Source organism: Streptomyces sp. B5E4 (assembly GCF_039871555.1).
In the GTDB taxonomy this organism is placed as follows: Bacteria; Actinomycetota; Actinomycetes; order Streptomycetales; family Streptomycetaceae; genus Streptomyces.
In genome coordinates this window covers 170,739-285,391 of the sequence record NZ_JBDPMI010000008.1, presented here as the reverse complement: position 1 = coordinate 285,391, position 114,653 = coordinate 170,739, and the positions used below count along the sequence as shown (strand labels likewise).

Genomic DNA, 114,653 nt, shown 5'->3' with positions numbered 1-114,653 from the left:
CGTCGTCCTGGAGGCGGCCGGTACCCGGCTGTCGGCTCTGCTCAGCGAGCCGGCCGGGGACCGGCCGCCGCTGGCGACGGTCGTCGCCCTGCACGGCGGCGGCATGACGGCCTCGTACTTCGACGCCCGCGCCCGCCCCGGCCTGTCGCTGCTGGAACTGGGCGCCACGCTCGGCTTCGCCGTGCTGGCCGTGGACCGCCCCGGCTACGGCCGCTCGGCGCCCGAACTGCCGCAGGGCGTCAGCCTGTCGCGGCAGACCCGGCTGCTACGGGCCGGGCTCGCCGACTTCGCGGGGCGGCACCCGACCGGCGCCGGGATGTTCCTGCTGGCGCACTCGTACGGCGGGAAGCTGGCCCTGTCGCTGGCCGCCGCGGCGGGCGCCGGGGACCGGCTGCTGGGCCTGGACGTCTCCGGCTGCGGGCACCGGTACGCGGCCCTGCCCGGCGCGCCCGCGGCGGTGCCGTCGCGGCGCGACACCCTGCGGCACTGGGGGCCGCTGCGGCTCTACCCGCCGGGTACGTTCCGCGCGGGCCGCGGCATGACGACGCCGATGCCCGGCCGGGAGGCGGCGGGGCTGCCCCGCTGGCCGCGGGTCTTCGCCCGGCTGGCGCCCTGGGTCCGGGTGCCGGTGCGGCTCACCTTCGCCGAGCACGAACGCTGGTGGCGGCACGGGGAGCGGGATCTCGCCGACCTGGCGGGCCGGTTCACCGCGAGTCCGCGCGTCCAGGTGGACCGGCAGTCCGGCGCGGGACACAACATCAGCCTCGGCTGGGCGGCCCGCGCCTACCACCTGCGGGCACTGGCGTTCCTCACGGAGTGCATCACCCCGGCGGGGTGATGCCGCCCCAGGACCGGCCTTCTCAGCGGGAGCCAGGCCCACGTCCGGCCGTCACATTTTCCTGCGCTGGTTCGTCATAGAAGTACGCAGACGTCACACGTGCGTCGGATGAGGTGTCCGGTCGCGCAGAGAACACGGAGGAAAACATGACTGCTCGTATGCCCAATCCTGCGGTCGTAGCGGGGCCCGATCTGCTCCCGGCCCTGCTCACCGTGGCCGGGGCTGCGAAGAGCTGCGGGGTGCCGGATACCACGGTCAACCTCGTCTACCTGCGTGTCAGTCAGATCAACGGGTCCAGCTGGAACGTGAACAAGCATGCCGCCGATCTGAAGACGGCGGGTGAGAGCGATGAGCGGATCAACACTGTCGCTGCCTGGCGTGACACTCCGTACTTCACGCCGGAGGAGCGGGCCGCTTTGGCACTGGCCGAGGCCGCTACCCGCCTGAGCGACCGCGCCGAGGCGGTGTCGGACGAGGTGTGGGCCGAGGCGGCGAAGCACTACTCCGAGCAGCAACTCGCCGGGCTTCTCATAGCCACCGGGCTGAGCAACTTCTGGCACCGCCTGATGCCGACCACCCGTCAGCCGATCTGACGGACGAGGGTCCGTGGTGGGGCGGCTGCATCGCGCCGTGCCACTGCGGCCCCTCGTACGTGTCGCGCGGTCCGGCCCCGTGGCGTCGGGCCGCGCGTCCTGCCGCGGCGCGGGAAACCGCCGGTCAGTGTCCCGGACCCGCCTGGGGAGGTGTCCGTGGACATGCCCGGGGCTGTGCGTCGTGCGGATCACCCGACGCATCGGCAGCCTCCCGCGGTGCGGGGTCTTCCCGGCCCGGGTGTCTCTCTCGTGCCGTTCGTGCGGTCTGCTCGGCTCGGTCGCCACGGCTGCGGCGACAGGCGTTCCGACGGTGCCCGAGCCGTACTCCTGAGGCGCCGGAGTACCGGCTCGGGGACCCGCCGCGTACATCGGAGAAACAATCAGGAGGGTACTGATGGACGGGCATGAGGCGCTGCTGGCGGAGCAGTTCGAGGAAGCCAGGGATCATCTGCGCGCCGTCGCGTTCCGCATGCTCGGCTCCGTGACCGAGGCGGACGACGCCGTCCAGGAGGCGTGGTTGCGTCTCAGCCGGTCGCGGGAGGACCGGATCCGCAACCTCCACGGCTGGCTGACCACGGTGGTCAGCCGGGTGTGTCTGGACATGCTGCGGGCGCGCCGGCTGCGCCGGGAGGACTTTGCGGAATCCGTGGTCCTGTCGGTTGGCGACGGTTCCGATCCCGAGGAACAGGTGCTGTTGGCCGATTCGCTCGGGCTGGCGCTGCTGGTGGTGCTGGAGTCGCTGGAACCCGCCGAACGGCTGGCGTTCGTCCTCCACGACCTGTTCAACATTCCCTTCGACGAGATCGCTCCGATCGTGGAACGGACGCCGGCGGCGGCGCGGAAGCTCGCCAGCCGGGCCCGCCGCCGGGTGCGTGGTGGTCAACTGCTGTCGGAGCCTGATTTGGTGCGCCGGCGTGAGGTGGTCGAGGCGTTTCTCGGCGCGGCGCGTCATGGGGACTTCGATTCCCTGATCGCCGTGCTCGACCCTGATGTCGTGTCGCGGAACAACGGGGTGCCCGGTGCGCGTGGCGCGTTGGCCGTAGCCAAGGGGGCGTCCTCGTTCGCGCAGATCGCCCGGTTCGCTCATCCGGCGCTGATCAACTCGTCCCCCGGGGTGATCGCGGCGCACGCGGGTGAGGGAGTGCGGGTGATCACCTTCGAGATCAGGGACCGGGTGATCACCGCGATCGATGTGATCACCGATCCGCGCCGGCTGCTCGCCCTCGATATGGCCTTGCTCGATGACTGATCGCTGGACCCGGCCCGCACCCGGCGGGGCGTGTACGGCGATCCCGGATCGTTTCACCAGAGAAGTTCGAGCCAGGCCGCGTTCAATTGCCGCGTGGTGGTGCTCCGCAGTTCGAGGAGAGCATTTCCGCCGTTCATGATCCCGATTCTGAGGATGGTGTGCTGTGGCACAGGACGAGGTAGCGGGCGGTAGTCCGCCGGCGCGGGTCGGTGGGAGTGCGAAGGAAGGCGCCACCACCGCCATGGAACTAGGGCGGGCCTCGCGTCTGCCCTCGCTGACCGGGCTGCGGTTCGCCGCGGCGCTGCTGGTGTTTCTCAACCACGTCGGGCTTCCCTTCCCGCATTCGCGCCTGCTGGAGTCCGATTCCGCGGCGATGAACCTGTTCGACGTGACGGCGAATGCCGGAGCGCTCGGTGTGACGTTCTTCTTCGTGCTCAGTGGGTTCGTGCTGACCTGGTCGGCCCGGGAGCGGGACACCGCTCCGCGGTTCTGGCGGCGCCGGCTGGTCAAGATCTATCCCAACTACGCCGTCACCTGGTTGCTGGCGATGGTTCTCTTCGCCTCCGCGTACACACCGACCGGCACCGCGGTGGCGAACCTGTTCGCGGTTCACATGTGGTCGCCCGACTTCGATGTCTACTCCAGCGTCAACCAGCCGAGCTGGTCGCTGGGGTGCGAGATCTTCTTCTATGCCTGCTTTCCGCTGTTGCACAACGTTTTCCAGCGGATACCGACGGCACATCTGAAGTACTGGATAGCCGGCGTGACGGCGGGGGTCATGGCCACTCCGGCCGTGGCCTATGCGTGGATCACGGACTGGCCGCTCTTCCCGGGCGCGGCGTTGGACGCTCCGGTCTCCTCCGAGCAGTACTGGTTCGCCAACTTCTTTCCTGCTACGCGCATTCTCGAGTTCACCCTCGGCATGCTGATCGCGCACGCCGTGATCCGGGGACGCTGGTTCAACATCGGCATGCTGTGGTCCGGTCTGCTGTTGGCCGGAAGCTATGTTCTCTGCTCGTACGTACCGTTCCTGTACTCGCAGAGGTCGATCACCATCATCCCGATGGTCCTCTTCATCGCCGCTGCCGCGATCGCGGACATCAAGGGGGAGCGGAGCGTGTTCCGTAACCGGGCGATGATCTGGCTGGGGGAGATATCCTTCGCCTTCTACTTGATCCACTTCATCGTCCTGGTGTATCTGCGTAAGGAGATCGACGGCTTCTACTCGGTCCCCGAGACCGTCGGTCTGGTGACGTTGGCTCTGGTGGTCAGCGTGCTCGCCTCCTGGGCGATGTACGCATTGCTGGAACGGCCGATCACCCGACGCTTTTCGTCGCCTCGCAGCGCCGATACCATGCAGAAGGACGGGCTGTCACCTGGCGTCGCGAAGAGCTGACGTTCGTCGCCGCCGGGCCCTGCGGCCCGGCGGCGACGGTAGTGGGCGGAAAGGAAGCGAGTTGCAGTTGTGACAGTGCGCTTCGATTCTCCGAAGGCCCCCGGGACGCGGCAGCGGCGGACAGCGGCTCTCCGTCCACCTACTGATGGCGGCCGGCCCGCGAGGCGGTCCGCGTGGATCGCGAGCGGCTGATGCCGGCGGCCGGCGTCGCGGGGCTCGACTCCCGCATGCGCGGGTGCGAAGGCCACCGCCGCTGACCTGGCGGCCACGTTCTCCCGGACTTGCTGGTGAAGGGGCCGGGCCGCGCCCGGCCCGTGGGTGGGGGAGTCACCCGTGCGTCACCCGACGGCGAGCGGACCGTCGGCCGTGGAAGCCGTCCCGGGCCGGGACTGCAGGATATGACGCTGCAGGCTGCTGAGTGCGGCGGACGGTTCGAGGCCCAGCTCGGTGACGAGGGTGGACCGCAGCCGCTGGTAGACGTTGAGTGCCTCGACCCGCCGACCCGAGCGGTGCAGCGCGAGCATGAACTGACCGTGCAGGTGCTCGTGCATCCGGTACTGGTCGACGAGCACGGCCAGCTCCGACAGCAGTTCCCGGTGGCGGCCGAGCCGCAGTTCGGCCTCGATGCGCTGTTCCAGCGCGCACAGCCGGGCCTCGTCCAACCGTTGGGCCTCCATGACGATCTGCGGGCCGGCCTGGATGTCCGTCAGCGCCGGACCGCTCCACAGCGAGAGGGCGGCCCCCAGATGGCGGGCCGCCCCCGAGTGATCCAGTGTGTCCATGGCCCGGTAGCCGATCTCCGTCCTGCGTTCGAACTCCCGGTAGTCCACCGGGCCGCCCCGGGTTGCCAGGCGGTAACCGCTGGGAACGGTGGCGATGATGTCCTTTGCCGTCCACAGCTCGTCCGGACTCGTGGCCAGAGCCCGGGAGATCATGTCACGCAATTGCAGGATGTAGGTCTGAAGGGTGGAACGCGCGCTTCGGGGTGGATTCTTCCCCCATAACTCATCGATCAAGGCCGTTACGGGGACCACTTGGTCTGCGTGAAGGGCGAGTAGGGCAAGAGCCCGTCGCGGCTTGGGCGCGGTCGGCACGACCGACACGCGGTTTTCGCGCGCTAAGAGCGTTCCCAGCACTTGGATTTCCACGTTCTCCCTCATCGTCAGGTGGAGGCCAGTGAGGTCTGCGGAGCCTGCCTACTTCACGGTGTGATCACCTGTCCAATGGTCGACTGCCCATTCAAACAGAGAAACAGCGCAGTCGGAATGTGTCAATAGGTTCAGGGCTTGCCTCACGTGGCCTTAGCAAGTGCGACATGATGACCTGTCAAGGGTGGTGGTCCGTCGCAGCGGCTGCGGCTGGCAGTGCCTGCCGGAGGTGTTCGAAATCTCGTCCGCGACCGCGCACCGTCGCTTTGCTGAATGAGCCGGGAAGAGACTGTGGCGCCAATAGCAGTTCAGCGAAAACGGGAGGTTTGCATCGCTATGGGCTTCGCGGTTCGGGGTTGCATTCGTTCGGCGGGGTCGTTTATCCAGACCTGGCGGGTATCTCCGGTGTTTTCGGCCGACGGGCGAAGCGCTCGGAATAGCTTTTGCAGGCCTGGGCGAGGGCGACGGACCGCGGATCCCTCACCTCGTGAACCGTGGCGAGGTGGACGGATGCGTGGGGTGCAAGCCGATCCCGGAGTGGCGGTACTCGTCGTCGTCGTGGCCGGCGCCTTCCGTTCGATGGCCTCGCAGATCAACTCCTCGGCCCGCTCGGCCGTTTCGGCGAGCTCGACGGTGCGGCGGCTGAAGATGTCAGTGATCACGTAGGCGTGGAGGCAGAGGCGAAGTCAAGGGGAAAGCCTGCGAGGGTCCGGTCGCGACGAGTTCGGGTATCGCCCCGGGGCAGGCGGCAGGTCGAAGGATGCCGGCCGGTTCGGCAGTGCCGGGACCTGGACCCCCTCGGCCCCGGTGACAGGGCCGAGGCGGGCGCGGGCTTCAGCACGTCGGCTCTCCCGACTTCCCGTGCCGACTTCCAGGGCCGAGTCCGAGGTCCAGGTCCTTCTCCCGCCGGACGAGCAGGCCCGGCGCTCACACGATCAGGTCCACAAGAAGCGGGTGACGCCGTGAACTCCGACACGGCCGGACCGGCACAGCCTGTGCTCACGGTGGTGAGCGCGGCGTTTCACCAGGGCAGTGCGCTGCCGTCGTGCTTGAAGAACCGGGCGTGGGAGTCGTCGTCGGTCGTCGCGAGGCGGACGGCTATGCGTGCGCCGTGTTCGGCGGTGAAGAAGCCCTCACCGGCGTTGATGTCGGTGCGGCAATAGCCGGGATCCACGACGTTGACCTTGATGGAGGTGCCCCAGAGCTCCTTGGCGAAGGCCGCGGTAATCATGTTGAGGGCGGCCTTCGAGGAGTTGTACGGCAGATTGTTGAGGGGCCACAGAGGGCTCTCCTCGATCAGTACCTGTGTCACGGAGCCCAGTTCGCTGGATTGGTTGACGATGCGGGCTGCGGGCGCCTTGCGGAGCAGCGGGAGCATCGCGTTGGTGACGGTGACGACGCCGAAAACGTTGATGTCGTAGACGTACCGCAGGGATTCGAGGGTGCTTGCGGTGGGCCGGCCCTGGTCGGGGGGAACGGTGACGCCCGCGTTGTTCACCAGGATGTCCAGGCGGCCGTGTTCCTTGTCGAGCCAGGCGGCGGCTTCCTGGACGCTCTCGGCATCGGTCACGTCGAGACGCACGAACTGGGCTCCGAGTTTCTCGGCGGCCGCCCTGCCGCGTTCCTCGTCGCGGGCACCCACGACCACGTGGATGCCGAGTTCGCGGAGCTGCCGCGCGATCTCGAACCCTATGCCCTTGTTGGCTCCGGTGATGAGAGCGATCTTCGTGCTCATCTTCTCTCCGCCTTTCACTGACGTGTTCGGGACGGTGATGTCGGGTCGGGGCCCAGTGGCCAGTGCGTTCATGTGCAGATGTCGATCCGTTGCGCGCATGCCCCGGGCCACGCTCCGGACCAGGAGATGCCGACCGCCGTGCGCCCAGGTGGCGACGCCGGGGGAGAACGGCGCTCCTGCGCCTCCCCATGGCGGGCGGCGTGTTGCTGATCTGACCCCGGACGTCTCGTTCCGTGGCCGGCCCCCGACGGTCCGGTGCGGTGGGTGGAGACCTGCCTTACGAGTCAGTCGGCCGGGGCGAGGTCGGTCTCCTTGGGGTTCTTGTCGTCGTCCTCGGCGTGGGGGGCGTGGCTTCGGCCTTGGGCATCAGGAAGGCGACGACGAGCAGGGCGATGACGCCCAGGACCGCTCCCGACAGGAACGCGTCATGGTTGGCGCTCTCCTGGACGTTCATGACGAGCTCCGGATCGCCCCCGGTGGCGGCCATCTCGGAGTCGATGCCGCTGTAGGCGATGGTGGCGATGATGGCGAGGCCGAGGGCGCCTCCCGCCTCCTGGCTGGTGTTGATGAGGCCGGCACCGACGCCCGCCTCCTTGTTGGAGACTCCTACGAATGCGGCGATCTGGAGCGTCACGAAGACCATGCCGCAGCCGAGGCCGAGCAGGATGAAGGGGGTCAGCAGGTCGACCAGGTAGGTGCCGTCGGCGGGGGCACGCCACATCAGCAGCAGGCCGACCACGGCCAGGACCAGCCCGGCCATCACCAGGTTCCGAGGGGGGAACTTGGCGACCAGACCGGACGCGATTCCGGCGCCCGCGGCGACGGAAACGGCCAGCGGTACGTAGGCGAAACCGGCCTCGAGAGGCGTGTAGCCGAAGGCGTTCTGCATGAAGAGGCTGGCGAAGAAGAACAGCGCGGCGAACGTGCCGAAGACCAGAACGGCGGAGATGTTGGCGACCCGCATGGTCCTCAGCCGGAAGATGCGCAGCGGCATCATCGGCGACTTGATGAGGGACTCGATGACGATGAAGGCTGTCAGCAGTACCAGGACGCCGACCAGCGAGCCGATGGTGCGGAAGGTGCCCCAGCCGACGTGGGTGGCCTCGCCGAGGGTGAAGATCAGGAGCAGCAGGCCGGCGGTGAGGGTGGCGGCGCCGAAGGAGTCGAACTGTCCGCGCTCCTCGGCGCGGCTTTCCGGGAGGATGCGCACCGCGAGAAGTGCGGCGCCCAGGCCGATCGGCACGTTGATCCAGAAAATCCACTCCCAGCCGGGACCGTCGGCCAGGACACCGCCAAGGATCACGCCGGCGATCGAGGCGATACCGGAGAGTGAACCCCACACACCGAGGGCCTTGTTGCGCTCCGGCCCCTCGGCGAAGGTGTTGGTCAAGATGGCCAGGGCCGCCGGGGTGATCAGCGCGGCGCCGAAGCCCTGGACGCCGCGCGCGGCGATCAGGGTCGGGCCGTTCTCGGCGAGGCCGGAGACCAGGGAGGCCAGGGCGAAGATGGAGAAGCCGGTCTGGATGAGCCGACGGCGGCCAAAGGTGTCCGCGAGTCGCCCGCCGAACAGCAGGAAGCCACCGAGCACGGTCGCGTACGCGGTGACGATGTAGTTCAGACTGACGTCGGTCATGTCCAGACCCTCCTGGATGGAGGGCAGGGCAAGGTTCACGATGGACACGTCGGTGAACACCATGAACTGGCCCAAGCAGACGAAGGCCAGAATCGCCCCGGAACCCGCCTTCTGGGGCGAACGGTTCGCGGTGGAGTCCGGTCCACTCATGGATAAGTCTCCTCAACTGTGATGGAAGCGGCCACATGGAGGACTCTCCCGACCGTGCCAGCGCAACAGTGAACCTCCGGGGCGGGTGCCGATCGCGGGGAACTGTCCCGGCTTGCCGACGCACCGGACAGTTCACGTTCTCTCCGTGCCCGTCCGGACGGTCCCGGCCCGGGGAACCTCCGACGCTATGACGAACGGGAACCGGGAGATGTGACCGGACCTTGAACCTGCCCTGGGCTCAGGCAGCCAGTGCCTCCCGGGTTGTTCGGTACTGTTCCAGGAGCCCCTCCCGGGCGTCCCGCAGAGCCGGCGGGAAGTTCTCCGTCAACAGGCCCTGACCGCGGGCCGGTTCGGGGTCCTCAAGCAGTCCGAACATCAGGTGCACCCCGAATCGCGGCGAGCCCTGGATGAAGGCTTCCCGCAGCCTGACGATGTCCGCTTCGGGTACGCCCGGGAACAGGCGCTCCACCACGGCCTCCTCGGCGGCGAGGTGGCCGGCCAGAATGTCCTGCAGCCGCGTCGCCGCCTCGGAGGCGCGCCCGGTCGGCCCAGGGGAGGGTCCCCCGCCCCGGTGGCTCAGGCCGGCCGTCGCCGCCTCCAGGTCGTTGAGCGCCTGGTCGAGCACGGCGTGCTCTGCGGAGAGCTCCGCCAGATCGCTCTTCAGGCGCGGGTACAGGGTGTGCAGCAACGGCCAGAACACGTCGTCCTCCGCCCTGTGATGGGCATGGGTGAACGCCAACAGCCAGCGGACCGCCTCGGCCAGTTCGCCGGGATGCACCTCGTCGCCCCGGGCCAGTGCCTTGTACGCATCCGCCACCATCGCCGTCCCGCGCCGCAGCACCTCGTGGATCGCGACGAACTCCTCGTACAGGCGGGCCCCCGAGTTCTCGGCCGTGTCGCCCATGACAGCTTCCTTTCCAGGAAAAGGCAGTGATGACGGCCAGTACAACGGTGTCCACTGCAGGTGGGCTCGAAGGCCGGTCGAGGAATCCTGCCCGGCGGGTCCCGGCCCCCGGTCACCCGACGCACCCGGCCCCCACGGTCGGATGTGTGCCCTTGACCACGGCTAAAGCGCCTCTCGACCCGGCGGCGCTTGGCTTGGGCCAACTCATCGGCGAGCTGACGTGCTCCGCACGACGTGCGGCCGCCGATGCCGGAAGAGCCGGAGCACACCCATCTGCGAGGAGTAGGACATGGCAAAGGGCGCGATAGTCGTCGGTGCCGGACCGGTCGGGCTGATGTCGGCCTGCGAGCTGCGGCTCGGCGGTGTGGACGTCGTGGTCTACGACAGGCTCCCCGCCCCCAGTGGTGAGTCGCGCGGCCTGGGCTTCACCAGCCGCACCGCAGAGGTCCTCGACCAGCGGGGCCTTCTCTCCCGGCTCGGCGCGTTCCGCTGGGGACAGCAGGGGCACTTCGGCGGCGTGCGCATCGACTTCAACCTGTTGGAGGAGAGCCACTTCGGGGTGATGGGCCTGCCCCAGTCCCGTACCGAGCAGTTGCTCGGCGACTGGGCCGCCGAACTGGGCGTACCCGTGCGCCGCGGCTACGAGGTCACCGGCTTCACCGAGACCGACACCGGCGTCACCGTCCGGTACCGGGGCCCCGACGGTCCCGGGGAGGACACCGCTCAGTACCTCGTCGCCTGCGACGGCAGCCACAGCGTCGTGCGGGATCGCGCCGGGATCGCGTTCCCCGGCGACCCCGCCACGCGCGGCCTCTACCTCGCGGACATCGTCGGTGCCGAGATCCGGCCACGGCCTATCGGCGAGCGGATCAAGGGCGGCGGCATGGTCCTGGCGGTCGGCCTGGGCGACGGCGTCACCCGGATCGTGATCCACGAGCCGGGCGTCCGGCCGCACCACGGCGAGGGCAGCCTGACGTTCACCGAGGTCGCGGACGCCTGGCAGCGGATGACCGGCGACGACATCCACCACGCCGAGCCCCGCTGGATGGCAGCGCTCACCGACGCCACCGGCCTCGCCGAGACCTACCGCGAGGGGCGCGTCTTCCTGGCGGGAGACGCGGCGCACGATCACGCGCCGCTCGGTGCGCAGGGGCTGAGCGTCGGCATTCAGGACGCGGTGAACCTCGGATGGAAGCTGGCGGCCGTCGTCAAGGGCCAGGCTCCGGAGGAGCTCCTCGACACCTACCACGCGGAGCGGTACCCGGTGGGCCGGCAGTTGCTGCGCAACGTCCACGCCCAGTCGCTCCTGTACCTCAACGCCGAGATGGAGCCGCTGCGCGCGGTGATGCACGAACTCGTCCGGCTTCCCGAGGCCGCCCGCCAACTCGCCGGTGAGGTCAGCGGCCTGCACATCCGTTACGACGTGGGCGCCGAGGGCCACCCGCTGCTCGGGCTGCGGCTGGCACCGGGCTCCGAGCTGGAGTGCGCCGACGGCACCTGCGTCCGGGTCGCGGAACTCCTGCACGCGGGCCGTGGCGTCCTTGTCCTCACCGGCGACGTCGCCCTGCGGCAGAAGACCGCCGCCCACTGGGAGGACCGCATCGATGTCGTCGTCGGCTCCTGGGCCCGCGAGGACGGCCCGGAGGCGGTGCTGCTGCGCCCCGACGGGCACGTCGCATGGGCCGCCCCGGACGGCGGCGACCTCCAGGACGGCCTGACCCGTTGGTTCGGCCCCGGCGCCGCGTCGAAGGGCTGAACCGGCGCCCGGCACCCGCCCGGCAAACCCCGCACCGCCCGTGTCCCGACCTGGAAGGGCCCTCCATGACCGTTCTCGTCACCGGTAGCCGTGGAAGAGTCGGCTCCGCTCTCGTGCGAACCCTGCACGAGCGAAACTTCGACGTCCGCGCCGGCTCCGCCAGCCCCGACAAGCTGGCGTTTCCCACCGACGTCGAGACGGTGTCGCTCCGCCTCGACGACCCCTCCGGCCATGCCGTCGCGCTCGACGGCGTCTCGGCGGTGTTCCTCTACTGCGAGCCGGCGGGCATCGAGGCGTTCATCGAGCAGGCCGAGGCCGGAGGCGTAGAGCACGTCGTCGTGATGTCGGCCGACGCCGTGCTGCGCCCGGGGGCGGAGCACGACCCGATCGCCCGTGGACACCTCCTGGTGGAACGGGCCCTCGCCGAGTCCTCGCTCACCACGACGCCGCTGAACTGCGGTGCCCTGGCGAGCAATGCGCTGCCGTGGGCCTGGTCCCTGCGGGCCCGGGGTGCGGTCGCGCTGCCCTACCCCGACAGCTACGCGGACCCGGTTGACGAGCGGGACGTCGCCGAGGCAGCGTTCGCGGTGCTCACCGACCCCGCACGGCGGGGCCGCTCCTACCACCTCACCGGCCCCGAAGCGCTGTCCTTCGCCGAACAGGTCCGGGTCATCGCAACGGCGGTGGGCCGGGACATACCGATCGAGCGGGTCCCTCCCGAGGTATGGCGGGCCAACAAGCCCGACTTCATGCCCGGTGACATCGCGGACGCGTTGCTCACCTTGTGGGCGGCGAGCACGGAACCTGTGCCGCTGACCCATGACGTCGAGCACCTGGTCGGCCGCCCCGCCCGCTCGTTCACCGAATGGGCGGCCTGCCACGTGGACACTTTCCGCGCCTGGCCACAGCCGGGTCGTCGTAGCAGCTGACTGTCGAGGAGGGAACGTCACATGGCGTTAAGCAGAAGGAAGATGCTCACCCTGGGCACGGGAGCGACCACCCTCGCCACGGTGGGGACGCCGACGGTCGCCCGGGCCGGGACCGCCGATCCGGACGTCGCGTCCCCGGGCCGGCCCCTTCACGCTCGTCTGCCGGACGACCGAGGGCTGGCCCGGATGCTGCCGGGGGACTTCCGCAGCCGGTATGCGACGGTCAACGGGGTGCGGCTGCACTACGTGATCGGCGGCCGGGGTGCCCCGCTGATTCTGCTGCCCGGCTGGCCGCAGAGCTGGTGGGCGTACCGCAAGGTCATGCCGCTGCTGGCCCGTCGGTACCGGGTCGTCGCGGTCGATCTGCGCGGCATGGGCTCCTCCGGCCGGCCCCGGGACGGTTATGACAAGAAGACGATGGCGAGCGACATCCACCAGCTGGTGCACCGGCTCGGGTGGCGTAGCGCGAACGTCGTCGGTCACGACATCGGTTCGATGGTGGCGTTCAGCTACGCCGCCAACCACCCGCAGGCGACCCGGAAGGTCGCGATGCTCGACACTGTCCACCCCCACCCGGGGTTCTACGACCTGCCGCTGCTCCCTCCGCCCGGCGCCGGCTTCAGCCTCTGGTGGTGTGCCTTCAACCAGACCGGAATGCTGCCGGAGCAGCTGTTGGCCGGCCGCTCGCGGCACCTGGTGGACTGGCTGCTTCTCCACTCACTGGCCGATCAGAGCCTGGTCTCCCCCTTCGACCGTGCGGTCTACGCCCGGATCTACGACCAGCCGGACGCCATCCGGGCCGCCGGCGGCTGGTACCAGTCGTTCCACCGGGACATCGAGGACCTGGCCACCTACGGTCCGGTGACCGCTCCGCTGCTCGGGGTGTCCTCCGAGGCGAGCGACGGCGAACTGCGGCGAGTGCTGCCCGACCTCGGCACGGACGTGCGGGTGGTGAAGCTGGACAACACCATCCATTACCTGCCGGAGGAAGCCCCCGAGCGGCTGGAGGAGACCTTGCGGGACTTTTTCGCCTGACCGAACTCCATCCGATTTCTTCGTCCGTTACAGGGAGTGACATGACCAAAGGCGTGATCGTCGTCGGTGCCGGTCCCGTCGGGCTGATGCTCGCCGGTGAACTCCGGCTCGGTGGCGTGGAGGTGACCGTCTACGACAGACTGCCCGGACCGAGCGGGGAGTCACGCGGTGTCGGATTCACCCGGCGCGCCGCCGAGGTGTTCGACCAGCGTGGGCTCCTGGAGCGCTTCGGCGACGTCGAATGGGCCCAGGGCCACTTCGGTGGCGTGCGGATCGACTTCGGCAAGCTGGAGGACAACCACTTCAGCGTCCGGGGCATCCCCCAGTTCCGGACCGAGGAGATCCTGGAAAGGTGGCTGGGCGAGCTCGGCGTGCCGGTCCTGCGCCGGCACGAGGTGCACGGCTTCCGCGAGACGCCGGACGGGGTGATCGTGGAGTGGGAGGGGCCCGAGGGGCGCGGCGAGGACGCCGCCCGGTACCTGGTGGGGTGCGACGGCGCCCGGAGCCTGGTCCGGCGGCTCGCCGGGATCGACTTCGTCGGCTGGGATGCGACACGCGGTATGTACATGGCCGACCTGGTGGGAGCCGGGGTCCGCCAGCGGCCGATCGGCGAGAAGGTAGCGGGCGGCATGGTGATGGCGTTCAACCTGGAGAACGGGGTGGACCGCATCGTCATCCACGACGAGAAGCTGCGCCCGCCGGAGGACAAGAGCGCTCTGCGGTTCACCGAGATCGCCGACGCCTGGCAGCGCATGACCGGCGAGTCTCTGCATCACGCGGAGGTCCGCTGGATCAGCTCCTTCACCGATACCACCCGCCAGGCCGAGCACTACCGCAGCGGCCGGATCTTCCTGGTGGGCGACGCCACGCATATCCACATGCCCGCCGGTGCCCAGGGCATGAGCGTCGGGGTGCAGGACGCCGTCAACCTGGGGTGGAAACTGGCCGCGGCGATCAACGGCTGGGCACCCGAGGGGCTCCTCGACACGTTCGAGAGCGAACGCCACCCTGTGGGCCGGAATCTGATGCGGAACACCCGCGCCCAGACCCAGCTCTATCTCACCGACGACACCATGGAGCCGCTGCGGGTCGTCATGCGGGAACTCGTCCAGCTCCCCGAGATCGCGCGGCACCTGGCCGGCATGGTCAGTGGCGTGGACATCCGGTACGACTCGGGCCCCGGCGACCATCCGCTGCTCGGCCTGCGGATGCCTCCCGACGCCGAGCTGTTGTTACCGGACGGCACCCGCCGTCGTATCGCCGACCTCCTGCGCCCCGCGCGCGGCGTCCTCGTCCTCACCGACCGGTCCGCCCTGCCGCGCGATGTGGCTGCCGCATGGTCGGACCGCGTCGACACCGTCACCGGCTCCTGGGCCGACGACGCCGACGGCGCGGGCGGCAAGGCCCCCGAGGCGGTGCTGCTGCGCCCCGACGGCCACGTGGCATGGGCGGCTCCGGATTCCGTCCCCCCGCAGCAGGCCGTCGAACGCTGGTTCGGCGCCCCCGGGGTGGTCGGCGCCGGCCGGGCGTGACCGCACCAGGACCGCCCGGCCATCGGCGAATTCACTTCCGGAAAACGGTCACATTCTCGTCCTTCGGTTCGCCGGAACGGCAAGGCCGGCGGAATCGGCGTCGCCGACGCCACGTCGACCAACGGTGAATCCCCCGTCCCGCTGAGCGCGGGCGGTGGCCCCGGTTCCCCGGCCTTTTCCGGGCAGCGTACCGCCCGGGTATCCGCGCCTCACCGCGAAAGGACCCGGGCGGTACGTACATCTTTCGGCAGCCTCCCGCGGCACGTTCAGACCGGCGCCCCGGACTTCACCTTCTTCTCCGCGGCCTCGATGAACGCCCGGAACAGCGGCGCGGTGTCCTCTCCCAGTTCGCCGTGCGCTTGAAGCCCCACCAGGAACGGTGCCGAAGGGTCAGCGGCCTCCGCCCCCTCGATCACCCCGTCATCGGACCACGCCGTCGCCACCAGCCCGGCACCGAGCCCGTCCAGCCCCTGGTGGTGGTGGCAGTACACCGTCGGCGACGGCCCCAGCGCCGACCCGAGCACCGAGTCCGGCCGCACCCGGATCGTCCGCGGCTCGTACTGCCCCGGAACCGCCGGCGAGTGCTCGGGCAAATGCTGGTTCAGCCGGCCGCCGCGAGAGACGGAGATCAGCTGGAGGCCCCGGCACACCGCCAGAACCGGAATGCCCCGCCGTTCGGCGACCGCGAACGCCGCCGACTCCGCGGCATCCCGTGCCCGATGCGGGGGGAACGTGAACCGGCCCGGCTCCTGCCCGTACAGCGCCGGGTCCAGGTCCGCGCCTCCGCTCATCAGCAGCGCGTCCACCCGTTCCATCACCGGCCCGACCGCCTCCACAACCGGCGGCACCAGGATCGGAGCCCCACCCGCTACCGCCACCTTGTCCAGGTACGCCTGCGGCAGCAGCGACACCGCCACGTCACCCCAGATGTTCCAGTTCACTGTCGTCGCATCGGCGGTCACCGCCACCACGGGTCGCGTCATCGCGCTGTGACTCCTCTCGTCGCTTGAATCGCGCCGACCGGGCACCTCGCGCGCCCCGCACGGCTGACCCGCGCAGTGCACCGCACCGTGCTGGAATCACGGTCGAATCCCACCCGGACCGGTGGGCAGCGCGGGCGCGCGTGGCTGAGGGGGGCTCCCGCGTGCGTAGGCCCCTGGCCTCGTACGTCACCCCCCGGGCCCGGGGCGTCGGCGCGGAGTCCAGCAGACCACCAGCCGCGCTCAGGGGGTGGTCGAGACCGTCCGGCGAGCATCGGCACCGCGGCACCTCACGTGCCCCGTACCACCTCTCAGATCTCCCGGGCTGGCAGCGCCGCCAGCGACATCCGGACTGCGGAGCCTCCCGCCGCGGTCGCACCCCGCTGACTCGAAGGGTGACCACCCGTGAACGACGACAACGCACCGGCCGCCGACGCCGAGCGCACCGAGCGGATCTCCACGCGGTCCCGCGCCGCCAACTGGAAGAAGCCCCCGCGGCGTATCGAGACGTCGGAGTGCATCACCTGCGACAGCTGCCTGCGGAGCTGCCCCGAGGAGTTCGGCGCCATCTTCGACCGCGGCCTCGACGTCGTGATCGTCCCGGAGCTGTGCTCCGGCTGCCCCGTGTGCGTACTGGAGTGCCCGGTCGACTGCATCTACGTCGACGAGGACTGGGCGCCGACGGACGACTCGATGTGGAGTCACATCGAGGTGACCCCGGTGAGCGCCCCGTGACCGCCCCCGCGCCCCGCGACGGGTCGCGCGAAACGCGCCGGGCCGCCAACGCCCGCAAGCGCATCAGCCGCCGCCCCAGCCGCCTCGGCAGCCCGGCCGGCGCCACGCCCAAGCCCGACCGCGAGCGGGAGCCGGGCGCCGGTTTCACCGGGCTGCTGGAGCGCGCCTGGGAGCGGGCGCGGCAGGCCGAAGGCCCGCGCGCCGCGGCCGGCCTCCTGCTCACCCTCGACGGACACGTGCCCGCCGAGGTGCAGTTGCGGGCGCTCGGCACCGCCGAGGAGGCCGCGTTCCGGGCGTTGTGGGGCCTCACCTGGCGTACGGGCGAGACCGCTGTGGACCGGACCGGTGATGACGCGGCGGACCCGGACGCGGACGACGAGCCGGTCTTCACCGGCGAGTTGGCGCTCTCCCGCAGCGGCCGGGTGGTCGTACGGGCCCCCTCGCAGCCCCCGCTGCGCCAGCAGGACCTGGTCGGCGGCTCCCTGCGGGTGCCGTGGTCCCGCCGGGCCGTGCGGAGCTACCAGCGCGAGCTGGACGCCGCCACCGCCCGGCGCGCCGACGCGGTCGCGCACTGCCGCGCCTGGCTCGCGGAGCAGGGCGAGGCGGGCCGCGACGACCTGCTCGACCTGGCCACGGAAGCGGCCCTGCGCACGGCGCCGTTCGTCCTGTACCAGGAGGAGAAGCAGTACACGAACTTCCGCGACCAGAACAACATCACCGGCAAGACCCTCTTCCCCGGACACCCCGACTGCGCGCTGAGCAGCCTGCGGGGCCTGCCGCTCGTGCTCTGGTCCGACCACGACGTACAGCTCCTGGTCTGCCTCGTCCTCCTCATCCGCTCGGCCGGACCCGGCCGGGTCGAGGAGGCCAACGGCACGCAGCTCAGCCTCGACCACGTCGCCGCCATGCTGGAGCGGGTCAGGTGCGGCTACGCCGCCGCCCCCGGCGGCCACTCCATCCCGCCCGCCGCGGCACCGGACGTCGCGGCGCTCGACACGCTCGCCACGACGCTCGGCACCGTCCGCAAGGCGTTCCCCGGCCGGGTCCAGCTCTACCGCGAGATCCACGGCGCCCTCATGCACAAGATCGAGCGCGTCGCCGCCCCGCCGGCGGAGCGGGCACGGCGCTACGAGGAGGACATCTGCGCCCGCCTCACCGAGCGGCTGCCGCTCGCCGGCGGCACCTTCGAGGCGCTGGCGCACGCCGCCGCCGAGGCGCCGGAGTGGCTGGCGCGGCCGCACGGCGCGTTCGGCAGCGGCCTGGAGTCGCTGGTGTACGAGACCGTCGCGGCGAGCGCGGAGGTGTTCCGTACGGACTTCGCGATGAGCCGCGGGATGCGGTCGCTGCCCACGCTCGTCGCACGGCTGCGGGCGGAGGACTGGGCGGAGATCTGCGGCTGGGACATCACCAGGTACTTCTGCTGCGTGGTGCCCGCGCCGGAGGCGCGCCGGCACTTCGGCGACTCGGCCACCGCGATGGCCGACGCGGCGTGGGCGATGTCGTCGCGCATGCAGTACAACTCCTGGCACTTCATCGCGGGCAACCTGCCGCGTACCGGGGAGGTCCTGGCCCGCGACCACTTCGTGCCGCCCACCATCCCCGACGTCGCGTTCTTCTCCGACCAGCACCACCACGGCCATGTCACCAACAAGGTCCGCTTCTCCATCCGTTCGCCGCAGGCCGTCGAGGTCGCGGGGCGGCGGTTCAACGGGTTCGTGGACCTGCGGCTGCTGCGCTGCGACGGCACCCCCTTCGACGAGCAGGACCTGCTCGCCGCGCACCGGGTGTCCGATCTCGTCGGCCGGGTGACCGGGCTCGCCGCCGAACTGGCCGCCGCCGGGGAGCCGGTGGAGGTCACGGCGTTCGACTCCGCCTGGCACCGGGCCGCGATCGCGGGGCCCTCCGCCGCCGCCCGGACCGCCGGGGGCGCCGGCAGAGCGACCGGTCGCTCGTGACGGCGGGGCAGAGCGCGGGGCCCGCTTCCGGGCCCGCCCGGCTCAGGGAACTGCTGGTCACCCGCGAACTCACCGCGGAGCGGCACGTACGGACCGTGCTGGACGCCATCCACGCCGACAGCAGCGGCGCGTACGTCGCCGTCGCGGGCGAGGGCGCGCTGCGCGCGGCCCGCAAGGCGGACGCGCTGATCCGCGAACGGGGCGCCGCCGCCTGGCGGGAGCGGCCCCTGCTCGGGGTGACCGTCTCCGTGAAGGACCTGCTGCAGACCGGCGACCTGCCCACCGGCCGCGGCTCGCTCCTCCCCAACACCCGCCCGCCGGAGGACACGCCCGCCGTGGCGCGGCTGCGCGCGGCCGGCGCGGTCGTCGTCGGCAAGACCGCGACGTCGGAGTACGGCTGGAGCGCGAGCACCGTGGGCCGCACCGGCCCGCCCGTGCGCAATCCGTACGACCCCCGGCGCACCGCGGGCGGCTCCAGCGGCGGCGCCGCCGCGGCGGTGGCGACCGGGCTGTGCGACGGTGCGCTCGGCACGGACGGCGCGGGCTCGGTCCGTATCCCCGCGGCGTTCTGCGGCGTCGTCGGCTACAAGCCCTCCTACGGCCGCATCCCCTACGTCCCCGGCAGCATCGAGCGGCTGTCGCACCAGGGCACGCTGGCCCGCCGCGTCGAGGACGCCGCCGCCCTGGCCGCCGTCGCCGCCGGCCCGCACCCGTACGACCCGGACTCCGCCCTCGGCTCCCTCGACCCGGAGCGCGGCGCGCGGCGCCTGCGCGTCGGCTGGGTGGAGTACGAGCGGACCGGCGCCGGCGTCCGCGAGGTCACCGAGCGGGCGCTGGCGGCGTTCGCCGGCCGCGGGCACCGGGTGGAGCGGATCGAGGTGCGCTGCGACGGGCTGTATCCGGCGCTGGTCGACATCCTCGCCGTCGCCGAGGCGGCCACCACCGGTCCGGAGGACGAGGAACTGTGCGACCCGGGCCGCCTGGAGGTGGTCCGGCACGGCCGCACCCTCAGCGGCACCGCGGTGATCCGGGCCGAGGAGGTGCGCCACGCGCTGCGGACGAAGCTGCGGTCGGTGATGGACCGCTACGACGTTCTGGCGATGGCCACCGTGCCCGTCGAGCCGTTCGACGCCGGTGCCATCGCGCCCGCGTGGGCCGCCGACCCGCGCGACCTGCTGTGGCTCGCCTGGTCCCCGGCCACCTACCCGTTCAACATGACCGGCCAGCCGGCCGTCTCCGTCCCGGCGGGTCTCACCCCCGCCGGGCTGCCCGCCGGGGTACAGGTGGTCGGGCCCGTGGGCGCCGACGCGCTGGTGCTCGCGACCGCCGCGCGGCTGGAGACCGACCTCGGCGTGCTGCCGGCCCCGTGGGCGGCGCAGCCGCCACCCGCCCCCGCCGCCCTGCCCGTCGTCGAGAGGATCTGAACCGTGTACTCCAGAAAGTGGCGCTCGCCGTCGGGCGAGGAGAGCGTGGGGCGGCCGTCGTTCGTCGCCGACCACGACCTGTGGACCGACGAGCAGCGCGCCGTCGCCGAACGCATCGAGGCCGAGCTGGGCCAGCTCGAACTGGTCCGCCTCTGCTACGGCGACCCGCACGGGCTCGTCCGGTCCAAGACCCTGACCGCGTCGGCGTTCCGCTCCGTGCTCCGCCACGGTATGAACTTCAGCCCCGGCCCGTTCCTCTTCGACACCGGGCACGCCGTCGCCGTCGACTTCCTCGGCGACCCCGGCATCGGCGTCGAGGAGATCGCGGGCGCCGGGAACTTCATCCTCGTGCCCGACCCGCTGACGTTCCAGGTGCTGCCCGGCTCCGAGCCGCGCACCGCCTGGGTCATCGGCGACGAGTACCTGCGCGAGGGCAGCCCGCACCCGCTGTCGTCCCGCGCCGTGCTGCGCGCCGTCGAGAAGCGGTACGCGGCACGCGGCCTCGACCCGCTCCTCGGGCTGGAGGTGGAGTGGTACCTCACCCGGCGGCTCGACGACGAGCCGGGCAACGAGGGCAACGGCTTCGGCACCCAGGGCCGGGCGCCGCGGGTCGCGGCAGTCAACGCGGGCTACCAGTTCAACCTGGACGTCCGCTACGACTCCGTCGCCGCCGTCGCCGACCCGCTGGCGCAGTGCCTCACCGCGCTCGGCCTGCCGCTGCGCTCGATGGAGCACGAGTCGGGACCCGGCCAGGTCGAGACGACGTTCGCCCCGATGTCGCCGCTCGACACCGCCGACGCCATGCTGCTGTTCCGTACGGTCACCAAGCGGCTGGCCGCCCGCCGCGGCTACCACGCCTCGTTCATGTCGCTGCCGAAGCTGGCCTCCTTCGACCCCAGCGGCTGGCATCTGCACCAGTCGCTACGGGAGTCGGCCACCGGCCGCAACCTGTTCGGCGCCGAGGGGCTCTCCGGCGGGCTGTCCCCGGAGGGCAAGGCGTACACCGACGGCCTGCTGTCCTGGGCGCGGGAGCTGTTCCTGCTCTCGGTGCCCACCGTCAACGGCTACCGGCGCCTTGCCTCCGCCCACACCCTGGCCCCGACGCGGATCGGGCTGAGCGTGGAGGACCGCACCGCGATGCTGCGGGTGGCCGGCGGCGGTGCCAACGCCCGCATCGAGAACCGCATGGGCGAGCCGTGCGCCAACCCGCACCTGAACATTGCCGCGCAGCTCTTCGCCGGACTGGCCGGGCTTGAGGGCGCCGGCGCCGACGGCACGCCCGCGGACCCCGGCGCCGACCTCGTGCCGCAGTCGCTGCGCGAGTCGTTCGAGGCGTTCCGCGCGGGCCGGGCGGAGCAGTTGCTCGGCGCCCCGCTGACGGCCTGTCTCACGCGGCTGAAGGAGAGCGAACTCGACCGCTTCGAGACGTGGTGCGCGGCGACCGGGGCGCCGGCCGGCGAGGTCACCGACTGGGAGCAGCGCGAGTACTTCGAGGCGTACTGAATCCGAGGCGCACGGAAACCGGGGCGCACGACGACGGGACGGGTGACAGATGATTCCTCGCTACACGCTGCCGGACATGGGGCGGCTCTTCTCCGATCAGGCACGGTACGAGACCTGGGTGCGGGTCGAGATCCTCGCCTCCGAGGCGCAGGCTCGGCTCGGCCGCGTCCCCGCCGGGGTGGTCGAGGACATGCGCCGGGCGCCGGTGCCCGCCGCCGCGCGGGTCGCGGAGCTGGAGCAGGAGCGCGACCACGAGGTGCTCTCCTTCCTCGCCGCCTACTGCGAGGCACTGCCCGACGCCTCGGCCCGCTGGGTGCACCTCGGCATGACCAGCTACGACCTGGTGGACACCGCGCTCGGCCACACTCTGGCCGTCGCCTGCGACCTGCTGACCGGAGCCGCCCGGGAGCTGCGGCGCACGCTCGTCGGCCGTGCGCTGGAGCACTGGGACACGGCGATGATCGGCCGCACCCACGGGGTGCACGCCGAGCCCACCACCTTCGGGCACAAGCTGGCCGGCTTCGCCTTCGGCGTGGACCGCTCGCTGCGCCGGCTGGCGGCGGCGCGTGACGCGGTGGCGGTCGGCACGATCTCGGGCTCCGTCGGTACGTACGCGCTCATCGACCCGGCGGTGGAGGCGCACGTCTGCGCGGCCCTCGGGCTCGGTGTGGAGGACTGCCCCAGCCAGGTCGTCGCCCGCGACCGGCACGCCCAGTTGCTCCAGGCCGTCGCCGCCCTCGGCGCCTGCGTGGAGCAACTCGCCCTGGAGCTGCGGCTGCTGCAGCGCACCGAAGTCGCGGAGGTGGAGGAGGGCAGGTCCGCGGCGTACCAGGGCTCCAGCGCCATGCCGCACAAGCGCAACCCGACCACCAGCGAGCGGCTGTGCGGCCTCGCGCGGCTGCTGCGCGGCCACGCCACCGCCGCCCTGGAGAACGTCCCGCTCTGGCACGAGCGGGACCTCGCCCACCAGTCCGTCGAGCGGGTGATCCTGCCCGACAGCCTGACCGTGGCGCACTTCCAGGCGACGAAGGCCGCCGAGCTCGTCGCCTCACTGAGGGTGCACCCCGAGCGGATGCGCGCCCACATCGACCAGACCGCCGGCCTCGTGCACAGCTCCGCGGTCCTCGCCGAGCTGCTGACCGACGACGGCGCCGAGCGCGAGCGCGCGTACCGCGCCGTGCAGCGGGCCGCCGACCGTACGGTGGCCACCGGGGAACACTTCGGCGACACCCTGGCCGGCGAGGGCATCACCGTCGGCGAGCTGCGCCCGGAGCGCTTCCTGACCCGTCACGACCTGATCCGCGACCGATTGGAGAAGCTCGGTGCACTGGAAGACTGAACGCGCCGCCGGCGCCTCGCTGGACCTCGACGACGTACTGGCGGTCTACCGGGACTCCGGGCTCGGCGAGCGGCGCCCGGTCGACGACCGGGCGCGGATGGCCACGATGGTGCGCGAGGCCAACCTCGTGGTCGTCGCGCGCGACGAGGAAGGCGCGCTCATCGGCCTCGCGCGCAGCGTCTCCGACTTCGCCTACGTCACGTACCTCTCCGACATCGCCGTCGTCCGCGCCCACCAGCGCTCCGGCGTGGGCCGCGCGCTCATCGACGCCACCATGGCGGAGGCCCCGGCGGCCAAGCTCGTCCTGCTGTCCGCGCCCGCCGCCCGGGACTACTACCCGCACATCGGCTTCACCAGGCACGACTCCGCATGGGTGCGCAGCACGTAACCACCGCGTGCGGCGCCGCGCCCGCGGCCCGTCCGACCCACCCGCCGAGCACACCACACGGGGGAGGCATGACTCAGATGACGTCGCAGGTGCTGCCCGACCTACGCCCGCCGGTGACCCGGCCCACCGCGCCCGGGGGCCCGACGGACGCCGGGCCTTCCGGCGCGGGAGCCGGGGGAGCCGCGCCGGCCGCGGGGCCAGCGGGCCGGCGCATCCTGGTGGTCGACGGGGACCCCGACACGGGCGAGTCGCTGATGGCCCAGCTCCGCCGCTACGGGCACGAGCCGGTGGGGGCGAAGCAGGGCGGCGCCGCGCTGCGGGCGCACCAGGACACGGAGATGGTGCTCCTCGACCTCGAACTCCCCGACCTCGACGGCCTGGAGGTGTGCCGGGGCATCCGCGCGGTGAGCCACGTGCCCATCATCATCGTCACGGGCCGGGAATCCGAACTCGACTGCGTGCTCGGGCTCCAGGCCGGCGCGGACGACTACGTCACCAAGCCGTACGGGATGCGCGAGCTGATGGCCCGCATCGAAGCGGTGCTGCGCCGCTCCCGGTGGCAGCAGCCCGCGACCGGCCGGCACATCCGGCACGGCAGGCTGCGCATCGACGTCGGCTCCCGCGAGGTCACCGTCGGCGGTACGGAGGTCGCGCTCACCCGCAAGGAGTTCGACCTGCTGTGCCTGCTCGCGTCCCACCCGGACACGGTCATCCCGCGCAAGCAGCTCCTGCAGCGGGTCTGGGGCGACTCGTGGTCGCGGCGCACGGTCGACACGCACGTCAGCAGCCTGCGCGGCAAGCTCGGCGGCAGCGGCTGGGTGGTGACCGTCCGCGGGGTGGGGTTCAAGCTGGGCCACGCGTGACGGCACGCGCCGGGCGGCGCGTGCCGTCGGGGCTTTCGGGGGCGGTCAGCGTACGGCGCCGACCGCCCCCGCTTCACGGCCCGCGCCCAGCTCGCCCGCCAGGTCGCGCCACAGGCCGGCGTAGCCCCGCAGCAGCTCGGCGAGTTGCTCCTTGCAGTGCGGCGGCAGGTTCACGGTGATCTTCTCGCGGTCCCGCGCGATGAGATGGCAGGCGTCGAGCATGCGCAGGACCGTACGGCCCGTCTCCGTCATCCGCAGCGACGGGTCGCGGCACAGCGAGTCGAAGATGACGAACAGCTCCCCGGGCGACAGCGCCGGCACCGGCGGCGGCGCCGGCTCGCGGGCCGGCTGCTGGGCCGCGGGCGGCTCCCGCTGCCCCACCGGTACGGGGTCGTCGCCGCGGCGCAGCCGGTCGCGTACGTCGGCGACGGTCGCCGGCGAGATCCCGGCGCGCCGGGCGATCGACCGCAGCGACGCCCCCGGCTCCTCGCCGAGCAGCCGCGCCGCCAGTTCCCGGCCCGGCGCGGAACGGAACGGCCGGCGCCTGCCGTCGAGCCCGATCCGGGGCGCGTCGTGCGGCTGCCCCTTGGCGCGGCCGCGGAGCTCGGCGACCGTCCGCGCGGACAGTCCGGCGACGGCCGCCACGGAGCGGTCCGACCACTGCGGCCGGGCGGTCAGGGTGCGCAGCGCGGAGGCGATGCGGTCGTCCCGCGACAGGGGCAGCCCCTGCGCCACGTTCATCGCGACCGCCAGCAGCCGCGCGTCGCTCTCCGAGCCGTCGAAGAACCGCGTGTCGATGTACGCGGCGCCGTTGAGCCGGGCGGCCCGCAGCCGGTGCCGGCCGTCGATCACGGCCATCCGCCCGCGGTGCACCAGAATGGGCGGCAGCTCCGCCTCCACCTCGGAGAGCGCCCGCGCGTAGCCCGCGTCCACACCCGCGGCGCGCGGGCTGAACGTGACCACCAGACTGGCCACGGGCACCCTCTCGACCGGCAGGTCGCGGACGGCCTCGCGCAGCGCGAGCAGGGTGTCGGAGCCGTCCGCCCGCCCGGTGCGCACGATCTGATTGATGAGCACAGACTCCTCCAGTGGCAGTCGGGGTCCGGCGGCGCGGCCCGTGCACGAGGACGGGACCGCTGTCCCGACTCGAAGGCTGCCAGGGCGATCTGACGGCCCGCTGACACGCCGCTGACACGGCGCCGGGGCCCTGCCCGGGACCGGCCGCCGCGCGATCCGTACGCGAGCCGGCCTTGGCTGGACTGCCGCTGCTCCCGTTCCGGGGAACGCACGTCCAGAGCCGGCGGAGACCGTGGTCGCCCGCCGCAGGGGCCCTCGCCGTCGGCGTCGCCGCCGGGAGCACCGCGCTCACGGGCGCGGGGCCGATCCCGCTCGCCGACGCGACGAACCCGGGCCGCGTCCGACGCGACGAGGTACCGGCCGTTCATCGGCGCGACACGGGTCCGCCAGGAGTGGCCGTTGATCTCGACGACCACCGGCGGCCGCCGGCCCGCCCCGAAACCGTCGACCACCTCGCCCGGCACCTCGAACCCGGTCGCGTTGCCGGCGGGCTCGATCATCGTGCGGAACCTCATCGTCGCTCTCCGTCCCGGGGTGAAGGTGCCGCGGGCGCGCCGCCGCCGTCACACTCTTCCACTGCCGGTCGTCATGGAGATGACGGATGGCACCCGGCCGACGTGACAGCGCCTCGGCGCGCCCGGCCCGGCCGTCCCGACCTTCCGGCGCGACAGCGAGGAGCGAGATGCACGCGCGAATAGCCAGCCCCACGGCCGCGGTCCCCGGTGCCGTACCGGCGCTGCGGGCGCTGGGAGAGGCCCTGAAGCGGTCCGGGGTCCCCCAGAGCACCCTGCTGCTCGTCTACCTGCGCACCAGCCAGGTCAACGGGGCGAGCTGGAACGTCGACCGGCACGCCGCCGAGATGCGCGCCGCGGGGGAGTCCCCCGAACGGATCTCCGCCGTCGCCGCCTGGCGCGACACCCCGTACTACAGCGACGCCGAACGGGCCGCGCTGCTCCTGGCGGAGAGCGCCGCCCGCCTCGGCGACCGGCCGGACGCGGTGCCCGACTCCGTCTGGCACGAAGCCGCCCGCCACTTCGACGAGAGCCAGCTCGCCACCCTCGTCCTCGCCTCGGGCTTCTGCAACCTGTGGCACCGGGTCGTCGCGTCCACCCGCCGGCCGGCCGGGCAGCGGCCGGGATGAGCGCCGGCACCCCGCCGGCGCCCGGAGCGGGCTCAGATCCGGCTCGCCTCCACGACGGAGATGGCCGCCGGCGTCTGCACCACGCGCTCCACCTTCAGCCCCGCCTGCGCCAGCAGTTCCCCGTACAGCGCCTCGGTCCGCTCCCGGCCGCCGACGAGCAGCATCAGCCACAGGTCGACGAGCTTGCCCGCGTGCGGTGCGTTGCGCTTGTCCGGCAGCACCATCTCCATGATGAGCACGCGGCCGCCGGGGTTCATCGCCTTCCGCACGTTGGTGAGGATCTCCACGGCCTGGGGTTCCGGCCAGTCGTGCACGATGTGCTTGAGGACGTACGCATCCCCGCCCTCCGGCACCGGGTCGAAGAGGCCTCCGTCCGCGATCGTGCACCGGTCGGCGACGCCCTCCTTCTCCAGGAAGGCGGCCGCGCCGTTCTCCCCGACCCGGGGGTCGGACAGCACGCCGCGGGCCTTGGGCGACTTGTGCAGCACCCCGGCGAGGAAGTCGCCGCGGCCGCCGCAGAAGTCGACGACGGTCCGGAAGCGGGAGAAGTCGTACGCGGCGAGCAGCGGATCGGTCTCCGTCGCCGACATCGAGCCCATGCCGCGGATGAACACACCCCCGTACTCGGGATTCTCCTCCAGGTACTCGAACGCGCCCATGCCGCGGAGCTTCGGCAGGCTCGGCTCTCCGGTGCGTACCGCCTCGGCGAAATGCGCCCAGTCCTCCCAGTGCGTGGGGTGGCCCATCAGCAGGGCGATGCCGTTCATCGACATCGGCGCGTCCGGCAGCAGCGCGCGGGCCATCGGGGTGAGTTCGAACCGGCCGTCCTTGCGCTCGTGGAAGATCCCGTACGTCGCGAGGAGGCGCAGCAGCCGGCGCAGCGACTCGGCGTCGGTCTCCGTCTTCTCGGCGAGCCGCCCACCGGCAGCGGCCCGTCCGCCAGCGCCTCCGCGACCCGCAGTTCCGCGGCCGCGTAGATCGCCTGGGAGACCATGGCGCCCTGCGCCAGCTCCAGCAGCGCGAACGGCGGCGGCGCCATCTTGCGGGTCAGTGACTGCAGCGCGGAGCGAATCCCTTCGATGAAGCGGACGACACGAGCGGGGGGCAGCGGTGGCATCGGATTCCTCCGTAAGGCGAGTTCCCGTCTTTCCCGGATTCGCCGACGGTAGGCCAGCGGACCGCCGACTGCCATGTGTCCAATTCCGGTACGAAAACGGAGCCCGGCTTGAGTGCCACTCGCATACACGGGGGTTGTCCAACTGCGCCCGCTGCGCAGTCGAACAGCGCACGACGTCATACCGCGGCAGTGTTTATGGTGTCGCGGATTGCCCATAACAAGCCCGCGCCGTGCGGCAAGAAGGAGTGACATGTCGAGCAAGGACCGGAAGTGGAAGAGGGCTGTCCTGTCCGCCGGCGTGCTGGGCGGTGTCACCGCGGTGACGCTGCCGGCGCCCGCGGTCGCCGACGCGACCGAGCCGGCGATCGAGGTCGTGGCCGGTGAGCTGAACAACCCGCGCGGGCTGCACGTGGACCGCCACGGGCGGATACTCGTCGCCGAGTCCGGCAAGGGCAAGGCGGGCTGCGAGGCCGGCAAGCAGTGCGTCGGCGCCAGCGGTTCGATCTACCGCATCGACGGCCTGAAGAAGGGCCGCGTCGTCAGCGGACTGCCGTCCCTGGCCGCCGGCGTCGCCGACCCGCAGCAGCCCGTCGCGGCCACCGGACCCGTCGACGTGGAGCCCGGTGCCTTCGGCTACGTCGTCCTCAACGGCGGCGGCGACACCAACGAGTTCCGCGCGGCACTCGGCGCCGAGGGCAAGCACCTCGGCACCCTGCGGCACTCCGCCGGCCGCACCGTCGCCGACCTTGTCGACTACGAGACGCGGATGGACCCCGACTGGGTGCTCGGCGAGCCGTCCACCCCGAGCGAGCCCTCGTCCGTGCAGAGCAACGCCTGGCGGCTGGCCAAGACCCACAAGGGCGGCTACCTGGCGACGGACGCGGCGGGCAACGACCTGCTGGGCATCTCCGCGTTCGGCTCGATACATGCCGAGGCCGTCCTCCCCGGCACCACCGTGAACGGCCAGCTCGCCGAGGCCGTACCCGGCGGTGTCGTCGAGACCCGGGACGGCACCGTCTACGTCTCCGACATGGGCGCCCTCAAGCCCGGCGCGGCCCGTATCTGGAAGATCGCACCCGGCCACCGCCCCGTGGTGTTCGCCGAGGGCCTGACCGCCGTCAGCGACCTCGCCCTGGACAAGTCCGGCGACCTCGTCGCGCTCACGCTCACCGCCGGCTACGCGGCCGACGGCCCCGGGCCCGGCGCGATCAACGTGATCGACACCGGCACCGGCGACGTCACCCCGGTCGAGACCGGCGACCGGCTGAAGATGTCCTCGGGCGTCGCCGTCGGCCCGGACGACGAGATCTACGTGACCAACAACTCGGTCGGGACCGGCGGCGAGGTGCTCAGGATCACCCGCTGACCGCCGCCGGACGTCCGGCACCGGCCGACCGGTCGGTGACGGACCCCCTCCGCTCCCGGCCATTACCATGGAGCGGCTTTCTGAAGAACACCTGGTCGAGTCGGTGAGGTCCATGGCGGGAGTGCGGCAGGCGCGGGCGATGCGGACCCGCCAGGCGATCATCACGGTGGCCGCCGAGGTCTTCGACGAATACGGCTACGACAGCGCCAGCCTCAGCCGGATCGTGCAGCGCGCGGGCACCACCATGGGCGGTCTGTACTTCCACTTCGAGTCCAAGCAGGCGCTGGCCAAGGCCGTCCTCGCCGAGCAGGCCCCGGAGCAGTGGCTGCTCCTTCCGGGGGCCGGCGGGCTGCAGCAGGTCATCGACCTCACCATGCGCCTCGCCCACGAACTCCGCAGCAACGTCGTGCTCAGCGCAGGTCTGCGGCTGACGTGCGAGCGCAGCGGCCTGGAGAAGGACGGCGCGACCCTCCACCATCTGTGGACCGACCACCTCCGCAGCCAGATGGCAGCCGCCCGGGCGGCGTCGGAGCTGCTGGAGGAGGTCGACGAGGCGGAGTGCGCCCACATGCTGATGGGCGCGTACTTCGGCATCCAGGTGGTCTCGCAGGCGACGACGGGCCGCGCGGATCTGCCGGAGCGGGTGGCGGCGCTGTGGCGGTACCTGCTGCCGGGGATGGCGACGGCGGAGGCACGCGAGCGGCTGGAGATCCGCCCGTACCAGGGCGCGGCCGACCCGTCCGCGCCGGGATCTCCCACCCGTGCACCGCAAGAGGCGGAACGATGAAGCTCACGGTCCTGGGCGCCACGGGCGCCACGGGCCGGCTGGTGGTGCGCCGCGCCCTGGACGACGGCCACCGGGTCACCGCGGTGGTCCGCGACCCGGCCCGGCTGCCGGTGACCGGCGAAGGACTGGACGTCGCCACCCTCGCGGACGTCACCGACCCCGGGCCCCTGGCCGAGCTGTGCCGTGACCGCGACGCGGTGCTGTCCTGCCTGGGCCCCACCGCCCGCCGAGGCCCGGGTGTCCTCGCTGCCGCGGCCCGCGCGCTGATCCGCGCCGCGGCCGCCGCGGGCATGACCCGTGCGGTCGTCATCAGCGCCGCCCCGGTCGGCCCGCCGCCGCCGGACGAGGGGTTCTTCGGCAGGCGGCTCGTCTATCCCCTGGTACGGGCCGTGTTCAGGGACGTGTACACGGACTCGGCGGCGATGGAGCAGGAGTTGGCCCGCAGCACCCTGGACTGGACGGCACTGCGCCCGGGCCGCCTGACCAACGCCCCCGCCCGAGGCCACTACCGCCACCGCATCGGCTCCAACGTCCCCACCACGGCCTCACTGCCCCGCGCCGACCTGGCCCACGCCATGCTGGACCTGCTCCCGGCGGAGGCCACGAAGCGCCAGGTGGTGGGCGTAGGCCCGGCAAAGCCCTGACCGATCGGAAACGCGAGCCCGGAAGGAAGGCGCGGCGTGGAAGTCCCGACGCCTGAATTTCCGTAGGTGCGGGCGATTTTCATCGACGGCAACGAAGCCGCGTCATCGGACACTTCTCCAGCTTGCCGTAGGACATGACCAGGCTGGACGTTCGCCGCGCCACACCGCAGGGTGTGCACCGGCCACCGCGGTGGGCGACACCCACCGGTTCCCCACGGCTGTGCAGCGGTGGATCGGTGGGTGTCAGGGCGAGCCGGAGGGGCGTGGGGGGTGCCGGGGGGTACGGTCCGGACGTAGTGACGCAGATGCTCCCTGATCGGCAGGGCAGCCGGCACCTACCGCGCGGATTACCCGACATGCTCGTTCTCGCCGTGGCCTTCGCCGTCCTCGGTGCCGCCAGCAACGCCGCCGGCACGGCGTTCCAGCGCAAAGCCGCCGCCACCGTGCCGCAGGGCGGCGGTCTGCGGCTGCTCCTCGCGCTGGCGCGCAAGCCGGCGTGGCTCATCGGCATCGCCGCGGTCACCCTGGCGGCCGTCAGCCAGGCGGTGGCCCTGGCCAACGGGCCGTTGTCCCTGGTGCAGCCGGTCTTCATCCTGGAACTGCCCTTCGCCCTGCTGATCGGTACCTTCCTGCTGCACCGCCGCCTGCCCCGAGAAGGGTGGTGGGCCGTGGCCGCCGTGGTCGCCGGACTCGCGCTGGCGCTCGTCGCCGCCTCCCCGACCGGGGAACGGGACCTGGCGCCGATGACCCGCTGGATCCCCGCGCTGGCGGCCTGCCTGGGCGCCATGGCCGCCGCGGCCGTCATCAGCGTCCGCAGCACCTCCGGCCTGCTACGCGCCGTCATCCTCGGGGCAGCGGCCGCCGTGGGCAACGCCCTGACGGCCGCTCTGCTCAAGACCGCCACCTCCACCTTGATCCACGACGGCCTCCTCGCCTTCCTGACGACCTGGCAGACCTACGGCTTCATCCTGTGCGGGATCTCCGCCGTACTCCTCCTGGAGAACGCCCTGCAAGCCGGTTCCCTCGCCGCCTCCCAGCCGGCCCTCACCATCGGCGACGCCACCGTGAGTCTCGTCCTCGGGGTCTTCCTCTTCGGCGAGAGCATCCGTCTGGGCTGGTGGCTGCTCCCCGCCTGCGCCGGTGTCGCCGTCGTCCTGGCCGGCGTCCTCGCGCTGGTCCGCTCCGTCCCCAACGTCCGCGCCCTCACCGGCTGACCCCCCACCCGCGCGCAGCCTCCCCGCCCTCGGCTGCGACCGCGACCTGTGACGGCGGCGCGCGGCGCAACGATGAGTCCGCCCGGCACGATGCCCGAATAGTCTGAATCCGGCTGCGCGAAGGCATGCGCACACGCCGCTGCCGGAGAGATCGGACGGGACGATGGACCAGACCGCATCACCACCGGACACTGTCGTACTCATCCACGGCCTCTGGATGACGCCCCTGTCGTGGGAGCACTGGGTCACCCGGTACGAGCGGCGCGGCCTGAAGGTGATCACGCCCGGCTACCCGGGGATCGAGCCGGGCGAGGCCGGCGTCGACGCGCTGCGCCGTGACCCCTCGCCGCTGGCGGGGCTCGGAGTGCGTGAGGTCTTCGAACACCTGGCCGGGGTCGTGGCGGCGCTGGACACGAAGCCGGCCCTCATCGGCCACTCGTTCGGCGGCACCTTCGTGCAACTCCTCCTCGGCGCCGGGTACGGCGCGGTCGGTGTGTCCATCGACGGCGCGCCCGTCAAGGGGATCCGGGCGCTGCCGGTGAGCGAGATCAGGGCCCTCTTCCCGGTCCTGCACAACCCGGCGAACAAGAACCGCGCGGTGCCGATGACCGAGAAGCAGTTCCACCACGCGTTCACGAACAACCTGGGCGAGGAGGAGTCGAAGGCCGTCTACGACCGCTACGCGGTCCCCGTCTCCGGCCGGCTCCTCTTCCAGGGCGGCTTCGCCAACCTCGCGCCGCACGCCGCGACGGCCTACGACTTCGCCGACCGCGACCGGGCGCCCCTGCTGTTCATCGCCGGCGGCGACGACCGCATCCTGCCGCCGGCCGTGCAGCACGAGAACTACCGGAAGAACGAGAAGCACGGCGGCGCCATCGTCGCGTACCGGAAGTTCCCCGGCCGCAGCCACTACATCTGCGGCGAGGACGGCTGGGAAGAGGTCGCCGACTTCGCGCTCGACTGGGCGATCGAGCCCGCGCCCCTGCACATCGACCCGAGCTGAGCGCGACGGAGCAGGTCGACACCGGCGGCCGGTCTGTCAGTGCCGGGTGGCACGATCCGGGTATGAGCGGCGAGGGTTTCGACTGGCACGGATTCCTTGGGCGTTGGCAGGCGGAGTGGGTTCCGCGGGCCGACGAGGACGAGGACGAGGACGAGGACGAGGGCGGCGAGGAGGCCGTCTCCGTGCTGGGCCGGGCCGGGGCGGGGGAGGCGGTGATCGCCGCGGCCGAGGAGCGGTTGGGGCTGCGCCTGCCGGAGTCGTACCGGAAGTTCCTGGCCGTGAGCGACGGATGGCACGTCGACGAGACGGCCGGGGTCTATCGGCTCGGGGGTGCCGCGGACATCGACTGGTTCCGGGATCCGTACGACCTGAGCCCTCTGTACGAGGAGAACCTGGGCGACCGGCCGCGCCAGGAGGACGCGCTGCTGGCCGGGATGTGGCGGCGGGCCGTGCGGCTGGAGACGGACTCCGACATGTCGCACGCGCTGCTCGACCCGGGCGACGCCGGCCGGGACGGCGAGTGGGCGCTCTACGTCCACAAGGGCTGGAGCGGCGAACCGCCGGACCGTTACCCGTCGTTCCGCGCGTACATGGAGGCCATGTACCGCGATTTCCACCGCGACCGTGCTGAGCGGGCCGACTTCGTGAACGCGACGACCCGCGCCCAGGACGCCCGCGTCGAAGAGGCCCGCCGGCTGGCGCTGCGCGGGCGCTGCGAGGAGGCGCTGCCCCTGCTCGAAGAAGCGTCGTCCTACGGACGACCCCGGAGCGCCGTCCTGCTGAACCAGCTCCACCATGTGCGCGCCCCGCGGAGCACCCGGGATTACGGCGATCTCGTGGCCGACCCGCGATACCTGCCGGAATTGCTGCCCGTGCAGGCCGTGGAACCGGGACGCGGCGAATGGCGGCTGGGCGGGGACGACCACTGGCTCGGGATGATGGTCGCCCGCGGCGTCGAGCGGGAGACCGCCGAGGCGGTGCTGAGCGCGGTGCGGGACGGCACCCATCTCTACGCGCCTCCCGGCCCGTGGGGGCGGGCCGTCGCCGAGGCCCGGGAGGCGGCCCGCTGGGGGATGACCGACGAGGCGTGGCGGACGCTGCGTGGCGCCCTTCCGTCATGGAAGGCGCCGGGGCGCTCGCTGATCGCCCCGATCGGCCTGCTCGCCGACCCCGTCCTGGGGCCGCTGGTCACCCCCGAACGCGGGCGGGAGATTTTGGCGACGCCGCGGTCCGGAGAGAGCGGACCCGCCCCCGAGCCGGTGCCCGATCTCGACCCGCCGGGCCTCGCCTGGCTGGCGGAGCGCGCGGCGAAACCGCAGCCGCACGACGGATACCGCGGTGTCTGGGTCGAGGGGGCCGACCCCGCCGGCCTGCCCGCGCTGATCGGCGAGGAAGGGGCCGAGCTGAGCGCGCCCACGGATCCGCGCAGAGCGTCCCGGGACGCACCCGGGCCCCACGAGCGGGAGGGCGTGGAACTCTGGGAGGACCGGGCGGTGGTCGCCGTCGGCCGCACCGCCGAATCCTGGGCGTTCGCCTTCGAAGTCACCTCCCACCACCGTCTGAACGGCCGGTTCCGGTCCCCGGCCACGGCCGCCTCCGCGGCCGGCCGCGCGGTGGTGGTCTGGCGCGACCCGACGAGCCGGTCCGCGGAGGAGCAACCGACCGCCTTCCACCTGTCGGTGGCCGAACAGGGCGACGAGCTCTACGCGTTCACCGCGCGGGGTACGGAGTTCGAGCGTTCCGGCGCGATACCCGATGCCCTGGACCCCGCCCGGCTCTTCCGCCCGGAGGACACCGAGCAGGAGCGCGAAGCGCGCGTGCTGGCGGCCCTCCACACCGAACTCGGGCTCTCGCTCCCGCGCTTCGCACTCGACCAGGGCAGACTCCGCACCTTCACCACCCGGTCCTGGACCCGGGCACCCCGTGAGGGAGAGACGTTCGGCTACGCCTACGTCACCACGGGCCGGCCCCGGACCTGAGGGCTGCCCCGTCGGCGACCGTTGTGCCTATCCGTTGAAATGACGGCGCATCACCCTCTGTTGTCGGCCGTGGCGTCCCGCGGTGACGGTGTGTGTCGGGCATGATGCTCGGCGTGGCGGTATGGGAGCCGGTGGCGGTGCTGCTCGGCGTGGTGGTCGGCGGGGTCGCGGCTCTGCACGGGCTGGGAGCGTGGTTGCGGGGTGGGCAGGGGGCGCTGGAGCCGGGGCCGTTCAGCGGGGGACTGCCGCCTGAGGAGCACGCGTTCTCCCGGTTTCACGTGCGCTGGTATCCCGTGACGATGATCTTCCTGGCGTTCGACATGGAGATGCTCTTCATGTACCCGTGGGTGCGCGTGGTCAGTGAGATGGGCACGCCGGCCGTGGTCGAGATGTTCCTCTTCCTGGGCATCCTCGTCGCGGCCGTCGTCTACGCCCAGCGCGAGGGCGCGCTGCGGTGGGTCTGAGGGAAGCGCTGCGCCGCCTGGGGACCCGGCATCCCGCCGTGCTCCTGGCCGTGTGCCCCGGGAGTACGGAGACGCGGCTGGCGGTGGAGGCGGGGCTGCGGCAGCGTGGCTGGCCGGTGGCCGCGAGCCCCGCGGCGGCCAGCGGGCTGCTGGTCGTCGGGGCGGGCGGCGCCGGGACCGGGGAGTGGGTGGACACGCTCTGGCGGCAGATCCCGTACCCCAAGTCCCGGTCCGCCGTGGCCGGGGCGGACAGCGTCGGGACGGCGCTGGACGGGCTGCTGCGGACGGTGGCGGCGCCTGCCGCCGGTGGCGGCGGGGGAGCGGCCGGTCACGGGGGCCACCGTGGTCGGGAAGGCCCCAGCGGCCACGAGGGCGACCCCGGCCATGAGGCTCACCGGGGTCGCGAGAGCCGCGCCCCTCACGACGGTCATGACGCTCATGCCAGCCCCGATGGCCATGACGCCCACGAAGCGCATCCCCCTCACGCCGGCCCCGTCGCCGGGTTGCCCATGGCCGAACGTGCCGATGACCGCGACGGGCTCCGGCTCGACCGGCTGCACCTGCCGCTCGGGCCCGGACTCGCCGACTGGCCCGCCGGGCTCGTGCTCGACGTCGCCCTGCAAGGAGACGTCGTACAGCACGCCGAAGTGCGTACGGCCACGTGCTCCGAGGGCGGGCTGCCGTACTGGGACGAGCCGTGGCTGCGGGCCGCGCGAGGCGAGGACATCGTGCGCGGCGCCGCCCGGCGGCGGTGTGGTGCCGCGCACCTGGACAGCGTCGCGCGGCTGCTCGCGGTCTCCGGATGGCCCGATCCCGCCGCCCGCGCCCGCCGGTTGCGCGACGCCGTGCTCGACGGGGCGCCGGTGCGGGAGTGGGCTGCCGCCCTGGGGCGGCTCGGGCGGCGGGTGCGGCGGTCGCGGGTGCTGCGGCAGTCGACCGCCGGGCTCGGCGCGTTGCCCGCCGCGCGGGCGCGGCGGTTCGGGGTGACCGGTCCCGCGCTGGCGGCGGACGGTGACGCGTACGACCGGCTGCTCACCTGGCTCGACGAGGCCGCGCGCTGTGCCGCCGACGCCGACGACGCCCGGCCCCTCGGACCGTACGGCCGGGAGGGTCCGCGCGGCCGGCTCGACGGCCTGCGGCCGCCGTCGCAGGCGCTCCTGGACGTCCTGCCCGACCTGCTGATCGGTGCCGAGTTCACGTCCGCCCGGGTGATCGTGGCCAGCCTCGACCCCGACCTCGACGAGCTGGCGGTGGCCGTCCATGGCTGACACCGCGCCCGTGTGGGCCGTCGTGCTGCTGCCGTTCGCCCTCGCCGTCGCGGCGGCGTGCGTCGCCGGCTTCGACGCCGTGCTGGCCGCGGCGGCGGAGCGCGGCCGATCGGGGCGCCCCCTGCGTGCGGCGCCGGCGCCGCTTCGTGCGGGGCTGCGGCTTCTGGCCCAGCAGCCGCGGCGTACGACCGCGAACGATCCGTGGCTCGGCCGCATCGGGCTCACCCTCGTGCCCGTCGCCGCCGTGCTGGCCGGCGCCGTGCTCCCGTGGGGGTTTCGGGCCGTCACGGATCCGGTCGTGGGCGTGGTGTGGTTCAACGCGATGGAGGCGCTGGCGTGGGCTGCGGTGTGGCTGGCCGGCTGGGGGCCGAACTCGGCGCTCTCGCTGATCGGCGGCTACCGCTTCCTCGCCCAGGGCCTGACGTACGAGCTGCCGCACATGTTCGCGCTCACCACCGCCGCGCTGGGCGCGGAGTCGCTGCGGGTCGGCGAGGTGGTGGCGGCCCAGCGGGGGCTGTGGTTCGCGGTGTGGATGCCGGTGGCGTTCGCGGTGTTCCTGCTGAGCGCGCTGGCGATGGCCTTCTGGGGCCCGTTCGACCACCCCCTCGGGCGGGACGCGGCGGGCGGCGCGGCCGCGGAGTACGCGGGCGTGGACCGGCTGGTGCTGCTGGCCGGGCGGTGGCTGCTGCTGGTGGTCACCGCCGGGTTCAGTGTGCCGCTGTTCCTCGGCGGCGGGTACGGGCCGTGGCTGCCGGCGTGGGCGTGGACGCTGCTGAAGACGGCCGGCGTGCTCGGCCTGCTGGTGGCCGGGCGCCGGCTGCTGCCGACGCTGCGCATGGAGCGCTACCTGGAGTTCGCGCTCACGGTGCTCGTGCCGCTGACTCTGCTGCAGGCGCTGGTCGTCGCCGTCGTCGTCCTGAACCGATGAGGGACCGATGAGGAGAGGAGGCCGGACCCATGCCCGCTGACGCGGTGTTCTGGGCGCTCGCCGTGACGTCCGTGGCGAGCGGGGCGATGGTGTTCCGCTTCGACTCCATGGCCCGGGCGACGTACGCGCTGCTGCTGTCCCTGCTCTGCGTCGGCGGTCTGATCATCCGGCTCGGCCTCGACTACCTGGGCGTCGTCGTCATCCTCATGATGACGATCGAGATGTCCATCATGGCCGTGTTCATGGTGATGTTCATGATGAACCCGGCCGGGCTGCTGCCCATGTCGATGCTGCACAACGAGCGGGGCGCGGCGGCGATCAGCGCAGTCGTCTTCGCCCTGCTGGCGGCCGGCATCCTGCTCGCTCCCTGGCCGGGGCGGCGCGGAAGGCCCGACGACGACCCGACGATGGCCCTGGGCGAGTCGCTGATGGGCCCGCACATGCTGACGATGATGACGCTGGGCCTGGCCCTCTTCACCACCATCGTCGCCACCGTCGTGCTCGCCACCGGCCGCGGCCGGTACGACCGCTTCGGCGACGACCTGCGCGCCCGCCGCTCCGCCGATCCCGTACGCCCGGGGGCGCGCCGGTGACGCTGGAGCTGGTCCTGCTGGTGGCCGCCGCGCTGTTCAGCGTCGGGTTGTTCGGCGCCCTCTCGCAGCAGTCCGTCGTGATGCTGATGATGGGCCTGGAGCTGATGCTCGGCGGCGTCATCCTCGCCGCCGCCGCGGTCTGGCACTTCGTCGCGCCCGCCGCCACCGACGGGCAGGTGCTCGTCGTGCTGGCCATCACCGTGATGGCGGTGGAGATGGCCATCGGCTTCGCCGTGGTCACCGCCCTGTTCCGGACCCGCGAGGTCGACATGACCGACGACGCCGCGGAGTTGAAGGGGTGAGCGCGGCGCTGTGGGCGCTGGTCGTCGTGCCGCTCGCCGCCGGTGCGCTGCTCGCCGCGGTCGGGCGCGGAGCCGACCGGTACGCGCCCGCCGTCGCCGTCGCGGCTTCCGCCGCCACCCTCGCCCTGGCGGTGTACGCCGCCGCCGCCCGGGCGGCGGCGCAGGCGCCGCTGCTGGCGGGGCTGCCGTTCGGGCTCGGCGCGCACGGGCTGTCCGGGCTGATGGCGGTGACCGTCGCCGTCGTGACCCTGGCCGTGCTCGTCTTCAGCGCCGGCGACATGGGCGCCGGGCAGCCGCGCGCCCGCTTCTTCGGCCTCATGCTGCTGTTCGGCGGCGCCATGCTGGTCACCGTCACCGCCACGACCCTGCCGGCGCTGCTGATGGGCTGGGAGTTCATGGGCGCCACTTCCTGGGCGCTGATCGGCTTCCGGTGGCGCGATCCGGTACGGGCCGAGGCGGCGGGCGTCGCGTACGTGACGACCCGGGCCGCCGACCTGGGGCTGTACCTCGCCGCCGGTGCGGCCCTCGCGGGCGGTCAGGCGTCCGGTCTTGCGCTCGACCGGTTGCGCGAGGTGCCCGCCCCCTGGCTGCACCTGCTGACCGCGGGCGTCGTCGTCGCGGCGCTGGGCAAGTCCGCCCAACTGCCGTTCAGCTTCTGGCTGTCGCGGGCCATGCAGGGCCCGAGCCCCGTCTCGGCGCTGCTGCACTCCGCGACGATGGTCGTCGCCGGCGCGTATCTGCTGCTGCGGCTGCAGCCGCTGCTCGCCGCCTCCGGCTGGGGCGACGACGCCGTGGCCTGGACCGGCGCGGCCACCGCGCTCGCCCTCGGCCTGGTCGCGGTGGCGCAGCAGGACCTCAAGCAGCTCCTCGCCGCGTCCAGTTGCGCCCAGATCGGCTTCATGGTGCTCGCCGCGGGCGTGGGCGCGACCACCGGCGGCACTCTGCAACTCGTCGCGCACGCCGCGGCGAAGAGCCTGGCGTTCCTCGTGGCCGGCTTCTGGCTGGCCGCGCTCGGCGCCGGCACGCTGCCCGCGCTGCGCGGCGCCGCCCGGCGGAACCGGGTCGCGGGTGCGGCCTTCACCACGGCCGCCCTGAGCCTGGCCGGGGTGCCGCCGCTGTCGCTGTGGGCGGCGAAGGACGTGCTGCTGGCCGGGGCGCTGGAGCACAGCCCGGCGCTGTACGCGGCGGGCCTGGCCGCGGCCGTGGTCTCGGCGGTCTATGCCGTCAAGGCCCTGTGGTACGTATGGCGCCCGCCCGCACCTGCCCCCCTCCCGACCACCGCAACGGCGGCCGGCGGAGGCGGATCCGGGCCGACGGACCGTAGCCCCCGCACCCTCCCCGTGTCCGAGGCGCTGGCGTTCGCCGCGCTGGCCCTCGCCGTCGCCGCCCTCGCCGTCCTGGCCCTGCCCGGACCCCGTACCGCCGCCGCCGACCGGATCGGCGCCCGCGGCGAAGCCGCTCCGTACGCCTGGGAGTTCGCGCTGTCCGCCGCGCTCGCCCTCGCCGCGTCCGCCGCCGCCTGGACGTGGGGCGACCGCCGCAGCCCCCTGCCCGCGCGTGTCGTCGCCGCCGCCTCCGCCTGGCTCGGCCTGGAGGCCGCGGTCCGCGCCGTTCTCGTACGCCCCGTGCGGCGCCTCGCCGCCGCGCTGGCCGCCTTCGACGACCGGGTACTCGACCGCGGCGTCCGCGGCCTCGCCCGCGGCACCCTCCGGCTCGCCGGCGGCGTCGACCGCGGCGCGGAGACGGCCGTCGACCGCGCCGTCGAGGGCGTCGGGGCCCTGAGCCGCGCGCTGGGCCGCCTCGCCCGCCGCCCGCAGACCGGCCAGGTGCACACCTATCTCGCCCAGGCCGTCGCGGCCTTCACCGTCCTTGCCGCCGTCTTCGTCCTCGTGAGGTGACCGCCCCCCGTGCTCACGGCCATCGTCTTCCTCCCCGCCGCCGCGGCCGGCGCGCTGCTGTGCGTGCCGCGCGCCGCCGACCGCCGGGTCTTCCTCCTCACCTGGGCCGCCGTCTCCGCGGCCGTCCTCGCGCTGACCGTCGCCCTGTGGCTCGGCTACGACCACGGCGGCGGCATCCAGTACGAGACGCACGCCCGCTGGATCCCCAGCGCCGGCATCGGCTACCACATCGGCGTCGACGGCCTGTCGCTGCCGCTGGTGGCCCTGACCGCCGTGCTCTTCCCGGCCTGCGCGCTGTACGCGCTGCGCGAGACCCGCCGGGTGCGGGAGTTCGCCGCCCTGTTCCTCTTCCTGGAGACCACCTGCCTCGGCCTCTTCGCCTCGCTCGACCTCATCCTCTTCTTCGTCTTCTTCGACCTGTCGATCGTCGCGATGTACTTCGTCATCGCCGGCTGGGGCCACCCGGGCGCCGCGCGCGCCGCGCAGAAGTTCTTCCTCTACACCTTTCTCGGCTCGCTCGCCCTGCTCCTCGGCTTCATCGGCCTCTCTCTCGCCGCCAGCCCGCACACGTTCGACATCGTCGCGCTCGCCGAGGAGAACCCGCTGGCCGGGCGGTCCGGCTACGGCGCCCTGGTGCTGCTGGCGATCGGCCTCGGCCTGGCCGTCAAGACGCCGACCGTGCCGTTCCACACCTGGCTGCCGCCGGCCCACACCGAAGCCCCCGCGGCCGGTTCGGCGATCCTTGCCGGGGTGCTGCTGAAGATGGGCACGTACGGGTTCCTGCGCATCGCCATGCCGCTGCTGCCGGGGCCGTGGCGCACGTACGCGCCGGTCTTCGTGGCCGTCGGCGTCGTCTCCGTGCTCTACGGAGCGCTGGTGGCCCTGGCGCAGACGGACTTCAAGCGCATGATCGCCTACACCTCCGTCAATCACATGGGGTACATCCTCCTGGCTCTCGGCGCCGCGGCCGCGCTGAGCGAGGACACCGCGGACGCCCGCCGGCTCGCCGTGACCGGGGCGACGTACCAGATGGTCAGCCACGGGCTGCTGACCGGCGCGCTGTTCCTGCTCGCCGGCGTGCTCTACGAGCGCGGGCGCACGTACGCCATGGGTGCCTACTCCGGCGTCGCCGCGCCTGCCCCGGTCTTCGCCGCGCTCACCGGCGTCGCCGTCTTCGCCTCCCTCGGGCTGCCGGGGTTCTCGGGGTTCATCGCCGAGTTCCAGATCCTCGCCGGCAGCCTCGGCCCGCGCCCGGTGGCGACCACGCTGGCCGTGCTCGGCATCCTGCTGACCGCCGCGCTGCTGGTGCGGGCGCTGCAGCGGATCTTCCTCGGCCCGCTGCGGCTGCCCGACTCGCCCGGCACCCCGCGGCCGTTCCCCGACCTGCGCGCGCACGAGGCGGCGTCGATCCTCCCGCTGCTGGCCCTCGCCGTCGTGCTCGGCCTCTTCCCGCGCTTCGTCCTGGACGTCATCGAGCCGTACTCGCGCAGCGTGCTGGAACTCGTCGCCCGATGAGCGGTCCGACGAACGGCATGGACGAAAACCCACTCGACCTGCTGCCCGAGGTGTTTCTCGCCGCTTCCGCCGTGCTCGGCCTGCTGCTCGGTGCCTGGCTGCCGCGGCGGCGGCAGTGGCTGGTCGGCGTGCTGGGCGTGGCGGCCTGTACGGCGGGGATCGCGGCGGCGGCCGCCGCGGCGGGCGACGGGCCCATGACCGCCTTCGACGGGGCCTTCGCCGTCGACACCGTGACGTCGACCAGCCGGGTCGTCATCCTCGCCGGCACCGTCATCGTGCTGGTGCTCGGCTTCGCCCCGTTCCGCGGGGACGCGCGCGAGAGCGAGTTCCACGTCCTCGTCCAACTCGCCGCCCTCGGCGCGCTGATGCTCGCGGGCGCCCAGGACCTGCTGCTGCTCGCCGCCGCGTACCTGCTGGCGAGCGTGCCCTCGTACACCCTGGCGGGCTTCCGCAAGGACGCGCCCGGCACCGAGGCGGCGCTGAAGTACTTCGTCACCGGCGCCCTGCTCGGCGTCGTCATGCTCGCGGGCATCACCGTGCTGTACGCGGCCGGCCGCGCCAGCGCGTACCCCGCACTCGCCGGCGAACTGCCCCGCGCCCCGGCCGCCCTCGTGACCGCGGGCACCGTGGGGCTGCTGGCCGGGCTGCTCTTCAAGACCGGCGCCGTGCCCGGCCACTTCTGGGTGCCCGACGCCGTCGAGGGCAGCAGCCCGCCCGCCGCCGCACTGCTCACCACCCTGCCCAAGGTGGGCGCCCTCGCCGCGCTCCACCGGCTGGCCGCGGTGCCGCTCACCGGCACCCAGGTGCCCTGGGACGCCCTGGTCGCGGTGCTCGCCGCCGCGTCCATGACGCTGGGCAACCTCGCCGCGTTCTTCCAGACCGACGTCAAACGGCTGCTCGCCTACTCCACCGTCAGCCAGGTCGGCTACCTGCTCCTGCCCGTCGCCGTGGCCACCCGTGCCGACGAGGCCCAGCGGGCGCTGCTGTTCTACCTCGCGGGCTACGCGGTGACGAACCTCGGCGCCTTCGCCGTCGTCTGCGCCCTGCCGCACGCCCGCACCCTGGCCGACTACCACGGGCTGCTGCGCGCGCACCCCGGTCTCGCGCTCAGCCTCGCCGTCTGCCTGCTCGGCCTCCTGGGCACCCCGCCCACCGCCGTCTTCCTCGGCAAGCTGGAGGTCTTCACCGCGGCCGTCGACGGCGGTTACCTCTGGCTCGCCGTCCTCGCCGCGGCCAACACGGTGGCGTCCCTCTTCTACTACCTGCGCTGGATCCGCCCGGCGTTCGCCGCCGCCGGCGGGCCGGGAACTCCTCAGCCGCTCGTCCGGCCCGCGGCCCTGACCGCGTACGCCACGGCCGCCGCCTCCGTCGCCCTCGGCGTCACCGCAGGACCGGTCCTCGGCCTCCTCGGCGGACCGCTCGCGCGCTGACCGGCCGTGCCCGGTGGCGGCTCACTCGCAGGTGACCTCGTCGCGCGGGGTGTAGGTCGTCGTGAACGTCTCCCGGTCGACCTCCCGGCCGCCGGACCTGAAGATCCGCTCCACCGCGACGTCGAATCCCTCCAGCGGGGTCTGCGGCTCGCAGGCGTCCTCGTCGCCGGTGCGGGTGCCCGGCTCCACCACGTCGGTCCGCGGGCCCTTGACGGACTCGATCGCGTCGTACTTCTTCGTGCCGAGGAAGGAGATCGTCACCGAGTTCTCCGTCGCGCCGGCCTGCACGTAGATCGCGTTGCCCGAATCGTTCCGGAACTTGAGGTCGAGGCTGCCCCAGGCCACGGTCGCCTCCCGCCCCTCGGGGTAGCGCTCGATGTAGAAGGAGTGGGCCCCGTACTCCTCGAAGTCGACGCCCGCGAAGAAGGCGGCGTTGAAGACGGTGGTCGCGACCGCCGAGACCCCGCCGCCGGTGGCCCGTGTGTACTTGCCGTCCAGGATCATGATGCCCTCCACGAACCCGTTGGCCTCCGTCCGCTCGCCCACGGTGTCGTTGAAGCTCCATGTCCCGTCCGGAAGCACGACCGAGCCGTCGATCAGCTTCGCGGCCTGGCCGACGTTCTGCGTGCGGTACGGGGCCGGCGGGAACTCGACGGTGAAGCTCGATATCTGCTCCTTGATGCCCAGCCGGCCGACGTTGTCGCCGGTGAGCTGCGGCTGGGAGACCCGGGCGGCCACCGGCCCCGTACGGGCGTCGGCGCCCTCCTCGGGCAGGAGCTTGAGCACGGCACGGGCCAGCGCCCCGGACGTGATCTCCCGTCCCGCGCTGCCCTCGGAGGCCACCACGACCTGCTCGCCGTCCCAGCGCAGCCGGGCGTTCTCCGCCTGGCCGGAGACCTGCCGGACCTCGGCCGCCACCTCGGATGCGCCGAGGAGACCGCGGCCGTCCAGCCGCGGCGACAGCCGCTTCGCGTCGTCCGGCTTCATCGAGAGGTGGTCGGCCAGCACCGCCGGGCCGATCGCGATCTCCCCGCCGCCTTCGACGGTGAGGGTGACCGGTCCGGACATCGCCGGAGCGGCGAACCGTGTCATGGCGCGATCGACTTCCTCCGCGCCGACTCCGGGCTCGACCTCGCGCACCGGGAGCGCCAGCGGGTCCTCCTGCCGGCCCGGCGCGGCATTCGTCAACTCCTCCACCGCCCCGTCCACATCCAGCGCCCTGCCGCTGCGCGGCTGTACGGCCACGGCCTCGCCGCCGTCGAAGGTGATCGAGCCGTCGCGCACCTTGCGGTCGTACGACTCGGCGAGGGACGCGAGCGCCGCGCGGCCCTTCTTCTCGTCCACGCGGATCACCGGCTCGACGTCACCGCCGCCCCCGGAGAAGAGCCGGCCTATGACGGTCAGCGGGCCGGAACCCGACTGCGCCGCGTCGGCCGCGGTCTCCTCGGCGTCGAGCGTGACGCCCGCCGCCCGGGAGTCGAGTTCGCCGGCCTGGTCGCCCATGCGTACGGGCAGGGAGTCCGGTATCAGCTCCGCCCTGTTCCGCTCCAGCTTCGCCCGGGCCTCCGCCCGGCTCATGCCCCCGATGTCGAGGTCGAGGACGCGGGTCCCCGAGGGTATGTCGTCACCGGCCACCAGCAGCCCGAGGACGTAGAGGAAGCCGAAGATCACCGCGGCGGCCGCGGCCGCGACGCCCGCCACCACAGGGGGCCGGTAACGGCCGGTGGGCGGGCGGTCGGGCGTCTCGCGACCCGGGAAACGGAGCACGAACTCTCCTCTTCATGGCTGAAGTCTCTTGACGATCCGGGCCGCCGTGCGGCCGTCGCGACCGGGCCGGCCCGGAGCCCCGTTGGATGGCAGGCGCCGGGCGGGGCCGTGCGGCTCTCGCTGCCTACGTCCGTTCGTGATCTCGGGGCATGGCTCGACCTCTGTCGTCGGCTTCTCTCCGCTAAATACCTTAGCTGACGCCTGTGACGGCCCGGCCGGCCGGGGGTGGCGATGGACGGGACCGGCGACGTCGACGGGCCGCGCACGGGCGGCGGCGGTGCGCCGTCCGCGCTCAGCCCAGCGCCGGGCCGCAGGACAGCAGCAGCGGCAGCATCGGCGCGGTGAGGGAGGCGGCAGAGCCGTCTGTTCGCGGGCCAGCCGGGCCAGCGGCAGCCCGGGGAAGGCGCGCTGGAACGCCCGGGTGGTGGCGTGCAGCAGATGGTGGCGGCCTTCGATGTGCGCGCGCTCGTGCGCCAGCACGGCACGCAACTGCGCGTCGGTCAGCGCGTCGAGCGCGCCCTGCGTCACCACGATACGGCGGGACCGGCCGGGCAGGCAGTAGACGGCCGCGGCGGCGTGGTCCACCACCGTCGCGCCGTACTCGGGGGCCGGTCGGCCGACGAGCGCCAGCATGTCGAGGGAGCGGCGCTGCGCGCGCCCCGTCTGGCGGAGGCAGTACAGCAGCAGGCCGGTCGGTACGAGGACGACGACGAGCGGCGGCAGCAACGGCAGGGCGTCCGCCGGGGTCGGCGCGGGGCTGCCGGTGGCGGCGCGGGACAGGCCGCAGAGGCTGAACAGTCCGACGAGGCCGCTGTGCATGTGCTGCTCGACGAGGGCCAGTTGGTAGACGGCGGACGCGGTGGTGACGACGAACGCCGCCATCAGCCCCTGCCAGACGACCACCGCGGCCTTCGGCGCCTGGTGCGCCCACCGCGCCCTGGCCAGCGCGTACGGTGCCACCGCCCCGGCGAGGGCGGCGTACGCGGCCAGCGCGAGGACGGTGGTCACGTAGCGGCCCGCCGCTTCGCCGACCGCAGGGCGGACCGCAGCGCGTCGACGTCCTCCGACGACATCTGCTCCACGAAGCTCATCAGCGCGCCGGCCGGGTCGGGGTTGCTGCCGAGCGCGTCCTGCATCAGCGCGGCGGTGTACTCCTGGCGGGTCAGGGCCGGCCGGTACACCCAGGCCCTGCCCTCCATCTCGCGCCGGAGGACGCCCTTGCGGTGGAGGATGTCGGCGACGGTCTTGACGGTGCTGTAGGCGAGGGGCCGCTTCTTGTTCAGGTCCGCGAGGACGTCACGCGCCGTCGCGGGCCGCCCCCAGGCCCAGAGGCGCTCCATGATCTCCGCCTCCAGCTCACCCAGTTGTCGCACGCTCGCTCCCTTCGGGCCCGGCCCGCCGACGGGCCGCGGCATCGGCGCGGCCTCATCGTAGTCATCGCGCAGGCCGGGACACCGGGCCGGCGCATCGACGTCTGTTAAGGAACTTAGCGTTTCGCGCGCGGGAGGCCGCGTCAAGCGGGCGCTCGCGCATCGGTGTTGGGGAGAGCCGCCGCGGGCCGGGCGGTGGGGGATCACCGCCCGGCCCGCGGCGCGGATCAGGCCCGGCCGACCAGCTCGTAGCCCGCCTCCTCGACCGCGCCGCGCACCTTCGCCTCGTCGAGCGCCGTGCCCGCCTGGACGGAGACCGTCCCGCTGGCGGCGTCGGCCTTGACGGAGGTCACGCCCGGGAGGGCGGAGATCTCCTTGGTGACGGACGCCTCGCAGTGCGCGCACGTCATGCCGCTGACGGTGAAGACGGTGCCGGTCTGCGGGGCGGCGGTCCCGGCGGTGGCACCGCCGCCGCAACTGCCGTCGGTGGTGCAGCAGGAGTTGCCTTCGCTCATGGTTCTTCCTCCGGAATGACAGGTGGAACGCGAGGGGCGTGTGCCGCACTCACCCGCACGACATTAATACCCCTAGGGGGTATTCGCAAGTCGCTGCTCGATCTCTGTCGCAAGCCGGCCGGCGGCCGGGTGCCAGGACACCATCCGCCCCACGGGTACCGGTGGCGGTCTACAACACCTGCGTCCGGCGGCGTACAACTGACAGGCGGGTGTTCCGTTCCGGGCCGCCCGCCCCTCCGGCCCGTATTGCCCTGAACTCCTCCGTATCGTCCCGTACCGCACCTGTACCGTACGAGTCCCGGGAGGACCCTTGGACGCCGAGCTCTTCGACCTCTCCCGCCGCCGCTTCCTCCAGGCCACGGCCGCCGCCACCGCGGTCACCGCCGGCGCCGTCCTCGACACCCCGGCCGCCGCCGCACCGCGCGCCGCCGCCGGCACCCTCTCCTTCACCGCCGCCACCAACGGCTCCGCCACCCTCGCCCCCGCCGGCGACCGGCTCGTCGCCGAGGTACAGAACGTCCTGTGGTCGATCCCTCGATCGGGTGGTGAGGCGACCGCTCTGACCACCGCCGGACTGGAGCCCAACCGCCCGCAGTTCGCGCCCGACGGCAGCAGCCTGGTCGTGTGCGCCTACCGCGGCGGCGGCTTCCACCTGTGGACGATGCGGCCCGACGGCTCCGGGCTCACGCAGCTCACCGACGGGCCCTTCGACGACCGCGCGCCCGCCTGGTCGCCGGACGGCAACCGCATCGCGTTCTGCTCGGAGCGCGGCGGCGACCCGGTGACCGGCAGCCCGTACCGCATCTGGATCCTGACGGTCGCCACCGGCGAACTGACCCCGGTGACCGGGCTGCCGGACCAGCAGGGTCCCCACCAGGACGGCGCCTGGGAGGACTTCGACCCGGCATGGTCGCCGGACGGCGCGCGCGTGTTCTTCGTCCGCGCCGCGGTCGGCTCCGGCGGCACGCTCGCCGCCCGCACCGTCGCCTCCGTGGCCGCGGACGGCCCGGGGGAGGTGCGTACCGAGCACACCGAGACCACCGAGGCGCAGGTGATGACCCCGGCGGTCGGCCCCGGCGGCCGGCTCGCGTACCTCCGTACGACCGCCGCGCCATCGGCGTCGTGCACCCTCGTCGTCGACGGCGCGCCCGTCGACCTCGGCGCCGCGGACGTGTCGCCCGTGCCGCCCCGCTGGATCTCCGGAGACGAACTGCTGCTCACCGCCGGCGGCCAGTTCCGCGTCGTCGACCCTGCGGCCCCCGCCCGGACGGAGACCATCCCGTTCGCCGCCACGCTGCCCGTCGACCGGCCGCGGTACCGCACCAAGGCGTACGACTTCGCGGACGGCGGCGTCCGCCGGGTGCGCGCCGTCCACCTGCCCGCGCTGTCGCCCGACGGCCGCCGGCTGGCCTTCTGCGCCCTCGGCGCGCTGTGGACCGCGGACGTCACCGGCGGCCGCAAGCCGCGCAAGGTCCTCCAGGCGGACCCGACCCGCTACGTGCTCGCCCCCGCCTGGACCCCCGACGGCCGCGGCCTGGTCTACGCCGACGACCGCGACGGCCTCTTCGCCGTCCGCCGCCGCGACCTCGCCTCCGGCGACGAGACCGTACTCGCCGAAGGCGGCCGGGTCTTCCCCGCGCTGTCCCCGGACGGCACACGGCTCGCGTGCATCGACATGACCGGCAACCTGGTCGTGACCGACCTCGCCTCCGGTACGGAAAAGGTGCTCGCCGCGCCGCTGGGCGCGGGCGGGCTGCCGGGCCGGCCGAGCTGGTCGCCGGACGGGCGGTATCTGGCGCTGTGCGACCGCAACCGGCTCAACCAGCGCTTCCGCGAGGGCTACAACCTCATCCGCCTCGTCGACGCCGCCACCGGCGCCGCCCGCCTCCACCCCGTCGCCCCGCACACCTCGATCTCCGACCGCTACGACTCCGGCCCCGTCTGGTCGCCGGACGGCCGGTGGCTGGCGGTGGTCGTGGAGTCCGCGCTGTGGCTGCTGCCCGTACGCCCCGACGGCAGCCCGGACGGCGCGCCGCGGCAACTGACCGACGAGGCCGCCGACCACCCGTCGTTCTCCGGCGACGGCCGGCAGGTGGCGTATCTGTCCGCGGGGCGCGTCCGCATCGCCGACGTCGCGTCCGGCGATGCCCGCACGGTCCGTGTCCCGCTCGACTACCGCCGCCCCGTCGCCCCCGACACCGTCGTGCACGCCGGCCGGCTCTGGGACGGCACCTCCGACGCCGTACGCGACGACGCCGACATCGTCATCCGCCGCGGCCGCATCACCGCCGTCGAACCACACCGCGCCGGCCGCCCCGCGGAGCGCCGCGTCGACGCCTCCGAGCGCACCGTCATCCCCGGACTCTGGGACGCCCACATCCACCCCTGGCAGTCCACCTACGGCGGCCGGCAGACCGCGCTGCAACTCGCGTACGGCATCACCACCGCCGTGTCGCTGGGCGGCTTCGCCTACGAACAGGCCCGCATCCGCGAGGCCGCCGACGCCGGCGAGCTCGCGGGCCCCCGGCTGCTGGCCACCGGCGAACTGCTCGACGGGGAGCGCGTCGCGTACAGCATGGGGCGCGCCCACGGCACCCGGGCAGGCCTGCGGCGGTCGCTGGCGCGGGCGGAGGGGCTGGACTGGGACTTCGTCAAGACGTATGTCCGCGCGCCGGGTTGGGTCATGGCCGAGGCGGCGGCGTTCGCGCACGAGCGGCTGGGGGTGCGCAGCGGCAGCCACCTGTGCTCGCCGGGGATACAGCTCGGCCAGGACCTGACGACGCATCTGCAGGCCACCCAGCGGCTGGAGTTCGGCCACGCGACGACGGCCTCGGGGCGCGCGCACGCCGATCTCCTCGACATCTACACCGCGACCGGCGACTTCCACCTCGTCGCCACGCCCTTCACCGCGCTCCCGCTGCTCGGCGCCGACCCGGCGCTGGCCGCGGATCCGCGGGTGACGGTGCTGATGCCGCCGTGGGACACCGCGGCCGTCACCCAGCGCGCCGGACAGCCGCCCAGCGCCGCTGAGTTGCGGACCCTGGCCACCGAGACGGACGTCTACCGCCGTGTCCTGGACGCGGACGGCGTCATCGCCCTCGGCACGGACCAGCCGCTCGTACCCGTGGGCCTCCACCTCCACCTCGCCCTGCGTGCCCTGCACCGGGCGGGCCTCTCCGCGCCCGAGGCGCTCCGCACCGCCACGGTGCTCCCGGCCCGGACCTTCGGCGCGGCGCAGGACCTCGGCACGCTGGAGCCGGGCAAGTACGCCGACGCGACGGTGATCGACGGCGACCCGTTCACGGACTTCGCCACCCTGGTACGCACCGAGTCGGTCCTGCGCGGCGGAAGGCCGTTCGCCCAGGCGGACCTGGTGCGGTCCTTCAGGCCGAAGGTGTCCCTGCGCGCCGACGTGGACTGGCTGGACGTCGGCCGCCTCATGCGCCGCGACGGCTGCTGCGACACGGGCTTGTAGCCCCGCACCCACCGGGCCCGGCCCTCCGCCACGAGGAGGGCCGGGCCCATCATGGTGCGCGACAGGGAAGCGCAGGCCGTGGAGAGGGAGGGGTGGGCCCGTGGGTGAGCTGCCGGGTTCCGTTGCGGAGTTGCGTGCGGCGGCGGGGGAGGGGCGCAGGCTGAAGTACCTGTACTTCTGGGGGCACCGCCCCAGGCGCGAGGGGGTGGTGGACGCGGCCTGCCTCAGTCAGTGGTGGCCGGTGGAGTTCGAGGTGGACGGCGTCGGGTACGCCACCGCCGAGCACTGGATGATGGCGGCGAAGGCGCGGCTCTTCGGCGACGAGGCGGCGGTGGCGCGGATACTCGCGACGAGCCACCCCGGGGCGGCCAAGGCCGAGGGCCGGAAGGTGCGGGGCTTCGACGAGGCGGTGTGGCAGGAACACCGCTTCGCGGCGGTGGTGCGCGGCAACCTGGCCAAGTTCGGCCAGCACCCCGCCCTCGGCGCGTACCTCCGCGGCACCGGCAGCCGGGTCCTGGTGGAGGCGAGCCCGGTCGACCGCGTCTGGGGCATCGGTCTGGCCGCCACCGACGACGGGGCAGAGGACCCCGGCGCGTGGCGCGGCCTGAACCTGCTGGGCTTCGCCCTGATGGACGTACGGGCCACGCTCGCCGCGCAGGCGGCCGGCACGGCGTAGGCCGGCCTCGACGGCCCAGCCGTCCGCGCCCCGGGGACGCCGCCGGCCTGAACGCCCGTGTTCTAATGAGGGCTCCCCCGACCCTGAGGATCAGCATGACCGCCTCCCTCCCGCGCGCGGCCGTCCGTGCGCTCGTGGTGGCGTTGGCGGCGCTGATCTCCCTGGCGTGTGCCCCGGTGGCGCAGTCCGCCGCCGGGGCGTCCGCGGCGGACTCCCGTGCGGCCGTGAGTGCGCCGCGGGATGCAGCGTCCGAGCAGGTCTCGGCCGGCGACGAGCGGGACGCTCCCGGTTGCCGGAAGTCCGGCAAGGCCGTCCAGCAGTCGGTGCCGAGCGTCCGGGCGTGCAGCGATCAGGGGGTCGTCCCGTACGCGGTACGGGACGCGCGGGCGGGCGGTGCGACCGCGGACTCCGGCGCGGCGACGGCCCAGGGCCGTACGCCACCGGGGCCGGACATAGCGCGACTCCCGGTGCTGCGGCTGTAGGGGCCCGCCGCGGCCGGCTCGTCGCGGGAGGAAACCCGTACGACGAGCGGTCGCTGCCGCCCCGCCGCCTGCGCGCCGCCGGCCGTGTTCGTTCGCCGAACGCCGGACCCGCGCGCACGCGGATCTTCCGCCTATCCCGCTCTCGACCGCAGGACACCTCATGCGCTTCTTCCGTCATCGCGTGCGCCTCGCGCTGCGCGCGCTCGCCCTGTGGGGCGCCGCCCGCCGGCTCACCGCCGCCGTCGCGGCGGCGGCCACTGCCCTGGCCATCGGGCTGCCGACCGCCCTCGTCCCCAACCCCGTCTTCGGCCGCGAGATCGCGCCGGAGTGGTGGAGCTACCCGGTACTGATCGTCACCGCCCTGCTCGCCGGCGTGGTGCTGGCCACGTACGTCCGCCGGCCGGAGGCGCCGCGCGGGCCCGAACGCGGGTCCCGGCTGGGCGCGGCCGGCGGCGTGCTGTCGTTTCTGGCCGTCGGCTGTCCGGTCTGCAACAAGCTCGTCCTCCTCGCTCTGGGCACGTCCGGCGCGCTGTCCTACTGGGCCCCGCTGCAGCCCCTGATCGGGGTGGGCTCCGTGCTGCTCCTCGCGGTCGCCGCGGTGCAGCGGCTGGCCGGCGAGGCGGCCTGCGCCGTCGACGGCACGGCCGCCACCCCCGCCGCCGCCGAGCCCACCGCCGCCTCCTCCGAACCGACGCGCTGACCGGGAGCCACCCATGAACACCGACACCAGCGAGCGCACCCGCAAGGCGTCCACCGTCGTCGTCGCCCTGGTCCTCGCCGCCGCCCTGGGCCTGGGCGCCCTCTCCCTCTTCGCCGGCTCGGGCTCCGACTCCGGCTCCGGCGGCGGCCGTACGGCGGACGCCGGCGCCGGGGGCAACGCCGAGAAGGACGCGCCGTCCGCGCAGGAGCAGGCGCTGCTCGGCCTCCAGCGGCGTACCGCGGGCGACCCGATGGCCCTGGGCGAGAAGGACGCCCCGGTGGTCCTCATCGAGTACTCCGACTTCCAGTGCCCGTTCTGCGGCAAGTTCGCCCGTGACACCAAGCCCGAGCTGGTGGAGAAGTACGTGGAGGCGGGCGTGCTGCGGATCGAGTGGCGCCACTTCCCGGTCTTCGGCGACGAGTCGCAGGCCGCCGCCCAGGCGGGCTGGGCGGCCGGGGAGCAGGGCCGGTTCTGGGAGTTCCACGACGTGGCCTACGGCGAGGAGCGCAGGAAGAACAGCGGTGAGTTCGCCGGCGACGAGCTGATCGCCATGGCGAGGACGGCCGGGGTGAAGGACCTGGCGCGCTTCGAGCGGGACATGGCCGGCCGGGCCGCCGAGGAGGCGGTGAACGGCGACGCCGCCGAGGGCCGGAACCTCGGCGTGACCAGCACCCCCGCCTTCCTCGTCAACACCACACCCGTGCTGGGCGCCCAGCCCACCGCGGTCTTCGAGGAAGCGATCGACGAGGCCCGCAAGGCGGCCGGGGAGGCGGAGTGAGCGCGGACATCGGCTACCTCACCGCCTTCCTCGGCGGCCTGCTCGCCCTCCTCAGCCCGTGCAGCGCGCTGCTGCTGCCCTCCTTCTTCGCCTACTCCGTCAGCGGCGCCGGCCGCCTCCTGGCCCGTACCGCGATCTTCTACGCCGGACTCTGCACCACCCTGGTGCCGCTCGGCGTGGCCGGATCGTTCGCCAGCAGACTCTTCTACGGCCACCGCGAGCTGCTGATCGCCGTCGGCGGCTGGACAGTCATCGCGCTGGGCGTGGCGCAGATCTTCGGCTTCGGCTTCGGCTCGCGGCGGATGCAGCAGGCGGCGGGGCGGATCCGGCCGGAGTCGGCGGTGAGCGTGTACGCGCTGGGCGCGGTGTACGGCTTCGCCGGGTTCTGCGCCGGGCCGATCCTGGGGTCGGTGCTGACGGTGTCGGCGCTCGGCGGCAACACCGTGTACGGCGGCGTGCTCCTCGCGTTCTACGCCCTGGGCATGGCGGCTCCGCTGTTCGTACTCGCCGTCCTGTGGCACCGGTTCGACCTGGGCCGGAGGCGCTGGCTGCGCGGGCGTCCGGTCCGCGTGGGGAAGCTGGAGCTGCACTCGACACAGGTGCTGTCCGGCGCCCTGTTCGTCGCCCTGGGCGCGGTGTTCCTGGCGTTCGACGGCACCAGCGCGCTGCCGGGCGCGGTCGGGGTGGAGGAGGAGTTCGCGCTGGAGCAGTGGACCCGGGACGTCGGGTCCGCCGTACCCGACGTGGTGCTCGTCGCCTCGGCGGCGGCGATCGCCCTCGCCGCCGCCGCGGCCGGCCGGCGCCGGAGCCGCGCCGACCGGAACGGCGCGGACACCCGGGGCTAGGCCGTTTCCGTCAGATCATCTGATCGTTGGTTGATGTGTGTCGTTGACTGACACGCAGTGGCGCGAATCGAGCCGTTGTTGCCGGACCCTCCCGCGGCAGACCGGCCACAAGGTTCCACCTCGCCGCCATCTTCATTTGGTCAGCGAGGTGATCCGAGACCTCAACCTTCGGCACGGCGCCGGTAGGTGTTGATCAGTACGCCGGACGGTGTCGGCTGCGTGGCGGGGGAGTTCGCCCAACTCAGATCCCTGACCGAGTGGGAAGCCACGTACTTGGGCATCGCGTTCATCGCGGCCACCGCGGGGTCGTTCAGGTCGGCGTGCGGCCACGTGGCGGCGAGGATCTCGTACGTTCTGCGGCCCAGGAGCAGGGCTCCGGCACCAACCGTGGGGGGCAGCCGGCGGCGCTGCCCACAGGGAGACGCCGCACCTGGAGGACCGAGGACGGCGGGCCCATGGTTCGATCACCGATCGTTCAGAAGCCGGACAGGTCGTGCGGGTCGTATCTGACGGTGGCCTGCAACCGCCGGCCGCGTACGGCGAGCACGCCGATGAGCAGCCAGGACGCGGCGCAACCGAGGGCCAGTGGCGGCCGGTTGGCGTCCAGGAAACCGGTCAGCTCGTCCTTCCGCTACACCATCGCGACGACGCCGACGCTTCCGCAGACGATGCACATCAACGGCACCAGCGGGTTGGCGCGGACGGTGGCGACCTCCCCGAGGAACAGCAGACCCCCCGACAGGAACAGGGCGGCGCTCGGCAGCAGCTCGCGCGGGCCGGCGAGCAGCAGCGACGTGCCGGCACCGGCGAACGCCACGGAGACGCCCGCCTTCAGCCCCACGTACCCCCTGCGGGGCATGCCAGCACCGGCACGACCGTCACCACGGTGAGAAAGGACTCCCACGACCAGCTCACCCCGCACCTCCTCCGGACGCGCGCTCACGGGCACCACGGTTACGAGCGACCGGTGTCCCGCCAGTCCGCTTTGCGGCATGGCGCCCGGTGCGGGCCGGGACCGGTCCCGGGTCCGGGCGCCGGCCGCGGGCGGCGACGGGGGGCAGAACTCATTGCTATCAATCTATTGATTGCAATGTTTTCTTGTCCCATACTCAGGGACCAACGCGCACCGCGTCGATCGAAGCGGCCGTTTCCACGGCCGCGTGTCCGGGAAGGGGGCGGGGTCTCATGAGCGTATGGACGGTCGAGCGCACCGTCGACGAGCTGATCCGCCGCGAGCGGGAGCGTCGCGACGGCGGGCGGATCACCGACGAGTGGCCCGGCCTCGACCTGGACACGGCCTACCGCGCGCAGGACGAGCTGCTGGCCCGCAAGGTCGCCGCGGGGGAGCGGGTGATCGGCGTCAAGCTGGGGCTGACGTCCGCCGCGAAGCAGCGGCGCATGGGCATCGACGCCCCGCTGACCGGCTGGCTCACGGACGCGATGGTGCTGCCGGCCGGAGTGCCCGTGCCGCTGGCGGAGACCATCCACCCGCGCGTCGAGCCCGAGATCGTCTTCACCCTCGGCCGGCGGCTGGCCGGGCCCGGGGTCACGGAGGCGGACGCGCTCGCCGCCGTCGCGGAGGTACGCGCCGGGTTCGAGGTCATCGACAGCCGCTACCGCGACTTCAGCTTCGCCCTTCCCGACGTCGTCGCCGACAACGCCTCGTCGTGCCGGTTCGTCGTCTCCGCGGACTCCGTGGACCCGGCCGGACTCGACCTCGCCGCCGAGACCTGCCGGCTCATCGTCGACGGCGAGGTCGTCGACACCGCCACCGGCGCCGCCGTCCAGGGCCACCCGGCCCGTGCGCTCGCGCTCGCCGCCAACGCCCTGTCCCGGCGCGGTATCGCCCTGGAAGCAGGGTGGACCGTGCTCACCGGCGGGCTCACCGACGCCGTGTTCGTCGAACCCGGGCGGACGATCTCCGCCGAGTTCGCGACGCTCGGCACCGTCACCGCCGTCGCCGGCTGAGGCGCCGCACCACCCACCGCGCCCCGCCCCGACCCCGTACCTCCGTCACGGGCCCCGGCCCCCTCCGCCGTACCCGGCGCCCGGCCCCGTCCCACCCGTCTCCGCCATCCCCCCTCGCCCGCCGTCCTCGCCGCGCCCGTTGCGGCGGCCGACGGCCACCCCATCGATCCTTCACGCAGCAGGGAGTCCGGCATGCCGTCGTTGCGCCGTCGTCACAGAACCCTCTCCATAGCGGCCGGAGCCGCTCTCCTCCTCACCGCCGCGACCGCCTGCGGCTCGGACGGCGGGGGAGAGGACACCGGCTCCGGCCCCACGGACATCACCCTCGGGGTCATCCCCATCATCGACATCGCGCCCGTCAAGCTCGGCATCGAGAAGGGCTTCTTCAAGGAGCAGGACCTCAACCCGACGCTGCAGAACTCCCAGGGCGGCGCCGCGATCACCCCCGCGGTCGTCAGCGGCGACTACCAGTTCGGCTACTCCAACATCGTCAGCCTCCTCATCGCCAAGAACGAGGGGGTGCCGGTCACCATGCTCTCGGTGGGGGCGCGCGCCTCCGACGACGTGCTCGACGACGGCTCCGGCCAGCTCATGACCAAGGACGGCGGCATCAAGGACGTCGCCGACCTGGAGGGCAAGACCATCGCCGTCAACACCCTCCTCGGCATCAACGAGGTCGCCGTACGCGCCAGCCTGGAGGACGCCGGCCTGGACCGGGACGCCGCCGAGCTCGTCGAGGTGCCCATCCCCGACATGCCCGCCGCGCTCGACAAGGGCAACGTCGACGCCGCCATGCTCAGCGAGCCGTTCATCAGCATCGTGGAGAAGGACGGCGGGCACGCGCTGCCCGTCAGCTACGCCGGGATGGGCAAGCAGCTCCCGTTCGCCGGCTGGTTCGCCTCCGAGTCGTACGCCGGCAAGAACCCCGAGGTCGTCGAGCGCTTCACGAAGGCGCTGCAGAAGTCCCTGCGCTACGCCGAGGAGCACCCGGACGAGGCGCGCGCCGTACTCAACACCTACCTCGATCTCGACGAGGGCCTCACCGACGACCTGACGCTCCCCGGCTGGAACCCCGAGTCCGACCGTGACGAGATCGCCGGGCTGGCCCAACTGACCGCCGACGCCGGTCTGATCGACAACCTCGACCCGCTGGACGACCTGCTCGCCGACTGAGCGCCGCACCGACGCCGGCCCCGTGACGCCGGCGGGGCCGCCGCCGGCCCCCGCTCTGCCCCCGAGGAGCACCCGAACCACCAGCCCCAGAGATGCCGGAGAAGACGTGAGAGTTCACCAGAGCGCCGACACCGGGCACCCGCCCGCGCTGTCGCCGGCGGCGGACCGGCCCCCGGACCCGCCCGCCACGGCCGTCCCCGCCCCCGCCGCCCCCTCGCCCGCGGCCCGGCTGAAGGCCGTGCCCGACGCCGCGCTCGGCGTCCTCGGCATCGCCCTGTTCGCCGGTGTGCTGGAGCTGCTGCCGCGCTCGGGCGCGGTGCCCGCGAAGTACCTGCCGCCCTTCAGCGAGATGGTCCGCGCGCTCGGCGACGAGCTGGGTTCGTCCGTCTTCTGGACCGCCCTGCTCGACACCGTCGAGGGCTGGGCGTACGGCCTGGCCATCGCCGTCGTCGCCGGCACGGTGCTGGGGCTGGTGATCGGCGGCGTCGAGGTGCTGCGCAAGGCGACGGCCTCCACCATCGAGTTCCTGCGGCCGATCCCCTCGGTGGCGCTGATACCCCTGGCGGTGCTCGTGCTGGGCACCGGACTCGGCTCGACGCTGCTGCTGGTGGTCTACGCGGCCTTCTGGCCCGTGCTTCTCCAGGTGCTCAGCGGCGTCCGCGACGTCGACCCGGTCGCCCGCGACACCGCGGTCGGCTACGGCTTCTCGCCCTGGGCGCGGCTGCGTTACGTGGTCTGGCCCACCACGCTGCCGTACCTGATGACCGGGCTGCGGCTGGCCGCCTCGGTGGCGCTGATCCTGGCCGTCAGCTCCCAGCTCATCATCGGCAGCCCCGGGCTCGGCAGCGAGATCGCCCGCGCCCAGTCCAGCAACGCGATCTCGCGGATGTACGCGCTGGTGCTGGTGGCCGGCGCGCTCGGGGTCTCGGTGAACCTGCTGGCCCGGGCGCTGGAGCGGCGCGTGCTGTCCTGGCACACCTCGGTGCGGACGGAGGCCCGCGCATGAGCGGCGTCACCGGCGCGAAGCCCGCGAAGAGCGTGGCGCCGGCGGAGAGCGCCAAGGGCCGGGGGCTGCGGCTGCTGAAGAACGGCGCGGTGCACCTGGCGTACCTGTGCGGGCTGCCCGCCGCGCTGCTCGCGCTGTGGTGGGTGCTCGCCGCGCGCAGCACGAACTTCTACTACCCGACGCTGGACGAGATCCTGTCCGCCTTCGCCGAGACCTGGTTCTCCCACCGGCTCGTCGACGACGTGCTGCCCAGCCTGGGCCGGCTGGCCGCCGGCTACCTGGGCGCGGCGGTCATCGGGATCGCCCTGGGCGTACTCCTCGGCACCCGGCCGCGGATCCGGGCGCTGCTGGAGCCGGTCCTGGAGTTCTTCCGCGCGGTGCCGCCGCCGGTGCTCATCCCCGTCCTCATGCTGGTCGCCGGCATCGGCGACACGATGAAGGTCGTGGTGATCATCTCCGGCGCCCTGTGGCCGGTGCTGCTCAACACCGTCGAAGGGGTCCGCGCGATCGACGAGGTGCTCTCCGACACCGCGCGCTGCTACGGCCTGACCGGCACCGCCCGGCTGCGCCGCCTGGTGCTGCCGGGCGCGGCACCGCAGATCGTCGCCGGGCTGCGGCAGGCGCTGTCGATCTCGATCATCCTCATGGTGATCAGCGAGATGTTCGCCAGCTCCAGCGGCCTGGGCTTCACCGTCGTGCAGTTCCAGCGGTCGTTCGCCATCCCGGAGATGTGGAGCGGCATCCTGCTGCTCGGTCTCCTCGGCTTCGCCCTGTCGCTGCTGTTCGCCCTGTTCGAGTCCCGAGTCCTCGGCTGGTACCGCGGCCTGAGGCAGTCGCAGCGAGGTGAGAAATGACCGGCACGAAGGTGGCGCCCGCCACCGAGGACAGCGCGGGCGCGCTGGCCGTCCGCGGGGTGCGGAAGGTCTACCAGGGCTCCGGGCGGACCGTCGAGGCCGTGCGCGACCTGACGTTCACCGTCGGCGCGGGCGACCTGACCTGCATCGTCGGCCCGTCCGGCGCCGGCAAGACGACGCTGCTGAAGTGCGTCGCGGGGCTCCTCGCGCCCACGTCGGGCGAGGTACGGCTCGGCGGCGCGCGGGTGCAGGGCCCGCCGCCCGGCATGGCGGTGGTCTTCCAGGAGTACGGCCGCAGCCTGTTCCCGTGGATGACGGTCGGCGCGAACGTCGAACTGCCGCTGAAGCAGAAGAAGATCGCCAAGGCGGACCGGGCGGCGCTCGTGGCGCAGGCGCTGGAGTCCGTCGGGCTCGCCGACGCCCCGGCCGCGTACCCCTGGCAGCTCTCCGGCGGTATGCAGCAGCGCGTGGCCATCGCGCGGGCCATCGCGTACGAGCCGAAGGTGCTGCTCATGGACGAGCCGTTCGCCGCCGTGGACGCGCAGACCCGGGCGGAGCTGGAGGACCTGACCCGCTCGCTGTGGCGGAAGCTGGGCATGACGGTGCTCTTCGTGACCCACGACATCGACGAGGCGGTCTATCTGGGCGAGCGGGTGCTCGTGCTGTCCGCCTCGCCGACCGTGGTCATGGAGGACATCGCCGTCGACCTGCCCGCCGAACGCGAGCAGCTGACCACCCGCGCGCTGCCCCGCTTCGCCGAGCTGCGCGCGACGGTCTACGGCCAGGTGCAGCGCGCCAAGACCTTCCACTCCGCCGCCCCCGGGGCCGGTGCGGGGGACCGGCCGTGACGGGCGGCGGAGTGGACGGCACCGGCGGTGCAGCCGGCATGGCCGCAACGGACCGGACGACGGACGTGTTCGCGGACACCCTCGCCGAGCTGACCTGGTACGAGGTGGAGCGCGCGGCCCGCGACGGTGCGGTGCTGCTCTGGGCCTTCGGCGTGATCGAGCAGCACGGCCCGCACCTGCCCGCCGGCACCGACGTCTACCTGCCCGGCGCCCGGCTGCGCGAGGTGCGGCGGCTGCTGGCGGGACGCGGCATCGAGGCGCTCATCGTGCCGCCGTACTACTGGGGCATCAACGTCGTCTCCGGCAGCTTCCCGGCCTCGTACGGGATCCGCCCCGAGCTGATGGAGCAGGTCATGGCCGACCTCTTCGCCGGCATGGCGGGCGACGGCTTCCGGCACGTCTTCTGCTTCTCCGGCCACGGCGACGCGCTGCACAACCGCACCGTGCACGCCGGGGTGCGGGCGGGCCGGGAGCGTACCGGCGCCGACATCAGCTTCGTCATGGAACCGGAGCTGGCGCACCGGCTCGGCCTCGACCCGGACGACCCGGCGCTGACCGTGCACGCCTCCGCGGCCCCGGCCGGTGCGGCGAGCGGCGGCCGGGTGGCCGTCTCCTCGCCCGGGTCGGCCGCGGGCAGCCCGGGGGCGGGGCACATCGACGTCCACGCCGGGCGGTGGGAGACCTCGGTGATGCTGCACACACACCCCGGCCTGGTCCGCGACGAGGTACGCGCCACCCTGCCCGCCACCGAGCACGGCCTGTCCGAACTCGCCGTGTGGCGGCGCGGATACGACGACGCCCGGCGCATCACCCCGCGCGGCTACTTCGGCGACCCGGCCGCGGCCGGCGCCGACGAAGGGCGGCGGCTGCACGTCTCGGCCGCCGAACTGGCCGCCGACGCCATCGAGGAGCGGCTCGGGCCCGGCTGACCCGCGCTCGGCCGGTCCCTCCGGGCGCGTACCGCACGCGCACAGCACGACAGTTCAGCGACACACGACAGGAGCAGAGGAGCAATGGCAGAGATATGCCTGGCCCTGGCCGCGAGCCACACGCCCGGCCTCACCGGCTGGTTCGACAAGGCGCCGGAGCCCGAGCGCCGGGTGGTCACCGAGGCGTATGACGCCGTGCACGACGCCGTCGCCGCCTCGGGCGCGGACGTGCTGCTCGTCGTCGGCAACGACCACGTCGCCAACGCCCGGGTGAGCGACTACGCCGACTTCACCTTCGGCCTCGCGGCCGAACACCGCGGCCCCGACGAGTGGTTCAAGCCCTGGCTGCGGGTCGAGGACTACGCGCTGCCCGGCGATCCCGGCGTCGCCGCCGGCCTCTTCGAGGCCGTACGGGACAGCGGCCCCGGTGTCCGCGCCGAGCCCGGCGCCCTGCGCTTCGACGACAACCTCTCCGTGCCCACCGCCATGGCCCGGCTCGTGGAGACCGGTGTCCGCATCGTGCCCGTCCTGCAGAACTGCACCGTCCCGCCGGTCCCCGACGAGCGTGCCTGCTACGCCTTCGGGGAGGCGCTGGGCGAGGCGATCCGCGGCCTGCCCGACGGGCTGCGCGTCGGCCTGCTCGGCTCCGGCGGCCTCAGCCACGAGCCCGGCGGCCCCCGCTACCTGGACATCGACGAGAAGTTCGACCGCTGGTGGCTCGACCTGCTCCAGGAGGGCGACCACGAGCGGATCCTGACCGAGGCGACGTTCGACCGCATGGAGCAGGCCGGCTCGGGCGGCACCGCGGAGCTGCTGTCGTGGGTGGTGGTGATGGGCGCCATCGGCCCGCGTCCGTGCACCTCGCTGGGGTACGTCGCGGTCGAGCAGTGGCGCTGCGGCGTCGGCGCCGTGCAATGGCACCTTTCCTGACCGCCGGCACCCGTCACGACGCCCGTTCACTACAGAAGGACACCTGATGGCACTCGACCATTTCGATCCGCGACTGCGGACGAACGACCTGGTGCAGGAGCTGAAGTGGGACCGCGAGCTGCGCACCCGCTTCGAGACGTCCGAGGCGGAGGTCCTGGCCGCGTACCCCCTCACCGAGGAGGAGCGCACCGCGATCGCCGCGCGTGACTTCCGGCGCCTCTACCACCTGGGGCTGCACCCCTATCTGCTGTCGCAGCTCGCCCGGCTGGTCTACGGCACGGGCGAGAAGGCCGGCACCTCGGAGGCGGCGACGGCCCTGATCCGCTCGCTGCTGGGGGACGAGTACGAGACCTACATGGCAGCGCGCGGTGACTGACACGCTGACCGGCACGGAGGCCGCACCCCCCGTGCCCGTGGTCGACATCCATACGCACGCCATGCCCCTGCCGCTGCTGCGCGCGCTGGAGCGGGAGGGGCGCGCGGACCTCTCCCGGGCCGCGGACCACGTGCTCACCCTGGACCCGGCGCTGTGCGGGCTGCCCCCGGGGGCGCCGGTGCCGCTGCCGCCCGAGCAGTACGCCATGGACCGCCGGCTGGCCCTGCTCGACGCCTCGGGCGTCGATCACCACGTGGTGGCCGCGCCGCCGTTCCTCTTCGCCTCGCAGGCGACGGACGACGCGCTGGCGCTGGAGCTGGCCCGGCGCTCGAACGACGCGCTGGCGGAGTTCGCCGCGGGCTCCGGCGGCCGGCTGCACGGGCTGGCGACCGTACCCGTCGGCCACCCCGGGGCCGCCGCCGAGCTGACCCGGGCGCTGGACGAACTCGGCCTGGTGGGCGCCACGATGGGCACCTTCGGCGCCGGCCGCGAGCTGGACGACCCGGTCAACGAGGACCTGTGGTCGGTGCTGGCGGCGCGCCGCTGCTTCACCCTGCTGCACCCCAGCCGGGTCTCGGAGCGCGACCGGCTCGCCGACTACCACCTCGTCCAGCTCCTCGGCTATCCGCTGGAGACCGCCCTCGCCGTCTCCCGGCTGATCTTCGGCGGCGTGCTCGAACGGCACGAGCTGACGCTGTGCCTCGCGCACGGCGGCGGCTGCGCGCACGCCGTCGGCGCGCGGCTCGACCTGGGCTGGCACCGCAAGCCGGTGGCGCGCGTGGTCGGCAGCGAGCCGACCGAGTTCCTGCGCCGGCTGCTGTACGACACGGCGGTCTTCGACGTACGGACCATCGCCCGGCTCGTCGAGGACGTCACCGCCCGCAACGTCCTGCTCGGCACCGACACCCCGTTCGACCTCATGGACGACCGGCCGCTGGAGACCGTACGCCGCATCGGCCTCGACGCCGCCGACGAGGCCGCGATCCTCGGCGGCAACGCCGCCGCGCTGCTGCCCGGTCTCGGCCTGGGTACCGGCCCCGCGCAGGCCGCCGGGGGGCGCTCGCTACCCTCGCCATCCCATTCCATCCAGTCGAAGGGCTGAGGACATTGAGCAGCGAAGCAGGGACGGACGAGCTGCGCCGGTCATCCCGCGCCGAGGCGGTCGCCAAGCGGATCGAGGGGCGCATCGCCGAGCAGTCCCTGCCCAGCGGTCACAAGCTGGGCACCAAGGAGAGTCTGCGCCGCGAGTACGACGTGGCCGCGGCCACCTTCAGCGAGGCCGTCCGGCTGCTGGTCTCCCGCGGCACCGTCTCCGTACGCCCCGGGGTCAAGGGCGGTATCTTCGTCGCCTCGCCGCCCGCGCTGGTCCGGCTGGGCCGCAAGATGCTGGAGCTGAGCGGCGATTCGGTGTCGGTCTCCGACTGCCTGGTGGTGCGGGACAACCTGGAGCCGCTCGTCGCGCAGGAGGCGATGCGCCACCGCACGGACGCCGACCTGGCGGAACTGCGCAGGCTGGCCGAGGAGATGGCCGTCGAGGGGCTGTCCGCCGCCGACTACCTCGCGGCCAACTGGGCGCTGCACCGCAGGATCGCCGAAATCACGCCCAACCAGATCCTGCGCCACACCTACGTCTCGCTGCTGGAGTTCGTCGCCAGCCGGCTGCGCGGCGTCACCGCCGACGAGCCGAGCCGGATCAACCCCGAAGGACCCGCCGTCCACCGCGAGCTGGTCGAGGCCATCGCCTCCGGCAGCCGGCAGCGGCTCGACGCGGCCATGGAGGCCCACGCCGGTCTCACCGTCACCCCCAGGGAGCCCGGATGAGCACACCGACCTCGCCTGCCACGACAGCGCTCGTGGTGATCGACGTCCAGAACGACTACTGCCACCCCGACGGCGTCTTCGCCGCGGCCGGGCTGCGGGTCGCGGACCTCGACGGCCTCGTGGCGCGCATCAACGCCCTGGTGGCGGCGGCCCGTTCCGGCGGCCGGCCGGTGGTGTGGGTACGGATGGAGTGGCCCGACGACGCCGCCGTCGGGCTGCTCGGCGAGCGCAGCCCGTTCCTGCGCGAGCGCGGCCTGCGGCGCGGCACCTGGGGGGCGGAGCCGGTCGCGGGACTCGACCGGCGGCCCGGGGACCACGAGGTGCAGAAGGCCCGGTTCAGCGCCTTCCACCGCACCTCGCTGGACGACCTGCTGGCCGGGCTCGGCGTCGACACCCTCGTCATGGCGGGCGTACGCACCGACTTCTGCGTGGAGTCGACCGTGCGCGACGCCTTCTTCCGGGACCTGCGGGTCGTCGTCGCCCGCGACGCCGTCGCCGGCTACGTCGAGGAACTGCACACCGCCAGCCTGCGGCTCATGGGCACCGTCTTCGCCGAGGTCGTCGGGGACGGGCAGGCCGCCAGGCTGCTCGCCGGCCGGGCCGGCGGGCAGGCGGCGTACGAGAAGACGGGCGAGGGGACGGGCGCGAAGGCGCACGACGGGACGCACGAGAGGAGCCGGACCGGTGCCGCTGGTCGAAGTGACGCTCGTTGAGGGCCGCTCGCCGCGCCAACTGCGCGCGCTGATCGGCGAGGTGACCCGGGCCGTGGCCAGGACCGCGGACGCGCCGCCCGAGAGCGTCCGCGTGATCCTCCGCGAAGTGCCCGCCTCGCACTGGGCCGCGGGCGACGTGACCATCCAGGAGAAGCAGGAGCAGAAAGGCGAGGACCATGGACCTCATTCCGCACATCGTTGACGGCCGGGAGACCCAGTCGGCCTCCGGCGAGACCTTCGCCACCGTCGACCCGTGGACCCGCGAGCCGTGGGCCGAGGTCTCCCTCGGCGGCGCGGCGGAAGCCGGTCTCGCCGTCGCCGCCGCCCGGCGCGCGTTCGACGAGGGGCCGTGGCCGCGGATGGGCTTCGCCGAACGCGGCGCGATCCTGCACCGGCTCGCGGACCTGATCGACGAGCACCGCGCCGAACTCGCCCTCGCCGACACCACCGACATGGGCAAGCCGATCGCGGACAGCACCGCCAAGGACGTACCCCGCTCGGCCCTGAACTTCCGCTTCTTCGCCGATCACGCCCGGCTCTCGGCCGGCGACGCGCTGCCCATGGACAGCGGGCACCACGCCTACAGCCGGTTCGAGCCGGCGGGGGTGGTGGCGGCCATCGCGCCCTGGAACTTCCCGCTGATGCTGGAGACCTGGAAGGTCGCCCCCGCCCTGGCCTGGGGCAACACCGTCGTGCTCAAGCCCGCGGAGGACACCCCGGCGTCGGCGACGCTGCTGGCCCGGCTCGCCCTCCAGGCGGGCATGCCGCCCGGCGTCCTCAACGTCGTGCACGGCTACGGGCCCGCGGCCGCCGGCGAGGCGCTGACCACCGACCCGCGCGTGGACCGCATCACCTTCACCGGCGAGTCCGGCACCGGCCGCGCCATCGCCCGCGCCGCGGCGGCGAACCTCACCCCGGTCAGCCTCGAACTCGGCGGCAAGGGCGCCAACGTGGTCTTCGCCGACGCCGACCTGGACTCCGCCGTCTCCTGGTCGGTCAAGGCGATCTTCAGCAACGCCGGGCAGGTCTGCCTCGCCGGCAGCCGGCTGTACGTCCAGCGCGAGGTGTACGACGAGTTCCTGGCCCGCTTCACCGCCGCCGCCGAGGCGCTGGTGACCGGCGACCCCAAGGACCCGGCCACCCAGCTCGGCCCGCTCGCCTCGGCGGAGCACCACGCCAAGGTCACCTCCTACCTCGACGGCGTGCCCGCCGACGGCGGCACCATCGTCACCGGCGGCCGCGGCGAGGGCTGGACGGTCCGCCCGACCGTCGTCACGGGCGCGCCGCCGAAGGCGCGGATCCTTCGCGAGGAGGTCTTCGGCCCGGTCGTCGTCGTCACCCCCTTCGACACCGAGGCGGAGGCGGTGGCCGCCGCCAACGACAGCCCGTACGGCCTGAACGCGATGGTCTTCACCGAGAACCTGTCCCGGGCGCACCGCGTGGCGGCGGCGCTGAAGGCGGGGACGGTGTGGGCCAACTGCTTCTTCATCCGCGACCTGCGCGCGCCGTTCGGCGGGGTCGGGGACTCGGGGGTGGGGCGCGAAGGGGGGAACTTCAGCAGGGAGTTCTTCACCGAGCCGAAGGCCGTGGTGATGGCCGTGGCACCCGCCTGACGACCACCTTCCGCACCCACCGTCCCCGCACCGTCCCCCTCTCACGTCAGGAGTGCCCGCATGCCTGCTCCCCCCCGGGCCACAGGCGCCGCCCCGCCGTCCGACGCCGTGGTCAAGGCCGCCGACGCGCTCGCCGCGGCCGCCCGTACCGGCGTTCCGTGTCCGCCCGTACGCGGTCTGATCGACGCCGCCGACACGGCCGCGGCGTACGCCGTGCAGCGTCTGAACACCGAGCGGCTGCTCGGCGCCGGGCGCCGCGTCGTCGGCCGCAAGATCGGCCTGACGTCCCCCGCCGTGCAGCGGCAACTGGGCGTCGACCGGCCGGACTTCGGCGCGCTGCTGTCCGACATGGCGGTCCCGGACGGCGGCACCGTACCCGCCGGCAGGCTGCTGCAGCCCAAGGTGGAGGCGGAGGTCGCCCTCGTCCTGGGCGCCGGGCTGCCGCACGAGCAGAACACCGTCGCCGACGTGCTGCGCGCCGTGGACTTCGCGCTGCCCGCGCTGGAGATCGTCGACAGCCGGATCGCCGACTGGGACATCACCTACACCGACACCGTCGCCGACAACGCCTCCAGCGGGCTGTTCGTGCTCGGCGGCACGCCGGTGCCGCCCACCGGCGTCGATCTGCGGGCGGTGCGGATGGTGCTCACCCGCGACGGCGAGGAGACCTCCGCCGGCAGCGGCACCGACTGCCTCGGCGGGCCGCTCAACGCGGCCGTCTGGCTCGCCTCCACGCTCGCCGCCGCCGGCGATCCGCTGCGCGCCGGCGACGTCGTGCTGACCGGGGCGCTCGGGCCGATGGTGCCGGCGGCGCCGGGCGACGAGTTCGAGGCCCGTATCTCCGGACTGGGGTCGGTGCGGGTCACCTTCGGGAAGGGAGAGGCGCGATGAGCGACAGGACGACCCGCCGTACGAAGGTCGCCGTCATCGGCTCCGGCAATATCGGCACGGACCTCATGATCAAGGTGCTCCGGCTCTCCGGCAGCCTGGAGATGGCCGCCATGGCGGGCATCGACCCCGGCTCCGACGGCCTGGCCCGCGCCCGCCGCCTGGGCGTGGCCACCACGCACGACGGGGTGGACGGGCTGCTGGAGCTCGACGAGTTCGCGGACGTGGCGATCGTCTTCGACGCCACCTCGGCGGGCGCGCACCGCCGGCACGACGAGGTGCTGCGGGCCGCCGGCCGCCGGGTCGTCGACCTGACGCCGGCCGCCCTCGGCCCGTACGTCGTACCGCCGGTGAACCTGGACGCCCATCTGGACGCCCCGAACGTCAACATGGTCACCTGTGGCGGCCAGGCCACCGTCCCCGTCGTCGCCGCCGTCAGCCGCGTCACCCCGGTGCACTACGCCGAGATCGTCGCCTCCATCGCCTCCCGCTCCGCGGGCCCCGGCACCCGCGCCAACATCGACGAGTTCACCGAGACCACCGCCGCCGCGCTGGCGCAGGTCGGGGGCGCGGCCCGGAGCAAGGCGATCATCGTGCTGAACCCGGCGGAGCCGCCGCTGATCATGCGCGACACCGTGTACTGTCTCGTCGGCCCGTGCGACGAGGGCGCCGTCGCGGACTCCGTGGCCGAGATGGTCGCCTCCGTGCAGGCGTACGTGCCCGGCTACCGCCTCAAGCAGCGCGTCCAGTTCGACCGCGTCGCCGCCGACGACCCGCTGCGGGCCCTCGCGCCGGGACCCGGCGACGCCCTGCGGGTCTCGGTCTTCCTGGAGGTCGAGGGCGCCGCCCACTACCTGCCGTCGTACGCCGGGAACCTCGACATCATGACCTCCGCCGCGCTGCGCACCGCGGAGCGGATGGCCGCCGACAGAACCGCGAAGGTGAGCACCCCGTGACCGAGACCCCCGGCCCCGCGCCGCTGTACGTCCAGGACGTGACCCTGCGGGACGGCATGCACGCCCTGCGCCACCGCTACACCGTCGAGCAGGCCCGTACCATCGCCGCCGCGCTGGACGCCGCGGGGGTCGGCGCGATCGAGATCGCCCACGGCGACGGCCTGTCCGGCTCCAGCATCACGTACGGCATCGGCGCCCACACCGACTGGGAGTGGATAGAGGCCGTCACCGACGCCGCCCGCACCGCGGTGCCCACCACGCTGCTGCTGCCCGGCATCGGCACACTGGCCGACCTGAGGCTCGCCCACCGCCTCGGCATCCGCTCGGTGCGCATCGCCACCCACTGCACCGAGGCGGACATCTCGGCCCAGCACATCTCGGCGGCCCGCGACCTGGGCATGGACGTGGCCGGCTTCCTGATGATGTCCCACATGGCCGAGCCGGCCGAACTGGCCCGCCAGGCCAAGCTGATGGAGTCCTACGGCGCCGCCTGCGTCTATGTCACCGACTCCGGCGGCCGGCTGACGATGGACGGCGTCCGCGCCCGCTTCCGCGCGTACCGCGACACCCTCGACCCCGCCACGGAACTCGGCATCCACGCCCACCACAACCTGGCCCTCGGCGTGGCCAACACCGTGGTCGCCGTCGAAAGCGGCGCCGTCCGCGTCGACGCCTCCCTGGCCGGCCAGGGAGCCGGCGCGGGCAACTGCCCCCTGGAGGCGTTCGTCGCGGTCGCGGACCTCATGGGCTGGCACCACGGCTGCGACCTCTTCCCCCTGATGGACGCCGCCGACGACATGGTCCGCCCGCTCCAGGACCGCGAGGTCCGCGTCGACCGCGAAACCCTGACCCTGGGCTACGCGGGCGTGTACTCCAGCTTCCTCCGCCATGCGGAATCGGCGGCGGCCCGCTACGGCCTGGACACCCGCACGATCCTGGTGGAGGTGGGCCGCCGAGGCATGGTCGGCGGGCAGGAGGACATGATCACCGACATCGCCCTCGACTTGGCGGGGAGGTAGGACCGGGGGCGGTCTCAGGCCCCGTCGTATCGATAGGTGGTCCGCGCGCCGGTGGGGGTCCCTCGCTCGATACGGCGACCTGCCGCGTCGTAGGCGAAGGTGGGCAGACCCATGAATGCGCCGGATCGAGGCGTCCGTTGGCGGTGGTCGGCTCACTTTGGGCCTCGCGGCCCTTGGCAAGGGCCTTGCCGGCGAGGGACTGGGCCCGCTCCAGCTTCGGCCAGTACGCGGCGAGGGCATCGCCCGCCAGGTCGTAGGAGCGCTGGAGCTTCTTCAGGTTCCTGGGAACCTCTTCGAACTCGTCCTGGAACGCCTTCGCGGTCTTCCCCGCCCGGCGAAGGAGGGCGTCCTCACCGGCCATCCCCTTGATCTGCCGCAGCGCGTCGGCCACGTCATCGGCGAAGTCGTGCAGTTCCCAGGCCAGTTGCCTGACCCGGTCCGGATCCCGGGGGTCGGGTCGTCATCCAGGTCGAGGATGTGCCGGTCGGTGGGACGGTGACCCACGAGATCTCCCCCAAGCGCGGCATACCATCGCCGACCACGACAGCGGCGCCTGAAACGATCGGCACAGGGTGCCGCGCGCCGGGGCGAGGCTGTGGGGAGCTTGCCGAACTCGTGGACGGCAAGGACGAAGGACGCCCCGCCGCGGGGTGCGGCGGGGCGTCCCCCGGAGCGGGCGGGTCAGTTCGGGTAGAGCTGCTGCTGGGGGATGATCTGCTGGTCCTGGCCCGGGCTGGACCACAGGAGCTTCATGTGGGCGTCCCCCGTCTGCTCCGCGTACTCGACCTTGAGCGAGTGCCGGGTGCCCGCCTTCAGCTCGACCTGGGCCTTGTCGACGCTGATGGTGTGCGGCGTCCAGTTGTCGATGACCAGCTTGCCGTCGAGCCAGACGCGTACGTTGTCGTCCGAGACCGTGGTCAGGGTGTACGTCTCGGAGCGGCGCGGTTCGACGCTGCCGGTCCAGCGGACGCTGAAGCCGTCGGCCGGGATGTTCACCGCCGGTGAACCGGTGTACTTCCAGGAGTGGTTGACGTCCGCGTCCGTGCGGGTGACCTTCGGCGAGCCGGACAGCGCGGGGTTGTCGTAGACCTCCTGCTTCAGGCCGGTGCCGCTGCCCGGTGCGGCCGTCGGGCCGGGGTCGACGGTCAGCTCGATGACGGTGGCGGCGTCGTTGGTGGCGGTGCCGGCGGGGGTGAGGTCGTAGCCGTCGCCGGCCTCGGTGACGGTCACCTGCTCGTCGGAGCCGAGGACGCGGGCCGCGGTGACGTCGACGCCGGTACGGGCCTTGAGGTGCAGGGAGCCGCCGGCGGCGGGCCACTCGGTGACGGCCGCGTAGAGCTTGTCGCCCTTGCGGCTGACGTAGCCCCAGTCGGGCTGCTCGACCAGCCCGCCGAACCCGGCGCCGTAGACGGCCTCGCCCTGGCCCGCGGTACGCAGCCAGTCGCCCATCTCCCCGAGCCGCTGGACGGAGGGCTCGGGAATGCGCCCGCGGGCGTCGGGGCCGACGTTGAGGAGGTAGTTGCCGCTGCGGGAGGCGGTGGAGAGCAGGTTGCGTACCAGGGAGGCGCTGGACTTCCAGTTCTCGTCGTACCGGGCGTAGCCCCAGTGGCCGTTGAGGGTCATGCACGACTCCCAGAGCTGCCCGTCGACCGGCGCGCCGGGGATCTCCTGCTCCGGGGTGCCGTAGTCGCCGTCGGTCACCCGGCGCTTGCCGACCCGGTTGTTGACGACGAGGTCGGGGTCGAGCCCGCGCAGGTAGGCCTCCAGCCGCTCGCCGTCCTGCGCGGTCCAGGGGTTGTGCGGGTTGTCCGTCGCCCACTCGCCGTCGAACCACATCAGCGCCGGATCGTACGTGTCGACCAGCTCCTTGAGCTGGGCGTACATGCGCTTCTCGTACTGCGGGAAGGTCGCCGGGTCGGCGAAGTCCGGGTCGTGCCAGTCCCAGATCGAGTAGTAGAAGCCGAGCTTGATGCCGGCCCTCTTCGCGGCCTCCTTCAGCTCGGCCATGATGTCCCGGCGCTTGTCGAACGCCGAGTGGTCCCGCAGGTTCCACGAGTTGACCTTGGTCGGCCACATCGCGTAGCCGTCGTGGTGCTTCGACGTGATGACGATGTACCGCATCCCGGCGTCCTTGGCCGCCCCGACCACGGCCTCGGCGTCGAAGTCGGCGGGGTTGAACGTGGCGGCCTGCTTCTCGTACTCCTCGGCCGGGATGTCGCACTGCCGTTTGATCCACTCGGCGTCGCGGCAGACGCTGCCGTCGGGGCGGGTGTACTCGCCCTCCAGGTTGGAGTACGCGCCGAAGTGGATGAACATCCCGAACCGGTCCTGCCGGAACCAGCTTGTGCGCTCGGACGTGAAGGGGTCGTCCACGGCGTGATCGGTCCCGGGCCCGCTCGCGGGCGGCTTTGCCGCGGCCGTGGCGGCGTCACCGGCTCCGGCGCTGCCCGCCGCGCCGGCGGGCGCCGCGGCGGGCAGGGCGGCGGCGGCGAGCGCTGCGGCGACGAGGAGGGGAAGTGCGGTGACTCTGCGCGCGGTGCGGGGGCGAGGGGTACGCATCGCAGCTCCAATTCATCGGATGACCCGGAAGGTAGGAACGGATTCATCGGATGTCAATGGGAGAAGCATGCGGAAGCAGTCGATGAATGAGGCGAGTTATGGAGAAGAAGCTCCGATGACTGATGGTGCGGGGGCACGTTCGTGCCCCCGCACCACCCCGACTACGTGAAGCGCAGCCTGTCCTTCCGGGCCAGGTGGAGGGTGAGGAACGCCTGGCCCGCCATCGCGCCGATGCGGTGTTCCCGGCCGTAGTACGTGTTCTCGCCGGACGCCCCGTACGTGCGGCCGTCGTCGAAGCGGGCCATCATCCCGAGCTGCTCCTCGTTGTGACGGCGCTCCCAGGAGGCGGCGGCCGGGTCGATGCCGGTGTCCTGCGCGGTGAGGGAGACCAGCAGGTCGAAGTTGCCGAAGTAGAAGGGGAAGTGGGTGCCCCAGTCGTTGCCCTCGGGGTAGTAGATCTCGCCGCTGCGCGGCTGGTAGATGGTCTTCATGGTGCCGTCGGAGGCCTGGAAGGGCAGGTCGACCAGGGCGGAGTAGACGCGGGTGATGTTGTGCAGGGCGGCGCGCGGTGCGGTGCGGCCGGCGAGGCCGTAGACGAAGCCCTCGTAGAGGCTCTGGTCGAACGCGACCATGTAGAGCGGGTGCAGGATGTGGTGGTTGTCCAGGGTGCCGTCGTCGGCGATGTTCGTGCCCCGCAGCCAGGTGGACAGCTCGATGCCGTTGATCGTCTCACCGCCGGTGAGGTCCGCGGGGCAGGCCGCGGCGGCCAGCAGCAGTTCGATGTTGCGGCGGGCCCAGACGGGGGCGTGCGGGTGGTCGGGCATCATGACCTCGGCCAGCGAGAGGACGGCGGCGCTCCAGTTGTCCTCCTCCGCCTTGCTGTCGCCGGGGGTGACGGCGGTGCCGTCGCGGCGCTTCTCGTAGAGCTGTTCGCCGGAGGTGCCGATGAGGTAGAGGTCGTTGCCGGTCGTGAGCCGGTCCGCCTCCCAGGCCGTCATCGCGGCGAGGTGGCCGTGCTCCTGGTCGTCCAGCTCGTCCCAGAACAGCCAGCCGGCAAGGGCGGTGTAGTACGCCCACAGGGCGCTCTGCCAGGTGTTGCCCCAACGGGTGGCGGGGTTGCTGTTGTTGGCCCGGTGCCGGGCCGCGAGGGTGCGGATGAGGTTGCGGGTGCGGATGGTGGCGTTGGCGGCGGAGAGGGTACGCGGGTCGTAGACGCCGGTGACCAGGGCGGTGGTGGCGGCGACGGCGGCCATGGCGGGCAGCCGGATGGCGCGCTCGTCGGTGCCGCGGAGGTCGATGTAGCCGTCGGGGAGGTAGGAACGGTAAGTCCCGGCGTACCAGGGGCCGATGAGATAGCGCGCGCTGCCCGCCAGGATCGCCTTGACCCGCCGGCCGGCGGCGTCGTCGGCGCCGTACGAGCCGAGCCTGGCCCAGTCGATGGGCACGACACCGCCCGCGGCGGCCCCCGGGCCGGCGGCTCGGGTGGCGGCGCGGGCCGCGGCCGGCAGGCCGAGGGCCGAGGCCGCGCCGACGGCGGCGGAGGCGCCGAGGAGATGGCGGCGGGACAGACGGTGCGAAGAGGTCATACGGCGCTCCTGCGGTCCGTGAGGTGAGTGTCTCTGTGGATTCTCACGTGGGAATGGCATCTGACAAGGGGCGGCGTAGATACGCTGCGCACCACCGGGGCCGTTGACGAAGCGCCGGGAGCAGGGCCGCGCCGCTGGAGGAGGAGAGCCGTGGAGGACGAGTCGCGGTCGGGGGAGGCGAGCCCGGCGGTGCACAAGCGCGTACGGGAGAGCTTCGACCGGCAGGGCCTGATGGGCCACCTCGGCGCGCGGATCTCCCGGATCGTGCCGGGCCGCGTGCACCTCGTGCTGCCCGCGCGGCCCGAAGTCACCCAGCAGCACGGCTACTTCCACGCGGGTGCCACGAGCGCGATCGCGGACAGCGCGGGCGGGTACGCCGCGTACACGCTCTTCCCCGAGGACGCCGAGGTCCTCACCGTCGAGTACAAGATCAACCTCCTCGCCCCCGCGGTGGGCGACCACTTGGAGGCGGTGGGCACGGTGCTGAAGTCGGGGCGGACCCTGACGGTGTGCGGACTGGAGGTGTTCGGCCACCGGGCCGACGGCGTACGCAAACTCGTCGCAGGCGGCCAGCAGACCCTGATCCGCGTGCCGCGGGACCGGTGACTCCGCGTAGGGCGGCCGCGGGCTTGTGGGGGGTTTTCTGATGCGTCGAATGCCGGCGGGCGGTGCCGTTGTGGTCGCTCTGACGGCCGGGTGTTCCGGCTCCGGTGTCAGCGCGCGTACCGGACGACTCCGTCGACCGGGGGCCGCCGGTCCGCGACCCGGTCGAGCAACGGGCTGTCCCGAAGGGGCGACTCACGTCGGTCTGCGTCAGGAACATCTTTCCCGTCGCCATGTCCACCGGGTCACCACACCCGCGGATGACGTTCTTGAGGCGGTTGTAGGCCCCCTTGGCCCCGTTCGCGAGAATGTCGCCGCCGCGTTTGGCCAGCCCCAGGACGGCGGACTTCATGGACTTCAGACCCTTGAGCGCGTTCAACCCGCCCTTCAGGCCCTTGGCCAGCCCGCCGAGGGTCGTGAGGCCCTTCAGACCCGGGATGCAGTCCAGCGCGGCGAAGGCGACGTCCCAGAGCGACGCCTCGCCGTTCAGGTACTTCACGAGGGTGTCGGCCAGCACCACGAGGGCGGCGGCCAGGACGACCCAGGCGAGCGGTCCGCCGATGATGAGGACGACGATGCCCAGGACCGCGACGATGACCTTGCAGACGGTGACGATGGTGTCCCAGTTGTCCTTGACCCAGTCGACCGCCTTCTGCCACCACTTCCGGTTCTGAATGCCGGCATCGGAGGCGTCTTCGAGCTTGTCCTTGGCCTCGGAGGCGGCGTCCTCGCGCATCTTCTTCGCGTCGGCGGCCATCTTCTTGGCGGCTTCGAGGCCGCCTTCGGCGTTGTCGACGGCGGTCTGGGCGCTGGTCTGGGCGGACTTGGCGTCGGTGGCGTGACGGGTGGCGGCGCGGACTTCGGAACCTCGTCGAACTCGTCCTGGAACGCCTTCGCCGTCTTCCCCGCCCAGCGAAGGAGCGCGTCCTCACCGGCCATGCCCTTGATCTGCCGCAACGCATCCGCCACGTCATCGGCGAAATCGTGCAACTCCCGCGCAAGCTGCTTGACCCGCTCCGGATCCCCCGGCGTGGGGTCGTCATCCAGATCCAGCACATGCCAGTCGGTCGGGCGATTCCCCACACGTTTTCGCCAACCCCCCGCGGTCACCGCCTTGTTGTGGGCCGTGAGCCTTTGACGAAGGTACACCGGTCGTGTCCATGAAGGGCTTCCCCACCTGGCGGCCCCCGGGGGCCCGGTCGGTCGGCCACTGACCCGAGTGGCGGCCCGTGCTCGCACCTGCGCGGGATGCGGTCGTCGCGGCGGTAGCGTCGGATTTCGTCAAGTCACGACGGGATCGGTGTCGGATCCGGGCGGCGGCGTTCGTGGAAGAGGTGAGAGGGCGCCCGCCGGGGTGTCCGGAGGAGGGCACGATGATGAAGCTGACGACCGTCACCAACGTCTCCGTCGACGGAGTGATGCAGGGACTCGGCCGCGCGGACGAGGACCGCAGGGACGGGTTCGCGCGGGGTGGGTGGGCGCTGCCGTTGTTCGGGCAGGAGGCCGAGGCGTATCTCGGGGACGTGTATCAGCGGGCCGACGCCTTCCTCTTCGGGCGCTGGACCTACGAGGTCTTCGCCGGCTCCTGGGGCGTGCTGCCCGACCCCGAGGACAACCCCATCGGCGGGCCCCTGAACCGGCAGCCCAAGTACGTGGTGTCGAACACGCTCGACGAGCCGCGCTGGGCCGGCACCCGCGTCCTGTCCGGGGACCCTGTGCACGCCGTACGGGAGCTGAAGGCCGGCGGCGAGGGCGAGGTGCAGGTGCACGGCAGCGGGAAGCTGGTGCGCTGCCTGCTCGCGAACGGCCTGGTCGACGAGATCACCTTGCTCACGTACCCCGTGGTCGTCGGGCAGGGCCGGCGGCTGTTCCCCGACGACGGGCCCGACGCGGCGCTCGACCTGGTCGACTACCGGGCCTTCCCGGGTGGTATCACGGCCCACGTCTACCGGCCCACCGGGCGCCCGGAGTACGCCGGTGAGGACGTCGGCCCGGGCCGCTGACGCGCAGCCGCCGCGCCCACGGCCCCGACCGCCTCCCTGCCGCCGCCCCGCCTGCTTCGTACGTGGCAGGGGGCATCCCGTACCCGAGAGGATCTCCGCATGCAGTATCTGGTTTCCGTGATAGACGACAGGACGGGCTCCGCCACCGAGGCGGAGATGACCGCCATCGACGCCTTCAACGACCGGCTCCGCGCCGAGGGCAACTGGGTCTTCGCCGGCGGCCTCGCCGCCCCCGACACCGCCACCGTCATCGACAACCGGGGTGAGCAGCCGCTCTTCACCGACGGGCCGTTCCTGGAGTCCAAGGAGTTCCTCGCCGGCTTCTGGGTCGTCGAGGCCCCCGACCTCGACGTCGCGCTCGCGCTCGCCGCCGAGGGGTCGACGTGCTGCAACCGCCGGGTCGAGGTACGGCCGTTCCTGTGAGCGACGCCGCCGTACGGGACGCGGTCGCCCGCGCGCACCGCGCGGAGTGGGCGCGTATCGTCGCCGCGCTGACCCGGCGCTTCGGCGACCTCGACGTCGCCGAGGAGGCCGCGGCCGAGGCGTTCGCCGCCGCCGTGGAGCGCTGGCCCGTCGACGGCGTACCGCCCCGCCCCGGCGGCTGGCTCGCCACCACCGCCGCCCGCAAGGCGATCGACCGGATCCGGCGCGAGAGCAAGCGCGACGACAAGCAGCGGGAGGCCCGGATGCTCCACGACGACACCCCGCCCGAGCCCGTCGGCGCCATCGATGACGACCGGCTTCGGCTGCTCTTCACCTGCTGCCACCCGGCGCTCGCACCGGAGAGCCGGGTGGCGCTGACGCTACGTCTGGTCGGCGGTCTCACCGTGCCCGAGATCGCCCGCGCCTTCTTCGTGCAGGAGTCCGCGATGGGGCGGCGGATCACCCGCGCGAAGGCGAAGATCAAGGCGGCCCGCATCCCCTACCGGGTGCCGGCCGCGGAGGATCTCCCGGCGCGGGTCTCCGGCGCGCTCGCCGTGCTCTACCTGGTCTTCAACGAGGGCTATCTGCCCACCGGTTCCGACGCCGGTCCGGTACGCCGCGATCTGACCGCCGAGGCGATCCGGCTGACCCGGCTGGTCCGCGCCCTGCTCCCCGCGGACGGCGAGGCCGCCGGGCTGCTGGCGCTGATGCTGCTCACCGAGGCCCGCCGCCCCGCGCGGGTCTCGGCCAGTGGCGCGCTCGTGCCCCTCGGCGCGCAGGACCGCGGGGCCTGGGACGCCGCGCTGGTCGCCGAGGGCCACCGGCTGGTGCGCGAGCGGCTGGCCACCGGGCAGGCCCCGGGCCCCTACCAGATCCTCGCCGCGATCAACGCCGTGCACACCTCTGCGCGCGACGTGCGCGACACCGACTGGTCGCAGGTCGTCGCCCTGTACGACCAGCTCGTACGGATCGATCCGTCGCCGGTCGTCGCCCTCAACCGGGCCGTCGCGGTCGCCGAGACCGACGGTCCCGACGTCGCGCTGGCGGCCGTCGACCGGCTCGCGGGCAGTCTGTCCGGATATCATCCCTTCCACGCCACCCGGGCCGACCTGCTGCGCCGGCTGCGCCGCGGCGCCGAGGCGCGCGCGGCGTACGACAGGGCCGTCGAGCTGGCGGGCAACACCGCCGAGACCGCGTATCTGGAGCGCCGCCGCGACGAGTTGGGGTGAGGAGGCGGACGGTCAGCGGCCGTCCGGGTCCGCGCAGGTCTCGCTGATCATGCGGGTGGCGAAGTCGGGGTCGTCGGTGAGGCGGTTGATGTACTCGGCGAGCAGCAGGGCCGTCGCCTCCAGGGGGTTCATCTCGTCCCGGGACCAGTCGCCGAACTGCCGCCGCCACAGGCTCGGGCTGAGCCCCGTGCCCGCGGCGACGAGCAGCCCCGCCATGGTCGGGATCGTCTCGGCCCGGATGCTCGCGGGCATCATGCGCAGCGACGCCACGAGGTGGGGCACCACGTACTCGACGACGTCCCTCTCCTGCGCCTCGTGGGCCATGCGCAGCCACTTCATGAACATGAAGATGAGCGTGCAGGTGCCGTCCAGCACGTCGTCGACGCCCTTCGGCCCCATGGCGCCGGTGAGCTGGCCGACGAGCGACCGCTGCTCGGCGTCCGTCCCGGTCCTGCCGTCGCGGACGCCCTTGAGCTGGGAGTCGATCAGCATGAGGGCGGCGCCCACGTCGCCGGCGGACGCGTACCGGGGGTCGCAGGGCGATGTCATGGGGCTCCTCACGGGATGATGAGCATATGTAGCTCTACGTAGTTGTACCGCAGGCTCTGCGTGAGGTGGGGGGTCCGGGGTTCACTCGTTGGGGTGGCGCACCGAGGCGGGGAGGGGCGCGAAACGGCGGGGTCAGCCCGGCGCGTTGAGGGCGCGCAGCTCCCGGCGGTACGCCCGCACCGAGGTCACGGCGAACACCAGCGGCAGCCCGGCGCCCATGACGGTGTACGGCGCGAGGACGGCACATGGTGCCCGGGCGGCCCCGGCCACGTCGGGGAGCCGACCGTCCCCCACCTCACAGGGCAATACACCTAGCGCGCGATCTCGCCGTCCTCGATGCGCGTCTGGCCGAGGGGCGTCGCGTCGCGGAACTCCGGCAGCGCCATCGGCTTGTCGTAGAGGAAGAAGCTCTGGTTGCTGCCGATGGTGAACTCCATGTAGGCGCCGGTGGTCGCGTCGAAGCCGTAGTACGCGCTGCACTGGCCGCCGGAGTAGTAGACGCCGTCCATCCCCGGGGCCGTCCTCGTCACCATGCCGCTGTTGGAGGAGTCGACGTCCTCCGGCGGGGTGAGCATGGCGCAGTACGAGACCGGCAGCCCTTCGAGGACGAAGTAGCCGTACTCGCCGTTGGCGTTCTGCAGGTAGACGTACGACAGCTTCCCGGGCTTCTCCCAGTTGTCGACCCACTTGTTGATGGTCTCCCGCGTCGGGGAGTACTTCATCGCGTCCGCCGGCTGGCGTTTGACGAGCCGGTCGTAACCGGACTGCTTGGTCCGCGACTCCTGTGCCTGGGAGGAGTCGTCCGTGCAGGCCGCGGCGGTGAAGGCGAGGGCGGCGGTGGCGGCGAGGGCGGTGAGGGTGCGGGTCAGGCGGCGCACGAGGTCTCCTTCGCGTCGGTGCTCAGCGCGGCGGGCAGCCCGGCGTCCTTGAACGCTTTGCGGTGCTCCTGCCGGGACTTGGCGTTGTAGTCGTTGACCAGCTCGGACCGCGCGGCGCGGAGCGCGGTGAGGGAGGTGGTGATCTGATCGGTGCGGTACTCGGACGGCTTGGTGTCCCACTCGTCCCGGAGTGCATCGATCTCGTCCTCCTTCGTCTGCACCGCCGCGCAGAGGTCGAAGAACTCCTCGTACGTGGAGATGCGGAACTCGCCCGAGCCCACGGTGCGCTCGCGCGCGTCGGCCGCGCCGCGGAACGGTGCGGTGGACCAGGCCGCGCCGCCCCAGGCGAAGACGCCGGCGACGTAGACGAGGGCGAGCAGCAGGATGCCGGCGAGCGTGTAGCGCAGGGCGCGGCTGCCTTCGGCGAACACGCGTGAGTCGGTGGGCACGGTTCCTCCTCGCGGTCGGGCGCGGCCGGGCCCGGTGCCCGGCTCTGCGCGCGGCTGGCGCGGGTCGTCCTTGGCCGGTGCCGGTGAGGGAGAGCCGGCCGGTACGGTCCGTGTCCGCCCGGTCACCGCCGCCTGCTTCAGTTGTACTGCGCCTGCCCCGGTACCCCTCCCGAAGACGCCTCAGGGGTACGGGTCACGCCCCGCCGTGCGACGGTGAACCGTGACCCGTACCCCGGTGGCGCGGCGGCCGGCCGTCAGAGGCGTACCTCCTCGGCGTCCGCACCCGCGCCCGCACCCGCCCCGGCGGCGCCGGCCGCCGGCCGGCTGTCGCGGCGGCCCATGAGCAGCGCGGTCAGCAGCGCGCCCGCGGCCGCCACCCCGGCGGCCCCGGTGAACGCGGCGCTGAACCCGTCGGTGAGCGCCGGCAGGTCGCCCAGGCGGTCGGCGCCCTGCGAGGTGGCCAGCGCGGTCAGCGCCGCGAGGCCGAGGGCGGAGCCCACCTGGTACGTGGTGTTGACGATGCCGGACGCCAGCCCGGCCTGCTCCTGCGGGACGCCGGACATCGCGGCCATCAGCCCCGGGATGTACGCCAGCGACATGCCCAGCGCGGCGACCAGCGAGGCGGGCAGGACGTCGACCGCGAACGACCCGGTGGGCTCGACCGCCGACAGCCACAGCAGCCCGGCCGCCAGCGTCAGCAGCCCGCCGACCAGCAGCGGCTTGGGCCCGAACCGGCCGAGCAGCCGCGCGGACAGCAGGGTCATGACGACCATCAGCAGCCCGGTCATGGGCAGCAGCGCGGCGCCGGAGGCGAAGGCGCCGTAGCCGAGGACCTGCTGGAGGTAGAGGTTGAGGAAGTACCACATCGGGATCCAGGCGGCGCCGAGCAGCACCATGGCCAGGTTCGCGGACGCCAGCCGCGGGGTGCGCCACACGCCCAGCGGCATGAGCGGCGATCGGGCGGTGCGCTGGATCACCAGGAAGAGCGCCAGCAGGGCGGCGGCGCCGGCCAGTTGGACGACGGTGCCGGCGGCGCCCCAGCCCACCTCGGGGGCCCGGACGACGGCGAAGACCGCGAGTGCGAGCCCGGCGGTGACGGCGCCTGCGCCGAGCACGTCCACGCCGCCACGGCGGGGCTGGACGGACGGCAGCAGACCGGTGGCGAGCAGGGTGGCGATGCCGATGGGCACGTAGATGATGAAGATCCACGGCCAGCTCAGCCACTCGGTGAACACGCCGCCGAGGAACACCCCGGCGGTGCCGCCGGCGGGGGCGGCGGCACCGTACAGGGCGAGCGCCTTGCCCAGCTCCCGCGGGTCGTGGCTGAAGAGGATCATCAGCAGGGTCATCGCGGACGGCGCGATGAGCGCTCCGCCGACGCCCTGCACGGCACGCCCGGCGATCTCGGCAGCCGCGCTCTGTGCCGCCGCGGCCACCACGGAGCCCGCGATGAGCACGCCCCACCCGGTGACGAACACGCGCCGGGCGCCGAAGAGGTCCGACAGCCGCCCGCCGAGGAGCAGCAGACCGCCGAAGGCGACGACGTAGGCGTTGAAGACCCACTGCAGATCGCCCGGCGAGAAGCCCAGGTCGCGCTGCATCTCGGGGAGCGCGACGCCGATGATCGAGGTGTCCATGATGACCATGAACTGCGCGGTGGCGAGCACGAGCAGTGCCCACCAGCGGCGGGGGTTGACGGATGACATGGCAGTACGCCTCCTCTGGATGGATACCCCCTGGGGGTATGCGAGGAAAGATATAACACTACCCCGGGGGGGTATGCAAGCCCGGGGTGGCCGAGGGTGCCGTCCGGGACGGGGTCGGGGTGATCCCTGACGCCCCCGGCCCGCCGCGCCGGTTGACTGCGGTCAACGGCGCGCGGCGACCGCCGCGGGCCGGCCGCGACAGGGGGATCGACATGACCGACGGCATACGTACGACGGGCCGCCGCCGGGCGCTGCTCGCCGCGGTGGGGGCACTGGTGGCGGGCGGCCTCGCTCCCGCCGCCGCGCTGGACGCCGGGCAGCGCGGCGCCGGCTTACCGGCCGCGCACGGCTCCACGCAGGCGGCGCTGGACGCCATCGCCGCGGAGGGCACGCCGGGCGCGCTCGCCGCGGTGCGCGACGGGCGCGCCCGGTGGTCGGGAGACGCCGGGGTGGCGGACCTGGCGACGGGCGTGCCGCGCCGGGACCGCGACCGGTTCCGGGTGGGCAGCCTGACGAAGACGTTCACCGCCACGGTGCTGCTGCAACTCGACGCAGAAGGGCTGCTCTCGCTCGACGACACCGTCGAGCGCCGGCTCCCCGGCGTCGTCCGCGGCAACGGCAACGACGGCCGCAAGATCACCGTGCGCCAGCTGCTCAACCACACCAGCGGGATCTTCAACTACAACCGCGGTGAGGGCGGCGGCGACCCGCGACGGCCGCCACGTGCTCACCCTGAACCGGAACGGCGACTGGGGCGCCCAGGAGGGGGAGAACGCGGTGCTGGAGGCCGAGTTCTGCGGCTGACGGCCGCGGGGCCGCCCCGTCCCCAGCGGGGCGGGCCTCCGGTGGCCCGAGTGGTGGCGCGCCTCTCGCGGGGTCCGTGGGGCGGTCGCCGCGCGGGGGCGGCGGCGGTCCGCAACCGCCGGTCGGGGCGGTGGCGTCCGAGAGGGGTACGGACCGCGTGCCGCCCGCGCCCGCGCGGGTAGCCTGCTCCCGGCGCGCGCCGAACGGGACGTGCGCCGGGGCGACTTGGGGGGAGTGCCGGGGATGACGGGGGAACCACCGGTCGGCGTGCCGGCGGTGCAGCCGGTCGAGGTCGGGCCGTACCGGATCGTCGGACGGCTGGGCGCCGGCGGCATGGGGCAGGTGTATCTGGCGCGCTCCGCCGCCGGCCGCCCGGTGGCGGTCAAGACGGTGGATTCCGGCGGCCCGGTCACCGACGACGCGCGGCGCCGGTTCGCCCGCGAGGTCGCCCTGGCCCGCCGGGTGAGCGGGGCCTACACGGCGGCGGTCGTCGACGCGGACCCGGACGCGGCGGTGCCGTGGATGGCGACGGAGTACGTGCCCGCCCCGTCGCTGGCCGAACTGGTCCGTACCCGCGGCCCGCTGCCCGCCGACGCCGCGCTGTGGGTCGCCGCCGGTACGGCCGAGGCGCTGGCGGCGCTGCACGCCGCGGGGATCGTGCACCGCGATCTGAAGCCGTCGAACGTGCTGCTGCCGGTGGCGGGACCGCGCCTCATCGACTTCGGCATCTCGCGCCCCGCCGACCTCACCCGCACCACGGTCAGCCTGGGCAGCGTCGCCTTCAGCGCCCCGGAGCAGGCGCGCGGGGAGCAGAGCACGCCGGCCGCCGACCTGTACGCGCTGGGCGCCACGGTGTTCTACCTCGTCACCGGCCGCCCACCGTACGCCGACACCGCCGACTTCTTCCGGCTGCTGCCCCGCGTGGCCCGAGCCGAGCAGGACCTCACCGGGCTGCCGCCGGAGCTGGCCGGCGCGGTGCTGCCGTGCCTGCGGGCGGAGCCCGCGGAGCGGCCGGACGCGGCGGCGGTCGTCGCCGAGTTCGGCTCCCGGCTGGCGGAGCGGCCGGGGGCGGCGGGCGGCGGGGACTGGCTGCCGGGGGAGTGGCTGGCGGCGATCCGGGAGCGGGAGGCGGGGGAGGTCGGCGCGGGACCGGATGCGGAAGCGGGCGGTACGGGGCCGGAGGGCTCGGAGTCCGATGGCCCGGGGTCCGGCGGCACCGAGTCCGGCGGTACGGACCGGACCCCGGGCGCCGGGGACGTCGCCCGTACGGCGGTGGCGCCCGGCGAGGCACCGGCCGCACCGGCGCCCGCGCGGCCCCCGGCCCGGCGCCGCCGGCTGACGTGGCTCGTCGCCTCCGCCGCGGTCGTCGCCGTGGCCGCCTCCTCGATCGCGCTCGTCGCCCTGTCCGACGACGACGGCCGGAAGGTCCCGCCGCCGACCGCCGGCGACGGGGCAGGCGCCGACGGCGCCGCGGACCGCGACCCGCCCGCCGACGACGCGGCGGGGCAGGACGGCCAGGGCGGCGCGGACGACGCCGCCGAGGACCCGTACGCCGCACTCGAAACGAAGGAGGACGTGGCGAGCGCCAAGCTCATCGACTCCGTGCGCAAGGGTGACTGCCTGACGGTCCACTACGCCGTCATCGGCTTCGAACCCGAGAAGGCCGCCCCCGACAAGGTCCCCTGCGACTCCTCCCGCGCCGCCACCCGCGTCACGGGCAAGTCCGCGGGCACGTCCGACGACTGCACCGGGGGCCCGGACAGCGTGGAGTGGTCGCTGCTCGACTACCCCACCGGGCTCTGCCTCGACCGCAACTTCCAGGTCGGCGACTGCTTCCCGGTCCGGGAGTACGTCGGCGGCAACCGCGACGAGGGCTACGCCGTCTCCGCCTCGCGCCGCTGGGCCGCCAACCTCGCCTCCCGGACCGACTGCTCCGGCGGCAGCCCGTCGCGGATCTTCGAGCGGCTGGCCCGCGTGATCGCCGTGCACCCGGCGTCCGCCGCGGACGACGGCGTGTGCGCCGACGCCTGGAAGGTGCAGAGCGGTACCCGGTCCATCTGCACGGAGGTGATCGCGTGAGCGCGGGCGAAGGGGCGGGTCCCGGCGACCGGTTCGGCCGGTACGAGGTGCTGCGGCTGCTCGGCCGCGGCGGCATGGGCGAGGTGTTCCTCGCCCGATCGCCCGCCGGGCGGCCGGTCGCGGTGAAGACCCTGCTCTTGGAGACGGCGCCGCTGGGCGAGGAGGAGCGCGCGCGGTTCGCGCGCGAGATCGCGCTCGCCCGCCGGGCCGGCGGCCCCCACACCGCCGCGGTCATCGACGCGGACCCGGAGGCGGCCGTGCCCTGGATGGCGACGGAGTACGTCGCCGCCCCCTCGCTCGGCGAACTGGTCCGCGACTGCGGGCTGCTGACCGAACCGGCGGCCGTCGGCTGGGTCGGTGCGGGCGTGGCCGAGGCGCTGCTCGCGCTGCACGCCGTGGGCGTCGTCCACCGGGACGTCAAGCCGTCGAACGTGCTGCTGCCGGTGGCCGGGCCGAAGGTCGTCGACTTCGGTATCGCGCACGCCGCCGACCTCACGCGGACGCAGGTCACGCTGGGCACCATCGCCTTCACCTCGCCGGAACAGGCCCGGGGGGAGCCCAGCACCCCGGCGTCCGACGTGTACGCGCTGGGCGCCACACTCTTCCACCTGGCCACCGGGCACCCGCCGTATCCGGACGGCGAGCCGCTGCAACTGCTCGTCAGGGTGGCCGAGGCGCGCGTCGAACTCACCGGGCTCCCTCCGCAGTTGGACGACCTGATCCGTCCCTGCCTCCGCCTGGCGCCGGCCGGCCGGCCCGCGGTGCGGGAGCTGCTGCGGGCCCTGACCGCCCACGTCGCCGACGCGCCCGGCGCGGTGGGCGGCGCCGGGCTGCTGCCGGGGGAGTGGCGGGAGCGGATCGCCGCGTACGAGCGCACGGGCGCCGCCGCGGCGGCGGAGGCGGAGACGGCCCCGGCGCTGGCGGACGCCCGCCCGGCACCGGCGGTACCGGCCCGGCCGCCGGGCCCGTCGAAGCCGGCCGAGCAGACCGAAGAGGCCGGACAGGCAGAGCAGGCCCGGCAGGCCGGACAGGCCGAGCCGGCCGAGGAGTCCGAACCCGGCGCCGCTCCCGCCGCCGCGGCGACGGGCACCGGGACGCTCCCCCTGCGTGCCGGCGCCTCCGGGTCCACCCGGGGCCCCGGCGGCCCGCGGGCCGCGCCGACCGCGCCCACCCCGGTCCGTACCGGCGGCAAACGGGCCGCCACCGCGCCGCTGCGGCCCGCCCGCGGACCGGCCAGGCTCGCCGCGTTCATGGTCCTGCTCTGCCTCGGCGTCGTCGTCGCCCTCCTCCTCGACCGGCTCCCCGATGACGGCCCCGAAGCCCGCGGCTCCGCCCCGCCCGCCTCCCCGGCGGCCGGCTCGCCCGCCGCGCAGGACCCGACGCCGCCCGCCGCCCCGACCCCCGTCGCCACCCCGCCCAGGACCGAGATCGCCGGGGTGGAGAAGGGCGATTGCCTCAGCATCCAACACCCCGCCGACCGCAACCTGGCCATGTGGGACCCGTGGTCCGGCGTGGAGGAGCTGGACCCCGTGCGCTGCGGGTCGGACGAGGCGTACGTGAAGGTGACCGGGCTGCGCTGGACCGAGACCTTCGCCGACCCGGTGTGCCCCCGCAGCGAGGCCCGCGACGAGTTCTCCGTCGACTACGACCCCGTGGAAGGCAGTGACGGCGAGGCCGCCGTCGCGGTCTGTGTCGCGCGGCAGTTCAAGCCGGGGCAGTGCTTCCCCGGCCTCTACGCGGCCGACGACCTGTCGGAGAGCGACGCGAGCTTCCTGTCCGTGACGCGCTGCAGCAAGACCGAGATCCCGGAGATCGACAACCGCATGTACCGGATCACCGGCGTGGAGCCGCTGGCGGACCCGCAGACCTGCCCGCCGGGCACGGACACCTACTGGCCCTTCACGGAACGCGGCTTCGCGCTCTGCGCGGGCATGCTCTGAGCCCGCCGCACGCCGCCCGCGCCGCGCCCTGTAGCGTGCCCGCGAGCGACGAGGGGAGAGCACCGGTGCAGGGGGACGGGCGGGGCACGCACGGCGCGCCCGACCTGCGTCGGCTGCCGGCCGCGGCGGGCGCCGAGGAGCCGGCCGACCCGGAGGTCGTGGCGGAGGCGCGGCGCCGCAAGGAGGCCGCGCTGCTGGACTTCGGGACCGGGCAGAGCGTCGTGGCCTCGTGGCTCTACACGAAGTGCCACCGCCACCTCGCCACCACCGCGATCCCGACCGCCGCGGTCACGGCCACCGGCGACGGCCGCTGCGCGCTGCTCTACAACCCGTACTTCTTCGCGTCGCTGGACTTCGAGGGCGTCAAGTTCGTGCTGTTCCACGAGGCGCGGCACCTGATGCACCGGCACCTGTACGTGGACGAGGAGCTGCGCTCCGACCCGGTGTTCACGCTCGCCGCCGAGGTGGCGATCAACCACGTCGCGCTGCGCCGGCTCGGCCGGACCGCGTTACCCGAGGCGGTGCCCGAAGGCGGCGGCGCGCCCGAGCCGGTGGGCGTCGACCCGGACGCGGTGTACCGCGCGTACCGGGACGACCTGCGGGGGCAGGGGCTGGTCCCGCTGCCGTACGACGAGTTCATTCGCACCGACCTGACCGTCTACGGCGAACTGCGCCGCATGAAGGCACACGACACACCGCGGTCCGGCTACTGCGTGCACCTCGCCGGCGGCGCCTCCGGCGGCGACGTCCCCCTGGACCCCGAGACCGTCGGACAGGTCGGCGACGACGTGCTGCGCGAGGTGATGCAGTCCGCGCTGCGCGGCGGCCGGTCGGCCCGCGAGGAACTGCTCGGCCTCGCCGACCGCACGGCGGACGGCGGCGAGCGCTTCAGCCGGCTGTGGGGCCGCCTCGGTCTCGACAAGCTGCGCGGCAGCACGCCCCGCACCCACCGGGTCGACTGGTGGCAGCGGTGGCTGACCGACGTCCTCGCCTCCAAGCTGACCGAGAGCGAACGGCTGGTCTATCCGAAGAAGCAGGGCGCGATCGTCCTCGCGCTCGGCCACGAGCCGATGCTCACCCGCCGCGGACCGGAGCGTACGAAGGTCGTGCTCGTCGCGTTCGACACCTCGGGATCGATGCCCGACGCCGTCGTGGAGTGGCTGACCACCCTGGTCGGGCAGACGGACGGGGTGGAGAGCCACTGGCTGTCCTTCGACGGCGTCGTGATGCCATTCGTCCCGGGGGAGCGGGTGGCGGGCGGCGGCGGCACGGACTTCCGATGCGTCGTCGACTACGCCGAAGGCCGGCTGGAGGTCGCCGGGAAGCCCTTCCCGCACGAGCCCGACGCGGTGATCGTCGTCACCGACGGCTACGCCCCCCACGTCACCCCCGCCGACCCCGACCGCTGGATCTGGCTCATCACCGACGGCGGCGACGACTGGCCGGAGCGGCACCACCGCCCGATGGCCTGCCACCGGGTCACGTCCGAACGACACCAGAGGAGAAACGCCTAGTGGCCGCCGCGACACCGCCTGCCGCGACATCGCCGGAACCGCCCGCCGCGGGCCGGCAGTGGAGAGCGAACGCCACCTACCCGGACCCGCCGCGGGAGGGCCCGACCGCCAAGCTGGAGAAGTTCATCGACGCGATGATCGCCACCGGCCAGACCGGTCAGATCTTCGGCGAGCACGGCATCGGCAAGACCTCCACCTTCGTCTCGTACGTGCCCAGGCGCTACCCCGGCACCCATCTGGTGGTCCTGCCCGCGGCCAACCTCGCCCCGGACGACCTGCTGATCAACGCCCCCGTACGCGACGAGCGCAGCGGCGAACTGGCCCTGCGCCAGCTCGTGATGCGCCAGCTCACCCCCGGCGCGCCGTTCGTCCTGCTCGTCGACGACTCCCTCCAGGCGGGCAACACGGTGCAGAGCCAGCTCATGCAGATGGCCTGCAACTGGACCCTCGGCGAGTACGACCTGCGCGAGCTGGGCTGCGTCGGGGTCTTCCTCACCGACAACGAGTCGCTGGCCGAGACCAGCGTGCGCCGCTCCGACCTGGCGATCCTGGACCGGATGGTGACCCTCCGGCTGTCCGCCAACGACACCGCGTGGCGGTACGCGCTGGCCGCCCGGTTCCCCGACTGGGACCTGCGCGAGGTGTTCCGGCAGTGGGCCGCCCTCGACCCGCATCTGCGCGGCCTGTTCTCGCCCCGCACCCTGCAGCACGTCCTCGACTGCGCCCGCGCCGGCTTCCCGCTGGCCTGGGGGCTTCCGCTGCACAACGGCCGCCGGCTGGCGCTGGTCGAGCCCGGCGCCGAGGGAGCCGGCGGCGCCCCGGGCCGGGACCGTACCGAGGAGGTGCTCGACGCCGTCGCCGCGGCGGTCGGCGCGGCCAACCCCGCCACGGTGACCGACCCGGTCCGCCGCATCCTCAGGGCCGCGGCGGCGCACCGCTGGGCGGTGCTGCTCCAGGGGCCGCCCGGCTGCGGCAAGACGGAGATCGCCAAGCAGGTCGCCCGGGAGGAGACCGGCCGCGAACCGGTGTACTTCTCGCTGCCGGTGACCAACGTCGAGGACCTGTGCGTGCCCGTGCCGACCACGGACGGGGCGCTGGAGGCGATGCTCGCCAGGTCGCTGCTCGACCCGGAGCCGAAGGTGCTGATCTGGGACGAGTACAACCGGCCCAAGGACAAGGCGACGTACGCGAAGCTGATGGAGATCACCCAGGAGTGGACGCTCGCGGGCCGCACCCTGCCCGGGCTGCGCGCGCAGGTGGCGCTCCAGAACCCGCCGTACCACCTGGGCCGCAAGATGCTCGTCAGCAGCAACAACGTGGCCCAGGCCAGCCGGTTCACGGTCAGCTACGAGGTACGGCCGGAGGACATCCCGGCCAACGAGTGGCTGATCTCGACGTACGGCGAGACCGCCGAGACCGTCCTCGAATGGTGGAAGAACGACATCGACGACGAGGGCCGGGACTGGATCACCAAGCGCACCCTGGAACGGCTCATCAAGCTGCACCGTGCGGACATGCCGCTGGAGCAGGGCCTGATCTACCTCGGCGACGGCGAGTACGCGCCGGTGCCGCTGTCCGGTCTTGAGGCGCGGCTCGCCGAGCGGCCGCAGATCGGGCTGGCGGAGCTGGCCGCCGACCTGACGGGCTGGCAGGCCCGGCTGGCGGCGGCCGTCGAGACGTCCGCGGAGGGCACCAACGACACCGACCTGGTGCACCAGGTGTTCTCCAACGCGGAGGTGTCGCAGCTCGAACGGCACCTCGACGTGGTGGCGCGGCTGCTGCCGCACCTGCCGCCCAAGCTGCGCGCCACCTACCTCGTGGGCCAGGCCGAGGCGCGCCAGCGCTTCTGGATCGCCGCCCTGGCCCGGATGGGCGAGCTGGCCGCCGCGCCCGCCTACTCCTTCTCCCCTTCCTCTTCCTCTTCCTCTTCCTCCTCGTCGTCGTCGTAGTGGTCCTCCCAGTCCGCGTCGATGTCGTCCTCGCTGAACGGGCGGACCATCGGCACCGCGACGGTGGACTGCTCGTGGTCCACCGTCCAGGAGTTGCGGAAGAAGTCGAACTTCAGGTGGAAGAGACTGTCGTGCTCCGTGAACAGGATCGGCGGCACGAGGAAGTGCGCCACGTCCACCGTGGCGGCGGTGGTCACGAAGTCCTTCGCCGGGGGCACCGGCGGACCGCCCTGGCAGGACGCGAAGTTGACCGGCTCGGGCGCCTTGCCGCCCAGCACGTGGATGCGGTTGCCCTCGACGACGAACCGGTCCGGGTCGAGCACCACGTCCTCGCCGAGCATCATCACCGGCGCGGGCAGCACGTCCGCCTTGGCGGCGTCCTGCGCCTGCACGTAGTGCTTGATGACGTCGGCGTTGCGCGAGGTGTCGAAGTGCGGTCCGAGGAGGCCGCCGTCGCAGATGCCGCACGCGCAGTCGGGCATGTCGTCGGTGGAGGGCTCCTCGGGCTCCGGGAACAGCATGCTCTTGTCGAAGGAGGTGAGGGGTGAGGTGCCGCCGCTCTCCTCCAGGAACGCCGGTATCCAGTCGGTGCCTTCGGCCTCGACCACCGTCGTCTCGCACGCCGCGCGGAACGCGCTGTCGCCGATCTTGCAGTTGAAGTAGTCCAGCAGCGTGATCGCCGCGCACGCGGCCGGCGACAGACCGCCGGAGGCGGGGAACCAGAAGTCGTGCCCGTTGGCGACGAAGTCCAGCCCGCGGAACCGCTTGTGCAGGAACGGCTCGCCGGCCGCGCCCGCGCCGAGGTCGCCGCTCCAGTGCGCCGCGGCGACCCGGTTGTAGTAGTCGTCGGCGTACCGGGCGAGTTCGGGCGCGAAGACGCTCTCGCCGGTCAGATAGCACGCCTTGGCGAACAGGGCGCCGATCTCCGGGTCGTGCGCGGCGTCCGGTTCGGCGAAGACCAGTTCCGTGCGCAGGAAGACCTTGCGTCCTTCGAGGTACGGGGCGCCTTCGTGCTCGTACCGCTGATCGAAGATCACGCAGGTGAAGGGGGCGATGTCGGTGAGCCCGGCGCCGCCGGTGAGGTCGAGGGCGGGGCTGCCCGTGCCGCCGGTGAGGTACAGCAGGACGGTGTAGCGGGAGACGTGTCCGCGCGACCGGTCGTAGTACGGGGTGTCGCGGTGGCGGTGGAAGTTGGCGTCGCCCGGCTCGAAGCGGTTGCACCGGAAGACCGGGTTGACGTGGGCGAAGCCGTCGAGCCGCGCCTGGGGCATGGCCCCCGCCACCGCCTTGGTCAGCGCCTCGGCGAGCAGGGCAGAGTGGAAGATGAAGCGGTCGCCGCCGCGGGAGCCGCTGTTGAGCGGCGGCACGTACAGGTCGAGGGCGTCCAGGCCGTCCAGCCTCGCCCGCGCTTTCGCGGGCAGCCCGATCGAGAAGGAGTACGCCCCCTCCGCGAACTCCGTGCGGTCCGTCAGCTCGAACTCCAGCGGGGCGTCCGCGAAGATCCGGTCGAGCGGGAGGATGTTCTCGTACGTACGGAACGACATCTCCCGTGGGTCCGCGAAGACGGCGGCCAGATACGGCGCCGCCTCGCTGGGCCGCGCGAACAGCTCGCGCACGCCCGCGTCGATGCGCTCGGCGTCGACGAAGCGGACCGCCTTGAACCGCGCCGTCGGATGCCAGGAGACCGCCAGCCCGTCGAGCACCGCGGTGGGCTCGGCGTCGGTGGCGTCGACCAGCGCGCGATACCGGTCGACCTCCTCCGCGGGCGCCTGCCCGGCGGCGGTGGACAGGGCGAAGAACCGGTCGCGGAGCTCGGTGCTCACACGCTCCTCCAATAACTGCGCAGTACGGGCGGGAGTCGGGGTGCGGCGGCGAGTCTGCGCGCGCCGGCTTCGCCGACGTCTGCGGCGTAGAGCAGCATCCGGGTGAGCGAGCCGAGGAATGGCGCCGCGAGCAGGGCCTCGGCGCCCTCCCCGCCGATCTCGTTGTACCGCAGGTCGAGTTCGGTGAGCTCGCCGAAGGCGTGCAGGGCGCGCACCCCCTTCGCGGTGAGTGCGTTGCGCTGGAGGCGCAGGCGGCGGACGCCCGTGAAGCAGGGGTTGGCCGCCAGCGCGGCCAGACCGCTGTCCCCGATGTGGCAGTACCGCAGGTCGAGCGCGCCGATCCGGCCGGGCGCCCCCGGCACCGCGAGGCTCTGGCCTGCGGCGGCCTCGCTGCGGAAGTAGGAGGACACCGCCAGGGCCTTGGCGCCGAGCGCGCCGACGCGGAGATAGGACAGGTCGACGGAGGTGAACGGGGCCAGGTCGAGCGTCGCGAGCGTGCCCGCCTCGACCTCGGCGGACGGCAGCGGCTCCCCGTCCTCGTCCGTGTCGTCGTCCCAGTAGTCGAACTCGGCCGGGTCGGTCTCCGGCGGCACGATCTTCAGCGAGGTCGCGAACGGCGCCGCGCGCAGGGCCTGTTCGATCAGCATGGGTGCGTCGTCGTCCCATTCGACAGCGATCGCCGTGGCGAACCCGTGCCGGCGCTCCCGGGCCGTGACCCCCTCCGGCAGCTCCGCGTCCCAGCTCTTCCGGTGCCTGGCCACCAGCGCGTCGATCTTCCGCTCGACCGCCTTCCGGGCGCCGCCCGGAGCGACGCGCGCCCGCCGCTCCGCCAGCCGGATCAGCTCCGCACGGGGATCGCCGCGCTCCCGCAGCCGGTCGCCGTAGACCGACCAGGAGGCGAGGTCGTCCGGGCTCTCCCGCAGTGTTCGTTCAAGGGCCCCTAAGGTCATTGCCGGAGGCTAACAGCGGGCACTGACACACCGGTTCGCACCCCGTACGGGGACGCGGGCGTGCGGTGCGGGCGGCTCGGCCGGGCCGGCGCCCCGGTGTGCCGCGGTCAACCGATATCCGTCCATCGGGCCGCAGATCATTCCTTCGAGTGTTATGTGATGCCAGGTGCAGGAATATCGCGCACCCGCTGGCACGATGATCCACATCTTCCTCCCCGGGCCGAAGGGCCCCAAGCCACCGTTCTCCAGCAGCGATTGCCGGCACCAGCAGGAGGTACGCCGTTGTCCCGCAGCCAGGTCTCCGCAGCGCACGGCGGCGCCGGCGCGCCGCCCCGCGACCGGCCGGCCGATACACCGGCGGACACCCTGCCGGTGACCGCGGGGCAGCGGGAGGTGTGGCTCGCCGAGCAGCGCTTCCCGCGGCACCGGTCCGCCCTGCGGCTCGGCGAGTACCTGGCGATCGACGGGCCGGTGGAGCCGGACCTGTTCGAGGCGGCGCTGCACCATGTCGTCGGCGAGGCCGACGCGTTGCGCGTACGGCTGGTGCCGGGCGCGGACGGTCCCGTGCAGGTACTGGCGCCCGAACTGCCGTGGACGCTCGCCTTCGTCGACCTGAGCGGCGCACCCGACCCCGAGGCGGCCGGGCGGGCATGGGCCGACGCCGACATGGCCCGGCCGATGGACCTGGCGGCGGGGCCGCTGTTCAGCTTCGCGCTGCTCAAGCTCGGTCCTGACCGGTTCTGGTGGTATCACACGTACCACCACGCGGCCGTCGACGCCTTCGGCTACGCGCTGGTGGCCCGCCGCGTCGCCGAGGTCTACACGGCTCTCGCGGCGGGCCGGGACCCGGGCCCCTCGCCCTTCGGCCCGCTGGCGGCGCTGGTCCGGGCCGACCGCGCGTACCAGGAGTCGGCGGGCCGGGCCGCGGACCGGGCCTACTGGACCCGCCGGCTGGCCGGCTGGACGCGGGCCGCCGCGGTCGACGCGGGCACCGGCGCCGACCCGGGCGCGCCGCTGCCGCAGCAGCGGCCGGCGGCCGGGGAGACCGCGGCGCGGGAGCCGGCGGCGGGGGATCCCGCGCGCCCGCCCGTGCCCCGCACCCCGCTGCTGCCGCTGCTGCGCCCGAGGGCGCTGCGCGCCGCGGCCCGGCGCGCCGGGATCTCCCGCTTCCGCCTGGTGTTCGCCGCCGTCGCGCTGCACGAGCACCACCGCACCGGCGCCCGCGACGTCGTCGTCGGCCTGACCGTTGCCGGCCGGACGGGACCGTCCTCCCGCGCCACCCCGGGGATGCTGGCCAACAGCGTTCCCGTACGTCTGTCCGTGCGGCCCGGCATGCCGGTGCGGGACTTCCTCGCCCAGGTCGACGCGCGCATGCGCGAAGCCGTCGAGCACCAGCGCTACCGCGCCGAGGACCTCCACCGCGACCTCGGCCTGTCCCGCGGCCCCGGCACCGCGTACGCGCCGATGGTCAACCTCATCGGCTTCGACTACGACATCTCCTTCGCCGGCCACCGCTGCACCGCCCACAACCTGTCGTTCCCGCTGGCCGCCGACCTCATGATCATGGTGTGGGACCGCCGGGACGGCACCGGCCCGCACATGCGGCTGCACGCCACGCCCGGCGCGTACGGCACGGCGGAGCTGGCGGACGCCCAGCGGCGGCTGCTGGACGCCGTCGCACGTCTGGCGGACGCCGACCCGGACCTCCCCGTCGGCCGGCTCGACGCGCTGCCCGCGGACGAGCGGCGGCATCTGCTCGCGCTCGGCGACGCCACCGCGGCCGCCGCGCCCGCCGCACCGGTGGCGGCGCTCTTCGAGGCGCAGGTGCGCCGGACGCCCCGGGCGCCCGCCCTGGAGTCCGACGGCACCACCCTGTCGTACGCGGAGCTGAACGCCCGCGCCAACCGGCTGGCGCACGCGCTGGCGGCCCGCGGGATCGGACCGGAGGACGTCGTCGCGCTCGTGCTGCCGCGCTCGGCGGACCTGGTCGTCGCCGAACTCGCCGTGCTGAAGGCCGGCGCCGCCTATCTGCCGGTCGACCCCGGATACCCGCCCGCGCGGCGGGAGTTCATGCTCGCCGACGCCCGCCCCGCGCTGGTCCTGGACGACCCGCGCACCCTCGCCGGACTGGCCGCCGGTCAGCCCGCCACCGACCCGGGCGTCGCCGTCGACCCCCGCCGCCCGGCGTACGTGATCTACACCTCCGGCTCCACCGGGCGCCCCAAGGGCGTAGTGGTGCCGCACACGGGCGTCGCGTCGCTGGTCGCGTTCCACACCGAGCGGCTGCGGATCACCCCCGGCAGCCGCTTCCCGCAGTTGGCCTCGCCCAGCTTCGACGCCTGCACCTGGGAGATGTGCGTCGCCCTCCTCACCGGCGCCACGCTCGTGCTCGCCCCCGCCGACGACCCGCTGGCCGTCCTCACCGACCCCGGCTTCGGCATCACCCACGCCTTCGTGCCGCCCTCCGCGCTCGCGGCGGTCGCCGAGCCGGACAGCCCCGTGACGACGCTCGCGGTCGGCGGCGAGCCGGTGCCGGCGGGGCTGGTCGTGCGCTGGGCCCCCGGCCGGCGGCTCGTGAACGTCTACGGGCCGACCGAGACCACGGCGATGGTGACCACCAGTCTCCCGCTCACGCCCGACGGCACCGCACCGCCCATCGGCCGGCCGCACTCCGGCACCCGCCTCTACGTCCTGGACGGCGCGCTGCGGCCCGTACCCGTGGGCGCCGCCGGCGAGTTGTACATCGCCGGCGTGTCCCTGGCCCGCGGCTATCTGCGCCGGCCGGGGCTGACGGCCGTGCGGTTCGTGGCCGACCCGTACGGCCCGCCCGGCACCCGGATGTACCGGACCGGGGACGTGGTGCGCTGGCGCGCCGACGGACAGGTGGACTACGTCGGCCGTGCCGACCGCCAGGTCAAGATCCGCGGCTTCCGCATCGAGCAGGAGGAGGTCGAGGCGGAGCTGCTCGCCTGCCCCGGCGTCGACCGGGCGGCGGTTCTCGCCCGCCGCGACCCGCCGGCCGGCGAGCTGCGGCTCGTCGCGTACGTCGTGGCCGCCGAGGACGGACTGAGCGCGCCCGTGCTGCGCGCGCGCCTGCGCGCCCGGCTGCCCGCCTTCATGGTGCCGGCGGCGTTCGTCATGCTCGGCGACCTGCCGCTCAACGCCAACGGGAAGATCGACCGCGACGCCCTGCCCGCCCCGGAGCAGGACCCCGGCGAGGCCGCCGGCACGCCGCCGCGCACCCCGCGCGAGCGGCTGCTGTGCGAGTTGTTCGCCGACGTGCTCGGCCTGCCCCGGGTCGGCGCGGACACCGACTTCTTCGCCGCCGGCGGGCACTCGCTGCAGGCGATCCGCCTGGTGGCCAGGATCCGCACCGCCCTCGGCGCCGACCTCGCGCTCAGCGCCCTGTTCGAGGCGCCGACCGCCGCCCGGCTGGCGGCCCGGCTCGACGGCGCCGGCCCGGCCCGGCCCGCGCTCACCGCGGCGCCACGGCCGGCGGCCGCGCCGCTGTCGTACGCGCAGCGGCGGCTGTGGTTCCTGCACCGCGCCGAGGGCCCGGCGGCCACGTACAACATTCCCCTCGCGCAGCGGTTCACCGGCGCGATCGACCGGGACGCGCTGGAACGGGCGCTGGGCGACGTCGTGGCCCGGCACGAGTGCCTGCGCACCGTCTTCCCCGACACCGGCGACACCGGCGACAACGGCGCCGGGCCGCGGCAGCGGATCCTCGGCGCCGCCGCGGCCCGGCCCGCGCTGCCCGTGACCGAGGTGGCCGGCGCCGCGGAGCTGCGGCGGAAGCTGACGGAGGCCGTACGCTACGCCTTCGACCTGGCCGTCGAACCACCGCTGCGCGCCGAGCTGTTCGTGCTCGGCCCCGCCGAGTCCGTGCTGTGCCTCGTCGTCCACCACATCGCCGCCGACGGCTGGTCCATGACCCCGCTCACCCGCGACCTGGCGACCGCGTACGCCGCCCGCGTGCGCGGCCGGGAGCCCGACTGGGCGCCGCTGCCGGTCCGTTACACCGACTACGCCCTCTGGCAGCGCCGCCTCCTCGGCGCCCCCGACGACCCGGACGGTCTGCTGCACCGCCAGCTCGCCCACTGGACGTCGGCGCTCGCCGGCCTGCCCGACGAGATCGCCCTGCCCCGCGACCGGCCCCGGCCCGCCGTCGCCTCGTACGCGGGCGGCCGGGTCCGGCTGCACATCGACGCCGAACTGCACGCGGCGCTCGCGGACATGGGCAGCCGCTCGGGCGCCAGCCTGTTCATGGTGCTGCACGCGGGCCTCGCGGCGCTGCTCACGAAGCTCGGCGCGGGCACCGACCTGCCCGTCGGCAGCGTGATCGCCGGCCGTACCGACCAGGCGCTGGACGACCTCGTGGGCTTCTTCGTCAACACGCTGGTGCTGCGCACCGACACCTCGGGCGACCCGGCCTTCGCGGAGCTGCTGGAGCGCGTACGGGACACCGCACTGGCCGCGTACGCCCACCAGGACGTGCCCTTCGAGCGGCTCGTCGAAGCGCTGGGCCCGCCCCGCTCCCCGGGCCGGCACCCGCTGTTCCAGGTCGCGCTGTCCGTCGACGCCGACGAGACCGCGGAGTTCACGCTCCCGGGGCTGCGCACGTCCCGGATCAGGGTGCCCACGCGGACCGCCAAGTTCGACCTGGACATCGGCATCGGCGAACAGCGCTCCGCGAGGGGCGAGCCCCTCGGCCTGACCGGCACCCTCGACTACGCCACCGACCTCTTCGACCGCGCCACGGTGCAGGAGTTCGCGGACCGCTGGGTGCGCCTGCTGCGGGCGGCGGCGGCCGATCCCGGGCTGCCGATGAGCCGCATCGACGTCCTCTCCGACGCCGAGCGCCGGCTCCTCCTCGGCGACGCAGCCGGCGACGGCGACCGGCCCGCGGCGCCGCCGCCCGCGCGCACGCTGACCGAGCTGTTCTCCGCACGGGTACGCGCCACTCCCGGGGCGGTCGCCGTTGCGGCGGGCGGTACGGAGCTGACGTACGCCCGACTCGACGCCCGCGCCAACCGGCTCGCGCACGCGCTCTCCGCCCGCGGCGCAGGCCCCGAGGACGTCGTGGCCCTCGCCCTGCCCCGCTCCGCCGACCTCGTGGTGGCCCTGCTCGCGGTCCTCAAGGCCGGCGCCGCCTACCTGCCCCTCGACCCCGGCTACCCCGTCGCGCGCCTGGCCGCCATGGTGGCCGACGCCCGCCCGGTGCTGCTGCTCACGGACACCGCCACCGCCTCCGCCGGGACCCTCGGCGCCGGCCTCCCGCGACTGCTGCTCGACGCCCCGGAATCGGCCGCCGAACTGGCGCGCCTGCCCGGGACGGAACCCGCCCCCGGCCCGCGGCCCGGCCACCCGGCGTACGTCATCTACACCTCCGGCTCGACCGGTGCGCCCAAGGGCGTCGTCGCGCGGCACGCGAGCGTCGCCGCCGTCGCGGAGCGGTACCGGGAGCAGGTCTTCGGCCCGGCGGCGAGGCGCGCCGGCGGCAGGCCGCTGCGGGTCGCGCTGACCGCCTCGGTGTCCTTCGACGCCTCCTGGGGGCAGCTCGCGGCCCTCGCCTGCGGCCACGAGCTGCACGTGCCGGACGACGGCACGTGGACGGACGCGGACCGCCTCGTGGCGTGGCTGGCGGAACGGCGCATCGACAGCGTCGACGTCACGCCCTCGTACATGCGAGTCCTCTGCGACCGCGGCCTGTTCGCGGACGGGCACCGTCGGCCCGCCCTCGCCGTCCTCGGCGGCGAGGCGCTGCCGGCGGAGCTGTGGCGCGAGCTGCGCGCGGTCCCCGGGCTGACCGCCCACAACATGTACGGGCCCACCGAGTGCACCGTCGACTGCGTGCAGGCGCGGCTGGCCGACGACGGCACGCCCGTACTCGGCCGGCCCGTGCCCGGCGCCCGCGCGTACGTCCTGGACGCCGCGCTGCGGCCGGTGCCGCCCGGTGTGACCGGCGAGCTGTACGTCGCCGGGGCCGGGCTGGCGCGCGGCTATCTGCGCCGCCCCGGCGAGACGGCCCTGCGGTTCGTGGCCGACCCGTACGGCCCGCCGGGTACGCGGATGTACCGCACCGGGGACCTCGCCCGGCCCCGCCGCGACGGCCGGCTCGACTTCGCCGGGCGCGCCGACGACCAGGTCAAGATCCGCGGCCACCGCGTCGAACCCGGCGAGGTCGAAGCGGCCCTCGCCGCCCACCCCGCCGTCGCCCGCGCCGCGGTGACCGCCCGCGCAGACCACCGCGGGGACACCCGGCTCGTCGCCTACGCGGTGCCCGCCGCCGGCGAGCCCGACCCGGACGCGCTGCGCGCCTTCGTCCGCGCGCGGCTGCCCGCCCACGCCGTACCGGCCGCGGTCGTGTCGCTGCCCGCGCTGCCGCTGACGCCCAACGGCAAACTCGACCGCCGCGCCCTGCCGGACCCGGGCACCACCGGGTCCCCCGGCGCCGGCCGGCCCCCGCGCACCCCGTACGAGAAGGTCCTCTGCGAGCTGTTCGCCGAAGCGCTTGAGCTGCCGGCGGTCGGCGTCGACGACGACTTCTTCGCGCTCGGCGGCCACTCGCTGCTCGCCACCCGGCTCGCTGCGCGCATCGGCGAACGGCTCGCCGTCCCCTTCGGCCTCTCGGCCCTCCTGGAGGCCCCCACCCCGGCCGGACTCGCCCGGCAGCTCGGCGCCGAAGGACCGCGGGCCGCGCCCTCCTGGGTGCCGGACACCGAGGCGAAGCTCAGCCCCGCACTGCGGTTCACCGCCGCCCCGCCGCCGCCCGGCGGCCCGCGCGAGGTGCTGCTGACCGGCGCCACCGGCTTCGTCGGAGCCTTCCTGCTCGCCGAGTTGCTGCGCGCCACGACGGCCCGGGTGCACTGCCTCGTGCGGGCGGGGGCCCCCGCCGAGGCGCGCGAGCGGCTGGCGGCGGCGCTGCGCGCGTACGACCTCGACGCCGCGGCCGGTGACCCGAGGACCGTCGCCGTCCCGGGCGACCTCGGCGCCGTCGACCTCGGCGCGGGGCCGGAGGACTGGGCCCGGCTGCGTGACGGCGTCGACACGATCGTGCACGCGGGCGCCCGCGTCCACCACGTCTCGCCGTACGCCCGGCTCAAGCCGGCCAACGTCGAGGGCACCCGCACCCTGCTGGGTCTTGCCGCGGAGGGGCGGCCGAAGGCGTTCCACCACCTGTCGACCCTCGGGGTGTTCCGGGCGTACGGCACCGACGCCGCGCCCGTCACCGAGGAGTCGGCGACCGGCGGCGAGCAACACCCGTACGGCAAGGGCTACTCCGCGAGCAAGTGGGTCGCCGACCGGCTGGTGGAGCGGGCGTTCGCCCGCGGCGCGAGCGGCGGCATCCACCGCCTGGGCCGCATCTGGGCGCACTCCGCGACCGGCGCCGTCAACCGTGACGACATGTTCTCCCGGCTCCTGGTGAGCTGCGCGGAACTCGGCTGCCACCCGGCCGAGCCGGCGCTCGACGAGGCGCTGCTCCCCGTCGACGTCCTCGCCCGCGCCGTCGTCGCGCTGGTGCTGCGGGACGACGGCGGCCCGGGTGCCGTCCACCACCTCCACCACCCGCGCCGCACCGGCCCCGGCGTCCTCATGGCCGGTCACGACCGGCTGTACGGGACGCGCTCCGCGGCGGTCCCCCTCGCCGCGTGGCTGCGGCGCCTGCGCGCGGCCGGCACGGGCGGCCGGGAGCTGCCGATCGCGCCGTACCGCGAATACCTGGAGGACCTGGCCCGGTCGGCCGGCACCGGAGCCCACCCGGTGTTCGACAACGGCAGGACGGTTGCGCGACTGCGGCGGTACGGGGTCGGGATCCCGGACGTCGGCGAGGCCGACGTCGATGCGTACTGGACCTTCATGAAGCGCTGGCACGCGCCTGTCGTACGAGACCGACCGTCCGCGCCGCCGCCGCGGCGCACCGCTTGAGAGAACCGGTGGTGGCATCCGATGACCTCGACCCTGGCCGCAGGCCCCCACGCCAATGGCGTGGCCGTGGCGGCTCCGCACGCCCGAACCCGGACCGGCGGCCGCGCCGCGCCGCGGCCGCGCTCGATCCTGCCCGGGCGGCAGCGCTGGGAAGTCGACCTCTTCCGCGGCAGGCCCGGTCTCGCCCGGGTCGCGGAGGCGTCGCTGCGGCAGTCGCCCGGCATCGAGGACGTACGCGTCAACCCGGTCACCGGCCGGGTGCTCCTGCGGCACGACCACACCCTCGGCCCGCGCGACGCCGCCCGGTTGCTGCACCTCGCGGTCGACCGCGTGTGCACGGCCCTGCACACGCCCGCCGCCAACGCCCTGGGCACCGAGCCAGCCGCCCCGCCCGCGTGCCTTCCCGAAGCCCGCCCCCCGCGCGGCGCCGGAGGGACCGCCCGCCGGCTGCCCCGGATCCTGGGCCTCGGCTGCGCGGCAGCGGCGGCGCTCGCCGGCGGGCCGCTGCTGCTGCGGTTCCTCCGACGCCCCCTGCTCACCCTCGGCGCGGCCGCCGCGGCGACGGCCGTCGTCGTCCGGCGCGCCTGGCGCAGAACGGACCGGGCCCGTGAGGGGCCGGACGGGGCAGGCCCGCGGCGGCACGCCGTGAGACGCATCGTCGGGCGGCACCGGCGCAAGTTCGGCATGGCGGCGCTGCTTTCGGCCCTCTCCACGCTGGCGGAGATGGCGCTCTTCGCGCTCACCCCGTCGATCGTGCTGCTGGTCGCGCGCGGCGGCAGCGCCACCCTGACCCGGTACGGCATCGCCGGCATCTCCGCCCAACTGGGCACCCTCGCCGCCGCCGGCGCGCTCGCCTGCGCCGTCATGGCGGGCACCGGCTACGCCGCCGGTGTCGCCTGGCGCGGGGTGGCCCAGGACGTCGAGGACGACTGGCGCATCCGTACCTACGCCCACGTCCAGAGCGTGGCGCCGGCCGACCTGGAGAACGAGCGCGTCAGCCGCGTCAACGCCGTGCTGGCCGAGGACATCGGCCAGCTCGGCACGTTCGTCGGCACGAACATGCACGACGTCGTGCAGATGGGCGCGGGACTGGCGCTGCTCGTCCCGATGTTCCTGCTGCTCGCGCCGCAGCTCGCCTGGATCGCGTTCGCGCCGATCCCGCTCGTGGCCTGGCTGTCGTTCCGCTTCCACGAGCGCGCGGTGGCCGACACCGCCGCGTGCGGCGAGCGCCGGGCGCAGCTCAACAGCCGGGTGACCGAGAACCTGCACGCCCACACCACCATCAAGTCCGCGACGACGGAGGCGCACGAGATCGCCCGTATCGGCGAGCTGAACGGCCGGTGCAGCGAGGCCAACAGGTCCGCCGGCCGCAGCGCCGCGCTGCCGCCGCAGATCCTGCGGCTGGCCGGCGGCTCGGCGCTGGTGGGCACGGTGCTGCTGGGCGGGCGGGCCGTGCTGCGGGGCGAGCTGGCGACCGCGGCGTTCGGCCCGCTGATCGAACTCCCGGGCATCGCCATGCTGAAGCTCTCCCGCGTGGGCAGCGCCTCCGACCACTACCAGCGCACCCTGGCCGCCCTGGAGCGGATCGAGCGGCTGCACGAACTGCCCGTGGAACCGGCCGGGCCGGCCGGGGCGGACGGCCCGGCCGCCGCGGGCCGGGAACTGCCGCTGCGCAGCCTGCGCGGGCGGATCGAGCTGCGGAAGGTGACCTTCGCCTACCCCGGCCGCGCTCCCGTGCTGCGCGACACCTCGCTGACCATCCCGCCCGGCCGGACCACCGCCCTCGTCGGCACCACCGGCGCGGGCAAGACCACGATCGCCAAGCTCCTGATGCGCTTCCGCCACCCCGGGCAGGGGCAGGTGCTGCTCGACGGCACCGACGTGCGCACCCTGGCCCTGCCCGACCTGCGCCGGGCGATCGGGTACGTCACCCAGGAGCCGTTCCTCTTCGACGCGACCATCGCGGAGAACATCCGCTACGGCACCTTCCACGCCACCGAGGCCCAACTCGTCGCCGCCGCCCGCACGGCGGGAGCGCACACGTTCATCGACGGCCTCCCCGACGGCTACGACACCCGGGTCGGCGAGCGGGGAGCGGCGCTCTCCGGCGGGCAGCGGCAGCGGATCGCGCTGGCCCGTACCGTCCTGCGCGATCCGCCGGTCGTCATCCTCGACGAGGCCACGTCCGCCGTGGACAACGAGACCGAGGCCACCATCCAGCGGGCCCTTGCGGTCTTCGGCACCGACCGCACGATGCTCGTCATCGCCCACCGGCTCTCCACCGTCCAGTGCGCGGACCGCATCTACGTCATGGGCTCCGGGGGAGTGGTCGCGGAGCGCGGGACGCACGACGAACTGGTCGCGCTCGGCGGCGTCTACAGCTCGCTGTGGAAGCTCCAGTCCGGCGGGCCGGTCCTCACTTAGCAGGTGGTCATTCCTTCGGGTGGTACCGACACGCTGACCCTCAAGAAATGCCGCTGAACCGAGACAATGAACGTCCGTTGAGAACCAGGAGCGTGGAATGACGCACGCGACCAATCCGTTCGAGGACGACGAAGCCCGTTTCCTGGTGCTCGTCAACGACGAGGGCGAGCATTCGCTCTGGCCGGCCTTCGCCGACGTACCGCAGGGCTGGGGCGTCGCCCTTCCCGAGGACACCCGGCAGGCGTGCCTTAAGTACGTCGAGAGGACGTGGACCGACATGCGGCCGCGCAGCCTCGCCGAGACCGGGGACGGTGGCCGATGACACCGCCGCCGGCCGCCTCGGCACCGACCGGATCCGCGCCGGCCCGCCCCGCCCGCGAACTCCCGCCTGCCGGCGGCCCGTACGTGCCCTGCCCGGAACTCCGCGCCGTCCTGGCCCGCCATCCCGCGCTCGCGGACTTCGCCGCCCGCGTCACCGACTTCCTCGACCGGCATCTGCCCGAACCCGTCACGGAGGAAGCGGCCCGGCCGCCCTGGCTCGACCTGCGCGGGCACGCCGCCCGTGCCGGCCTGACCGGCTTCGACGTGGCCGCGCCGGGCGGCGGCGGGAATCCCCGCGACGGCGTCGGCCGCACGCCCGGCAGGGGCCGGGGCGCGGCCGTGCCCCCGGGGCTGGAGCGGGTGGCGCAGGGGCTCGCGATGTTCCTGGCCGGACGGCGCGACTGCGACGCGCGCGAGGTCTTCAGCTCCGGCCACGGCGCGATGGCCCTGCGCTACGGCCCGCCCGCCGTTGCCCTGGCGGTACGCGACCGGGTGGTCGAGCGCGGCGAGTTGGCGGGCGTCGCCTCCAGCGAGCCGCACTCCGGCTCGGATCTGCGCGGCCTGCGCACCGTGGCGGTCGACCACGGCGACCACCTGGTCCTGTCGGGCACCAAGGGGCTGGTGAGCCGGGTCGAGGAGGCCGTCGGCTTCGTGGTCTTCTGCAAGGTGGTCGGGCCCGAGGTGGCCGCCGCCCTGACCGCGGAGGACGCCGGCGCCGGTGCCCGCGCGGATCTGCGGGAGGTGCCGCTGTCGGCGCTCTGGCTGCCGATGGACGCCCCCGGCGTGCGCACCCAGACGGCCGCCCCGCTGGGCCTGCGCGGCTGGAGCCTGGGCCATCTGCACTTCGACGGCGTACGGATCGCACGCGACCGGCTGCTCGGCGCCCCGGGTGACGGCCGCCGGATCTTCGACACGCACTTCGCCGGCTGGCGGCTGATGATGGCGCTTCTCTGCCTGGGCGCGGCCGGCGCCGCGATCGACGAGGCGATGGCACGCACCCGCCGGCGCAGCGTCGGCAGGACGCCGCTGGCGAGCATCCCGTCCGTGGCGTCCCGGCTCGGTACCGCGGCGGCGGAGCTGCGGGCGGCCACCGCCTGGTGCTTCTCGCTGCTGGAGGGCCTCGACCGGGACGCCGAGGGCGTCGACGTGGCGGCCTGCTCGGCGGCGAAGGCCCTGGCCACGGACGCTTCGTACCGCGCGGTCGACCTCGGTCTCCAACTCCACGGCAGTGACGGGTACACGTGCCACACCCCGATGGAAAAGCGCCTCCGCGACATCCGCGGGCTCCGTATCGCCGACGGCCCGAACGACGTCCTGTACAGCGTGCTGGCGCACTCGCTGCTCGAAGGTCCCCGGGCGGGTGGGCGGGTGGTGCGCCAGCGGCGGGTGTGAGCGGAGGTCAGGGGAGCTTGCCGCGCAGCGCGGAGAGATAGAAGGGGATTCTCTTCACGGCCTTGCGTGACACCGGAAAGACCTCGGCCTCCTCGCACCTGTGGTCGTTGATGGTGAGCAGGTATTCGCCGTCCGCATGGCGCAGTTCCGCGGAATAAAGAAGGTCGTCGTCCCGGTTTTCTCGTTCATTCACAGGGGAAACGATAGATCACGTCCTGACGTCGAAAACCGACTGAATCCCGTGGCACTCGAAAGAGTGAAGGTTCGCAGGTCAGGATGGTGGGAAGTCCGCTTCGTCCGCTAGTCTCTGAATTGGCAGTCCGGGTTCGTGAACAATATTCGAAGAGGCGGGTTCTGACCATGCTTCCAGTGCTTCCCGTGTTTTTGGTCGGGGCGGTTTCCGCGCCCCTTATCAAGAAAGTGATCAGGCCGGTCGTCCGCGGCACCATCAAGACGTCCGTGAAACTCGCGGTCGATGTGAAGCGGGCCGCACACGAGATCAACGAGGACATCAGCGACATCGCCGCCGAGGCGAGCGCGGAAGCCTTCGCCGCGGACGTCAGGGGCGATGCGGACGTGCCGCGCCAGGGCGCCAAGAAGGCGCGCGCCGGCAAGGCGGTCGCGACCGACTGAGCCGCCGGGGCCCTGGGCCCCGGCGGCTCAGGGCCCGGATGCGAGACTGCCCGCCGAGGTGGTCGCATGGTGCCCGTGAGCCCGACTCCGTTGCGGGACGGAGTCGTGGTCGTCGGCGCGGGGGTCGTCGGTGCCTCCGTGGCGTACCATCTGGCGCGCCTCGGGGTACGCGTGACGCTGCTCGACCGGGAGGCGGCTCCGGCCGCGGGCGTCACCGGCGCCTCCTTCGCCTGGATCGGCGGCACCGGCGGTGACTGGCCCGGCGGCGCCGAGGACTTGCGCGGGTCCGTGCTCGCCGACCACCGGCGGCTGGCCGCCGAGGTGCCGGGCTACGCCGTCCGCTGGACGGGTTCGCTGACGTGGACCGGAGAGCAGGCCGTGGACGACCCGGCATCACCGCCGGGTACCCATCGGGTCGTACGGGACGAGATCGCGGCGCTGGAGCCGCACCTCCGCCACCCGCCCGCGCACGCCGTCCACATCCCCGGCGACGGGGGTCTCGACCCCGAGGCGATGACCCACGCGCTGATCGCCGCCGCCCGCGCCCGCGGTGCGGCGGTGCTCCTCGGCACCGCCGTGACGGCGCTGGAGACCGCGGCCGGCCGGGTCGTCGGCGCCCGGTCGGCGACCGGGTTCCACCCCGCGGCGACGGTCGTCCTCACCGCCGGCACCGGCGTCGCCGAACTGGCCGCACCGCTGCCCGTCGACGTGCCCGTACCCGAGTCCCCGGCCTTCCTGGTCCGGGTCGCGGCGCCGCCGGGGCTGGTCAGGACCATCGTGTCGACACCGGAGTTCGAGGTCCGCGAGGTGCGTCACGGCGAACTCCTCATGACCCTTCCGCGCGTCGACGACTCCTCGCCCGCGGCCCTTACGCGGGCCGCCCGGGACGGCCTCCGCCGCCTCAAGGACGCCTTCCGCGGCGCCGGTGCCTGCCGCCTGCTCGACCATCGCCTCGGCCGCCGCCCGGTGCCGCCCCACGGACCGCTCATCGGCCCCGCCGCACCCGGCCGTTCCGCCTACGTCGCCGTCATGCACTCCGCCGTGACCCTCGCCCCCACCGCCGGCCGCCTGGTCGCCGCCGAACTCGTCACGGGCGAACCGTGCCCCGAACTCCGGCGCTGCCGCCCGCCGGCCGCCGAAGGGCGCGACTGAGCGCGTACGGCGGGCTTCGGACGTACGCGGATGCGAGTAGCGCAGGTGTCTCCCCGCGGAGGACGCTGCCACACCCCGCGGGCACCAGGCCGGCCACCTGTGAGGATCACCGGAGCGCAGTTCGGCGACGCCGCCCTGGCCGCCGCGGTCACGGCGGCCGGGCTCGCCGGCACGCACGTCGCCGGCGGCCCGGAGCGCGCGGACGTCGCCGTCGACGCCCGCGGGTACGCGCTGTTCGTGACCGCCGCGCTCGTGCTCGCCGCGCGCCGCAGATGGCCCACGGCGATGTTCGCGGTGGCGGCAGATGCACCGCCGCGTATGTCCTGCTGGGGTACGCCTACGGCCCGATCGGTGACAGCCGCCTCGACGTCACCGGCGACCTGCACTACGGCGTGCTCGTCTGCCACGTCCTTACCGCCTTCGTCGCGCTCGTGCTCGGCCCGCTGCGTTCGTGCCCGCGATCCGGGCCCGCCGCCGCGTCCACCGGGCGCTGGGCCGTGCCTGTCTCCTCGCCGGAGTGCTTCCGGGGGCGCTGACGGGCATCCCGGCGGCGCTGCTCTCCGGCCGCACCACCACCCGGGTCGGCCTGACCCTCCCCGCCGCCGGCTGGCTGGTCACCGGCTGGCTCGCCTACCGCGGCGCCCGCAGACGGGACTTCGCGGGCCACCGCCGCCGGATGATGCGCCACGACGCGCTCACCTTCCTCGCGGTCACCGCCCGCGCCGTCGTCCCCCTCCTGCTGATCGCCGGGGCGCCCTTCCGGGACACGGGGGCGGGCGGCCCGGCGGCGGACACGGTGACGGAGGTCATCCCGGTCGGCCATGTCCTGGGCTGGATCATCACCTGGCGGTGGCGGAACTGCTGATCGCCCGACGCAGGGCCCGGACCTCCGCGGGCGCGGCGGCCTCGGCGGGCGGCACTCGGGTGCGTCCGGGCCCGGAGGAGGAAGCCCGGACGGACGGTGGCGCGCCGGCGTCCGCTACGGCGTGCCGCGCGGCGATCCCTGAGCGGCGGTGCCGTCGCCGGGCGGGAGGGCCGCGGCGACCTCGGACGCCGCTTCCGCCAGCAGTTCGTCGTCGGGTTCCGCGTCCCGTTCCGTGCGGTGGGACATGATCGCCAGGACGATGGGCGCGCGGTCCGGCGGCCAGAGCACCGCGATGTCGTTGCGCGCGCCGTACGTGCTGCCCGTGCCGGTCTTGTCGCCGACCGTCCAGTTCGCGGGCACCCCGGCGCGGATCAGGGTGTCGCCCGTGGTGTTCGTGCGCAGCCACGTGGTGAGCCGGGCGCGGTCCGGCTTGTCGAGGGCGTCGTCCAGGACGAACGCGCGCAGGTCCTCCGCCAGCGCGCGCGGCGTGCTCGTGTCGCGGGTGTCGCCCGGGGTCCAGCGGCTCAGCTCCGGCTCGTCGCGCACCATGCGGGTGACGTCGTCGCCGACGGCCGCCAGCTCGGCGTCCATGCCCGCCGGGCCGCCGAGTTCGGCGAGGATCAGGTTGGCGGCGGCGTTGTCGCTGAAGCGCACCGCGGCCTCGCACAGGTCGCGCAGGGACATGCCGGTGGCCACGTGCCTGCCGGTCACGGGGGAGTGGGCGATGAGGTCGTCCGCGGAGTACGTGATCACCCGGTCCAGTTCCTCCGCGGAGCGCGTGCGGAGCACGACGCCCGCGGCCAGCGCCTTGAACGTCGAGGCGTAGGGGAAGCGTTCGCCCGCGTGGTAGGCGATCTCCCGCCCCGAGCCCGTGTCGACGGCGTAGACGCCGAGGCGCGCGTCGTACTCCCGCTCCAGGGCCGCCAGTTCGCGCACGTACGGCTCGGGAGACGGCGACGGCGACTCCGACGGCGACGCCGGGGGAGCGGAAGCACGCGGAGCCGGCGCGTCCTCCCCGCAGGACGTCAGCGGTACGAGGACGAGTGCGCAGAGCGCGCCGACCGCCGTACGGCGGATGCGGATGAGCCGCATGCTCCGGGACCTCCGAGGGGGTGAGCTGTGCCGGCACCACCCTCACCCATCGGGCGATGACGCGTCCACTCGTCCCGCCCCGCCGACCCGCCGAAGGAGGCCGGGAGCTGTCCGCTTTCGCTTCTACGGTGGCGGGAGCCCGGCAAACGAGAGGTAGGACCCCCATGACCATCGTCGTCACCACCCCCACCGGCCACGTCGGATCGCGCGTCGTCCGCCTCCTGCTCCAGGCCGGCGTACGCCCCCGCGTGCTCGTCCGTGACCCCGCGCGCCTGGACCCGGCGACCCGCGACCTCGTCGACGTACGGACCGGCGACATGACGGACACGGCGTTCGTCCGCGAGGCGACGGCCGGTGCGCGGACCGTCTTCTGGGTCGACCCCACCCCGCACACCGGCACCGACCCGAACGCGGCCTCCGAGCGGACCGCGACGGGACTCGTCGACGCCGCCCGCGCCGGCGACGTCGCGCGCGTCGTGCTGCTCAGCAGCGTCGGCGCGGAACTGCGCGGCGGCGCCGGGCACATCGACGCGCTCGGCCGGATCGAGGAGAGCCTGGACGCCACCGGTGCCGACACCCTCCACCTGCGCTGCGGCTACTTCTTCAGCAACCTCCTCCTCTCCCTGGACGACCTGGCCCGCGGCGTGCTCACCACGCAGTTCCGCCCCGAGCGCCCCATGGCGTGGGTCGACCCGCGCGACATCGGCGACGTGGTGGCCGCGCGGCTGCTCGCCGAGGACTGGAAGGGGCGCGTGGTCCAGGGCGTACACGGGCCCGAGGACCTGAGCTTCGTCCAGGTCGCGGAGATCCTGACCGGCGTGCTGGGCCGGCCGGTGCGGGTGGAGGCCGTCGGCGACGACGACGTGCGCGCCGCGCTGGGCTCCGCCGGCCTGCCGCCGGGCGCCGTCGAAGCCATCGCGGGCATGGCCGCCAGCACCCGCGACCTGACCCCCGAGCAGCCGCGCGACGTGCTCACCACGACGCCCACCACCCTCGCCGCCTGGGCGTACGCCCGCCTGCGGCCGATGCTCGACGAGGCCAAGGGCGGCGAAGCCGCGGCCTGAACCGCACGCGCGCCGGGGGCGGTTCACGCCCGCGGCGGGAGTACGAGCCGCCCCCCGGCCCCGCCGCCGCATCTCCCGGCCCCCGCCCCCGCCACCCGGCCCCGCCGCCTCACCCCGCGACCGCCCCGGCCCCGGCCTCCTTCCGCTCCTGCACCCCGCCCCGCGGCAGGTGCCGCAGCGTGAACACCCCCAGCGCCGCGTGCAGCAGCGCCGCGACCAGCGCGGCCGCGTGCAGCCCCGTGACGAACGCGGACTCCGCCTGACCGGCCGCCGCCGCCGTGATCCCCGGCACCTGCAGCGTCTCGGTGAGGGTGCCGGCCAGGTCGGGCCCCCGCAGCCGGAAGACCAGCGCCGCCAGCGAGCCGAGCAGCGCGATCCCGAGGGCGTTGCCGAGTTCGTTGCTCGTCTCCGCGATCGCTCCGGCGGAACCCGCGCGCTCCGGCGGCACCGCCGCGACGGCGGTGTCCGCGACGACGCTGAACGAGATGCCGTAGCCGACCCCGGCCACGACGGTCGCCGCGACGTACCACCCCGTGCCGCCCGCGACCCCCGTGGGCAGGAGCAGCAGCAGGCCGCCGGCGATGACGAAGTGGCAGGTGAGCAGCGCGGCCCGGGTGCCGGTGCGCGCGACCACCGCCGGGGTGACGACGCAGGTGACCGTGAGCACGACCGCGCCGGGCAGCGTCACGAGGGCCGCGTCGAAGACGTCGAGCCCGCGGACGGACTGCAGGTAGATGCCGCCCAGGTACGCCACCGCCGACCAGGCCGCCAGCGGCAGCAACCCGGTGACCGCCGCGATCGCGAACACCCGGTCGCGGAAGAGCCGGAGGTCGATCAGCGGGTGGGTGAGCCGCAGTTGGCGGCGTACGAACCACCACAGCAGGGTGACGCCCGCGCCGGCCGCGAGGAGCGGGACGACCGCGGGACCGTGGGCCGCCGCGCGCTTGAGCCCGTAGACGGCCAGCAGGATGCCCGCGGCGGACAGCACGACGCTCGGCACGTCGACGCGGCCCGGCCCTCCGGTGCGTACCTCGCGCAGCAGCCGCGGGGCCAGCAGCAGGAACAGCGCCACGACCGGAAGGTTGATCAGGAACACCGAGCCCCACCAGAAGTGCGCGAGCAACTGCCCGCCGACCACCGGGCCGATCGCGAAGCCCGCGGCGAAGGCCGCCGCGAAGATCCCGATGGCCTGCGCGCGCCGCCGCGCGTCGGGGAACAGCTCGCTCAGCACCGCGAGCGCGGAGGGCAGCAGCGTGGCGCCGGCCACGCCCATCAGCACCCGGAACGCGATCAGCAGCTCCGCCGACGGCGCGAACGCCGCGCCCGCCGAGGCGGCCCCGAAGACCGCCGCCCCGGTCATCAGCAGCCGGAGCCGCCCGTACCGGTCGCCGATGCCGCCGAACGCGATGAGCAGCGATCCGACCGCGAACCCGTAGCCGTCGAGTATCCACAGCGCCTGGTCCGCCGACGGCGACAGCTCCGCGGAGATCCGGGTCATCGTCAGGAACAGCACCGAGCCGTCCATCGCGACCAGCAGCACCGGGCCGAGCACCACGAGCAGACCGAGCCAGGCCCGCAGGCCGGGGGCGGGAGGGGAAGAAGTTCGCCGTACGTCCATGGCCACGACGGTGCTCCGGCGCGCGCCCGCCGGCCATCCCCGCGCCGTGGGTACACCCGGCAGGGATACCCGGGGCCGCCGCACCCGCGCCCGGCCCGACGTAGCCTCGGGACCATGGAGCTGGAGAACCTCGGGGCGTACCTGAAGACCCGCCGCGGCCGCATCACGCCCGCGGCCGCCGGACTCGGCACCTACGGCGCCGCCCGCCGGGTGCCCGGTCTGCGCCGCGAGGAGCTGGCGCAGCTCGCCGGGGTGAGCGCCGGGTACTACACGCGGCTGGAGCAGGGGCAGGCCGGCACCGCCTCCCGGCAGGTGCTCGACGCACTGGCCAGGGTGCTGCGGCTGGACCCGGCGGAGACGGCCCACCTGCACAACCTGGCCCGCCGTCCGGCCGTGCCGCGGCTGGTCCGCCCGGCGCCAGAGGAGCCGCACCCGCGGGTGCTGGCGCTGCTGACGTCGCTGGCCGAGACGACGCCGGCCATCGTGCTGGGCCGCCGCGGCGACGTGCTGGCCTGGAACCGCACCGGCCACGCGCTCGTCGCCGAGCACGTCGACTTCGACGCGCCCGGCGACCCCGTGCGCCGGCCGTCCGTGCCCCGGATGTTCTTCCTCGACCCGCTCGCACGGGACCAGCACGCCAACTGGGCGGAGCTGGCCCGTATCCACGTCGCGTACCTGCGGCTGACCGCCGGGCGCTACCCCACCGACGCCCGTCTCGCCGAGCTGATCGGCGAACTCGCCATGGGCAGCACGGACTTCGCGGAGCTGTGGGCCTCGGGCGACGTCGCCGACTGCACCGTGGGCACGATGCGGCTGCGGCACCCCACCGTCGGCGCGCTCGACGTCGACTACCAGGTCTGGCTGCAGCCCGACAGCCCCGATCACCGGCTGGAGGTCTACACCCCCGACGACCCCGCCTCGGCCGACGCGCTCCGGCTGCTGGCCGCCCGGTCGCAGCCGGCGGACGCCTGACACGATGCGGGGCATGACCTCCCCGAACGAGCACGGTGACCCGGGCGGCCGGGAACGGCAGGAGCGGAGCGAGCGGAGCCGGCAGGCCGGCTCCTTCGGCGCCGCGGCCGACGCCTACGAGCGCGGCCGCCCGCCCTACCCGCCCGAGGCGGCGGCCTGGCTGGTGCCCGACTCCGCCCGCACGGTGGTCGACCTGGGCGCCGGCACCGGCAAGCTGACCCGCGCCCTGCGCGCCCCCGGCCGGGAACTCGTCGCCGTCGAGCCCTCCGCGGGCATGCGCGAGCAGTTCGCCCGCGTGCTGCCCGGCATACGGGTCCTCGCCGGCACCGCCGAGGCGGTCCCCCTCCCCGACGCGAGCGCCGACACGGTCGTCTGCGCCCAGGCCTGGCACTGGGTCGACCCCGAACGCGCCGTCCCCGAGGCCGCCCGGCTGCTGCGTCCCGGCGGACGGCTCGCCCTGGTGTGGAACAGCCGCGACGAGTCCGTGCCCTGGGTCGCGGAGCTGGGCCGGCTTCTGCGCGCGTACGCCCCGGCGCCCGCGGAGGACCGCCAGACGGACCGCGTCGGCGCGCCGTTCGGGCCCGTCGAGCGGCGGGACTTCCGCTGGCGCCACCCGATGACGGACGCGGAGATCGTCGACATGGTCGCCTCCCGCAGCTACGTGATCACCCTGGAGCCCGCCGTACGCGAGCGGCTGCTGGACCGCGTCCGTGCGCTCGTCGCGGTGGAGCGACCGGGTGAGATGCCGTACGTGACCGAGTGCCATCGCGCCGAGCGATGAGTTTCGCCGGGCCGGCCGGTCTACCCCTGCGGAAAGGCAATCCCTGAACGCCGGAGGAGCACCATGACCGCCCACGCACTGCCGCCCGTCGTCGACACCGATACCTGGCGGCGCGAGCTGGACGCGCTGCGCGTCCGCGAGAAGGCCGCGACCCGGGAGCTGGACGCCATCGCCGCGCAGCGGCGCCGGCTGCCGATGGTCGAGATGCCCGACTACACCCTGGAGGGTGCGGAGGGGCCGGTCCGGCTGGTCGACGTCTTCGAAGGCAAGTCGCAGCTCATCGTCTACAACCACATGTGGTTCGAGGGCAAGGAGTGGCAGTGCGGGGGCTGTACGAGCTACACCGCGCAGTTCACCCGCTTCGGCTTCCTCGACCCGTACGACGCGCGGTTCGTCATCGTCACGCAGGGCCCGATCGACGAGGCGCTGGCGTACAAGAAGCGCGTCGGCAACCGGATGACCTGGTACTCCACCGCCAACAGCCCGTTCGGCACCGACGTCGACGCCCCGCCGGGCGGCGGGTTCGCGCTCAACGTCTTCCTGCGCGACGGCGACACCGTCTACCGCACCTGGCACTCCAGCGGCCGCGGCACCGAGCAGTTGAGCCACACGTTCCCGCTCGTCGACGTGCTGCCGTACGGGCGCCAGGAGGAGTGGCAGGACTCCCCGGAGGGCTGGCCGAAGTCGCCCGCGTACAGCGGCTGGCTCGACTCGAAGGACATCGCCCGCCTCTACGGCGAAGACACGTAAGCAGGTTCCGTCACGGACCCTCCGGCGGCGGGGGCGGCGGGAGCGTCGACGTGCTCGGGGCGGACTCGGGCCACACCAGCAGCAGCGGGCACGGCGCGTGGTCGACGACGAAGCGGCTCGCCGGGCCCAGGCTGCGGGGGCCCAGATGCGCGCGGTCGCCGTCACGGGCGAGGACCAGCAGGTCGGCGCCCGCCGCCGCCGCGACGACCTCCCGCTCGACCCGGCCGGTGCGCTTGTCCCGGGTGCAGGGGCGGCCCAACCGGGCGGCGGCCTCGGCCAGCAGCTCGTCGGCGGAGGCGTCCGCGAGCCGCTCCAGCCGCTCGCCCGGGTCGCGGCCGGGTCCTTCGTGCCCCGGCCGCCCCGGCGCGGGCCCGCCGCGGCCGAGCAGCCCCGCGAGCGCGCCGTGCGCCGCGCCGGGCACGTCGGCCGGGGCGACGTGCAGCAGGACGACCTCCGCCTCCGCCGGCGCGTGCACGGCCGCGGCGGCCACGCACGCGGGCCACGTGCCCTCGACGATCCACACCACCACGGCCACGGGTCTCACCCTCCTCCGATCACGGTCAGCGACACCCACAGTGCCAGCACCGCCGCGCCCAGGCTCGCCGGTACGGCGTACACGCCGAGGCGGGTGAACTCCTTCAGTTCCACCTCCGCGTCGTGCGCGTGCACCACGCGCCGCCACAGCAGGGTCGCGAGCGAGCCCGTGTAGGTGAGGTTGGGGCCGATGTTCACGCCCAGCAGCACCGCCAGCACCGCGGCCGGTCCCGACGGTGCCGCGAGCGGCAGCAGCACCAGCACCGCGGGCAGGTTGTTGATCACGTTCGCGAGCACGGCGGCCAGCGCCGCGGTCCCCAGCAGCGCGAGCAGTCCCGTGCCCGTCGGCACCAGCCGGCCCAGGGCCGCGCCGAGGCCGTTGTCGACGACCGCGCGGACCACCAGCCCCAGGGCGAGCACGAAGGCGAGGAACGGCGGCGCGGTGGCCCGCAGCAGGGCGGCAGGGGTCGTACGGCGCCGGACGAGTGCGCGCACCGCGAGGACCGTCGCGCCCGCGCACGCCGCCCACGCCGGGTCGACACCGAACGCCGACGCCACGGCGAAGCCGGCCAGCGTGCACGCCAGCGTCGCCAGCGCGAACACCGGCACGGCGGGCGGCGCGGCCCCGGCCGGGGCGGTGGCGCCGGCGTCCAGGTCGACGGCGAAGTACCGGCGGAAGACGGCGTACTCGACGGCGATGGCCGCCAGCCACGGCAGCAGCATCAGCGCCGCGAAGCGGGTGAAGCTCAGCCCGCTCGCGGCGAAGGCGAGCAGGTTGGTGAGGTTGGAGACCGGCAGCAGCAGCGACGCGGAGTTCGACAGGTGGGTGCAGGCGTACACGTGCGGCCGAGGCCGCGCGCCCAGCCGGGCCGCCGTCGCGAACACCACCGGCGTCAGCAGCACCACCGTGGCGTCCAGGCTGAGCACCGCGGTGATCGCCGAGGCGAGGACGAAGACCTGGGCCAGCAGCCGGCGCGGACGTCCCGCGGCGGTACGGGCCATCCACGCCCCGCACGCCTCGAACAGCCCGTCGTCGTCGCACAGTCGGGCGATCACCAGCACCGCCGCCAGAAACCCGACGACCGGCCCCAGCCGCGCCGCCTCGTCGGCCGCGTGCCCGGTGGAGAGCGCCCCGGTGGCGACGACGACCCCGGCCGCCGGCACGGCCACCGCCGCCTCGGGCAGCCCCCACGGCCGTACGACCGCGCAGACCAGCACCGCCGCCAGCAGCACGACGGACAGGGCCTCGGCCACCGCAGCACTCACCGCCTCATCCTCGCCGCTCCCGTCCCGCCGCCACGCGAGGCGAGGCCGTGTCGGACCGGCCTTCTAACCTGGTCCGATGGAGCGATTCGAGGGATACGGGGTGCTGGTCACGGGCGCCGGGCAGGGCATAGGCGAGGCGGTCGCCCGCCGGTTCGCCGCGGAGGGCGCCGGGGTGCTGGTCACCGACCGGGACGGCGATCGCGCCGAGCGGGCCGCCGCCGCGATCCGCACCGACGGCGGTACGGCCGCGGCGCTCGCCTGCGACGTGACGGACGGCGCGGCGGTCCGGGCGGCGGTCGCGTC

General features: G+C 73.8%; 100 protein-coding genes and 3 pseudogenes (2 of these 103 cut by a window edge). 75 read left to right on the top strand and 28 right to left on the bottom strand.

Annotated elements, in window-relative coordinates; all coding sequences use genetic code 11:
- The 4 genes from ABGA99_RS14205 to ABGA99_RS14190 all read left to right on the top strand — a co-directional run.
- Positions 1–838: the 3' portion of an alpha/beta fold hydrolase gene (locus tag ABGA99_RS14205; RefSeq protein WP_347577557.1), read on the top strand. The gene continues 20 nt to the left of window position 1, outside the view; 838 of the gene's 858 nt are visible here — the last part of the coding sequence; its start codon lies off the left edge, out of view; the stop codon is at positions 836–838.
- 146 nt (positions 839–984) lie between these two features.
- Positions 985–1,431: a carboxymuconolactone decarboxylase family protein gene (locus ABGA99_RS14200; protein WP_347577556.1), complete on the top strand. Its 447-nt coding sequence runs from the start codon at positions 985–987 to the stop codon at positions 1,429–1,431.
- Positions 1,432–1,825: 394 nt separating this feature from the next.
- Positions 1,826–2,680 carry a sigma-70 family RNA polymerase sigma factor gene (locus ABGA99_RS14195; RefSeq protein WP_347577555.1) on the top strand — a complete coding sequence of 285 codons (855 nt, stop codon included), beginning with the start codon at positions 1,826–1,828 and terminating at the stop codon, positions 2,678–2,680.
- Between the two features lie 163 nt (positions 2,681–2,843).
- On the top strand, positions 2,844–4,076 hold the full coding sequence (locus ABGA99_RS14190; RefSeq protein WP_347577554.1) for an acyltransferase: 1,233 nt from the start codon (positions 2,844–2,846) through the stop codon (positions 4,074–4,076).
- A 338-nt stretch (positions 4,077–4,414) separates the two neighbouring features.
- Here ABGA99_RS14190 and ABGA99_RS14185 read toward each other — a convergent pair whose 3' ends face one another.
- Positions 4,415–5,224, bottom strand: coding sequence for an AfsR/SARP family transcriptional regulator (locus ABGA99_RS14185; RefSeq protein ID WP_347577553.1), 810 nt, complete (start codon positions 5,222–5,224; stop codon positions 4,415–4,417).
- A gap of 510 nt (positions 5,225–5,734) precedes the next feature.
- Between ABGA99_RS14185 and ABGA99_RS14180 the strand changes: the two genes are divergently transcribed.
- Positions 5,735–5,890, top strand: a complete 156-nt coding sequence (locus ABGA99_RS14180) for a hypothetical protein (RefSeq protein ID WP_347577552.1) — start codon at positions 5,735–5,737, stop codon at positions 5,888–5,890.
- Positions 5,891–6,245: 355 nt separating this feature from the next.
- Here ABGA99_RS14180 and ABGA99_RS14175 read toward each other — a convergent pair whose 3' ends face one another.
- The 3 genes from ABGA99_RS14175 to ABGA99_RS14165 all read right to left on the bottom strand — a co-directional run bounded on the left by ABGA99_RS14175 (position 6,246) and on the right by ABGA99_RS14165 (position 9,646).
- Positions 6,246–6,959 carry an SDR family oxidoreductase gene (locus tag ABGA99_RS14175; RefSeq protein ID WP_347577551.1) on the bottom strand — a complete coding sequence of 238 codons (714 nt, stop codon included), beginning with the start codon at positions 6,957–6,959 and terminating at the stop codon, positions 6,246–6,248.
- Between the two features lie 277 nt (positions 6,960–7,236).
- Positions 7,237–8,742 carry an MFS transporter gene (locus ABGA99_RS14170; protein WP_347582753.1) on the bottom strand — a complete coding sequence of 502 codons (1,506 nt, stop codon included), beginning with the start codon at positions 8,740–8,742 and terminating at the stop codon, positions 7,237–7,239.
- A gap of 238 nt (positions 8,743–8,980) precedes the next feature.
- Complete coding sequence (locus ABGA99_RS14165; RefSeq protein ID WP_347582752.1) at positions 8,981–9,646, bottom strand: hemerythrin domain-containing protein; 666 nt, start codon at positions 9,644–9,646, stop codon at positions 8,981–8,983.
- Positions 9,647–9,935: 289 nt separating this feature from the next.
- Here ABGA99_RS14165 and ABGA99_RS14160 point away from each other — a divergent pair, with 289 nt between their 5' ends.
- The 4 genes from ABGA99_RS14160 to ABGA99_RS14145 all read left to right on the top strand — a co-directional run bounded on the left by ABGA99_RS14160 (position 9,936) and on the right by ABGA99_RS14145 (position 14,898).
- Positions 9,936–11,402 carry an FAD-dependent monooxygenase gene (locus ABGA99_RS14160; protein WP_347577548.1) on the top strand — a complete coding sequence of 489 codons (1,467 nt, stop codon included), beginning with the start codon at positions 9,936–9,938 and terminating at the stop codon, positions 11,400–11,402.
- 65 nt (positions 11,403–11,467) lie between these two features.
- Complete coding sequence (locus ABGA99_RS14155; RefSeq protein ID WP_347582751.1) at positions 11,468–12,331, top strand: NAD(P)H-binding protein; 864 nt, start codon at positions 11,468–11,470, stop codon at positions 12,329–12,331.
- A 21-nt stretch (positions 12,332–12,352) separates the two neighbouring features.
- Complete coding sequence (locus tag ABGA99_RS14150; protein WP_347582750.1) at positions 12,353–13,366, top strand: alpha/beta hydrolase; 1,014 nt, start codon at positions 12,353–12,355, stop codon at positions 13,364–13,366.
- 41 nt (positions 13,367–13,407) lie between these two features.
- The gene (locus ABGA99_RS14145) at positions 13,408–14,898 is read left to right on the top strand and encodes an FAD-dependent monooxygenase (RefSeq protein WP_347577545.1); all 1,491 of its coding nucleotides are present in this window, start codon (positions 13,408–13,410) and stop codon (positions 14,896–14,898) included.
- A gap of 266 nt (positions 14,899–15,164) precedes the next feature.
- Here the strand turns inward: ABGA99_RS14145 and ABGA99_RS14140 are convergent, their stop codons facing one another.
- Entirely contained in the window at positions 15,165–15,881 is a 717-nt protein-coding gene (locus ABGA99_RS14140) for a gamma-glutamyl-gamma-aminobutyrate hydrolase family protein (RefSeq protein WP_347577544.1), read from the bottom strand.
- 402 nt (positions 15,882–16,283) lie between these two features.
- On the opposite strand from ABGA99_RS14140, the gene ABGA99_RS14135 reads away from it, so the two are divergent.
- From ABGA99_RS14135 to ABGA99_RS14105, 7 genes are all read left to right on the top strand, one after another.
- On the top strand, positions 16,284–16,613 hold the full coding sequence (locus ABGA99_RS14135; protein WP_347577543.1) for a 4Fe-4S dicluster-binding protein: 330 nt from the start codon (positions 16,284–16,286) through the stop codon (positions 16,611–16,613).
- Positions 16,610–18,568 carry a hypothetical protein gene (locus tag ABGA99_RS14130; RefSeq protein WP_347582749.1) on the top strand — a complete coding sequence of 653 codons (1,959 nt, stop codon included), beginning with the start codon at positions 16,610–16,612 and terminating at the stop codon, positions 18,566–18,568. Before ABGA99_RS14135 ends, ABGA99_RS14130 begins: the two co-directional genes overlap by 4 nt.
- Positions 18,565–19,992 carry an amidase gene (locus ABGA99_RS14125; protein ID WP_347577541.1) on the top strand — a complete coding sequence of 476 codons (1,428 nt, stop codon included), beginning with the start codon at positions 18,565–18,567 and terminating at the stop codon, positions 19,990–19,992. The genes ABGA99_RS14130 and ABGA99_RS14125 overlap by 4 nt, the downstream gene beginning before the upstream one ends.
- Positions 19,993–19,995: 3 nt before the next feature.
- Entirely contained in the window at positions 19,996–21,495 is a 1,500-nt protein-coding gene (locus tag ABGA99_RS14120) for a glutamine synthetase family protein (RefSeq protein ID WP_347577540.1), read from the top strand.
- Between the two features lie 49 nt (positions 21,496–21,544).
- Positions 21,545–22,834: an adenylosuccinate lyase gene (gene purB, locus ABGA99_RS14115; RefSeq protein ID WP_347577539.1), complete on the top strand. Its 1,290-nt coding sequence runs from the start codon at positions 21,545–21,547 to the stop codon at positions 22,832–22,834.
- Positions 22,818–23,222, top strand: a complete 405-nt coding sequence (locus ABGA99_RS14110; protein ID WP_347577538.1) for a GNAT family N-acetyltransferase — start codon at positions 22,818–22,820, stop codon at positions 23,220–23,222. The genes purB and ABGA99_RS14110 overlap by 17 nt, the downstream gene beginning before the upstream one ends.
- Positions 23,223–23,290: 68 nt before the next feature.
- The gene (locus tag ABGA99_RS14105) at positions 23,291–24,085 is read left to right on the top strand and encodes a response regulator transcription factor (protein ID WP_347582748.1); all 795 of its coding nucleotides are present in this window, start codon (positions 23,291–23,293) and stop codon (positions 24,083–24,085) included.
- Positions 24,086–24,130: 45 nt separating this feature from the next.
- Here the strand turns inward: ABGA99_RS14105 and ABGA99_RS14100 are convergent, their stop codons facing one another.
- Positions 24,131–25,162, bottom strand: a complete 1,032-nt coding sequence (locus ABGA99_RS14100; RefSeq protein WP_347577536.1) for a ParB N-terminal domain-containing protein — start codon at positions 25,160–25,162, stop codon at positions 24,131–24,133.
- 682 nt (positions 25,163–25,844) lie between these two features.
- Between ABGA99_RS14100 and ABGA99_RS14095 the strand changes: the two genes are divergently transcribed.
- Positions 25,845–26,303, top strand: a complete 459-nt coding sequence (locus ABGA99_RS14095) for a carboxymuconolactone decarboxylase family protein (RefSeq protein ID WP_347582747.1) — start codon at positions 25,845–25,847, stop codon at positions 26,301–26,303.
- A gap of 32 nt (positions 26,304–26,335) precedes the next feature.
- On the opposite strand, the gene ABGA99_RS14090 is transcribed toward ABGA99_RS14095, so the two are convergent.
- Positions 26,336–27,106, bottom strand: coding sequence for a methyltransferase (locus ABGA99_RS14090; RefSeq protein WP_347582746.1), 771 nt, complete (start codon positions 27,104–27,106; stop codon positions 26,336–26,338).
- Between the two features lie 564 nt (positions 27,107–27,670).
- Between ABGA99_RS14090 and ABGA99_RS14085 the strand changes: the two genes are divergently transcribed.
- The 14 genes from ABGA99_RS14085 (at position 27,671) to ABGA99_RS14020 (ending at position 42,811) form a co-directional block, all read left to right on the top strand.
- A complete protein-coding gene (locus ABGA99_RS14085) occupies positions 27,671–28,786 on the top strand; it encodes a ScyD/ScyE family protein (protein ID WP_347577533.1) in 1,116 nt (371 codons plus the stop codon).
- A 67-nt stretch (positions 28,787–28,853) separates the two neighbouring features.
- Positions 28,854–29,573, top strand: a complete 720-nt coding sequence (locus ABGA99_RS14080) for a ScbR family autoregulator-binding transcription factor (RefSeq protein ID WP_347582745.1) — start codon at positions 28,854–28,856, stop codon at positions 29,571–29,573.
- The gene (locus ABGA99_RS14075; RefSeq protein ID WP_347582744.1) at positions 29,570–30,217 is read left to right on the top strand and encodes an NAD(P)H-binding protein; all 648 of its coding nucleotides are present in this window, start codon (positions 29,570–29,572) and stop codon (positions 30,215–30,217) included. The genes ABGA99_RS14080 and ABGA99_RS14075 overlap by 4 nt, the downstream gene beginning before the upstream one ends.
- Positions 30,218–30,573: 356 nt before the next feature.
- Positions 30,574–31,431 (top strand): DMT family transporter, encoded by an 858-nt coding sequence (locus ABGA99_RS14070; protein WP_347577530.1) that lies wholly within the window; start codon positions 30,574–30,576, stop codon positions 31,429–31,431.
- 163 nt (positions 31,432–31,594) lie between these two features.
- Positions 31,595–32,434 carry an alpha/beta hydrolase gene (locus tag ABGA99_RS14065; RefSeq protein WP_347577529.1) on the top strand — a complete coding sequence of 280 codons (840 nt, stop codon included), beginning with the start codon at positions 31,595–31,597 and terminating at the stop codon, positions 32,432–32,434.
- Between the two features lie 62 nt (positions 32,435–32,496).
- Complete coding sequence (locus tag ABGA99_RS14060; protein WP_347582743.1) at positions 32,497–34,413, top strand: SMI1/KNR4 family protein; 1,917 nt, start codon at positions 32,497–32,499, stop codon at positions 34,411–34,413.
- Between the two features lie 101 nt (positions 34,414–34,514).
- Positions 34,515–34,877 carry an NADH-quinone oxidoreductase subunit A gene (locus ABGA99_RS14055; protein WP_347577582.1) on the top strand — a complete coding sequence of 121 codons (363 nt, stop codon included), beginning with the start codon at positions 34,515–34,517 and terminating at the stop codon, positions 34,875–34,877.
- Positions 34,868–36,145: a hypothetical protein gene (locus tag ABGA99_RS14050; protein WP_347577527.1), complete on the top strand. Its 1,278-nt coding sequence runs from the start codon at positions 34,868–34,870 to the stop codon at positions 36,143–36,145. Before ABGA99_RS14055 ends, ABGA99_RS14050 begins: the two co-directional genes overlap by 10 nt.
- Positions 36,138–37,073: an NADH-quinone oxidoreductase subunit H gene (locus tag ABGA99_RS14045; RefSeq protein ID WP_347577526.1), complete on the top strand. Its 936-nt coding sequence runs from the start codon at positions 36,138–36,140 to the stop codon at positions 37,071–37,073. Before ABGA99_RS14050 ends, ABGA99_RS14045 begins: the two co-directional genes overlap by 8 nt.
- Positions 37,074–37,102: 29 nt before the next feature.
- Positions 37,103–37,666: an NADH-quinone oxidoreductase subunit J gene (locus ABGA99_RS14040; RefSeq protein ID WP_347577525.1), complete on the top strand. Its 564-nt coding sequence runs from the start codon at positions 37,103–37,105 to the stop codon at positions 37,664–37,666.
- Positions 37,663–37,968 carry an NADH-quinone oxidoreductase subunit NuoK gene (gene nuoK, locus ABGA99_RS14035; RefSeq protein ID WP_347577524.1) on the top strand — a complete coding sequence of 102 codons (306 nt, stop codon included), beginning with the start codon at positions 37,663–37,665 and terminating at the stop codon, positions 37,966–37,968. The genes ABGA99_RS14040 and nuoK overlap by 4 nt, the downstream gene beginning before the upstream one ends.
- A complete protein-coding gene (locus tag ABGA99_RS14030; RefSeq protein ID WP_347582742.1) occupies positions 37,965–39,866 on the top strand; it encodes a proton-conducting transporter membrane subunit in 1,902 nt (633 codons plus the stop codon). The genes nuoK and ABGA99_RS14030 overlap by 4 nt, the downstream gene beginning before the upstream one ends.
- Positions 39,867–39,875: 9 nt before the next feature.
- Positions 39,876–41,381: an NADH-quinone oxidoreductase subunit M gene (locus tag ABGA99_RS14025; RefSeq protein WP_347582741.1), complete on the top strand. Its 1,506-nt coding sequence runs from the start codon at positions 39,876–39,878 to the stop codon at positions 41,379–41,381.
- On the top strand, positions 41,378–42,811 hold the full coding sequence (locus tag ABGA99_RS14020) for an NADH-quinone oxidoreductase subunit N (RefSeq protein ID WP_347582740.1): 1,434 nt from the start codon (positions 41,378–41,380) through the stop codon (positions 42,809–42,811). Before ABGA99_RS14025 ends, ABGA99_RS14020 begins: the two co-directional genes overlap by 4 nt.
- Before the next feature lie 21 nt (positions 42,812–42,832).
- Here ABGA99_RS14020 and ABGA99_RS14015 read toward each other — a convergent pair whose 3' ends face one another.
- From ABGA99_RS14015 to ABGA99_RS14000, 4 genes are all read right to left on the bottom strand, one after another.
- Positions 42,833–44,578, bottom strand: a complete 1,746-nt coding sequence (locus tag ABGA99_RS14015) for a VanW family protein (RefSeq protein ID WP_347582739.1) — start codon at positions 44,576–44,578, stop codon at positions 42,833–42,835.
- A 12-nt stretch (positions 44,579–44,590) separates the two neighbouring features.
- Positions 44,591–45,586, bottom strand: a complete 996-nt coding sequence (locus ABGA99_RS14010; protein WP_347582738.1) for a M56 family metallopeptidase — start codon at positions 45,584–45,586, stop codon at positions 44,591–44,593.
- A complete protein-coding gene (locus ABGA99_RS14005) occupies positions 45,583–45,951 on the bottom strand; it encodes a BlaI/MecI/CopY family transcriptional regulator (RefSeq protein ID WP_347577518.1) in 369 nt (122 codons plus the stop codon). Before ABGA99_RS14005 ends, ABGA99_RS14010 begins: the two co-directional genes overlap by 4 nt.
- 224 nt (positions 45,952–46,175) lie before the next feature.
- On the bottom strand, positions 46,176–46,463 hold the full coding sequence (locus ABGA99_RS14000) for a heavy-metal-associated domain-containing protein (protein ID WP_347577517.1): 288 nt from the start codon (positions 46,461–46,463) through the stop codon (positions 46,176–46,178).
- Between the two features lie 310 nt (positions 46,464–46,773).
- On the opposite strand from ABGA99_RS14000, the gene ABGA99_RS13995 reads away from it, so the two are divergent.
- From ABGA99_RS13995 to ABGA99_RS13970, 6 genes are all read left to right on the top strand, one after another.
- Entirely contained in the window at positions 46,774–49,938 is a 3,165-nt protein-coding gene (locus tag ABGA99_RS13995; protein ID WP_347582737.1) for an amidohydrolase family protein, read from the top strand.
- A 100-nt stretch (positions 49,939–50,038) separates the two neighbouring features.
- Positions 50,039–50,614: an NADAR family protein gene (locus tag ABGA99_RS13990; RefSeq protein ID WP_347577515.1), complete on the top strand. Its 576-nt coding sequence runs from the start codon at positions 50,039–50,041 to the stop codon at positions 50,612–50,614.
- A gap of 95 nt (positions 50,615–50,709) precedes the next feature.
- Positions 50,710–51,096, top strand: a complete 387-nt coding sequence (locus ABGA99_RS13985; RefSeq protein ID WP_347577514.1) for a hypothetical protein — start codon at positions 50,710–50,712, stop codon at positions 51,094–51,096.
- A 160-nt stretch (positions 51,097–51,256) separates the two neighbouring features.
- The gene (locus tag ABGA99_RS13980) at positions 51,257–51,796 is read left to right on the top strand and encodes a hypothetical protein (RefSeq protein WP_347577513.1); all 540 of its coding nucleotides are present in this window, start codon (positions 51,257–51,259) and stop codon (positions 51,794–51,796) included.
- Between the two features lie 13 nt (positions 51,797–51,809).
- Positions 51,810–52,574 carry a DsbA family protein gene (locus ABGA99_RS13975; protein ID WP_347577512.1) on the top strand — a complete coding sequence of 255 codons (765 nt, stop codon included), beginning with the start codon at positions 51,810–51,812 and terminating at the stop codon, positions 52,572–52,574.
- On the top strand, positions 52,571–53,419 hold the full coding sequence (locus ABGA99_RS13970) for a cytochrome c biogenesis CcdA family protein (RefSeq protein WP_347577511.1): 849 nt from the start codon (positions 52,571–52,573) through the stop codon (positions 53,417–53,419). The genes ABGA99_RS13975 and ABGA99_RS13970 overlap by 4 nt, the downstream gene beginning before the upstream one ends.
- A 631-nt stretch (positions 53,420–54,050) precedes the next feature.
- Here ABGA99_RS13970 and ABGA99_RS13965 read toward each other — a convergent pair.
- Entirely contained in the window at positions 54,051–54,278 is a 228-nt protein-coding gene (locus ABGA99_RS13965; protein ID WP_347577510.1) for a hypothetical protein, read from the bottom strand.
- 326 nt (positions 54,279–54,604) lie between these two features.
- Between ABGA99_RS13965 and ABGA99_RS13960 the strand changes: the two genes are divergently transcribed.
- The 16 genes from ABGA99_RS13960 (at position 54,605) to dmpG (ending at position 68,513) form a co-directional block, all read left to right on the top strand.
- The gene (locus ABGA99_RS13960; RefSeq protein WP_347577509.1) at positions 54,605–55,387 is read left to right on the top strand and encodes a fumarylacetoacetate hydrolase family protein; all 783 of its coding nucleotides are present in this window, start codon (positions 54,605–54,607) and stop codon (positions 55,385–55,387) included.
- A gap of 192 nt (positions 55,388–55,579) precedes the next feature.
- Positions 55,580–56,560, top strand: coding sequence for an ABC transporter substrate-binding protein (locus ABGA99_RS13955; protein ID WP_347577508.1), 981 nt, complete (start codon positions 55,580–55,582; stop codon positions 56,558–56,560).
- A 106-nt stretch (positions 56,561–56,666) separates the two neighbouring features.
- The gene (locus tag ABGA99_RS13950; protein WP_347577507.1) at positions 56,667–57,566 is read left to right on the top strand and encodes an ABC transporter permease; all 900 of its coding nucleotides are present in this window, start codon (positions 56,667–56,669) and stop codon (positions 57,564–57,566) included.
- Entirely contained in the window at positions 57,563–58,420 is an 858-nt protein-coding gene (locus ABGA99_RS13945) for an ABC transporter permease (protein ID WP_347577506.1), read from the top strand. Before ABGA99_RS13950 ends, ABGA99_RS13945 begins: the two co-directional genes overlap by 4 nt.
- The gene (locus ABGA99_RS13940) at positions 58,417–59,268 is read left to right on the top strand and encodes an ABC transporter ATP-binding protein (RefSeq protein WP_347577505.1); all 852 of its coding nucleotides are present in this window, start codon (positions 58,417–58,419) and stop codon (positions 59,266–59,268) included. The genes ABGA99_RS13945 and ABGA99_RS13940 overlap by 4 nt, the downstream gene beginning before the upstream one ends.
- A 38-nt stretch (positions 59,269–59,306) precedes the next feature.
- Positions 59,307–60,197: a creatininase family protein gene (locus ABGA99_RS13935; protein WP_347577504.1), complete on the top strand. Its 891-nt coding sequence runs from the start codon at positions 59,307–59,309 to the stop codon at positions 60,195–60,197.
- 84 nt (positions 60,198–60,281) lie between these two features.
- The gene (locus tag ABGA99_RS13930; protein ID WP_347577503.1) at positions 60,282–61,127 is read left to right on the top strand and encodes a hypothetical protein; all 846 of its coding nucleotides are present in this window, start codon (positions 60,282–60,284) and stop codon (positions 61,125–61,127) included.
- Between the two features lie 46 nt (positions 61,128–61,173).
- Positions 61,174–61,503: an extradiol ring-cleavage dioxygenase gene (locus ABGA99_RS13925; protein ID WP_347577502.1), complete on the top strand. Its 330-nt coding sequence runs from the start codon at positions 61,174–61,176 to the stop codon at positions 61,501–61,503.
- Entirely contained in the window at positions 61,496–62,605 is a 1,110-nt protein-coding gene (locus ABGA99_RS13920) for an amidohydrolase family protein (RefSeq protein WP_347577501.1), read from the top strand. Before ABGA99_RS13925 ends, ABGA99_RS13920 begins: the two co-directional genes overlap by 8 nt.
- Before the next feature lie 5 nt (positions 62,606–62,610).
- Complete coding sequence (locus tag ABGA99_RS13915; RefSeq protein ID WP_347577500.1) at positions 62,611–63,324, top strand: FCD domain-containing protein; 714 nt, start codon at positions 62,611–62,613, stop codon at positions 63,322–63,324.
- Entirely contained in the window at positions 63,321–64,037 is a 717-nt protein-coding gene (locus ABGA99_RS13910) for an isochorismatase family cysteine hydrolase (RefSeq protein WP_347577499.1), read from the top strand. The genes ABGA99_RS13915 and ABGA99_RS13910 overlap by 4 nt, the downstream gene beginning before the upstream one ends.
- Positions 64,009–64,239 (top strand): 2-hydroxymuconate tautomerase, encoded by a 231-nt coding sequence (locus ABGA99_RS13905; RefSeq protein WP_347577498.1) that lies wholly within the window; start codon positions 64,009–64,011, stop codon positions 64,237–64,239. Before ABGA99_RS13910 ends, ABGA99_RS13905 begins: the two co-directional genes overlap by 29 nt.
- Positions 64,214–65,650 (top strand): aldehyde dehydrogenase, encoded by a 1,437-nt coding sequence (locus ABGA99_RS13900; RefSeq protein ID WP_347577497.1) that lies wholly within the window; start codon positions 64,214–64,216, stop codon positions 65,648–65,650. Before ABGA99_RS13905 ends, ABGA99_RS13900 begins: the two co-directional genes overlap by 26 nt.
- Positions 65,651–65,710: 60 nt before the next feature.
- Positions 65,711–66,541: a fumarylacetoacetate hydrolase family protein gene (locus ABGA99_RS13895; RefSeq protein ID WP_347577496.1), complete on the top strand. Its 831-nt coding sequence runs from the start codon at positions 65,711–65,713 to the stop codon at positions 66,539–66,541.
- Positions 66,538–67,494 carry an acetaldehyde dehydrogenase (acetylating) gene (locus ABGA99_RS13890; RefSeq protein WP_347577495.1) on the top strand — a complete coding sequence of 319 codons (957 nt, stop codon included), beginning with the start codon at positions 66,538–66,540 and terminating at the stop codon, positions 67,492–67,494. The genes ABGA99_RS13895 and ABGA99_RS13890 overlap by 4 nt, the downstream gene beginning before the upstream one ends.
- Positions 67,491–68,513 carry a 4-hydroxy-2-oxovalerate aldolase gene (dmpG, locus tag ABGA99_RS13885; protein WP_347577494.1) on the top strand — a complete coding sequence of 341 codons (1,023 nt, stop codon included), beginning with the start codon at positions 67,491–67,493 and terminating at the stop codon, positions 68,511–68,513. Before ABGA99_RS13890 ends, dmpG begins: the two co-directional genes overlap by 4 nt.
- Positions 68,514–68,619: 106 nt before the next feature.
- Here dmpG and ABGA99_RS13880 read toward each other — a convergent pair.
- The 3 genes and pseudogenes from ABGA99_RS13880 to ABGA99_RS13870 all read right to left on the bottom strand — a co-directional run.
- Positions 68,620–69,017: pseudogene (locus ABGA99_RS13880) on the bottom strand (putative T7SS-secreted protein); the annotation flags it as partial.
- 177 nt (positions 69,018–69,194) lie between these two features.
- Positions 69,195–71,072, bottom strand: a complete 1,878-nt coding sequence (locus ABGA99_RS13875; RefSeq protein WP_347582736.1) for an alpha-L-fucosidase — start codon at positions 71,070–71,072, stop codon at positions 69,195–69,197.
- 161 nt (positions 71,073–71,233) lie between these two features.
- Entirely contained in the window at positions 71,234–72,658 is a 1,425-nt protein-coding gene (locus ABGA99_RS13870) for a hypothetical protein (protein WP_347582735.1), read from the bottom strand.
- 150 nt (positions 72,659–72,808) lie between these two features.
- On the opposite strand from ABGA99_RS13870, the gene ABGA99_RS13865 reads away from it, so the two are divergent.
- A complete protein-coding gene (locus ABGA99_RS13865; protein ID WP_347577491.1) occupies positions 72,809–73,264 on the top strand; it encodes a PaaI family thioesterase in 456 nt (151 codons plus the stop codon).
- Positions 73,265–73,448: 184 nt separating this feature from the next.
- On the opposite strand, the pseudogene ABGA99_RS13860 reads toward ABGA99_RS13865, so the two are convergent.
- Positions 73,449–74,344: pseudogene (locus tag ABGA99_RS13860) on the bottom strand (hypothetical protein); the annotation flags it as partial.
- A 293-nt stretch (positions 74,345–74,637) separates the two neighbouring features.
- Here ABGA99_RS13860 and ABGA99_RS13855 point away from each other — a divergent pair.
- From ABGA99_RS13855 to ABGA99_RS13845, 3 genes are all read left to right on the top strand, one after another.
- Positions 74,638–75,264, top strand: coding sequence for a dihydrofolate reductase family protein (locus ABGA99_RS13855; protein WP_347582758.1), 627 nt, complete (start codon positions 74,638–74,640; stop codon positions 75,262–75,264).
- A 99-nt stretch (positions 75,265–75,363) separates the two neighbouring features.
- Entirely contained in the window at positions 75,364–75,687 is a 324-nt protein-coding gene (locus ABGA99_RS13850; protein WP_347577490.1) for a YciI family protein, read from the top strand.
- On the top strand, positions 75,684–76,916 hold the full coding sequence (locus tag ABGA99_RS13845; protein WP_347582734.1) for a DUF6596 domain-containing protein: 1,233 nt from the start codon (positions 75,684–75,686) through the stop codon (positions 76,914–76,916). The genes ABGA99_RS13850 and ABGA99_RS13845 overlap by 4 nt, the downstream gene beginning before the upstream one ends.
- Positions 76,917–76,928: 12 nt before the next feature.
- Here the strand turns inward: ABGA99_RS13845 and ABGA99_RS13840 are convergent, their stop codons facing one another.
- The 5 genes from ABGA99_RS13840 to ABGA99_RS13820 form a co-directional block, all read right to left on the bottom strand.
- On the bottom strand, positions 76,929–77,465 hold the full coding sequence (locus tag ABGA99_RS13840) for a hypothetical protein (RefSeq protein WP_347577488.1): 537 nt from the start codon (positions 77,463–77,465) through the stop codon (positions 76,929–76,931).
- 132 nt (positions 77,466–77,597) lie between these two features.
- A complete protein-coding gene (locus ABGA99_RS13835) occupies positions 77,598–77,735 on the bottom strand; it encodes a hypothetical protein (protein ID WP_347577487.1) in 138 nt (45 codons plus the stop codon).
- Between the two features lie 41 nt (positions 77,736–77,776).
- Positions 77,777–78,343, bottom strand: coding sequence for a hypothetical protein (locus ABGA99_RS13830; RefSeq protein ID WP_347577486.1), 567 nt, complete (start codon positions 78,341–78,343; stop codon positions 77,777–77,779).
- Complete coding sequence (locus ABGA99_RS13825; protein ID WP_347577485.1) at positions 78,331–78,792, bottom strand: hypothetical protein; 462 nt, start codon at positions 78,790–78,792, stop codon at positions 78,331–78,333. The genes ABGA99_RS13830 and ABGA99_RS13825 overlap by 13 nt, the downstream gene beginning before the upstream one ends.
- Positions 78,793–79,046: 254 nt before the next feature.
- Positions 79,047–80,498: an MFS transporter gene (locus ABGA99_RS13820; RefSeq protein ID WP_347582733.1), complete on the bottom strand. Its 1,452-nt coding sequence runs from the start codon at positions 80,496–80,498 to the stop codon at positions 79,047–79,049.
- Between the two features lie 156 nt (positions 80,499–80,654).
- Between ABGA99_RS13820 and ABGA99_RS13815 the strand changes: the two are divergent.
- From ABGA99_RS13815 to ABGA99_RS13795, 5 genes and pseudogenes are all read left to right on the top strand, one after another.
- Positions 80,655–81,181 (top strand): annotated as a pseudogene (locus ABGA99_RS13815) (serine hydrolase domain-containing protein); the annotation flags it as partial.
- 364 nt (positions 81,182–81,545) lie between these two features.
- Complete coding sequence (locus ABGA99_RS13810; RefSeq protein ID WP_347577483.1) at positions 81,546–83,381, top strand: serine/threonine-protein kinase; 1,836 nt, start codon at positions 81,546–81,548, stop codon at positions 83,379–83,381.
- Entirely contained in the window at positions 83,378–85,321 is a 1,944-nt protein-coding gene (locus ABGA99_RS13805; RefSeq protein ID WP_347577482.1) for a serine/threonine-protein kinase, read from the top strand. Before ABGA99_RS13810 ends, ABGA99_RS13805 begins: the two co-directional genes overlap by 4 nt.
- 65 nt (positions 85,322–85,386) lie before the next feature.
- Positions 85,387–86,835 (top strand): hypothetical protein, encoded by a 1,449-nt coding sequence (locus tag ABGA99_RS13800; protein ID WP_347577481.1) that lies wholly within the window; start codon positions 85,387–85,389, stop codon positions 86,833–86,835.
- On the top strand, positions 86,835–88,784 hold the full coding sequence (locus ABGA99_RS13795) for an ATP-binding protein (protein ID WP_347577480.1): 1,950 nt from the start codon (positions 86,835–86,837) through the stop codon (positions 88,782–88,784). The genes ABGA99_RS13800 and ABGA99_RS13795 overlap by 1 nt, the downstream gene beginning before the upstream one ends.
- On the opposite strand, the gene ABGA99_RS13790 is transcribed toward ABGA99_RS13795, so the two are convergent.
- On the bottom strand, positions 88,730–90,607 hold the full coding sequence (locus ABGA99_RS13790) for a hypothetical protein (RefSeq protein ID WP_347582732.1): 1,878 nt from the start codon (positions 90,605–90,607) through the stop codon (positions 88,730–88,732). The two genes, ABGA99_RS13795 and ABGA99_RS13790, sit on opposite strands and share 55 nt — an antisense overlap.
- On the bottom strand, positions 90,604–91,557 hold the full coding sequence (locus tag ABGA99_RS13785; protein ID WP_347577478.1) for a TIGR02996 domain-containing protein: 954 nt from the start codon (positions 91,555–91,557) through the stop codon (positions 90,604–90,606). The genes ABGA99_RS13790 and ABGA99_RS13785 overlap by 4 nt, the downstream gene beginning before the upstream one ends.
- A 282-nt stretch (positions 91,558–91,839) precedes the next feature.
- Between ABGA99_RS13785 and ABGA99_RS13780 the strand changes: the two genes are divergently transcribed.
- The 4 genes from ABGA99_RS13780 to ABGA99_RS13765 all read left to right on the top strand — a co-directional run bounded on the left by ABGA99_RS13780 (position 91,840) and on the right by ABGA99_RS13765 (position 103,623).
- A complete protein-coding gene (locus tag ABGA99_RS13780; protein WP_347582731.1) occupies positions 91,840–99,486 on the top strand; it encodes an amino acid adenylation domain-containing protein in 7,647 nt (2,548 codons plus the stop codon).
- 21 nt (positions 99,487–99,507) lie between these two features.
- Positions 99,508–101,910 (top strand): ATP-binding cassette domain-containing protein, encoded by a 2,403-nt coding sequence (locus tag ABGA99_RS13775; protein WP_347582730.1) that lies wholly within the window; start codon positions 99,508–99,510, stop codon positions 101,908–101,910.
- A 97-nt stretch (positions 101,911–102,007) separates the two neighbouring features.
- Positions 102,008–102,232, top strand: coding sequence for an MbtH family protein (locus tag ABGA99_RS13770; protein ID WP_347577475.1), 225 nt, complete (start codon positions 102,008–102,010; stop codon positions 102,230–102,232).
- Positions 102,229–103,623: an acyl-CoA dehydrogenase gene (locus ABGA99_RS13765; RefSeq protein WP_347577474.1), complete on the top strand. Its 1,395-nt coding sequence runs from the start codon at positions 102,229–102,231 to the stop codon at positions 103,621–103,623. The genes ABGA99_RS13770 and ABGA99_RS13765 overlap by 4 nt, the downstream gene beginning before the upstream one ends.
- Positions 103,624–103,630: 7 nt before the next feature.
- Here ABGA99_RS13765 and ABGA99_RS13760 read toward each other — a convergent pair whose 3' ends face one another.
- Complete coding sequence (locus ABGA99_RS13760) at positions 103,631–103,816, bottom strand: hypothetical protein (protein WP_347577473.1); 186 nt, start codon at positions 103,814–103,816, stop codon at positions 103,631–103,633.
- Between the two features lie 167 nt (positions 103,817–103,983).
- On the opposite strand from ABGA99_RS13760, the gene ABGA99_RS13755 reads away from it, so the two are divergent.
- The 4 genes from ABGA99_RS13755 to ABGA99_RS13740 all read left to right on the top strand — a co-directional run bounded on the left by ABGA99_RS13755 (position 103,984) and on the right by ABGA99_RS13740 (position 106,273).
- Positions 103,984–104,256, top strand: a complete 273-nt coding sequence (locus tag ABGA99_RS13755; protein WP_347577472.1) for a DUF5132 domain-containing protein — start codon at positions 103,984–103,986, stop codon at positions 104,254–104,256.
- Between the two features lie 66 nt (positions 104,257–104,322).
- Positions 104,323–105,408 carry an FAD-binding oxidoreductase gene (locus ABGA99_RS13750; RefSeq protein ID WP_347577471.1) on the top strand — a complete coding sequence of 362 codons (1,086 nt, stop codon included), beginning with the start codon at positions 104,323–104,325 and terminating at the stop codon, positions 105,406–105,408.
- A gap of 272 nt (positions 105,409–105,680) precedes the next feature.
- Positions 105,681–105,944, top strand: a complete 264-nt coding sequence (locus ABGA99_RS13745; protein WP_347577584.1) for a hypothetical protein — start codon at positions 105,681–105,683, stop codon at positions 105,942–105,944.
- Entirely contained in the window at positions 105,860–106,273 is a 414-nt protein-coding gene (locus ABGA99_RS13740; RefSeq protein ID WP_347577470.1) for a DUF2306 domain-containing protein, read from the top strand. Before ABGA99_RS13745 ends, ABGA99_RS13740 begins: the two co-directional genes overlap by 85 nt.
- 114 nt (positions 106,274–106,387) lie before the next feature.
- Here ABGA99_RS13740 and bla read toward each other — a convergent pair whose 3' ends face one another.
- A complete protein-coding gene (bla, locus tag ABGA99_RS13735; RefSeq protein ID WP_347577469.1) occupies positions 106,388–107,365 on the bottom strand; it encodes a class A beta-lactamase in 978 nt (325 codons plus the stop codon).
- Between the two features lie 164 nt (positions 107,366–107,529).
- On the opposite strand from bla, the gene ABGA99_RS13730 reads away from it, so the two are divergent.
- Positions 107,530–108,429, top strand: a complete 900-nt coding sequence (locus ABGA99_RS13730) for an NAD(P)H-binding protein (protein WP_347582729.1) — start codon at positions 107,530–107,532, stop codon at positions 108,427–108,429.
- A 109-nt stretch (positions 108,430–108,538) separates the two neighbouring features.
- On the opposite strand, the gene ABGA99_RS13725 is transcribed toward ABGA99_RS13730, so the two are convergent.
- Complete coding sequence (locus tag ABGA99_RS13725; protein ID WP_347582728.1) at positions 108,539–110,053, bottom strand: MFS transporter; 1,515 nt, start codon at positions 110,051–110,053, stop codon at positions 108,539–108,541.
- Between the two features lie 108 nt (positions 110,054–110,161).
- Here ABGA99_RS13725 and ABGA99_RS13720 point away from each other — a divergent pair, with 108 nt between their 5' ends.
- The 3 genes from ABGA99_RS13720 (at position 110,162) to ABGA99_RS13710 (ending at position 112,550) form a co-directional block, all read left to right on the top strand.
- Positions 110,162–111,019 carry a helix-turn-helix transcriptional regulator gene (locus ABGA99_RS13720; RefSeq protein ID WP_347577466.1) on the top strand — a complete coding sequence of 286 codons (858 nt, stop codon included), beginning with the start codon at positions 110,162–110,164 and terminating at the stop codon, positions 111,017–111,019.
- A 13-nt stretch (positions 111,020–111,032) separates the two neighbouring features.
- Complete coding sequence (locus tag ABGA99_RS13715; RefSeq protein ID WP_347577465.1) at positions 111,033–111,800, top strand: methyltransferase domain-containing protein; 768 nt, start codon at positions 111,033–111,035, stop codon at positions 111,798–111,800.
- A gap of 63 nt (positions 111,801–111,863) precedes the next feature.
- Entirely contained in the window at positions 111,864–112,550 is a 687-nt protein-coding gene (locus ABGA99_RS13710; protein WP_347582727.1) for a DUF899 family protein, read from the top strand.
- 10 nt (positions 112,551–112,560) lie between these two features.
- Here ABGA99_RS13710 and ABGA99_RS13705 read toward each other — a convergent pair whose 3' ends face one another.
- Both ABGA99_RS13705 and ABGA99_RS13700 read right to left on the bottom strand, forming a co-directional pair.
- Positions 112,561–113,085, bottom strand: coding sequence for a universal stress protein (locus ABGA99_RS13705; RefSeq protein WP_347577463.1), 525 nt, complete (start codon positions 113,083–113,085; stop codon positions 112,561–112,563).
- A 5-nt stretch (positions 113,086–113,090) separates the two neighbouring features.
- Positions 113,091–114,350 carry an SLC13 family permease gene (locus tag ABGA99_RS13700; RefSeq protein WP_347582726.1) on the bottom strand — a complete coding sequence of 420 codons (1,260 nt, stop codon included), beginning with the start codon at positions 114,348–114,350 and terminating at the stop codon, positions 113,091–113,093.
- Positions 114,351–114,426: 76 nt separating this feature from the next.
- Between ABGA99_RS13700 and ABGA99_RS13695 the strand changes: the two genes are divergently transcribed.
- Positions 114,427–114,653, top strand: the 5' portion of a protein-coding gene (locus ABGA99_RS13695) for a glucose 1-dehydrogenase (RefSeq protein WP_347577461.1). The gene runs 562 nt beyond the window's last position; the window shows 227 of its 789 coding nt (coding positions 1–227); the start codon lies at positions 114,427–114,429; the stop codon falls past the right edge of the window.

Bases quoted from the DNA above. Each gene is read 5' to 3' on its own strand.
- ABGA99_RS14200 (WP_347577556.1), top strand. From the start codon at position 985: ATGACTGCTCGTATGCCCAATCCTGCGGTCGTAGCGGGGCCCGATCTG.
- ABGA99_RS14195 (WP_347577555.1), top strand. From the start codon at position 1,826: ATGGACGGGCATGAGGCGCTGCTGGCGGAGCAGTTCGAGGAAGCCAGG.
- ABGA99_RS14180 (WP_347577552.1), top strand. From the start codon at position 5,735: ATGCGTGGGGTGCAAGCCGATCCCGGAGTGGCGGTACTCGTCGTCGTC.
- ABGA99_RS14175 (WP_347577551.1), bottom strand. From the start codon at position 6,959: ATGAGCACGAAGATCGCTCTCATCACCGGAGCCAACAAGGGCATAGGG.
- ABGA99_RS14170 (WP_347582753.1), bottom strand. From the start codon at position 8,742: ATGAGTGGACCGGACTCCACCGCGAACCGTTCGCCCCAGAAGGCGGGT.
- ABGA99_RS14165 (WP_347582752.1), bottom strand. From the start codon at position 9,646: ATGGGCGACACGGCCGAGAACTCGGGGGCCCGCCTGTACGAGGAGTTC.
- ABGA99_RS14160 (WP_347577548.1), top strand. From the start codon at position 9,936: ATGGCAAAGGGCGCGATAGTCGTCGGTGCCGGACCGGTCGGGCTGATG.
- ABGA99_RS14155 (WP_347582751.1), top strand. From the start codon at position 11,468: ATGACCGTTCTCGTCACCGGTAGCCGTGGAAGAGTCGGCTCCGCTCTC.
- ABGA99_RS14150 (WP_347582750.1), top strand. From the start codon at position 12,353: ATGGCGTTAAGCAGAAGGAAGATGCTCACCCTGGGCACGGGAGCGACC.
- ABGA99_RS14145 (WP_347577545.1), top strand. From the start codon at position 13,408: ATGACCAAAGGCGTGATCGTCGTCGGTGCCGGTCCCGTCGGGCTGATG.
- ABGA99_RS14140 (WP_347577544.1), bottom strand. From the start codon at position 15,881: ATGACGCGACCCGTGGTGGCGGTGACCGCCGATGCGACGACAGTGAAC.
- purB (WP_347577539.1), top strand. From the start codon at position 21,545: ATGATTCCTCGCTACACGCTGCCGGACATGGGGCGGCTCTTCTCCGAT.
- ABGA99_RS14105 (WP_347582748.1), top strand. From the start codon at position 23,291: ATGACTCAGATGACGTCGCAGGTGCTGCCCGACCTACGCCCGCCGGTG.
- ABGA99_RS14095 (WP_347582747.1), top strand. From the start codon at position 25,845: ATGCACGCGCGAATAGCCAGCCCCACGGCCGCGGTCCCCGGTGCCGTA.
- ABGA99_RS14090 (WP_347582746.1), bottom strand. From the start codon at position 27,106: ATGGCCCGCGCGCTGCTGCCGGACGCGCCGATGTCGATGAACGGCATC.
- ABGA99_RS14085 (WP_347577533.1), top strand. From the start codon at position 27,671: ATGTCGAGCAAGGACCGGAAGTGGAAGAGGGCTGTCCTGTCCGCCGGC.
- ABGA99_RS14080 (WP_347582745.1), top strand. From the start codon at position 28,854: ATGGAGCGGCTTTCTGAAGAACACCTGGTCGAGTCGGTGAGGTCCATG.
- ABGA99_RS14075 (WP_347582744.1), top strand. From the start codon at position 29,570: ATGAAGCTCACGGTCCTGGGCGCCACGGGCGCCACGGGCCGGCTGGTG.
- ABGA99_RS14070 (WP_347577530.1), top strand. From the start codon at position 30,574: ATGCTCGTTCTCGCCGTGGCCTTCGCCGTCCTCGGTGCCGCCAGCAAC.
- ABGA99_RS14065 (WP_347577529.1), top strand. From the start codon at position 31,595: ATGGACCAGACCGCATCACCACCGGACACTGTCGTACTCATCCACGGC.
- ABGA99_RS14060 (WP_347582743.1), top strand. From the start codon at position 32,497: ATGAGCGGCGAGGGTTTCGACTGGCACGGATTCCTTGGGCGTTGGCAG.
- ABGA99_RS14055 (WP_347577582.1), top strand. From the start codon at position 34,515: ATGATGCTCGGCGTGGCGGTATGGGAGCCGGTGGCGGTGCTGCTCGGC.
- ABGA99_RS14045 (WP_347577526.1), top strand. From the start codon at position 36,138: ATGGCTGACACCGCGCCCGTGTGGGCCGTCGTGCTGCTGCCGTTCGCC.
- ABGA99_RS14040 (WP_347577525.1), top strand. From the start codon at position 37,103: ATGCCCGCTGACGCGGTGTTCTGGGCGCTCGCCGTGACGTCCGTGGCG.
- ABGA99_RS14020 (WP_347582740.1), top strand. From the start codon at position 41,378: ATGAGCGGTCCGACGAACGGCATGGACGAAAACCCACTCGACCTGCTG.
- ABGA99_RS14000 (WP_347577517.1), bottom strand. From the start codon at position 46,463: ATGAGCGAAGGCAACTCCTGCTGCACCACCGACGGCAGTTGCGGCGGC.
- ABGA99_RS13985 (WP_347577514.1), top strand. From the start codon at position 50,710: ATGACCGCCTCCCTCCCGCGCGCGGCCGTCCGTGCGCTCGTGGTGGCG.
- ABGA99_RS13980 (WP_347577513.1), top strand. From the start codon at position 51,257: ATGCGCTTCTTCCGTCATCGCGTGCGCCTCGCGCTGCGCGCGCTCGCC.
- ABGA99_RS13975 (WP_347577512.1), top strand. From the start codon at position 51,810: ATGAACACCGACACCAGCGAGCGCACCCGCAAGGCGTCCACCGTCGTC.
- ABGA99_RS13965 (WP_347577510.1), bottom strand. From the start codon at position 54,278: ATGCCCCGCAGGGGGTACGTGGGGCTGAAGGCGGGCGTCTCCGTGGCG.
- ABGA99_RS13960 (WP_347577509.1), top strand. From the start codon at position 54,605: ATGAGCGTATGGACGGTCGAGCGCACCGTCGACGAGCTGATCCGCCGC.
- ABGA99_RS13955 (WP_347577508.1), top strand. From the start codon at position 55,580: ATGCCGTCGTTGCGCCGTCGTCACAGAACCCTCTCCATAGCGGCCGGA.
- ABGA99_RS13945 (WP_347577506.1), top strand. From the start codon at position 57,563: ATGAGCGGCGTCACCGGCGCGAAGCCCGCGAAGAGCGTGGCGCCGGCG.
- ABGA99_RS13940 (WP_347577505.1), top strand. From the start codon at position 58,417: ATGACCGGCACGAAGGTGGCGCCCGCCACCGAGGACAGCGCGGGCGCG.
- ABGA99_RS13935 (WP_347577504.1), top strand. From the start codon at position 59,307: ATGGCCGCAACGGACCGGACGACGGACGTGTTCGCGGACACCCTCGCC.
- ABGA99_RS13930 (WP_347577503.1), top strand. From the start codon at position 60,282: ATGGCAGAGATATGCCTGGCCCTGGCCGCGAGCCACACGCCCGGCCTC.
- ABGA99_RS13925 (WP_347577502.1), top strand. From the start codon at position 61,174: ATGGCACTCGACCATTTCGATCCGCGACTGCGGACGAACGACCTGGTG.
- ABGA99_RS13910 (WP_347577499.1), top strand. From the start codon at position 63,321: ATGAGCACACCGACCTCGCCTGCCACGACAGCGCTCGTGGTGATCGAC.
- ABGA99_RS13900 (WP_347577497.1), top strand. From the start codon at position 64,214: ATGGACCTCATTCCGCACATCGTTGACGGCCGGGAGACCCAGTCGGCC.
- ABGA99_RS13895 (WP_347577496.1), top strand. From the start codon at position 65,711: ATGCCTGCTCCCCCCCGGGCCACAGGCGCCGCCCCGCCGTCCGACGCC.
- ABGA99_RS13890 (WP_347577495.1), top strand. From the start codon at position 66,538: ATGAGCGACAGGACGACCCGCCGTACGAAGGTCGCCGTCATCGGCTCC.
- ABGA99_RS13875 (WP_347582736.1), bottom strand. From the start codon at position 71,072: ATGCGTACCCCTCGCCCCCGCACCGCGCGCAGAGTCACCGCACTTCCC.
- ABGA99_RS13870 (WP_347582735.1), bottom strand. From the start codon at position 72,658: ATGACCTCTTCGCACCGTCTGTCCCGCCGCCATCTCCTCGGCGCCTCC.
- ABGA99_RS13855 (WP_347582758.1), top strand. From the start codon at position 74,638: ATGAAGCTGACGACCGTCACCAACGTCTCCGTCGACGGAGTGATGCAG.
- ABGA99_RS13850 (WP_347577490.1), top strand. From the start codon at position 75,364: ATGCAGTATCTGGTTTCCGTGATAGACGACAGGACGGGCTCCGCCACC.
- ABGA99_RS13840 (WP_347577488.1), bottom strand. From the start codon at position 77,465: ATGACATCGCCCTGCGACCCCCGGTACGCGTCCGCCGGCGACGTGGGC.
- ABGA99_RS13820 (WP_347582733.1), bottom strand. From the start codon at position 80,498: ATGTCATCCGTCAACCCCCGCCGCTGGTGGGCACTGCTCGTGCTCGCC.
- ABGA99_RS13810 (WP_347577483.1), top strand. From the start codon at position 81,546: ATGACGGGGGAACCACCGGTCGGCGTGCCGGCGGTGCAGCCGGTCGAG.
- ABGA99_RS13785 (WP_347577478.1), bottom strand. From the start codon at position 91,557: ATGACCTTAGGGGCCCTTGAACGAACACTGCGGGAGAGCCCGGACGAC.
- ABGA99_RS13775 (WP_347582730.1), top strand. From the start codon at position 99,508: ATGACCTCGACCCTGGCCGCAGGCCCCCACGCCAATGGCGTGGCCGTG.
- ABGA99_RS13770 (WP_347577475.1), top strand. From the start codon at position 102,008: ATGACGCACGCGACCAATCCGTTCGAGGACGACGAAGCCCGTTTCCTG.
- ABGA99_RS13765 (WP_347577474.1), top strand. From the start codon at position 102,229: ATGACACCGCCGCCGGCCGCCTCGGCACCGACCGGATCCGCGCCGGCC.
- ABGA99_RS13755 (WP_347577472.1), top strand. From the start codon at position 103,984: ATGCTTCCAGTGCTTCCCGTGTTTTTGGTCGGGGCGGTTTCCGCGCCC.
- ABGA99_RS13750 (WP_347577471.1), top strand. From the start codon at position 104,323: ATGGTGCCCGTGAGCCCGACTCCGTTGCGGGACGGAGTCGTGGTCGTC.
- ABGA99_RS13745 (WP_347577584.1), top strand. From the start codon at position 105,681: ATGGCCCACGGCGATGTTCGCGGTGGCGGCAGATGCACCGCCGCGTAT.
- bla (WP_347577469.1), bottom strand. From the start codon at position 107,365: ATGCGGCTCATCCGCATCCGCCGTACGGCGGTCGGCGCGCTCTGCGCA.
- ABGA99_RS13730 (WP_347582729.1), top strand. From the start codon at position 107,530: ATGACCATCGTCGTCACCACCCCCACCGGCCACGTCGGATCGCGCGTC.
- ABGA99_RS13720 (WP_347577466.1), top strand. From the start codon at position 110,162: ATGGAGCTGGAGAACCTCGGGGCGTACCTGAAGACCCGCCGCGGCCGC.
- ABGA99_RS13715 (WP_347577465.1), top strand. From the start codon at position 111,033: ATGACCTCCCCGAACGAGCACGGTGACCCGGGCGGCCGGGAACGGCAG.
- ABGA99_RS13710 (WP_347582727.1), top strand. From the start codon at position 111,864: ATGACCGCCCACGCACTGCCGCCCGTCGTCGACACCGATACCTGGCGG.